The organism is Pseudomonas sp. 58 R 12 (assembly GCF_900005865.1).
Lineage (GTDB): Bacteria > Pseudomonadota > Gammaproteobacteria > Pseudomonadales > Pseudomonadaceae > Aquipseudomonas > Aquipseudomonas tritici.
Genome location: NZ_CVTP01000022.1, coordinates 1 through 105,350, shown reverse-complemented (window position 1 = coordinate 105,350; position 105,350 = coordinate 1). Strand labels below are relative to the sequence as shown.

General features: G+C 60.1%; 99 protein-coding genes, 1 pseudogene and 2 riboswitches. Of the genes and pseudogenes, 49 read left to right on the top strand and 51 right to left on the bottom strand.

The genetic code is table 11. The annotated features are described in order from the left end of the window. Positions 1 to 3,483 (bottom strand): DUF6531 domain-containing protein (locus BFP95_RS20860; RefSeq protein WP_065910635.1); only part of this gene is annotated, 3,483 nt, incomplete at its 3' end. Positions 3,484 to 3,736: 253 nt separating this feature from the next. Between BFP95_RS20860 and BFP95_RS20855 the strand changes: the two genes are divergently transcribed. Both BFP95_RS20855 and BFP95_RS20850 read left to right on the top strand, forming a co-directional pair. Continuing rightward, the gene (locus BFP95_RS20855) at positions 3,737 to 6,229 is read left to right on the top strand and encodes a TonB-dependent siderophore receptor (RefSeq protein ID WP_065881681.1); all 2,493 of its coding nucleotides are present in this window, start codon (positions 3,737 to 3,739) and stop codon (positions 6,227 to 6,229) included. A gap of 90 nt (positions 6,230 to 6,319) precedes the next feature. Further along, positions 6,320 to 6,649: a hypothetical protein gene (locus tag BFP95_RS20850; protein WP_049713356.1), complete on the top strand. Its 330-nt coding sequence runs from the start codon at positions 6,320 to 6,322 to the stop codon at positions 6,647 to 6,649. A 4-nt stretch (positions 6,650 to 6,653) separates the two neighbouring features. Here the strand turns inward: BFP95_RS20850 and BFP95_RS20845 are convergent, their stop codons facing one another. Continuing rightward, positions 6,654 to 7,553 carry a LysR family transcriptional regulator gene (locus BFP95_RS20845; RefSeq protein WP_065910634.1) on the bottom strand — a complete coding sequence of 300 codons (900 nt, stop codon included), beginning with the start codon at positions 7,551 to 7,553 and terminating at the stop codon, positions 6,654 to 6,656. A 109-nt stretch (positions 7,554 to 7,662) separates the two neighbouring features. Between BFP95_RS20845 and BFP95_RS20840 the strand changes: the two genes are divergently transcribed. From BFP95_RS20840 to BFP95_RS29110, 3 genes are all read left to right on the top strand, one after another. Then, entirely contained in the window at positions 7,663 to 8,715 is a 1,053-nt protein-coding gene (locus BFP95_RS20840; RefSeq protein ID WP_065910633.1) for an AbrB family transcriptional regulator, read from the top strand. 104 nt (positions 8,716 to 8,819) lie between these two features. Then, positions 8,820 to 9,266 (top strand): GNAT family N-acetyltransferase, encoded by a 447-nt coding sequence (locus BFP95_RS20835; protein ID WP_065876114.1) that lies wholly within the window; start codon positions 8,820 to 8,822, stop codon positions 9,264 to 9,266. A gap of 4 nt (positions 9,267 to 9,270) precedes the next feature. Further along, the gene (locus BFP95_RS29110; protein WP_083214001.1) at positions 9,271 to 9,531 is read left to right on the top strand and encodes a hypothetical protein; all 261 of its coding nucleotides are present in this window, start codon (positions 9,271 to 9,273) and stop codon (positions 9,529 to 9,531) included. A 266-nt stretch (positions 9,532 to 9,797) separates the two neighbouring features. On the opposite strand, the gene BFP95_RS20830 is transcribed toward BFP95_RS29110, so the two are convergent. Further along, positions 9,798 to 10,742 carry a sensor domain-containing diguanylate cyclase gene (locus tag BFP95_RS20830; protein WP_065876115.1) on the bottom strand — a complete coding sequence of 315 codons (945 nt, stop codon included), beginning with the start codon at positions 10,740 to 10,742 and terminating at the stop codon, positions 9,798 to 9,800. A gap of 107 nt (positions 10,743 to 10,849) precedes the next feature. Here BFP95_RS20830 and BFP95_RS29105 point away from each other — a divergent pair, with 107 nt between their 5' ends. Then, positions 10,850 to 11,017 (top strand): hypothetical protein, encoded by a 168-nt coding sequence (locus tag BFP95_RS29105; protein WP_274611416.1) that lies wholly within the window; start codon positions 10,850 to 10,852, stop codon positions 11,015 to 11,017. Here the strand turns inward: BFP95_RS29105 and BFP95_RS29825 are convergent. After that, positions 11,014 to 11,154 carry a hypothetical protein gene (locus BFP95_RS29825; RefSeq protein ID WP_167345841.1) on the bottom strand — a complete coding sequence of 47 codons (141 nt, stop codon included), beginning with the start codon at positions 11,152 to 11,154 and terminating at the stop codon, positions 11,014 to 11,016. The genes BFP95_RS29105 and BFP95_RS29825 overlap by 4 nt on opposite strands. Before the next feature lie 213 nt (positions 11,155 to 11,367). Here BFP95_RS29825 and BFP95_RS20825 point away from each other — a divergent pair, with 213 nt between their 5' ends. Genes BFP95_RS20825 through BFP95_RS20805 form a run of 6 tightly spaced genes read left to right on the top strand, consistent with a single transcriptional unit; the run spans position 11,368 to position 14,094 of the window. Continuing rightward, a complete protein-coding gene (locus BFP95_RS20825; RefSeq protein WP_065881675.1) occupies positions 11,368 to 11,679 on the top strand; it encodes a YXWGXW repeat-containing protein in 312 nt (103 codons plus the stop codon). Positions 11,680 to 11,708: 29 nt separating this feature from the next. Next, complete coding sequence (locus BFP95_RS20820) at positions 11,709 to 12,287, top strand: RNA polymerase sigma factor (protein WP_065876117.1); 579 nt, start codon at positions 11,709 to 11,711, stop codon at positions 12,285 to 12,287. Continuing rightward, positions 12,284 to 12,715, top strand: a complete 432-nt coding sequence (locus BFP95_RS20815; RefSeq protein WP_065881674.1) for a hypothetical protein — start codon at positions 12,284 to 12,286, stop codon at positions 12,713 to 12,715. The genes BFP95_RS20820 and BFP95_RS20815 overlap by 4 nt, the downstream gene beginning before the upstream one ends. Beyond that, positions 12,712 to 13,179 carry a periplasmic heavy metal sensor gene (locus tag BFP95_RS20810; RefSeq protein WP_065876119.1) on the top strand — a complete coding sequence of 156 codons (468 nt, stop codon included), beginning with the start codon at positions 12,712 to 12,714 and terminating at the stop codon, positions 13,177 to 13,179. Before BFP95_RS20815 ends, BFP95_RS20810 begins: the two co-directional genes overlap by 4 nt. Then, complete coding sequence (locus BFP95_RS29610; protein WP_139113260.1) at positions 13,176 to 13,388, top strand: hypothetical protein; 213 nt, start codon at positions 13,176 to 13,178, stop codon at positions 13,386 to 13,388. The genes BFP95_RS20810 and BFP95_RS29610 overlap by 4 nt, the downstream gene beginning before the upstream one ends. Next, on the top strand, positions 13,381 to 14,094 hold the full coding sequence (locus tag BFP95_RS20805) for a transporter substrate-binding domain-containing protein (protein WP_065876120.1): 714 nt from the start codon (positions 13,381 to 13,383) through the stop codon (positions 14,092 to 14,094). Before BFP95_RS29610 ends, BFP95_RS20805 begins: the two co-directional genes overlap by 8 nt. On the opposite strand, the gene BFP95_RS20800 is transcribed toward BFP95_RS20805, so the two are convergent. Next, positions 14,080 to 14,442, bottom strand: coding sequence for an NUDIX hydrolase (locus BFP95_RS20800; RefSeq protein ID WP_065891244.1), 363 nt, complete (start codon positions 14,440 to 14,442; stop codon positions 14,080 to 14,082). The two genes, BFP95_RS20805 and BFP95_RS20800, sit on opposite strands and share 15 nt — an antisense overlap. Positions 14,443 to 14,567: 125 nt before the next feature. On the opposite strand from BFP95_RS20800, the gene BFP95_RS20795 reads away from it, so the two are divergent. Together BFP95_RS20795 and BFP95_RS20790 are read left to right on the top strand one after the other, a co-directional pair. Continuing rightward, on the top strand, positions 14,568 to 15,548 hold the full coding sequence (locus tag BFP95_RS20795; RefSeq protein ID WP_065910632.1) for a Gfo/Idh/MocA family protein: 981 nt from the start codon (positions 14,568 to 14,570) through the stop codon (positions 15,546 to 15,548). Positions 15,549 to 15,584: 36 nt separating this feature from the next. Next, entirely contained in the window at positions 15,585 to 16,214 is a 630-nt protein-coding gene (locus tag BFP95_RS20790) for a ribonuclease T2 family protein (RefSeq protein ID WP_065876123.1), read from the top strand. On the opposite strand, the gene BFP95_RS20785 is transcribed toward BFP95_RS20790, so the two are convergent. Continuing rightward, positions 16,211 to 16,648, bottom strand: a complete 438-nt coding sequence (locus tag BFP95_RS20785; RefSeq protein ID WP_049708692.1) for an Rrf2 family transcriptional regulator — start codon at positions 16,646 to 16,648, stop codon at positions 16,211 to 16,213. The two genes, BFP95_RS20790 and BFP95_RS20785, sit on opposite strands and share 4 nt — an antisense overlap. Positions 16,649 to 16,790: 142 nt before the next feature. On the opposite strand from BFP95_RS20785, the gene BFP95_RS20780 reads away from it, so the two are divergent. After that, on the top strand, positions 16,791 to 17,675 hold the full coding sequence (locus tag BFP95_RS20780; RefSeq protein WP_065910631.1) for an NAD(P)/FAD-dependent oxidoreductase: 885 nt from the start codon (positions 16,791 to 16,793) through the stop codon (positions 17,673 to 17,675). Positions 17,676 to 17,834: 159 nt separating this feature from the next. Then, entirely contained in the window at positions 17,835 to 18,422 is a 588-nt protein-coding gene (locus BFP95_RS20775) for a LysE family translocator (protein ID WP_065876125.1), read from the top strand. On the opposite strand, the gene BFP95_RS20770 is transcribed toward BFP95_RS20775, so the two are convergent. The 8 genes from BFP95_RS20770 to gloB all read right to left on the bottom strand — a co-directional run bounded on the left by BFP95_RS20770 (position 18,364) and on the right by gloB (position 29,340). Next, a complete protein-coding gene (locus BFP95_RS20770; RefSeq protein ID WP_065891247.1) occupies positions 18,364 to 19,257 on the bottom strand; it encodes an AraC family transcriptional regulator in 894 nt (297 codons plus the stop codon). The two genes, BFP95_RS20775 and BFP95_RS20770, sit on opposite strands and share 59 nt — an antisense overlap. A gap of 201 nt (positions 19,258 to 19,458) precedes the next feature. Continuing rightward, the gene (locus tag BFP95_RS20765; RefSeq protein WP_065910630.1) at positions 19,459 to 21,060 is read right to left on the bottom strand and encodes an ABC transporter ATP-binding protein; all 1,602 of its coding nucleotides are present in this window, start codon (positions 21,058 to 21,060) and stop codon (positions 19,459 to 19,461) included. 1 nt (position 21,061) lies between these two features. Then, positions 21,062 to 22,081: an ABC transporter permease gene (locus tag BFP95_RS20760; RefSeq protein ID WP_049708686.1), complete on the bottom strand. Its 1,020-nt coding sequence runs from the start codon at positions 22,079 to 22,081 to the stop codon at positions 21,062 to 21,064. A gap of 1 nt (position 22,082) precedes the next feature. Next, positions 22,083 to 23,159 (bottom strand): microcin C ABC transporter permease YejB, encoded by a 1,077-nt coding sequence (locus tag BFP95_RS20755; RefSeq protein ID WP_049708685.1) that lies wholly within the window; start codon positions 23,157 to 23,159, stop codon positions 22,083 to 22,085. Next, positions 23,160 to 25,004, bottom strand: coding sequence for an extracellular solute-binding protein (locus BFP95_RS20750; protein ID WP_065881667.1), 1,845 nt, complete (start codon positions 25,002 to 25,004; stop codon positions 23,160 to 23,162). It lies immediately after the preceding gene. Further along, entirely contained in the window at positions 25,001 to 26,830 is a 1,830-nt protein-coding gene (locus BFP95_RS20745; RefSeq protein WP_065891248.1) for an extracellular solute-binding protein, read from the bottom strand. The genes BFP95_RS20750 and BFP95_RS20745 overlap by 4 nt, the downstream gene beginning before the upstream one ends. Before the next feature lie 234 nt (positions 26,831 to 27,064). Beyond that, complete coding sequence (locus BFP95_RS20740) at positions 27,065 to 28,474, bottom strand: lytic transglycosylase domain-containing protein (RefSeq protein ID WP_065876130.1); 1,410 nt, start codon at positions 28,472 to 28,474, stop codon at positions 27,065 to 27,067. A gap of 98 nt (positions 28,475 to 28,572) precedes the next feature. Beyond that, on the bottom strand, positions 28,573 to 29,340 hold the full coding sequence (gene gloB / locus BFP95_RS20735) for a hydroxyacylglutathione hydrolase (protein ID WP_065881664.1): 768 nt from the start codon (positions 29,338 to 29,340) through the stop codon (positions 28,573 to 28,575). A 65-nt stretch (positions 29,341 to 29,405) separates the two neighbouring features. On the opposite strand from gloB, the gene BFP95_RS20730 reads away from it, so the two are divergent. The 5 genes from BFP95_RS20730 to BFP95_RS20710 all read left to right on the top strand — a co-directional run bounded on the left by BFP95_RS20730 (position 29,406) and on the right by BFP95_RS20710 (position 34,502). Further along, positions 29,406 to 30,164, top strand: coding sequence for a class I SAM-dependent methyltransferase (locus tag BFP95_RS20730; RefSeq protein ID WP_065876132.1), 759 nt, complete (start codon positions 29,406 to 29,408; stop codon positions 30,162 to 30,164). Between the two features lie 30 nt (positions 30,165 to 30,194). Next, on the top strand, positions 30,195 to 30,647 hold the full coding sequence (gene rnhA, locus BFP95_RS20725) for a ribonuclease HI (RefSeq protein ID WP_010210917.1): 453 nt from the start codon (positions 30,195 to 30,197) through the stop codon (positions 30,645 to 30,647). Between the two features lie 70 nt (positions 30,648 to 30,717). Then, complete coding sequence (gene dnaQ / locus BFP95_RS20720) at positions 30,718 to 31,458, top strand: DNA polymerase III subunit epsilon (RefSeq protein ID WP_175403081.1); 741 nt, start codon at positions 30,718 to 30,720, stop codon at positions 31,456 to 31,458. Positions 31,459 to 31,662: 204 nt separating this feature from the next. Continuing rightward, entirely contained in the window at positions 31,663 to 33,918 is a 2,256-nt protein-coding gene (locus tag BFP95_RS20715) for an Orn/Lys/Arg family decarboxylase (RefSeq protein ID WP_065876134.1), read from the top strand. A gap of 8 nt (positions 33,919 to 33,926) precedes the next feature. Beyond that, a complete protein-coding gene (locus tag BFP95_RS20710; protein ID WP_065876146.1) occupies positions 33,927 to 34,502 on the top strand; it encodes a GNAT family N-acetyltransferase in 576 nt (191 codons plus the stop codon). A 2-nt stretch (positions 34,503 to 34,504) separates the two neighbouring features. Here the strand turns inward: BFP95_RS20710 and BFP95_RS20705 are convergent, their stop codons facing one another. Beyond that, complete coding sequence (locus tag BFP95_RS20705; RefSeq protein WP_065876135.1) at positions 34,505 to 35,398, bottom strand: LysR substrate-binding domain-containing protein; 894 nt, start codon at positions 35,396 to 35,398, stop codon at positions 34,505 to 34,507. Positions 35,399 to 35,507: 109 nt separating this feature from the next. Here BFP95_RS20705 and BFP95_RS20700 point away from each other — a divergent pair, with 109 nt between their 5' ends. Next, positions 35,508 to 35,852, top strand: a complete 345-nt coding sequence (locus BFP95_RS20700; protein ID WP_065876136.1) for a hypothetical protein — start codon at positions 35,508 to 35,510, stop codon at positions 35,850 to 35,852. Positions 35,853 to 35,913: 61 nt separating this feature from the next. On the opposite strand, the gene BFP95_RS20695 is transcribed toward BFP95_RS20700, so the two are convergent. Next, positions 35,914 to 36,150 carry a hypothetical protein gene (locus BFP95_RS20695; RefSeq protein WP_016979714.1) on the bottom strand — a complete coding sequence of 79 codons (237 nt, stop codon included), beginning with the start codon at positions 36,148 to 36,150 and terminating at the stop codon, positions 35,914 to 35,916. Positions 36,151 to 36,377: 227 nt separating this feature from the next. Here BFP95_RS20695 and BFP95_RS20690 point away from each other — a divergent pair, with 227 nt between their 5' ends. After that, positions 36,378 to 36,935, top strand: coding sequence for an NADPH-dependent FMN reductase (locus BFP95_RS20690; RefSeq protein WP_049708674.1), 558 nt, complete (start codon positions 36,378 to 36,380; stop codon positions 36,933 to 36,935). 128 nt (positions 36,936 to 37,063) lie between these two features. On the opposite strand, the gene poxB is transcribed toward BFP95_RS20690, so the two are convergent. The 3 genes from poxB to BFP95_RS20675 form a co-directional block, all read right to left on the bottom strand. Then, positions 37,064 to 38,788 carry a ubiquinone-dependent pyruvate dehydrogenase gene (gene poxB, locus BFP95_RS20685; RefSeq protein WP_065876137.1) on the bottom strand — a complete coding sequence of 575 codons (1,725 nt, stop codon included), beginning with the start codon at positions 38,786 to 38,788 and terminating at the stop codon, positions 37,064 to 37,066. A 252-nt stretch (positions 38,789 to 39,040) separates the two neighbouring features. Continuing rightward, positions 39,041 to 39,535, bottom strand: coding sequence for a DUF934 domain-containing protein (locus tag BFP95_RS20680; RefSeq protein ID WP_048727764.1), 495 nt, complete (start codon positions 39,533 to 39,535; stop codon positions 39,041 to 39,043). Further along, complete coding sequence (locus BFP95_RS20675; protein ID WP_065881088.1) at positions 39,519 to 41,177, bottom strand: nitrite/sulfite reductase; 1,659 nt, start codon at positions 41,175 to 41,177, stop codon at positions 39,519 to 39,521. Before BFP95_RS20675 ends, BFP95_RS20680 begins: the two co-directional genes overlap by 17 nt. Positions 41,178 to 41,587: 410 nt before the next feature. On the opposite strand from BFP95_RS20675, the gene BFP95_RS20670 reads away from it, so the two are divergent. Next, positions 41,588 to 42,649 carry an ABC transporter substrate-binding protein gene (locus BFP95_RS20670; RefSeq protein ID WP_065881086.1) on the top strand — a complete coding sequence of 354 codons (1,062 nt, stop codon included), beginning with the start codon at positions 41,588 to 41,590 and terminating at the stop codon, positions 42,647 to 42,649. On the opposite strand, the gene BFP95_RS20665 is transcribed toward BFP95_RS20670, so the two are convergent. Beyond that, on the bottom strand, positions 42,646 to 42,864 hold the full coding sequence (locus tag BFP95_RS20665) for a DUF2970 domain-containing protein (protein ID WP_065876141.1): 219 nt from the start codon (positions 42,862 to 42,864) through the stop codon (positions 42,646 to 42,648). The genes BFP95_RS20670 and BFP95_RS20665 overlap by 4 nt on opposite strands. 206 nt (positions 42,865 to 43,070) lie before the next feature. Then, entirely contained in the window at positions 43,071 to 46,781 is a 3,711-nt protein-coding gene (gene metH, locus BFP95_RS20660; RefSeq protein WP_065876142.1) for a methionine synthase, read from the bottom strand. Positions 46,782 to 46,946: 165 nt separating this feature from the next. On the opposite strand from metH, the gene BFP95_RS20655 reads away from it, so the two are divergent. The 3 genes from BFP95_RS20655 to nfuA all read left to right on the top strand — a co-directional run bounded on the left by BFP95_RS20655 (position 46,947) and on the right by nfuA (position 50,995). Continuing rightward, on the top strand, positions 46,947 to 49,238 hold the full coding sequence (locus tag BFP95_RS20655) for a fatty acid cis/trans isomerase (RefSeq protein WP_065910629.1): 2,292 nt from the start codon (positions 46,947 to 46,949) through the stop codon (positions 49,236 to 49,238). Positions 49,239 to 49,325: 87 nt separating this feature from the next. After that, positions 49,326 to 50,351, top strand: a complete 1,026-nt coding sequence (locus BFP95_RS20650; protein WP_065876147.1) for an acyltransferase family protein — start codon at positions 49,326 to 49,328, stop codon at positions 50,349 to 50,351. A gap of 59 nt (positions 50,352 to 50,410) precedes the next feature. Next, complete coding sequence (nfuA, locus tag BFP95_RS20645; protein WP_065876144.1) at positions 50,411 to 50,995, top strand: Fe-S biogenesis protein NfuA; 585 nt, start codon at positions 50,411 to 50,413, stop codon at positions 50,993 to 50,995. A 252-nt stretch (positions 50,996 to 51,247) separates the two neighbouring features. On the opposite strand, the gene cobM is transcribed toward nfuA, so the two are convergent. The 4 genes from cobM to BFP95_RS20625 all read right to left on the bottom strand — a co-directional run bounded on the left by cobM (position 51,248) and on the right by BFP95_RS20625 (position 53,358). Next, positions 51,248 to 51,994, bottom strand: coding sequence for a precorrin-4 C(11)-methyltransferase (gene cobM, locus BFP95_RS20640; protein WP_065910628.1), 747 nt, complete (start codon positions 51,992 to 51,994; stop codon positions 51,248 to 51,250). Positions 51,995 to 52,064: 70 nt separating this feature from the next. Next, positions 52,065 to 52,457: a cobalamin biosynthesis protein gene (locus BFP95_RS20635; protein ID WP_065876395.1), complete on the bottom strand. Its 393-nt coding sequence runs from the start codon at positions 52,455 to 52,457 to the stop codon at positions 52,065 to 52,067. Then, positions 52,454 to 53,158 carry a CbtA family protein gene (locus BFP95_RS20630; protein WP_065910627.1) on the bottom strand — a complete coding sequence of 235 codons (705 nt, stop codon included), beginning with the start codon at positions 53,156 to 53,158 and terminating at the stop codon, positions 52,454 to 52,456. Before BFP95_RS20630 ends, BFP95_RS20635 begins: the two co-directional genes overlap by 4 nt. An 11-nt stretch (positions 53,159 to 53,169) precedes the next feature. Further along, entirely contained in the window at positions 53,170 to 53,358 is a 189-nt protein-coding gene (locus BFP95_RS20625) for a CbtB domain-containing protein (RefSeq protein WP_012723860.1), read from the bottom strand. A gap of 95 nt (positions 53,359 to 53,453) precedes the next feature. After that, positions 53,454 to 53,668: riboswitch (cobalamin riboswitch) on the bottom strand. A gap of 384 nt (positions 53,669 to 54,052) precedes the next feature. On the opposite strand from BFP95_RS20625, the gene BFP95_RS20620 reads away from it, so the two are divergent. From BFP95_RS20620 to BFP95_RS20600, 5 genes are all read left to right on the top strand, one after another. Beyond that, positions 54,053 to 55,444 (top strand): M10 family metallopeptidase C-terminal domain-containing protein, encoded by a 1,392-nt coding sequence (locus tag BFP95_RS20620; RefSeq protein ID WP_175403077.1) that lies wholly within the window; start codon positions 54,053 to 54,055, stop codon positions 55,442 to 55,444. Between the two features lie 168 nt (positions 55,445 to 55,612). Then, positions 55,613 to 55,813, top strand: a riboswitch (cobalamin riboswitch). Between the two features lie 91 nt (positions 55,814 to 55,904). After that, entirely contained in the window at positions 55,905 to 56,966 is a 1,062-nt protein-coding gene (gene cobW / locus BFP95_RS20615) for a cobalamin biosynthesis protein CobW (protein WP_065876393.1), read from the top strand. Positions 56,967 to 56,969: 3 nt separating this feature from the next. After that, positions 56,970 to 60,731 (top strand): cobaltochelatase subunit CobN, encoded by a 3,762-nt coding sequence (cobN, locus tag BFP95_RS20610; RefSeq protein WP_065910626.1) that lies wholly within the window; start codon positions 56,970 to 56,972, stop codon positions 60,729 to 60,731. Continuing rightward, positions 60,731 to 61,729, top strand: coding sequence for an ATP-binding protein (locus BFP95_RS20605; RefSeq protein WP_065910625.1), 999 nt, complete (start codon positions 60,731 to 60,733; stop codon positions 61,727 to 61,729). The genes cobN and BFP95_RS20605 overlap by 1 nt, the downstream gene beginning before the upstream one ends. 53 nt (positions 61,730 to 61,782) lie before the next feature. After that, a complete protein-coding gene (locus tag BFP95_RS20600; protein ID WP_065910624.1) occupies positions 61,783 to 62,385 on the top strand; it encodes a vWA domain-containing protein in 603 nt (200 codons plus the stop codon). Positions 62,386 to 62,520: 135 nt separating this feature from the next. Here BFP95_RS20600 and BFP95_RS20595 read toward each other — a convergent pair whose 3' ends face one another. Next, positions 62,521 to 63,468: a DUF1853 family protein gene (locus tag BFP95_RS20595; RefSeq protein ID WP_065876389.1), complete on the bottom strand. Its 948-nt coding sequence runs from the start codon at positions 63,466 to 63,468 to the stop codon at positions 62,521 to 62,523. Between the two features lie 145 nt (positions 63,469 to 63,613). On the opposite strand from BFP95_RS20595, the gene BFP95_RS20590 reads away from it, so the two are divergent. The 8 genes from BFP95_RS20590 to BFP95_RS20555 all read left to right on the top strand — a co-directional run bounded on the left by BFP95_RS20590 (position 63,614) and on the right by BFP95_RS20555 (position 71,964). Further along, positions 63,614 to 64,504 carry an NAD(+) kinase gene (locus tag BFP95_RS20590; protein WP_003217892.1) on the top strand — a complete coding sequence of 297 codons (891 nt, stop codon included), beginning with the start codon at positions 63,614 to 63,616 and terminating at the stop codon, positions 64,502 to 64,504. Beyond that, entirely contained in the window at positions 64,501 to 65,475 is a 975-nt protein-coding gene (locus tag BFP95_RS20585; protein ID WP_371913935.1) for a metallophosphoesterase, read from the top strand. Before BFP95_RS20590 ends, BFP95_RS20585 begins: the two co-directional genes overlap by 4 nt. After that, positions 65,472 to 66,341, top strand: coding sequence for a rhomboid family intramembrane serine protease (locus BFP95_RS20580; protein ID WP_065881589.1), 870 nt, complete (start codon positions 65,472 to 65,474; stop codon positions 66,339 to 66,341). The genes BFP95_RS20585 and BFP95_RS20580 overlap by 4 nt, the downstream gene beginning before the upstream one ends. A gap of 14 nt (positions 66,342 to 66,355) precedes the next feature. Next, positions 66,356 to 66,616, top strand: coding sequence for a YeaC family protein (locus BFP95_RS20575; RefSeq protein ID WP_049708657.1), 261 nt, complete (start codon positions 66,356 to 66,358; stop codon positions 66,614 to 66,616). After that, entirely contained in the window at positions 66,613 to 67,443 is an 831-nt protein-coding gene (locus BFP95_RS20570; RefSeq protein ID WP_065876386.1) for a DUF2797 domain-containing protein, read from the top strand. The genes BFP95_RS20575 and BFP95_RS20570 overlap by 4 nt, the downstream gene beginning before the upstream one ends. Positions 67,444 to 67,457: 14 nt before the next feature. Continuing rightward, the gene (gene pepN / locus BFP95_RS20565; protein WP_065910623.1) at positions 67,458 to 70,115 is read left to right on the top strand and encodes an aminopeptidase N; all 2,658 of its coding nucleotides are present in this window, start codon (positions 67,458 to 67,460) and stop codon (positions 70,113 to 70,115) included. Between the two features lie 80 nt (positions 70,116 to 70,195). Further along, entirely contained in the window at positions 70,196 to 71,299 is a 1,104-nt protein-coding gene (gene zapE, locus BFP95_RS20560) for a cell division protein ZapE (RefSeq protein WP_065876384.1), read from the top strand. Positions 71,300 to 71,472: 173 nt separating this feature from the next. Further along, on the top strand, positions 71,473 to 71,964 hold the full coding sequence (locus BFP95_RS20555) for a GNAT family N-acetyltransferase (protein ID WP_065876383.1): 492 nt from the start codon (positions 71,473 to 71,475) through the stop codon (positions 71,962 to 71,964). A gap of 97 nt (positions 71,965 to 72,061) precedes the next feature. Here BFP95_RS20555 and BFP95_RS20550 read toward each other — a convergent pair whose 3' ends face one another. The 4 genes from BFP95_RS20550 to BFP95_RS29595 all read right to left on the bottom strand — a co-directional run bounded on the left by BFP95_RS20550 (position 72,062) and on the right by BFP95_RS29595 (position 76,854). Next, complete coding sequence (locus BFP95_RS20550; RefSeq protein WP_065881583.1) at positions 72,062 to 72,265, bottom strand: hypothetical protein; 204 nt, start codon at positions 72,263 to 72,265, stop codon at positions 72,062 to 72,064. Positions 72,266 to 72,416: 151 nt separating this feature from the next. Beyond that, entirely contained in the window at positions 72,417 to 74,642 is a 2,226-nt protein-coding gene (locus BFP95_RS20545; protein WP_065910622.1) for a TonB-dependent siderophore receptor, read from the bottom strand. Positions 74,643 to 74,756: 114 nt separating this feature from the next. Next, positions 74,757 to 76,514, bottom strand: coding sequence for a phosphoethanolamine transferase CptA (locus BFP95_RS20540; RefSeq protein WP_065876380.1), 1,758 nt, complete (start codon positions 76,512 to 76,514; stop codon positions 74,757 to 74,759). Positions 76,515 to 76,674: 160 nt separating this feature from the next. Further along, positions 76,675 to 76,854 carry a DUF6026 family protein gene (locus BFP95_RS29595; RefSeq protein ID WP_139113268.1) on the bottom strand — a complete coding sequence of 60 codons (180 nt, stop codon included), beginning with the start codon at positions 76,852 to 76,854 and terminating at the stop codon, positions 76,675 to 76,677. A gap of 270 nt (positions 76,855 to 77,124) precedes the next feature. Between BFP95_RS29595 and gnd the strand changes: the two genes are divergently transcribed. The 3 genes from gnd to BFP95_RS20525 are packed head-to-tail and all read left to right on the top strand — an operon-like array spanning position 77,125 to position 80,449. Next, positions 77,125 to 78,108, top strand: coding sequence for a phosphogluconate dehydrogenase (NAD(+)-dependent, decarboxylating) (gnd, locus tag BFP95_RS20535; protein ID WP_065876379.1), 984 nt, complete (start codon positions 77,125 to 77,127; stop codon positions 78,106 to 78,108). After that, on the top strand, positions 78,105 to 79,628 hold the full coding sequence (zwf, locus tag BFP95_RS20530) for a glucose-6-phosphate dehydrogenase (RefSeq protein ID WP_065876378.1): 1,524 nt from the start codon (positions 78,105 to 78,107) through the stop codon (positions 79,626 to 79,628). The genes gnd and zwf overlap by 4 nt, the downstream gene beginning before the upstream one ends. Next, positions 79,625 to 80,449: a Cof-type HAD-IIB family hydrolase gene (locus BFP95_RS20525; RefSeq protein ID WP_065876377.1), complete on the top strand. Its 825-nt coding sequence runs from the start codon at positions 79,625 to 79,627 to the stop codon at positions 80,447 to 80,449. The genes zwf and BFP95_RS20525 overlap by 4 nt, the downstream gene beginning before the upstream one ends. 66 nt (positions 80,450 to 80,515) lie before the next feature. Here the strand turns inward: BFP95_RS20525 and BFP95_RS20520 are convergent, their stop codons facing one another. Further along, positions 80,516 to 80,776 carry a hypothetical protein gene (locus tag BFP95_RS20520; RefSeq protein WP_065876376.1) on the bottom strand — a complete coding sequence of 87 codons (261 nt, stop codon included), beginning with the start codon at positions 80,774 to 80,776 and terminating at the stop codon, positions 80,516 to 80,518. Positions 80,777 to 81,119: 343 nt separating this feature from the next. Between BFP95_RS20520 and BFP95_RS20515 the strand changes: the two genes are divergently transcribed. Continuing rightward, a complete protein-coding gene (locus BFP95_RS20515) occupies positions 81,120 to 82,445 on the top strand; it encodes a sigma-54 dependent transcriptional regulator (RefSeq protein WP_065876375.1) in 1,326 nt (441 codons plus the stop codon). Positions 82,446 to 82,530: 85 nt separating this feature from the next. Here the strand turns inward: BFP95_RS20515 and BFP95_RS20510 are convergent, their stop codons facing one another. The 7 genes from BFP95_RS20510 to BFP95_RS20480 form a co-directional block, all read right to left on the bottom strand. Next, entirely contained in the window at positions 82,531 to 83,835 is a 1,305-nt protein-coding gene (locus BFP95_RS20510) for a hypothetical protein (RefSeq protein WP_065876374.1), read from the bottom strand. Positions 83,836 to 83,884: 49 nt separating this feature from the next. Then, complete coding sequence (locus BFP95_RS20505; protein ID WP_065910621.1) at positions 83,885 to 84,628, bottom strand: hypothetical protein; 744 nt, start codon at positions 84,626 to 84,628, stop codon at positions 83,885 to 83,887. A 38-nt stretch (positions 84,629 to 84,666) separates the two neighbouring features. Next, on the bottom strand, positions 84,667 to 85,347 hold the full coding sequence (locus BFP95_RS20500; RefSeq protein ID WP_065876372.1) for a C39 family peptidase: 681 nt from the start codon (positions 85,345 to 85,347) through the stop codon (positions 84,667 to 84,669). A gap of 75 nt (positions 85,348 to 85,422) precedes the next feature. Further along, positions 85,423 to 86,160 (bottom strand): hypothetical protein, encoded by a 738-nt coding sequence (locus tag BFP95_RS20495; protein WP_065881575.1) that lies wholly within the window; start codon positions 86,158 to 86,160, stop codon positions 85,423 to 85,425. 67 nt (positions 86,161 to 86,227) lie between these two features. Continuing rightward, positions 86,228 to 86,779: an adhesin gene (locus BFP95_RS20490; protein WP_065876370.1), complete on the bottom strand. Its 552-nt coding sequence runs from the start codon at positions 86,777 to 86,779 to the stop codon at positions 86,228 to 86,230. Beyond that, positions 86,779 to 87,228 carry a hypothetical protein gene (locus BFP95_RS20485; protein WP_065910620.1) on the bottom strand — a complete coding sequence of 150 codons (450 nt, stop codon included), beginning with the start codon at positions 87,226 to 87,228 and terminating at the stop codon, positions 86,779 to 86,781. Before BFP95_RS20485 ends, BFP95_RS20490 begins: the two co-directional genes overlap by 1 nt. A 328-nt stretch (positions 87,229 to 87,556) precedes the next feature. Then, positions 87,557 to 88,552: a FecR family protein gene (locus tag BFP95_RS20480; protein WP_065910619.1), complete on the bottom strand. Its 996-nt coding sequence runs from the start codon at positions 88,550 to 88,552 to the stop codon at positions 87,557 to 87,559. 143 nt (positions 88,553 to 88,695) lie between these two features. Here BFP95_RS20480 and BFP95_RS20475 point away from each other — a divergent pair, with 143 nt between their 5' ends. Both BFP95_RS20475 and BFP95_RS20470 read left to right on the top strand, forming a co-directional pair. Further along, on the top strand, positions 88,696 to 88,965 hold the full coding sequence (locus BFP95_RS20475; RefSeq protein ID WP_065910618.1) for a PepSY domain-containing protein: 270 nt from the start codon (positions 88,696 to 88,698) through the stop codon (positions 88,963 to 88,965). Between the two features lie 462 nt (positions 88,966 to 89,427). Then, complete coding sequence (locus BFP95_RS20470; protein WP_065876366.1) at positions 89,428 to 90,465, top strand: Ldh family oxidoreductase; 1,038 nt, start codon at positions 89,428 to 89,430, stop codon at positions 90,463 to 90,465. Between the two features lie 34 nt (positions 90,466 to 90,499). Here BFP95_RS20470 and BFP95_RS20465 read toward each other — a convergent pair whose 3' ends face one another. Next, positions 90,500 to 90,820: a DUF883 family protein gene (locus BFP95_RS20465; RefSeq protein WP_010172915.1), complete on the bottom strand. Its 321-nt coding sequence runs from the start codon at positions 90,818 to 90,820 to the stop codon at positions 90,500 to 90,502. 163 nt (positions 90,821 to 90,983) lie between these two features. Here BFP95_RS20465 and BFP95_RS20460 point away from each other — a divergent pair, with 163 nt between their 5' ends. After that, positions 90,984 to 91,238, top strand: a complete 255-nt coding sequence (locus tag BFP95_RS20460; RefSeq protein ID WP_049708634.1) for a hypothetical protein — start codon at positions 90,984 to 90,986, stop codon at positions 91,236 to 91,238. Here the strand turns inward: BFP95_RS20460 and BFP95_RS20455 are convergent. Further along, positions 91,210 to 92,124 (bottom strand): LysR family transcriptional regulator, encoded by a 915-nt coding sequence (locus tag BFP95_RS20455; protein ID WP_065876365.1) that lies wholly within the window; start codon positions 92,122 to 92,124, stop codon positions 91,210 to 91,212. The genes BFP95_RS20460 and BFP95_RS20455 overlap by 29 nt on opposite strands. A gap of 82 nt (positions 92,125 to 92,206) precedes the next feature. Between BFP95_RS20455 and BFP95_RS20450 the strand changes: the two genes are divergently transcribed. Next, positions 92,207 to 93,133 carry a carbon-nitrogen hydrolase family protein gene (locus BFP95_RS20450; RefSeq protein WP_065910617.1) on the top strand — a complete coding sequence of 309 codons (927 nt, stop codon included), beginning with the start codon at positions 92,207 to 92,209 and terminating at the stop codon, positions 93,131 to 93,133. Between the two features lie 22 nt (positions 93,134 to 93,155). Here BFP95_RS20450 and BFP95_RS20445 read toward each other — a convergent pair whose 3' ends face one another. From BFP95_RS20445 to BFP95_RS20435, 3 genes and pseudogenes are all read right to left on the bottom strand, one after another. Beyond that, positions 93,156 to 93,707: a GNAT family N-acetyltransferase gene (locus BFP95_RS20445; RefSeq protein WP_065876363.1), complete on the bottom strand. Its 552-nt coding sequence runs from the start codon at positions 93,705 to 93,707 to the stop codon at positions 93,156 to 93,158. Between the two features lie 5 nt (positions 93,708 to 93,712). After that, positions 93,713 to 94,174 (bottom strand): LEA type 2 family protein, encoded by a 462-nt coding sequence (locus BFP95_RS20440; protein ID WP_025857294.1) that lies wholly within the window; start codon positions 94,172 to 94,174, stop codon positions 93,713 to 93,715. 12 nt (positions 94,175 to 94,186) lie between these two features. After that, positions 94,187 to 95,613, bottom strand: a pseudogene (locus tag BFP95_RS20435) (nucleobase:cation symporter-2 family protein). 234 nt (positions 95,614 to 95,847) lie between these two features. Between BFP95_RS20435 and BFP95_RS20430 the strand changes: the two are divergent. After that, positions 95,848 to 97,473 carry a methyl-accepting chemotaxis protein gene (locus BFP95_RS20430; RefSeq protein WP_065876361.1) on the top strand — a complete coding sequence of 542 codons (1,626 nt, stop codon included), beginning with the start codon at positions 95,848 to 95,850 and terminating at the stop codon, positions 97,471 to 97,473. 131 nt (positions 97,474 to 97,604) lie between these two features. On the opposite strand, the gene BFP95_RS20425 is transcribed toward BFP95_RS20430, so the two are convergent. The 8 genes from BFP95_RS20425 to BFP95_RS20390 all read right to left on the bottom strand — a co-directional run bounded on the left by BFP95_RS20425 (position 97,605) and on the right by BFP95_RS20390 (position 105,111). Continuing rightward, entirely contained in the window at positions 97,605 to 98,582 is a 978-nt protein-coding gene (locus tag BFP95_RS20425) for a 2-hydroxyacid dehydrogenase (protein ID WP_065910616.1), read from the bottom strand. After that, entirely contained in the window at positions 98,579 to 99,871 is a 1,293-nt protein-coding gene (locus BFP95_RS20420) for an MFS transporter (protein WP_065876359.1), read from the bottom strand. Before BFP95_RS20420 ends, BFP95_RS20425 begins: the two co-directional genes overlap by 4 nt. A gap of 45 nt (positions 99,872 to 99,916) precedes the next feature. Then, positions 99,917 to 100,858, bottom strand: a complete 942-nt coding sequence (locus tag BFP95_RS20415; protein WP_065881559.1) for a sugar kinase — start codon at positions 100,856 to 100,858, stop codon at positions 99,917 to 99,919. Continuing rightward, positions 100,851 to 101,633: a sugar phosphate isomerase/epimerase family protein gene (locus BFP95_RS20410; protein WP_065876357.1), complete on the bottom strand. Its 783-nt coding sequence runs from the start codon at positions 101,631 to 101,633 to the stop codon at positions 100,851 to 100,853. The genes BFP95_RS20415 and BFP95_RS20410 overlap by 8 nt, the downstream gene beginning before the upstream one ends. A gap of 144 nt (positions 101,634 to 101,777) precedes the next feature. Beyond that, positions 101,778 to 102,806: a LacI family DNA-binding transcriptional regulator gene (locus BFP95_RS20405; protein WP_139115321.1), complete on the bottom strand. Its 1,029-nt coding sequence runs from the start codon at positions 102,804 to 102,806 to the stop codon at positions 101,778 to 101,780. Between the two features lie 108 nt (positions 102,807 to 102,914). Continuing rightward, entirely contained in the window at positions 102,915 to 103,502 is a 588-nt protein-coding gene (locus BFP95_RS20400) for a LysE family translocator (RefSeq protein ID WP_065881557.1), read from the bottom strand. A gap of 54 nt (positions 103,503 to 103,556) precedes the next feature. Then, positions 103,557 to 104,396, bottom strand: coding sequence for an AraC family transcriptional regulator (locus tag BFP95_RS20395; protein WP_065876354.1), 840 nt, complete (start codon positions 104,394 to 104,396; stop codon positions 103,557 to 103,559). 73 nt (positions 104,397 to 104,469) lie between these two features. Next, entirely contained in the window at positions 104,470 to 105,111 is a 642-nt protein-coding gene (locus BFP95_RS20390) for a DUF1345 domain-containing protein (protein ID WP_065876353.1), read from the bottom strand. Between the last annotated feature and the right edge of the window lie 239 nt (positions 105,112 to 105,350).

The window sequence follows — 105,350 nt, the reverse complement described above, 5'->3', positions numbered from 1 at the left end:
CGGGTCGTGGCCGAAGCGTTCCTGCTCGCCTTGGGAGTGATCGGCTCGGGTCAGGCGGGCGAGGGGATCGTAGTGGTAGTGGTGTTCGCCTTTGCGGGTGTCGAGGAGGCGGGTGAGGTTGCCGGATTTGTCGTAGTCGTATTGGCGTTGGTAAAGGTAGTGTTCCTGTTGGGTGACGGCGTGGGCGTGCAGGCGTTGCTGATCGTCATAGTGGTAGTGGCTGATCAGTTGGCCTTGTTGGCGTTGCTGTTCCTGGTCGGCTTTGAACAGGTGCGAGGTGAGGGTTTCACCGTTCAAGTCGACAGTGGCTAGATGGCCGCCTTTATCGTGGTTGAAGGTGAGACGGTTGTTATCCGGCAGGCGCAGGTTTTTCAGCTGACCGCAGGCGTCATAGCCATAGCGCAACGTGCCCCAGCCTTGGTGTTCAGCGGTAAGGCGGTTTTGCGGATCGTATTCGTAGGCCAGCGCCCAGTGGCCGTCGTCGACGCTTAGGAGATTGCCCTGGCGGTCGTAGGCGTAATCGACGATGTTGCCGTCGGGCAGGGTTTTTCTTACGAGTCGTCCGGCGTGATCGCGCTCGTAGCGGGTGACTAGCTGACTGCCATCGTCGCCGTGTTCGGTCTTTTCCTGAAGGTTGCCGTTCAGGTCATAAACGTAAGCGGTGCGCTGGCCGTCAAAACCAGTTTCTTGTTGGATCAGGCCGTTGCTGTGATACTGGAACCGGTAGGTTTCGCCGACTTCGTTTTCGATCTCGGTCAGCAACAAACGAACGTTGTCGTAACGGTATTTGACCTGGGTGCCATCGGCGTTGATGCGGCGGCTGATCAGGTGCAAGCCGTCGGCATATTCGTAACGGGTGACGTGCCCCAGTTCATCGCGTTCGGAGGTGATTTTTCCGTAAGCGTTGTAGGTATATTTACGCGTGTCACCACTCGGCAAGACGATTTGGACTAGGCGCCCAGCGTTGTTCCATTCGAACTGTGTGAGCGCACCATATTCATCCTCACGCGCAACCTGCCGCCCCAGATCGTCATAGCGATAGCGCTTGATACCGCCATTCGGCAATTGCTCTTCAAGCAGTTGTCCGCGTTCATTCCAGACCAGCCGCTGACAGCTGTTATCGGGATACCAAACCCCAATCAGCTGCCCGTATTTGTTGTAGCTGTAGTCCGTGGAATTGCCGTCTGGATCGGTCTTACGCGTAACGTCGCCCTGGTCATTCCGCTCATACTTCCAAACCGCTTCACCACGCCGCACAACCCGTACGAACCCATTCTCATGCTCGTAGGAAGTGGGCTCATCATCCCCCGGAAACAACGACACCAAGCGTCCGGCTTCGTCGTACTGGTAGGCTGTGATCGCGCCGAGAGGATCCTGCTCAACCGTCAGCCGGCCTTTGTCATCGTAGGACTTGAAGTGCTCAGCACCATCCGGATCCACCCGCCGCACCAGCCGCGCTCGCTGGTCATGCACGTAGACTTCCTGGCTGCCATCGGCGTTATGAACCGTGACCTGCCCGTTGTCCTCCCACACATACCGCGTGTCCATCTGCGAAAAGCTCGCCCAGTGCCGGACACACCGCGCCGCCTTGCCAGACCTTTCCCACGCCCAAAAGAAACTCGCCCCACCGGCCAGTCCGCGCTCAAGAATGACGTGCTGTTCGTCGTACCGATAAACCTCACTTTCACCTACAGCATTGGTCGCTGAAACCAACCGCCCGACATCGTCATAGGCGTAGGAAACAACGTTCTGCTCTGTCACCCAGACAAACGGACCGTCATCCACAGCCCGCTCAACCTGGTAATCCACCGCAACAATGCGGCCCGACGCATAGCGCAAAAACAACGAGCGCCCCACACCGTTGTCCAACCGCTCAATCTGCCCCAGGTAGTTACGGGAAATACGCAGCCGGTTGTCATACGCATCGCTGATCGCTGTCAGCACACCGTCGCGGAAATGGTAGAAACGCGACGCCTGAGCCAGCACCAACTCATCAGGCAAAGACCCCAGGTAGATCGCGGCTTCGGCCAGGCTGTTGGTGATTGCGGGCCGAGAAACAGACGGCAAGGGCAGGGTAGTCGAGCGATTCTCATGATCTGTCCACACCACCGAATCACCGGAAACACTAAGCCGATGTGCTAGCGAATGACTCCAGCCAAACCCCAACCCGCAATCCACTTCCACCGCACTGGTGCGATACAACCGAGTCCACTCAAACGGCAGAATCCCGTCCAGCGCACCATCGGTCAGGGTAAGCAGTTCCTCCCCGGTAACCATCGACACCGGGCAGCCATTGGTCGCGGTCTTATCCGAAGCAGCCGCCGCATCTCCCGCGGGATTTTTCGAACCAACAGGCACATCATCGACATGCTCTGTCTGCTTCAGCACCGCGTTCTGCCGCGCCTTCCAGCGCATCTGCATCGTGCCTTGCTTCAGCCCGCCAACCACCCCGCGAACGGCCACCGCCTTATAGCGATCCACGGCCTGCATAAACTTCGTCAGAATCACCAGAAGCCCCCTGACAAAGCCCACCGCCGCCTCGAGGATCTGCGCGCCATACTTGACCAAGCGCAAACTCAAATACGCCACGCCCGCCGCAGGCAACGCGATGGTCAACACCACGCCAATCACCAGGTCAATCAGCAACGCCACCACTAACCCAGCCGCCACCTCGGCCATTTCACCGGGCGGCAACGCGTCCAGCCAGATCATCGCCGTGCGCACCAACAGGAACAGCGCCGCCTCATCACTGGCCAGCAACATTGCCTGCTCCATGACCTTGGGTGCGTCTGTGGCGATTTGCGCCAACTGGGCGGCCTGATCTCCCAGTTGCTCGACGAACTTCAGTGGGTCTTCAAGAATTGCCTGCACCCGCTTGATGCTGTCCCACACATCACGGATCGCCGCCCAACTGCCCGCCAATAGGCCGCTGCCAATTGCGCTGGCAGTAGATCGCTCCCAATGCGGCTTAAACCCGGCCCACTGCGACCGAAGCCACTGCTCCAGATCCGCCATCAACCCGGCGTAAGAGGCAAACAACGCGTCCACCTGTTCCTCGGAAACGCCGCCCTGCACCCGCACCTGATACCGCCCGCCAGCCGCGCAGTGGTGTGAGCCTTTACCTTGTTCATCCAGCAAGATCACGGTGGAACTGCCGTCATCCAGCCCCATCACCTCCACCGGGATATCGCCGATCGGCACGTCATACACCGACTCGAACAGGCTCTGAATCTTCAGCTCACCGCCCAGCGGGCACTGGGCCACGGTCGCAAAGTCCGTATCAGCCATGCTCACCGACCGCTGCGAATCCCCGACCCGCAACACCCGATCCATCCCCAGCAACGACGGCATGTCCAACCCATGGCTCACCGAATCCAGCGCACGCGAATACCAGGCACCCATCTGCTGGCGATAAATCTCCAAGCTCTGATGAAAGCCATCCAGCTCAAATTCGATAAGGGCGATGTGGGAAGCGTGGGTCATCCGTGACGGCTCGGCAAAGGGCAAGGCGTCGGAGCATGCCGCAGGAAAAAGCGCCTGGATGAACGGTTGAGAAATTCAGAAAAGGCCCACTACAACGGGGAAAAAACCGCGCAATACCAACCCCAAGAGCTACACAAAATGGCGATAAAACTGATTGCAGCAACCACTCTCAAATAAAAATCGCTCTCATCCTTGCCCGATTCCCCGACATGGCCGTCATGGTTAATAGAACCTCCATTACGCAGGATTTCCCATGTCGCGCCTTGCTCGTCCCTTGCACCCACTGACCCTGTCAGTGGCGATGGCTTTTGCCGCCGTGCCGTTGCTGACTGCCCAAACCGTCTTCGCCGAAGAAAGCAGCAGCGCCGTGCGCAGTTTCTCGATTCCTGCCGGTGACCTGAGCCAGGCGCTCAATAGCCTGGCCGAGCAGGCGGGCCTGGTGTTGGCCTTCGATGCAAGCTTGACCCGGGGCAAGCGCAGCAACGGGGTGAGCGGGCAATACGACACCGACGTGGCGCTGAACCAACTGCTCGCCGGCAGCGGCCTGCAGGCGATGAAACTCTCCGCCGATCGCTACCGCCTGGAAGCTATCCCGGATAACGGCGGGGCCATGGAGCTGCGGGCCACCACCATCAGCGGTGCGTACCAGGCCGAAAGCCCGACCGGGCCGGTGTCGGGTTATGTGGCCACGCGCAGTTTGTCGGGCACCAAGACGGATACCGCGTTGATCGAAACCCCGCAGTCGATCTCCATCGTCACCAAAGACCAGATGCGTGCGCAAAACGCCGAGAGCCTTAACCAGATCCTGCGCTACAGCGCCGCTGTCATCCCGGAAACCCGTGGCGCCACTGCGTCGCGTCTCGATCAGTTGACCATTCGCGGTTTCGCCCCGGCCACTTATCTCGATGGCTTGCGCATGCCTTCGAGCCGTGACGCCTTGCCGCAAAAGGATGCGTTTGACTTGGAACGCGTCGAAGTGCTGCGCGGCCCAGCGTCGGTGTTGTATGGGCAGGGCACGCCGAGCGGGGTGATCAACATGGTCAGCAAGCGCCCGTTGGACGCGCCGTTTCATGAAGTGGGTGTGGAATACGGCACCTTCAACAAGAAGCGCACCACCTTTGACCTCAGCGGCCCAATCGATGACCAAGGCGTTTATTCCTACCGCGTGGCAGGCCTTTTCGATGATGCCGATGGCCAGGTCGAACACACCGAGACGCGTCGCCAATCGCTCTCCAGCGCTTTCACCTGGCGCCCGGATGATGCCACCTCGCTGACCCTGCTCGGGCATTTCCAGAAGGACCCCAAAGGTGCGTCTTACGGCTCGGTGCCGGCCTGGGGCTCGGTGCTGCACAGCCCGACCGGGCGCAGCATCGATGTGGATTTCTATGATGGCGAGAAGAACTTCGAAAAAAGTGATCGCGAGTATTACTCGATTGGCTATGCCTTCGAACATCACTTCAACGATGTCTGGACCCTACGCCAGAACGCACGTTACCTGCGCGCCGAGGGCATTTACCGCAGCATCTATAACAGCAATTTGCAGGCTGATTACCGCACGTCGAACCGTTCGACCATCGCCACCGATGTCGACATGGACGCCTACACCCTGGACAACCAGGTTCAGGCCCGATTCGATACCGGGCCGTTACAGCACACGTTGTTGATGGGCCTTGATTACCAGAACACCAGCACCGACACCAAGGCGGGTTACGGCAAGGGACCGAGCCTGGATATCTTTGATCCGGTCTACGGCGCGCCCGTGGTGACGCCGGCGTTCAGCACCGATGCTACCTCGCGTAGCGAGCAGACCGGGGTCTACCTGCAGGAGCAAATGAAGTGGGATAAGTGGGTGTTGTTGCTCGGCGGTCGTTATGACTGGGCCAGTACCGATAGCACCACCAAAACCCTTGCTACGGGCGCCAAGAGTAAGTCTTCGCTGGACAGCGAGGCGTTTACCGGACGTGTAGGGCTGGTTTACCTGTTCGATAATGGCTTGGCGCCTTATGCCAGCTATGCGGAGTCGTTCAACCCGCAGTCAGGTACCGGTTATGGCGGTTCGGTGTTCAAACCGACCGAAGGCAAGCAGTATGAGATCGGCATCAAGTACCAGCCGCCGGGCAGCAACAGCTTCATTACGGCTGCCATTTTCGATCTGCGCCAAACCAATGTACCGACGCTGGACCCGAACCCGGACCATCTATGTGGTAGTGGCCGTTGCAACATTCAGGACGGCGAACAACAGTCCCGTGGCTTTGAGCTGGAAGGCAAGGCCAGCCTCAACGACAACCTGGACATTACGGCGGCGTACGCTTACCTGGATAACCGCGCGAGCAAGTCCAACAGCACGGTGCAATACGCACCGATCACTGACGGGGGCGTAGGCCCGGCGATCCCGGTCGAAGGCACCACCACCTACGGTTTACCCCGTCACACGGCCTCGGCCTGGGCGGACTACACCCTTCATGACGGCCAGCTCAAAGGATTCGGCGTGGGGGCCGGTGCACGGTATGTCGGTTCGTCCTGGGGCGATCCAGCCAACACCCTGAAAGTGCCGGGCTACACCTTGTTCGATGCGGCTGTGCACTACGACATCCCGAACATCGCCAACCCCAAGGACAATCTGCGCCTGGCCTTAAATGCCACCAACCTGGCGAATAAAGAGTATGTGGCGTCTTGCCTCTCCTACTCGTGGTGCTGGTATGGCTCGCAGCGCACCGTGCAGGCGAGCGCCACTTACCAATGGTGATGGCACTCAGTAAGGCAATTTAATGGCCCCTTTGTAACAAAATCCTCGCCAGAATCGCTTTTATTTTCAGGTGGTTAGGTGGGGATGCAAATGCGCACTGTTGGAATCATGCTGATCGCCTGCTCCCTGGCCGGTGGCGCAGCTGCCGTGCAGGCGCGGGAGCTGCGCGAGGGTGACAAGTACATGTGCAGTTGGGGCGCAGGCACCGCCGCCAGGGCTCAGGAACTCAAGTTGTCGGGGGTGTCGCTGTACGCCGCGCGGCAGAAAATCCAGACCATCAAGTTCAACAAATCCTGGATGCGCATGATGGCCATGGGCATCACGGAACAGACCTACGACAGCGGCTCACGGCTGAAACCCGAGGCAATTCGCCAGAGTTTCTATCAGGACTGCGTGCGCTACAAAGTTGCGCGCAAATGACCGCTTAGTGCGACAGCGGTGAGCTGGCATCTTCCTGGAAATACACCTTTGCCGTTTCAATAAACCGTCTATTGGCCTGTGACAGGTATTCACTGGCGCGCCAGCACAGGTTGAAGTGCATGAATTGCGCGGGTTCGAAAGACACTCCCGCGAGCCCAGGCTCCTGCTCTTGCACTGAACGCAGCAGGGTCGATACGCCCATGCCGCTGCGGGTAGCGGTAATCACCAGCGGGACAAAGTTGCTTTCCAGGGCGATGTTGAAACGCACGCGGGCGTTGCTGCAAAACGCATCCAGCAAATGGCGTTGCAGGAAGGTGTTTTCGAAGACCAGCATGGGTTCGTCTTGCAACCGCGCAGCCGGGATAGATGAAGCGGCCGCCAGCGGATGCTGCTCATGCATGCACAACACCATCTCGTCGCTGCCGAGCAGCACTGACTCCCATTCCGGGTCGACCCGCCGCGACTCCAGCAGCGCCACGTCAATATCCCGCGTGGCCAGGCGCTCGCTGATGTCATCGGCACTGCCTTCCACCACATGCATCGCAATGCCGGGGTAGCGCGCGCGAAATTGCATCAGCAGTTCGGGGATGTGGCGGATGCCATACATCGGCGGCACACCGACGCGGATTTCACCGCTGTGCAGTTGCGTCAGGTCCTGCAGCTCACGGCGTGCACCGGCCAGCCCCTCCAGGCAGGCTTCGGCGCGCGTCAGGAACAACTGGCCTTCAGCGGTCACGCTGATTTGTCGCGTGGCGCGGTTAAACAGCGCCACGCCCAATTCTTCCTCGAGTCGGCCAACGGCCATGCTCAGTGCCGGTTGCGCCACATGCAGCGCCTGCGCCGCCTTTGTGAAGCTGCCTTGGCGGGCGATCTCTACGCAGTACTCCAGCGCTTTCAGGTTCATACGGGCTCGCATAACAAAGAGTGATGACTGGTTTCACAAATGGATATTTTCTGTGATGCGAACGAGTCTATAACCTGTCGGCATTCTTCTCCATGCCGAGTGCTTCCTGATGCCCAATCTTCGCCAATACTGGCTTGTAACCCTGATCGTCGGCGCCTTGGGCGGCAGCCTTGCGAATTGGGCGGGGTGGCCGTTGCCTTGGGTGATTGGCTCGTTGGTCGCGGTGATGTTGACTCGCTGCGCCGGCAGCCTCGTACCGGAAATCCCCCATGGTCGCCAAGTCGGGCAGCTCATCGTGGCGGTTGCCATTGGCTGTCATTTCACATTGCCAGTGATGCAACAGGTGGCGGCCCATCTCGGGCTGATTCTCTTTGCAGTGTTACTGACGCTGGTGTTGGCGTTGTGTTCGGTGCTGGTCCTGCATCGCTGGGGCGTGCCCTTCGGCACCGCGTTCTTTGCCTTGATGCCAGCCAACTCCAGCGAGATGGTGCACCTGGGCCGACAACGCCAGGCGGACACCAGTTTTATCGCCGCCGCCCACAGCATTCGCCTGCTGCTGATCCTGTTGACGGTGCCTGCGGTCGCAACCTTTGGCATGCCGCAGGTCGTGGCCCATGCCCCGTTGCCGGTGATCTGGCCGTGGCTGATTTTCATCCTGGCGATGGGCTGGCTCGCGGCGCTGGGTTTCAAACACTGCAAGCTGCCCAATCCCTGGACGTTCGGGCCGTTCCTGATCTGCGCGGTGGGGGTGGGCTGCAATAACTTGTCGATGAGCATGCCGGGCTGGCTGAGTGGCTGCGGCCAGTTGTTGATCGGCTGTGCATTGGGCGTTGCGTTTGACCACAGCTTCTTGCGCCGCGCCCCAGGACTACTAAGCAAGGTGCTGCTGCTGTTGACGGGCTCGGTGATCACCACGGCGATAGCCGCATGGGCGCTCGGCGCCGGCTTGGGCATGCCATGGCTGTCGCTTGCCCTGGGCATGATGCCTGGCAGTGCGCCGGAAATGAGCCTCACCGCCGAGGCCTTGGGCCTGGCGGTGACACTGGTGACAGCGATGCAGGTGATCCGCATGTTGGTGATCCAGGCGGCGTGCCTGCCGCTGTTTCGCCTGCTGGACCAGACCGCGCCGGTCCAAGCACCGGCCAGTGCAAACGCCGCGTAAGCCTGGCCAACTTCGTCCTCGCACCTGTAGGGCGCTTTACAAATCCACGACATTCACTGTGTTTCTATTTGCATACAATTGCGTCCTCTATCAGGGAGGCCAGTATGCAAACGCTAATCCGCACGGCGACGCAGGACGATATCGACACGCTGTTCAGCATCCGCACGTCGGTGGTGCAGAACCATTTGAGTGTCGAACAGATGGCTGAGTTGGGCATCACGCCGCAGGTGCTGGCTTCGAGCATCGAAGCAGCGCCCTGCGTGTGGGTCGCTGAAGTGGATGGCCGCGCCGTTGCCTTTGCCATGGTCGACCTGGCCGAAGGCGAGGTATTTGCGCTGTTCGTACGGCCCACTCACGAAAACCTGGGCCTGGGCCGTCAACTGATGGCGGTCGCCGAAGCCGCGCTGTTTGAACACCATGACCGACTGTATCTGATCACCGATGGCCGCGACGAAATACGCGCCAACGGTTTTTATCAGCGGCTGGGTTGGGTCGTGGTCGGCCAGGTCGACGGCGATGATGTGCGATACGAGAAGAGCAGGGCGCAGTAGTCTCATGAACGCGCCCGAGCCTTCGTCTTCTAACAGCGTGCGCTACTTCGTGCTCGGAGTGCTCTGCGTTGCAGTAGTGCTGGGGATTTATTTTGTCCAGCTCAACGCCCAGGTTGACCGCGAGCGGGAAGCCGCCAACGAGCGCTTGGCACTCTGTCGGCAGGTGGAAAGTATCGCGCGTTCATTACTGCCTAATAGCCTTGATACACGCGAGACATGTGAGCCGTTGAACGGGCGTATGTCGAAAAGTGCGACGCTGCCTTAATTCAATAACCCTTTTTTATAAGTGGAAATTTGGGTGGTACTTGCACCAAAAAGTGGCACTCATAGCGTCCGCCACCTTAAAAAATGTGTGGTTATTGAATGACTTACAGCGCTTTTAATCCGACGAAAGGATTAAAATAATCTTGTTACAGCTTTTTACAGTCGTTACTATAGCCGGGCGTTCACCTCCCACGGTTTATGCATTTTTAAATCCCAAGTTTCCATCAGCTACTTGGGATTTTTTTTGCCTGCAATTTGACCTCAACGTCAAACTTCACCGGTGGCGAACTCTGCACGCATCCGCCCGTTGCGTTTGGCCTGGTACAGCAACTTATCGACCTTTTCGACAAACTCCAGCATCGGGCTATCGGGTTTTACGATGTGCGTGCCGACGCCCAGGCTCAAGGTCAACAGATTCGATACCGCCGAAAAACCATGTTCGATCTGCTGCTGGCGAATCAGGTGCAGGCAGCGTTGCGCCACTTGCCTGGCCGACGCTGCATCGGTTTCCGGCAGCAACCATACAAACTCTTCGCCGCCGATACGCGCAATGAAATCCCGTGGCCGGTTGGCCGCCTGTGACAGGGTGCGCGCGACTTGGCGCAGGCATTCGTCGCCCTTGATATGGCCATAGTGGTCGTTGTACTGCTTGAAAAAATCGATATCCAGGATGATCAGCGACAGTGGCAACTGGCTGCGCTGGGCGCTGGCCCATTCCCGTTCCAGCACCGTGTCGAACATGCGACGGTTAGCGATGCCGGTCAGTCCATCCTGATAGGAATATTCCTCAAGTTGTTTTTGCAGGCGCACCAAGTGTTCTTCGGTCTTCTTGCGCTCGCTGATATCGAACATAAAGCCGATCAGCGCGTCGACTTCGCCGTCCTTGCGCACCACGTGCACCACGTCGCGAATCCACACGTAGTCGCCATTCGCGGTCAGCGCCCGGTAATCCGCCTCGTGGTCGACGCCTGCGCGGGATTGCGACACGCAGAAATTCACCACGTATTCACGGTCGTCCGGGTGCATGCGTTCGACCCAATCGTCCACGCTGACCCAGCTTTGCGGGGTCCAGCCGAGCAGGGTCTCGATCTGCGGGCCGATATAACTGAAGGTCATGCTCTGCCAATCAATGCGCCAGGGGATGGCCTTGGTCGACTCCAATAACGTCTTGTACACATCGCTGTCGGGCTGGCTGGGAGGGTCGATACTCATGGGGGCTTGGCTCAGAGTGATGGCGAAAGGCCAAGAGCCTCTTGTGATCGACGCGTGGAGTCAAGTGCCCTCCGAAACAGCAGACGAGAGGTTGCAGGCAGGGGTTTTTGACGTCAGCGAATCGACATCTTCGAACGGTGTCCGGCCGGGTCGACCTGCTGCTGACCGGCGTGTCCCCCGAGGGTTTGGACAGCATCCGTTCCATCTCAAACCTGATTGTCGAGTTGCGCACCGAGATCAAGGCCGGGCGCCGTGGGTTTGCGGGAGTAGGCTAGCCGTTGACGGTGTGGGTCGGTGTATCGAGCGCGCCGTAATAGCGCCAGCAACAATGGCGGTGTTCCGGCAGGATCACGCAGCCGCTGAGGCTGACGATCAGCAACGCGGCAACCAGCATGGAAAGTCGACGGTACATGGTGTGTCCTCTTGGGTTGATAGGCGTTAATCCTTCAACGCTGCCAGCGGCGTAAATCCGTCGCGAAGCTTTCAAACATTTCATCAAGCGCCGCCATCCCCCGGGCAATACTGCCTGCGCAAATAACCTGCACATTCTGCGACGGATTTTTTTGCACCCACCGTTCAACCCATCAGCAACCCGCACTTTCGCGCGTTGAATGAAGGAGTTGCCATGAGACCCCTGGCCAAATTGCGTTTTGCCTTGCTTGCTCCGCTGGCGCTCGCCGCGTTTGTCAGCACCCCCACTTTTGCCCAGACCGAAATCATCATCCGCCAGGCGCCGCCGCCGGAGCGCGTGGAAATGATCCCCGTGGAGCGCCCGGGTTACGTCTGGGACCGTGGACACTGGCGCTGGGAGGGACGCGGCTACGCTTGGAAGCCCGGCCACTGGCAGGCTGTGATGCGCAATGCGCGCTGGGAACCTGGCCATTGGGAAGCCCACGGCCCCAATTGGTACTGGCGTGAGGGGCATTGGATCCGCTGAATCAGCCACCCGGACTGAGAGTTGCCCGATTGAAAGACACTGATCCGGATGTTGAACTGCTGGCACGCATCGGCAACAACGAACCCGCGGCCGTCAACGAAATGGTGACGCGCAAACTGCCGCGTCTGCTGGCGCTTGCCAGCCGGATCCTGGGGGATGCCGACGAAGCCAGGGACGTGGCCCAGGAAAGTTTCCTGCGCATCTGGCGCCAGGCGGCGAGTTGGCGCAGTGGCGAAGCGCGCTTCGACACCTGGTTGCATCGGGTCGCGCTGAACCTTTGCCATGACCGCCTGCGCCGGCGCAAGGAGCGCCCTCTGAGCGACGCGCAAGCGCTGGAGCTGGCCGACAGCGCACCGTCCTTGGATGAACAGTTGGAGACCGCCGACCGCAGCGAATGCATGGCCGCCGCCTTGGCGGCATTGCCCGAACGCCAGCGCGAAGCCATTGTGTTGCAGTACTACCAGGAGCTGTCGAACATCGACGCCGCGGCCCTGATGAATATCAGCGTCGAGGCACTGGAGAGCCTGCTGTCGCGGGCCCGACGTCAGTTGCGCAGCAGCCTTGCCGACACACCCGGGCTTGCCCGCCCAGGAAGGGGAAAGACATGACACCCGAACGATTTGCGTATCTGGCCGACGCCTATGGGGCCGATTTAAAGCGCTGGCCTCTGGCGGAGCAAGGCGCAGCGCAGGCACTGCTTGAAAGTGCTCATCCCAGTGCCCGCGAGGCCTTGGAGGAGGCTGGTTGGCTCGACGTCCAGCTGAACAGCTATCTACTGGCGCTCACCGACCCGGCGCTGGCGAGGCAGATCCGCGAGTCTGCGCCGCGCCGCAGGTCGTTCTGGTCGCGCTACGCCAACTGGTTATCGCCGGCGGGCCTGGTGGGCGTGGGCATTGCCGGCATCGTTACCGGGATACTGGTAGCGTCGATGAGCGTGCCGCTGCCCATGTTGTCATCCGAAGTGTTGCCCAGTGTCTTCGATCAGGGCGATGCGCAAGTGATCTTTACCGTCAACGCCGAGGAAACCGAGCAATGACCGCTAAATCCCTGAAACCGTGGTTGCTTGTCTCGGTATTGCTCAATGTATTTTTGATCGGCGGCGTGGGCGGAGGCCTCTACCATTGGAGGGTCAACGCCAAGCCCGCCGTAGCGATGGTCAACCAGCACGGCCTGCGCCAGGCCATGGTCAACTTGCCGCCGGAGCGGCGCAGGGAGTTGCGTCAGCTGTTGCGCCGTAACAGCGCTGACAGCCAGCCGCTGGTCATGGCTGGCCGTGAGGCGCGGCTCGGGGTGATCAAGCAGTTGGAAGCGCCGGCGTTGGACCGGGATGTGCTGGTGACTGAATTGGCCAAGGCGCGTGAGGCGGATATGGCGCTGCGGGCGTTGGTGGATACGACATTGGCGCAGTTTGCCAGTACGTTGCCTCGGGAAGAGCGGCAGACGTTGGTGGAGGCGTTGTATGTGCGCGGGCAGATGACCGGGAAAAAGCCTCGGTCTTGAGCATTGGTCTTGGCGACACCAAGGATCAAAATGTGGGAGTTGTCGAGCGCCAGCGAGGCTACGATGGCATCGCCGCGCAGCAACTGCCAGACCACAACACCCGCATCGCAGAGCACGTTCAACTTGCTTCCTTTAGCGGTTCGCGGTTATTACCTGAGCCGCATGGCAACCCTCTAAAACCTGATTCGCAAGGACCGCTCAATGATTGACCCCCAGGTACTGCAACAACTGGCCCCCAATGGCGTGCTGCGCGCCGCCATCAACTTCGGCAACCCGGTGCTGGCGCAACGCGGTGCGGACGGTGAACCCCTGGGCGTGTCCGTGGCACTGGCCAAGGCGCTCGCCGATGAAGTGGGTGTCGAGTTGGAGCTGATCACCTTCGAGTCGGCGGGCAAGGTGTTTGCCGCATTGGCTGAGGATGTGTGGCGTGTGGCGTTCCTGGCCATCGAGCCGGTGCGTGAGCAAGAGATTGCCTTCAGCGCGCCGTACGTGGCAATCAAGGGCACCTACCTGGTGGCGAAGGACTCACCCTTCACGCAGGTTGCGCAATTGGATGCGCCGGGTCGACGTATCGCCGTCGGCCAGGGTGCGGCCTATGACCTGTATTTGAGCCGCACGGTCCAGCATGCCGAACTGGTCCGGGCACCCACCTCATCTGCGGCGGTAGACGTGTGTATCGAGCAAGGCCTGGACGCAGCGGCGGGCGTACGGGATTTCCTGCAAACCAGGGTTAACGAGCAGTGGCGGCTGGTAGAGGATGACTTCATGACCATCCGCCAGGCCATGGCAGTACCGATTGCGCACGCAGCCGCTGCCGCGTTCGTCAGATCCTTTGTCGAACGGCAAAAAGAGAATGGCAGGGTGAAGCGAGGATTGGTCGCCAGCGGGCAGAGCGCTGAACTACAGGCGACGTAGGAAGGATTTAACGATGTGCCGGGTGGCGTCGGTGGTGTCGAGTTCTTCCATCGCGCCGTAGGGATGCCACTGGCAATCGATTATTTCGTTGCTAGGTTTTGCATCGGCGATGTTCACAACGGATGCTTCGAAAACGTGGTGAACGGTGTCGCGGGCTTTCAGCTCCTGCAAGTAGAGCAAGCCGTCCACGTTCAATCCGGTTTCTTCTTGCAGCTCGCGTTCGGCGGCGCCGACCGGGCGCTCGTTGCGTTCTACCTTGCCGCCCGGCAAGGCCCATTTTGATCTGGCCTTACGCACGAAGAGGATATGCCCCTCGTGTTCGCAGATGACCGTGGCGCGTATTTTCATCGTTTAGCCCCGCAGCGCAATGAATGTCATAAAAGTGTAATGCAATTGTCATGCTAAGTGGTTATGGCGCTGACGTGTGGGGATGTGGATACTGCCCGATTGATCAAAACGGACGAGGAGAGCAGATGAGCACCGTACGCTGGGGCATGATCGGCTGTGGCAGTGTCACTGAATTGAAGAGTGGACCGGCTTTCTACAAAGCGCCAGGTTCTGCGCTGGTGGCCGTGATGGGGCGCCGTGAAGCTGCTGTGCGTGATTATGCGGCACGCCACGGTATTGCACGCTTTTATACCGACGCCCAGGCACTGATCAACGACCCCGACGTTGACGCGGTCTACATCGCCACGCCGCCCGACAGCCACCTCGAATACAGCCTGATGGTGGCCGCAGCCGGCAAACATTGCTGCGTCGAGAAGCCCATGTCGCTGAATGCCGAGCAGAGCGCATTGATGCAGCGCACCTTCGAACGCGCCGGTTTGCATCTGTTTGTCTCCTACTACCGCCGCTCGCTGCCGCGCTTCCAGCAAGTGCGTGACTGGCTGCGGGACGGACGCATCGGTGAGCTGCGTCACCTGAGCTGGACCTTGTGCAAACCTGCGGGGGCCGACGACGCCAGCGCCGCCAACTGGCGTACCGACCCGACGATTGCCGGTGGCGGCTATTTCGCCGACCTGGCCAGCCATGGCTTCGACCTGTTCCAGTACCTGGCCGGGGACATCATCGAAGTCTCGGGCTTCACCGCGCGCCAGGCCGGGCGCTATGCGGCCGAGGATGCAGTGACGGCGTGCTGGACCTTCAGCTCCGGCGCGCTGGGCATGGGCTGCTGGAACTTCGTCGCGGACCGGCGTGAAGATGTGGTCGAGATGATCGGCAGTCGTGGGCGCATCCGGTTCTCGGTGTTCGAGGACCAGCCCCTGCACCTTGAGGGCGAGACCCATGAGGTGCTGGAAATACCCTGCCACGCGCATATCCAGTGGCATCACGTATTGGCCATGAATGCGCATATCCGTGGCGAAGCCGAGCATCCGTCATTGGCCATCGAAGCGTTGAAGACCGATCGGATCCTGGACAAGGTGCTACAACGTAACCCTCATCATCCTGGGTAGTCGCGATAGGGTTTTCTTTTTCCAAGGAACAGACCGATGAAATATTGGATGATGGTGTGGCTGGTACTCGCCACAAGTGCAGTGGCGGCCCCGCGTAGCCAAGGCACGCCGGGAGAGTTTGATTTCTACGTGTTGTCGTTGTCATGGTCGCCAACCTTCTGCCTCACGCACCCGGACAATGAACAGTGTTCGGGCAAGGGCTACGGCTTTGTGCTGCATGGCTTGTGGCCGCAGTACGCACGGGGAGGGTGGCCGGCTTCGTGCTCAGCGCAATCGCAGTTGAGTCGCGAAGAAATCGAAAAGGGTGCTGCACTGTTCCCGACCCGTTCACTGCTCCGGCACGAATGGGCCAAGCATGGCACCTGCAGCGGGCTGGAGCCGCTGGCGTATCTGGAAAAAACCGACGAGGCGCTAGGCGTGGTGACCATTCCGCAGCAACTGCAGCCGTTCAATACGCCGCCATCGTTACAAGCCCGTGAGATCGAGGCGTTGTTTCGTGAGAGCAACCCGCGCATGGGCAACCATGGGCTGGCGGTGATCTGCAAAGGCAAAGTGTTGTCGGAAGTGCGCGTGTGCCTGACCAAGGACCTGGCCTTCGCCGGTTGCCCGCGCAGCGTCAAAACCCAGTGCCGCGACGGCGATATCCGCATTCCCGCCCAGCGCTAGGGCAGCATCGCGACGCGGTAGCGCTCGTCAAAATCCTCGGCCAACTGCGCCAGCGTGACCTTGCCCAGGCGTTCCAGCAGCAACGCCTGGGCTTGCTCGAAAGCCCCCGTGAGTGCCGCATTGACGGCCTGTTCCACCAGGCACTCCGGATGATCGGTGGACAGGCCGATAGCAAACAGCGACGGCGTGCCCAGGGCGTTGTGAATATCCAGCAGGGTGATTTCACTCAAGGGCTTGCCCAGGCACCAGCCGCCCTGGTGGCCTTTTTCCGAGCGTACGTAACCCTTTTCCTTGAGCAGCCCGAGCGTGCGCCGTACCACCACCGGGTTGGTGCCGAGCATCTGCGCGATGGTCTCCGAGGTGGCGCGCTCTTCATGGCGGCCCATATGGATCAACACGTGGAGCATGCGCGAGAGGCGGGTGTCGTTTCTCATCAAGGGATCTCTGATCAATTCGGCGGAAAGTATCGTTTGTAACCTGAAAAGTTGCGAGACCCTTGACGGGGTATTTTCACGTAACTTATGGTGTGTCGTGAAAGCGCTCGGATAACCGAGTGCACCACCTGGGGTTACTTTCATGATGTACGACGTGATTATCGTGGGCGGCAGCTATGCCGGGCTGTCGGCGGGCCTGCAATTGGCGCGGGCGCGACGCCAGGTGCTGGTGATTGATGCAGGGCAGCGGCGCAATCGCTTTGCGGCCACGTCCCACGGTTTTCTCAGCCAGGACGGCCAGGCGCCGGCGGTCATCGCCGCGCAAGGGCGCAGCCAATTAATGGCGTATCCGACCGTCACCTGGGTGCAGGGCAATGCGGTGCAGGCGGTGGCGCAGCCGGAAGGTTTCAGTGTGCGCACCGAACATCACGCTACGTTTCACGGTAAGCGCCTGATCCTTGCCACCGGCGTGGTCGACGACTTGCCTGACATCGAAGGCCTCGAAGAGCGTTGGGGCAAGCACCTGTTCCACTGCCCTTACTGCCATGGCTATGAGCTGGATCAAGGCCGCATCGGCGTACTGGCCACATCACCCCTGGCCATGCACCACGCGCTGATGCTGCCCGACTGGGGCACCACCACCTTGTTCACCAATGCTGTGTTTACCCCAGATGCCGAGCAGCAAGCGCAGTTGGATCGACGTAGGGTCAGCGTCGAACACGGCGCTGTACGGCGCATCCGCGGTGAGCGCGCCGACCTGGAATTGGATGATGGCCGGGTGTTCAACCTTGATGGCATCTTCACCATGGCGCGCACTCGCATCAGCCCATTGGCGGAGCAACTGGGCTGTGAGCGCGTCGATGGCCCGACCGGCCGTTATCTGCACACCAATGAAATGCGCCAGACCTCTGTGCCCGGTGTGTTTGCCGGTGGTGATGTCTCCCTTGCCGCCGGTTCCGTCGCGCTGGCCGTGGCCGAGGGCGTGCGTGCCGGCGTGGGCGCGCACTTCTCGTTGATCGACGGTTGAGGCGCCCAGACGGCACTGGCACCGCGCCGGGCACGTGAAAGCCCGGGATCGGGAGTTGTTTGTCAAATAAGCCGGCGGGGGGCATTTTCTTCAATACCGCCGCTGTTTTGCCCTTTACCGTGATGCCATCTGCACCCATCACCCTAAAAGGGAACCTCCATGAGCTTGATCATTTCCATGGCTGCCTTCGCCCTGGCGACCTCCATCACACCGGGGCCGGTGAATGTCGTCGCGCTTAGTACAGGCGCACGCTTCGGTTTTGCCGCCAGCCAGAAACACGTGCTTGGCGCCGCCGTGGGCTTTACGTTGCTGTTGGTGTTGATTGGCCTCGGCTTGCATCAAGTGCTGCTGCGTTGGCCGATCCTGACCCAGTTGATCCAGTGGGGAGGGGTGGCGTTTTTGCTGTACATGGCCTGGAAACTGGCGGTGGACGACGGCCGGCTGGACGCCGACGGCACGGCCACTGCGCCGTCGATACTCTATGGCGCGATCATGCAGTGGCTCAATCCCAAGGCCTGGCTGGCCTGCGTGGCGGGGATGGGCTTGTTTGTGGCGGATGGCGATACCGCACAGGTCTGGCTGTTTGCGGCGATTTACCTGGTGATCTGTTACCTGTCGGTCGCTTGCTGGGCCTACGCCGGCACGTTCCTGCGTCGCTACCTCAGCAACCCCCAGGGCGTGCGGCTGTTCAACCGCTCGATGGCCGCGTTGCTGGTGGCCAGTGTGGGTTATTTGCTGATGGCTTGAGGCGGTCACGGTACTGCCCCGGCGTGGCGGCGAAATGCTGTTTGAACGCGCGCTGGAAATGCGCCTGGTCGGCAAAACCTGCGGCCAGGGCCACATCGGCGATCAGCTCGCCCTGGCGCAATTGCGTACGGGCGAACTGGATACGCTGGTTGACCAGGAAGGCATGGGGCGTCAGCCCGTAATACTGCTTGAAGGCGCGGATCAGGTAAGACGGCGACAACTCGGCCGCCGCGCAGATATCTTCCAGTTTCAACGCCAGGGTGCAGTGTTCGCGGATGTACTCGGCGGCGCGCTCCAGCTTGTGGTTGACCTCGCGTACCGGGGTGTCGGAGGGGTTGAGGCGCTGTTGCACCTCGGTGAAGTAACTCACCAGCGCGCTCTGTTTTTGCAGGTGTTCAGCCTGTTCGTCCACCAGTATTCGATACAACGCCAGCAGGCCGTTGTACAGCAGCGAGTCACGCGTGTAAGGCGTATCAAAGGGCCGGTAACCCTGGTCCGTGCTGAAACCCAGTTGGTGCTGCAGGTCGGTCAGCCAAGGCGTGTCGAGGTACACCATCTGGTAGGACCACGGTTCATTCTCGATGGGATTGCACGCGTGGACATCACCGGGGTTCATCAACACCACGGTGCCGGCGCTGATCTCAAAGGTTTGCGCGCCGTAGTGGTAGTAGCTCCTTCCGGTGGTGATCGCACCAATGGAAAAGTGCTCATGAGCATGACGGGTGTAGGTGACCTTGCGCCCGTCGTCGATGGTCCGCGCTTCAATGAACGGCAAGCGCTCATCACGCCAAAAGCGTGGTGCGTGTGCGGGGTGAGCGGTGGTGTTCAACGACATGGCGGTGGTTCCATCCCTTGAAATCGAGGCAAGATCATTGCACAGACCGCCAGGGTCGTCAGCCCGCAAATCGGTCAAAAATGTGGGAGCGGGCTTGCTCGCGAATGCGTTCGATCAGTGAATACATCGTTGGCTGACACACCGAGTTCGCGAGCAAGTCGAAGCGTCGAACCGCCGCTCCCACATGTCTATCTGTGTGCGTCAGGTGGGTACGAGGAAGGCGGCTTCCAACAGTTGTCGAGTATAGGCATGCTGCGGATCGGCAAAAATCGCCCGCGCATCGCCTTGCTCCACCACCTGCCCGTGCTTGACCACCATCAACTGGTGACTCAACGCCTTCACCACCGCCAGGTCATGGCTGATAAACAGGTAGGTCAGGTTGTACTTGGCCTGCAAACTGCGCAGCAGTTCCACCACTTGGCGTTGCACCGTGCGGTCCAGCGCGGAGGTGGGTTCGTCAAGCAGGATCAGGCGAGGCTTGAGCACCAGCGCGCGGGCGATGGCAATGCGCTGGCGCTGGCCGCCGGAGAACTCGTGGGGGTAGCGGTGCCGGGAATCCGGGTCGAGGCCCACTTCCTTGAGCGCTGCGATGATCGCCGCTTCCTGCTCGGCGGCTGTGCCCATCTTGTGGATGCGCAGGCCTTCGCCGACGATCTCGCTGACGCACATGCGCGGGCTCAGGCTGCCGAACGGGTCCTGGAACACAACCTGCATCTCGCGGCGCAACGGGCGCACCTGTTGCTGGGTCAACTGGTCCAGTTGCTGGCCTTCGAAGCGAATCCCGCCCTTGCTGGCGATCAACCGCAGAATCGCCAGGCCCAGGGTGGATTTGCCCGAGCCACTTTCGCCGACGATGCCCAGGGTTTGCCCCTGGGGCAGGCTGAAGTTGATGCCGTCCACCGCCTTGACGTAATCGACGGTGTTGCGCAAAAAGCCCTTCTTGATCGGGAACCACACTTTCAGGTCATCGACTTCCAGCAACGGCGGACCGACTTCATTGGTCGCCGGCCCGCCGCTGGGTTCAGCCGCGAGCAGTTCCTGGGTGTACGGATGCTGAGGTGATTGGAACAGCGTCTCGCAATCGGCCTGCTCAACGATGCAACCCTTTTGCATCACGCACACGCGATGGGCGATACGCCGCACCAGGTTCAAGTCATGGCTGATCAGCAACAGCGCCATGCCCAGGCGTGCCTGCAGCTCTTTGAGCAATTCGAGGATCTTCAACTGCACCGTGACGTCGAGGGCGGTGGTCGGTTCGTCCGCGATCAGCAACTCCGGCTCATTGGCCAGCGCCATGGCAATCATCACCCGCTGGCGCTGGCCGCCAGACAGCTCGTGGGGCAGGGCCTTGAGGCGCTTGTGCGGTTCGGGAATACCCACCAGCTCCAGCAGTTCCAGGGTGCGCAGGGTGGCGGCTTTGCCGGTGAGCCCCTTGTGCAGGCCGAGCACTTCGTTGATCTGCTTTTCGATGTTGTGCAGCGGGTTCAACGAGGTCATTGGCTCCTGGAAGATCATCGCAATGCGGTTGCCGCGAATGTGCCGCAGGCTTTTTTCCTGGAGCGTCAGCAGGTCTTGCCCGGCGTAGTTGATGGTGCCGGATGGGTGCCGCGCCAGCGGGTAGGGCAGCAGGCGCAGGATCGAGTGGGCGGTCACCGATTTGCCCGAGCCGCTTTCGCCGACCAGGGCCAGGGTTTCGCCGCGCTTGATATCAAAGCTGACGTTGTTCACCACGCGGTGGTGATGTTCGCCCGTGACGAACTCGACAGAGAGGTCGCGGATTTCGATCAGATTGTCCTGATTCATCTCATTTCCTCGGGTCGAAGGCATCGCGAGCGGACTCGCCGATAAACACCAGCAAACTCAACATGATCGCCAGCACGGCAAAGGCACTCATGCCCAGCCACGGCGCTTGCAGGTTGGATTTGCCCTGGGCCACCAGTTCACCCAACGACGGCGAACCGGCAGGCAAGCCAAAGCCAAGGAAGTCCAGCGCGGTGAGGGTACCGATGGCGCCGGTAAGAATGAACGGCATGAAGGTCATGGTCGACACCATGGCGTTGGGCAGGATATGCCGGAACATGATCGCGCCGTTCTGCATGCCCAAGGCCCTGGCCGCGCGCACGTATTCCAGGTTGCGCCCGCGCAGGAACTCGGCGCGCACCACGTCCACCAGGCTCATCCAGGAAAACAGCAGCATGATCCCCAGCAACCACCAGAAGTTGGGCTGCACGAAACTGGCGAGGATGATCAACAGGTACAACACCGGCAACCCGGACCAGATCTCCAGGAAGCGTTGCCCGGCGAGGTCGACCCAGCCGCCGTAGAAGCCCTGCAAGGCGCCAGCGATCACGCCGATGATCGAGCTGAGCACGGTGAGGGTCAGGGCAAACAGTACCGACACACGGAAGCCATAGATCACCCGCGCCAGCACATCGCGTCCCTGGTCGTCGGTGCCGAGCAGGTTGACGCTAGAGGGTGGCGCCGGAGCTGGCACTTTCAGGTCGTAGTTGATGCTCTGGTAGCTGAACGGGATCGGCGCCCACAAGGTCCAGGCATCCTTGGCCTTGAGCAGTTCCTGGATGTACGGGCTCTTGTAGTTGGCCTCCAGCGGGAATTCACCGCCGAACGTCGTTTCCGGGTAACGCTTGAGCGCCGGGAAGTACCAGCCGCCGTCATAGTGCACGGCCAGCGGCTTGTCGTTGGCAATCAGCTCCGCGCCCAGACTCAGCACGAACAGCACCAGGAACAGCCACAGCGACCACCAGCCACGCTTGTTGGCCTTGAACCGCTCGAACCGGCGGCGATTGAGGGGGGACAGGTTCATCTCAATGCTCCCGGCTGGCAAAGTCGATACGCGGATCGACCAGGGTGTAGGTGAGGTCGCCGATCAGTTTTACGATCAGCCCCAGCAAGGTGAAGATAAACAGCGTGCCGAACACCACCGGGTAGTCGCGGTTGATCGCCGCTTCAAAGCTCATCAGGCCCAGGCCGTCGAGGGAGAAGATCACCTCCACCAACAGCGAACCGGTAAAGAAAATACCGATAAACGCCGACGGGAAACCGGCGATCACCAGCAACATCGCATTGCGGAATACATGGCCGTAGAGCACGCGGTGGTTGGTCAGGCCCTTGGCTTTGGCGGTGACCACGTACTGCTTGTTGATTTCGTCGAGAAAGCTGTTCTTGGTCAGTAGGGTCATGGTGGCGAAGTTGCCGATCACCAACGCGGTGATCGGCAGCGCCAGGTGCCAGAAGTAATCTAGGATCTTGCCGCCCCAGCTCAGCTCGTCGAAGTTGTTCGACGTAAGTCCGCGCAAGGGGAACCAGTCGAAATAACTGCCCCCGGCAAACACCACGATCAACAGGATCGCAAACAGGAACGCCGGGATTGCGTAGCCAACGATGATTGCCGAACTGGTCCACACGTCGAAATGGCTGCCATGCCGCGTGGCCTTGGCGATCCCCAGGGGGATCGACACCAGGTACATGATCAGCGTGCTCCATAACCCAAGGGAAATCGACACCGGCATCTTTTCCTTGATCAGGTCGATGACCTTGGCGTCACGGAAGAAACTATCGCCAAAATCCAGCGTGGCGTAGTTCTTGACCATGATCCACAAGCGTTCCGGCGCCGATTTGTCGAAGCCGTACATCTTTTCGATTTCCTTGATCAGCGCCGGGTCCAGGCCCTGCGCGCCGCGGTAGCTGCTGGAGCCGGCCACCGAGACCTCGGCGCCGCCACCGGCTATGCGGCTGGTGGCGCCTTCAAAGCCTTCAAGCTTGGCGATCATCTGTTCCACCGGCCCACCGGGAGCGGCCTGGATGATGACGAAGTTGATCAGCAGAATTCCGAACAGCGTGGGGATGATCAGCAACAGGCGACGAAAGATATAGGCCAGCATTTAATCGCCTCCGCTCGCCGAATCGGCGCTCGTGTTTGTGCTTGTGTCTAGGGTGACAGCCGGTTTGACGTCGGGTTTTGCCCACCAGGTGGCGGTGCCGACGTCGTAGCGCGGCGGGACTTTGGGGTGACCCAGATGGTCCCAGTACGCCACGCGGAAGGTCTTGATGTGCCAGTTGGGAATCACGTAGTAGCCGAACTGCAGTACGCGGTCCAGGGCCTTGGCATGGGCCACCAGGCTTTTGCGCGAATCGGCGTCGATCAGCTCTTCCACCAGTTGGTCGACGGCCGGGTCCTTGAGGCCCATGTAGTTACGGCTGCCGGGTTTGTCGGCGCTTGAAGACTTCCAGAATTCCCGTTGTTCGTTACCCGGCGAGGTGGATTGCGGAAAGCTGCCCACCAGCATGTCGAAGTCCCGCGAGCGAATGCGGTTGACGAATTGCGAGACGTCAACCCGGCGGATCACCAGGTCGATGCCCAGGTCGGCCAGGTTGCGCTTGAACGGCAGCAGGATACGTTCGAACTCGGTCTGCGCAAGCAGGAACTCAATGGTCACCGGTTTGCCGGTGGTGTCGACCATCTTGTCATCGACAATGCGCCAGCCGGCTTCCTGCAACAGTTGGTAGGCTTCGCGCTGCTGTGTACGGATCATGCCGCTGCCGTCGGTTTTGGACGGTTCAAACGCCTGGGTGAAAACTTCGGGCGGGATCTTATCGCGCAGGGGCTCGAGGATTTTCAGCTCATCCGGGCCGGGCAGGCCGGTGGCCGCCATCTCCGAGTTTTCAAAGTAGCTGCGGGTGCGCGTGTAGGCGCCGTTGAACAGCTGTTTGTTGCTCCACTCGAAATCCAGCAGCAGGCTGATGGCCTTGCGCACGCGCACGTCCTGGAACATCGGCTTGCGCATGTTGAACACAAAACCTTGCATGCCGGTAGGGTTGCCGTTGGGGATCTCTTCCTTGATCAAACGGCCTTCTTTGACTGCCGGGATGTTGTAGGCGTTGGCCCAGTTCTTCGCGCTGAATTCCAGCCAGTAGTCGAACTGCCCGGCCTTCAAGGCCTCCAGGGACACGGTGCTGTCGCGGTAGTAGTCGGTGATGCGGTTATCGAAGTTGTAGAAACCTTTGGCGACCGGCAGGTCCTTGGCCCAGTAGTCTTTGACCCGCTCGTAGCGGATCATGCGCCCGGCCTTGACCTCGGCCACTTTGTACGGCCCGCTGCCCAGTGGTATCTCGAGGTTGCCCTTGGCAAAGTCGCGGGTCGCCCACCAATGCTTGGGCAATACCGGCAATTGCCCGAGGATCAGCGGCAACTCGCGGTTGTTGGTGCGCTTGAACTTGAACAACACCTTCAGTGGGTCTTCGGCGATCACTTCGTCGACGTCGGCGTAATAGGTGCGGTAGATCGGCGAGCCGTCCTTGATCAACTCCTGAAAGGTAAACACCACGTCTTCGGCGCGGATCGGGTGGCCGTCGTGGAAGCGTGCCTCGGGGCGCAGGTAGAAACGCACCCAGCTGTTGTCCGGGGCTTTTTCGATCTTGCCGGCGACCAGTCCATATTCGGTGATCGGCTCATCCAGGCTTTGCATGGCCAGGGTGTCGTAGATCAGGCCCAGGTTGTCGGCCGGCACGCCCTTGCTGATGTAGGGGTTGAGGCTGTCGAAACCGCCCATGGCCGACTCTCGGAACGTGCCGCCCTTGGGCGCTTGCGGGTTGACGTAGTCGAAGTGCTTGAAGTCGGCCGGGTACTTCGGCGGTTCGTTGTAAAGCGTCAGTGCATGTTGCGGAGCGGCATGGGCGGCGGTGCACAGCAGCAGGCTGCCGAGCAGTGCGTTGCGCAAATACATCATTGGGCTTTCTCCGAAGCTTTCAGCCACCATGCGCTCAGGCCCAGGGTATAGGGCGGCGTGGTGACAAAGGCGAACCGGTTGCGGTAGGCCAGGCGATGATAGTTGAGGTACCAATTGGGAATGCTGTAGTGCTGCCACAGCAACACGCGGTCCAGGGCACGGCCGGCGGCCAGTTGCTCTTCGCGGGTCTGCGCCGCCAGCAGTTGTTCCAGCAAGTGATCGACAATGGGGTTGTTGATGCCGGCGTAATTCTTGCTGCCCTTGATCGCGGCCTGGCTGGAGTGGAAGTACTGCCACTGCTCAAGGCCCGGGCTCAGGGTCTGGTTGAGGGTGATCAGGATCATGTCGAAGTCGAATTGATCCAGGCGCTGCTTGTACTGGGCGCGGTCGACGGTGCGCAGGCGCGCGTCGATGCCAATGCTGATCAGGTTCTCGACATAGGGCTGCAGGATGCGCTCAAGGTTCGGGTTGACCAGCAGGATTTCGAAGCGCAGCGGTTGCCCATCCTTGTTCAGCAGGCGCTGACCCGATAGCTTCCAGCCGGCTTCACCGAGCAGGGTGAGCGCATGGCGCATCGTCTCGCGGGGGATGCCGCGACCATCGGTCTGCGGCAGGCTGAACGGCTGGGTAAGCAGGCTGGTCGGCAACTGCTCGCGGTACGGTGAGAGCATCAGCCACTCACGGCCGGTTGGAACACCGGTAGCGGCGAATTCGCTGTTGGGGTAGTAGCTCAAGGTGCGTTTATAGGCATTGCTGAAGAGGGTGCGGTTGGTCCATTCAAAGTCGAACATCAGCCCCAGTGCTTCGCGCACCTTGGTCTGGCTGAAGGTTGGCCGACGGGTGTTCATGAACAGGCCCTGGCTCTGGGTCGGGATCTGGTGGGCAATCTGCGCTTTGATCACATCGCCACGGTTCACCGCCGGGAAGTTGTAGCCATTGGCCCAGTTCTTGGCCTGGTGTTCGATATAGATATCGAATTCGCCGGCCTTGAAGGCTTCGAAGGCCACATCGCTGTCGCGATAGAACTCCACTTCGACCCTGTCATAGTTATAGAAGCCCTGGTTGACCGGCAGGTCTTTGCCCCAGTAATCCTTGACCCGTTCGAACACCAGTTGCCGGCCTGGGCTGACTTTGCTGATGCGGTATGGCCCGCTGCCCAACGGCGGTTCGAAGGTGGTGGCCTTGAAATCGCGATTTTTCCAGTAGTGCTGGGGCAATACCGGCAACTCGCCCAGGCGCAGGATCAGCAGCGGGTTGCCGGCGCGCTTGAACACAAAGCGGATGCGGTGACGATTGAGGATGTCCACCCGCGCCACTTCCTGCAGGTTGGTGCGGTATTGCGGGTGGCCTTCGGTGAGCAGGGTGCGATAGGAAAACGCCACATCATAGGCGGTGATCGGCTTGCCATCGTGGAAGCGTGCTTCCGGGCGCAGGTTGAACACCACCCAACTGCGGTCCTCGCTGTACTCCACCGACTGGGCGATCAGCCCGTAGCTGGAGGTGGGTTCGTCGCCGGAGGGCGCGTACTGGCCGGTACCGACCATCAACGGCTCGTTCAGCTCATTTATGCCGTATTGCAGGAAATTGGGGGTGGAAACCGGGCTGGAGCCCTTGAAGGTATAGGGGTTGAGCGTATCGAAGGTGCCAAAGGCCATTACCCGCAATGTCCCGCCTTTCGGCGCTGCAGGGTTTACCCAGTCGAAGTGGGTGAATTTGGCCGGGTACTTGAGCCTGCCGAACTGCGTATACCCGTGGCTCTCGGTAATCGTCGCGTTCGCACCAAAGCTCAAGGCCAGACTTATTAGTAGAAGGAGGGGACGCTTCAAGTCAGAGATCCGATCCAGGCGGCTTGGGCTTTATGATCGGTACAGTAACAGCTTGTTCCGGTTGGAAAAAGGCCGTTGGGAAGACCCTTTGAGGGCTGGCGCGGTATTGAATGGTGTGAAGATCAAATGTGGGAGCTGGCTCGCCTGCGATAGCATCACCTGGGTGTCATTGATACACCGCGGTGTCTGCATCGCAGGCAAGCCAGCTCCCACACAAGCCAGCTCTCATGCGGCTTATCTTGGTCCGGAAACCACCAGCATCTGCCCCGGCTTGAGCGCCTGGCCAGTGCGTGGGTTCCAACGCTTGAGATGTTGCATCTCGACGTTGAAGCGCTTGGCGACGATATACAGCGAGTCGCCTTTCTTGACCTTGTATTGCACCGGCTTCTTGCTACTGGCTACCGCGCGGCGGGTGTCCTGCATCACCAGGGTCTGGCCGACCTTGAGGGCCTGGCCGTTGAGCTGGTTCCAACGTTGCAGGTCATGCACGTCGACCTTGTTGGCCTTGGCAATCAGCGTCAGATTGTCACCCGTACGCACCTTGTAGCTGCGGGTACGCCCGGCAACCCGTGCGGTCTCAACTTCGTCGAACACCTGCTTTTTCGGACGCATCGCCAGTAATTCTTCCGGCTTCATCGTCGAAAGGGTGCTGGTGAGCAGTTGCGCCTTGGAACTTGGCACCAGCAGATGCTGCGGGCCGTCCAGGGTGGTGCGCTGTTTCAGGGCCGGGTTGAGCTGGAACAATTCGTCTTCGTCGATCTCGGCCAGCGCGGCAACCCGTGACAGGTCCATGCTTTGCTTGACTTCAACCACTTCGAAGTACGGTGTGTTGGCAATCGGGTTCAGGTTGACGCCGTAGGCTTCCGGCGCCAGCACTACCTGGGACAGCGCCAGGAACTTGGGCACGTAGTCCTTGGTTTCCTGGGGCAGCGGCAAGTTCCAGTAGTCGGTCGGCAGGCCGAGCTTCTCGTTGCGCTCGATCGCCCGGCTCACCGTACCTTCGCCGGCGTTATAGGCAGCCAGGGCCAGCAACCAGTCACCGTTGAACATGTCGTGAAGGCGGGTCAGGTAGTCCAGGGCGGCGGTGGTGGAAGCAGTGATATCGCGGCGGCCGTCGTAGGCGCGGGTCTGGCGCAGGTTGAAGTAGCGCCCGGTGGAGGGAATGAACTGCCACAGGCCGACCGCATCGCTGCGCGAGTAGGCCATTGGGTTATAGGCACTTTCAATCACTGGCAGCAGCGCCAGCTCCAGGGGCATGTTGCGTTCTTCAAGGCGTTCGACGATGTAATGAATGTAGAGGCTGCCGCGTTCGCCGGCGTTTTCCAGGAAGGAGGGGTTGCTGGCGAACCACAGGCGCTGTTGCTCGATGCGCGGGTTGACGCCTACGCCGTCCTGCAATTGAAAGCCGCGTCGCATGCGTTCCCAGACGTCTTGTGGGACTTCGGGAGCAGGCTTCTCTGAAAGCCAGATGACGGGTTTCTGTTTGATCTTGGCGGTAAGGTTTGGCTTGGGTTGCACGGTGGATTGTGCGGTGAAATTGTTTGATTGGCAGCCCGCCAGCGTGGCGGACACAGCCACCGCCACAGCTTGAGCCAGGCGGGTCAATGCGTCTGAATGGTTGGATTTACGAATAGATGACGACATTGGCTGGAAGTAAGTTCCGGGCAAAAATGTCGGGCGATTCTAGAAAGCGCTTTGGTTCCGGTCAACCATTCAGAAATTACGTATCAGATTGCTTCCTGTTAGAACTTATCTTTCCAGGCCCTCAAGCTAGCAAACACCTCGGCCCCAGAGCGGTTGTCGCGCCCATTCCGTTCGTCCGCTTTTTGTTTAACGGATGTTTCAGAGGTGCGCAGAAAGGGGTTGGTGCGCCTTTCCAGGGCCAGGTTGGAAGGCAACGTGATCTCGCCGCGGGCCCGCAGTTGAAGGACGTTTTCCACGCGTTCGGCGATATCGGCGTTGTGGGGTTCCACCGCCTGGGCAAACTTGAGGTTACTTTGTGTGTATTCGTGGGTGCAGTACACCAAGGTATCGGCAGGCAGCGCGGCCAGACGTTCGAGAGAGGTATACATCTGTTCCGGCGTGCCTTCGAACAGGCGCCCGCAACCGGCGGCGAACAGGGTGTCGCCACAAAACAGCACGCCTAGGTGATAAAAGGCGATATGGCCCAGCGTATGGCCAGGCACTGTATAAATGTCGAAGTCCCAGCCGAGCACCGTGATGCGGTCATTGTCGTTCAACGCTACGTCCCGCGCCGGGATCATCTCGTTGGCCGGGCCGTAGACCTTGGCGTCGGTAGCACCTTTGAGCTGTTCGACACCGCCGACATGATCATGGTGATGATGGGTAATCAGGATGTCGCTGAGGGCCCAGCCAGGGTTTTGCTCGAGCCAGGCCAGTACGGGCGCGGCGTCGCCGGGGTCGACCACGGCGCAGCGCTGGGTGCGGGGGTCTTGTAACAACCAGATGTAGTTATCGGTGAAGGCGGGCAGGGCAGTGATCTGTATCATTCTTCGATTCGCCAAGCTGAACACATTGGTGCATCTTAGAACGTCTAGGCGAGTTGGAGAATGCAATGACTGATAAAGCGTTCGCCCAGGCCGATCCTGAGTGGCTGGCCCTGATCAGCGCAGCCCGTGAATGGCTGTCCGGACCCATCGGGCAATTTCTGCTGGACGAAGAACGGCGCATGCTCGAAGACGAGTTGGGCCGGTTCTTTGGTGGCTACCTGGTGCATTACGGACCATCAGCCGAAACGCCACCCACCGCGCCCCAGGTGCAACGCAATGTGCGCCTGGGCGCACCGCTGCCGGGGGTGGAGATTGTGTGCGAGGAACAGGCCTGGCCGTTGAGCGAGCACGCCGCCGACGTGGTGGTGTTGCAGCATGGCCTGGATTTCTGCCTGTCACCCCACGGTTTGTTGCGCGAAGCAGCGAGCAGTGTGCGCCCCGGTGGCCATTTGCTGATTGTGGGCATCAACCCCTGGAGCAGTTGGGGCCTGCGCCATGTGTTTGCCCATGACGGCCTGCGCCAGGCGCGCTGCATCTCGCCGCAACGGGTGGGGGACTGGCTGAACCTGCTGGGCTTCGCGCTGGAGAAACGCCGCTTCGGGTGCTATCGTCCGCCGCTTGCTTCGACCAAGTGGCAAGGCCGCCTGGCTGGCTGGGAGCGCCGCGCAGGTGCCTGGCAGCTGTCGGGCGGCGGCTTCTATTTATTGGTCGCACGCAAGATCGTGGTCGGGCTGCGGCCGGTGCGTCAGGTACGTCGCGAGCCTATCGGCAAGCTGGTGCCGATGCCGCTGGCCAAGGTCAGCCGTGAGCAAAGCGATACGTAACTTCTTTTTTGAATTCAGACCGAGCAACCGATGACCGATAGCGTAGAACTCTTCACCGATGGCGCCTGCAAGGGCAACCCAGGCCCTGGCGGCTGGGGCGCACTGCTGGTGTGCAAGGGCGTGGAGAAGGAATTGTGGGGCGGTGAACCCAACACCACCAACAACCGCATGGAGCTGATGGGCGCCATTCGTGGCCTGGAAGAACTCAAGCGCCGCTGCAACGTGCTGCTGGTGACCGACTCGCAGTACGTGATGAAGGGCATCAACGAGTGGATGGTCAACTGGAAGAAGCGTGGTTGGAAGACCGCGGCCAAGGAACCGGTTAAAAATGCTGACCTGTGGCAACTGCTCGATGAGCAATGCAATCGCCACGACATCACCTGGAAGTGGGTGCGTGGTCACATTGGCCACCCTGGCAACGAACGTGCCGACCAACTGGCCAACCGTGGCGTGGACGAAGTGCGCGGCTACAAGCAGAGCTGATGCCGGCTCACGTGTTAACATCGCGCCCTTTGATTCACACCACACCGTTGAGAGCTGAACCCTGATGGCCATCCGATCTGTTGTACTCGATACCGAAACCACCGGCATGCCGGTGACTGACGGCCACCGGATCATTGAAATCGGCTGTGTCGAACTGATGGGCCGCCGCCTCACCGGGCGTCACTTCCACGTCTACCTGCAACCGGACCGGGACAGTGACGAAGGCGCGATCGGCGTCCACGGCATCACTGACGAATTCCTCAAGGGCAAGCCGCGCTTTGCCGAAGTCGCCGATGAGTTTTTCGATTTCATCAATGGCGCCCAGCTGATCATCCATAACGCAGCGTTCGACGTCGGCTTCATCAATAACGAGTTTGCCCTGATGGGGCAGACGGATCGCGCCGACATCTCCAAGCACTGCTCGATCCTCGACACCCTGATGATGGCCCGTGAGCGTCACCCGGGCCAACGCAACAGCCTCGATGCCTTGTGCAAACGTTATGGCGTCGATAACTCCGGCCGTGAACTCCACGGCGCCTTGCTCGACTCCGAGATCCTCGCCGACGTTTACCTGACCATGACCGGCGGGCAGACCAGCCTGTCCCTGGCCGGCAATGCGTCCGATGGCAATGGTTCGGCGGAAGGTTCGGGCAACCGCCCTTCGGAAATCCGCCGCTTGCCGGCGGATCGCAAGCCGACCCCGATTATCCGCGCCAGTGAGCAAGACCTGGCCGAGCATGCGGCGCGGTTGGAGGCGATTGCCAAGTCAGCGGGTGCGCCGGCATTGTGGACCCAGTTGACCCAGCAATAACCCTGGCAGAATACGGTCAAAACTGTGGGAGCGGGCTTGCTCGCGAATGCGGTGGTTCAGTCGACTCATTCGGAGACTGACACATCGCATTCGCGAGCAAGCCCGCTCCCACATTTGTTTCTCATTGCTTTCAAAATCTTCATTCGCATCATCGCCCCCTAGCTTCTACCCTTGAGTGCATAGCCCTCAGGACTCCACGCCCTTATGTACAAAGACCTGAAGTTCCCCATCCTCATCGTGCACCGCGACATCAAGGCCGACACCGTCGCCGGTGACCGGGTCCGAGGTATCGCCCGGGAGTTGGAACAAGAGGGCTTCAGTATCTTTTCCGCCGTGGACTACGCCGAAGGCCGGCTGGTGGCTTCTACCCATCATGGCTTGGCCTGCATGCTGATCGCCGCCGAAGGTGCTGGCGAGAACACCCACCTGCTGCAAAACATGGTCGAACTGATCCGCCTGGCGCGGTTACGGGCGCCGAACCTGCCGATCTTTGCCTTGGGCGAGCAAGTCACCCTGGAAAACGCGCCGGCCGACGCCATGAGCGAACTCAACCAACTGCGCGGCATTCTCTACCTGTTCGAAGACACCGTGCCGTTCCTTGCCCGGCAAGTCGCCCGCGCGGCCCGCACTTACCTGGATGGCCTGTTGCCGCCGTTCTTCAAAGCGTTGGTGCAACACACCGCCGACTCCAACTATTCCTGGCACACCCCTGGCCATGGCGGTGGCGTGGCCTATCGAAAAAGTCCGGTGGGGCAGGCGTTTCATCAGTTTTTTGGGGAAAATACCCTGCGCTCGGACCTGTCCGTCTCGGTGCCGGAACTGGGCTCGCTGCTGGATCACACCGGCCCGCTGGCCGAAGCCGAAGCCCGCGCGGCACGCAATTTTGGCGCCGACCACACCTTCTTCGTGATCAACGGCACGTCCACCGCCAACAAAATCGTCTGGCATTCCATGGTCGGCCGCGATGACTTGGTGCTGGTAGACCGCAACTGCCACAAGTCGGTGTTGCACTCGATCATCATGACCGGTGCGATCCCGTTGTACCTGTGCCCGGAGCGCAACGAACTGGGGATCATCGGGCCGATTCCCCTGAGCGAATTCAGCCCCGAGTCGATCCGCGCCAAGATCGACGCCAGCCCGCTGACCCGTGGCCGAGCGCCGAAAGTGAAGATGGCGGTGGTCACCAATTCCACCTACGACGGCCTGTGTTACAACGCCGAGCTGATCAAGCAGGAATTGGGCAACAGCGTCGAGGTGCTGCACTTTGACGAAGCCTGGTATGCCTATGCGGCGTTTCACGAGTTCTTTGCCGGGCGCTACGGCATGGGCACGTCGCGCACGCCGGACAGTCCGTTGGTGTTCACCACTCACTCCACCCACAAACTGCTGGCAGCCTTCAGCCAGGCCTCGATGATCCACGTGCAGGACGGCGGTGCGCGCCAGCTGGACCGTGATCGTTTCAACGAAGCGTTCATGATGCATATCTCAACCTCGCCGCAATACAGCATTATCGCTTCGTTGGACGTGGCTTCAGCGATGATGGAAGGCCCGGCCGGGCGCTCGCTGTTACAGGAAATGTTCGATGAAGCCTTGAGTTTCCGCCGTGCCCTGGCCAACCTGCGCCAACACATTGCCGCCGAGGACTGGTGGTTTTCCATCTGGCAGCCGCCGTCGGTGGCGGGTATCGATCGGGTGGTGACCGCCGATTGGCTGTTGCATCCTCAGGACGATTGGCATGGCTTTGGTGATGTGGCCGAGGACTACGTGCTGCTGGACCCGATAAAAGTGACACTGGTGATGCCCGGCCTGACCGCCGGCGGCGCTCTGAGCGACTGCGGGATTCCTGCTGCGGTGGTCAGCAAATTCCTGTGGGAGCGTGGCCTGGTAGTGGAAAAAACCGGGTTGTATTCCTTCCTCGTGCTGTTCTCCATGGGTATTACCAAAGGCAAATGGAGTACCCTGCTCACCGAATTGCTGGAGTTCAAGCGCAGTTACGACGCCAATGTCAGCCTGGCCAATTGTTTGCCATCGGTCTTTGCACAAGGGCCGGCGCGCTATCAGGGCCTGGGTTTGCGCGACCTGTGCGATCAATTGCACAGCTGTTATCGCAGCAATGCCACCGCCAAACACCTCAAGCGCATGTACACGGTGTTACCGGAAATTGCGATGAAACCGGCCGACGCCTACGACCAATTGGTAAGAGGTGAAGTCGAAGCGGTATCGATTGACGCCTTGCCAGGGCGCATCGCAGCAGTAATGCTGGTGCCGTATCCACCTGGCATTCCATTGATTATGCCGGGCGAGCGGTTTACCGATTCTACGCGCTCGATCATCGACTACCTGGCCTTTGCCCGGACGTTCGATAGCAGTTTTCCCGGTTTTGTCGCCGATGTTCATGGGTTACAACACGAAGATGACGGCAGTGGTCGTTGTTACACCGTCGATTGCATCAAGGGTTAAGAATGTTTATGCAAGCTGTAATGAACCCGAAGTATCCGGGGCTCAGTGTACGGGTCGCTGACGAAGGTTTTGATGCCTACGTGTGGGGCAATGACTTCAGCTTTGAGGTCAGCGCCTATGGGCAGCCGCAGATGGGCGCGCGGGTCGATCAATGGCCCGTGGAGCGCATCGTGCCGTACCGCAAGTGCTATGGCATTGATCCGGAGGAGTTCGCCAGTTTTCGCGATGCGCCCGACAGCGCGATCTTCATGGCCTACCTGGACGACCGCCCGGTCGGGCATATCGTGGTCAGTACCAATTGGAACGGCTATGCCCATGTCGATGAACTGGCGGTGGTCTTGCCCGCACGGCGTCATGGGGTGGCCAAGGCATTGCTGGATGTGGCGCAGTTCTGGAGCCGCAAGAAAAACCTGCCCGGCATGATGCTGGAAACCCAGAACAACAACCTCGGCGCCTGCCGTTTGTATGAACGTTGTGGCTACGTAATGGGGGGCATTGACCACCTGCGCTATCGCGGCATCGATCCGCAAACCCGCGAAGTGGCGATCTTCTGGTATCGGTTATTCAAAAGCGAAGTCAAATAGGCTTAGCCCACCAACAGGCCTTCAGCCTTCTGCGTCACGATCTCCAGCAGTGCATTCAGCGCCGGGGAAGTCACGCCATCCTTGAGGGTCAGCGCATACAGGTTGACCATGATCGGCGGCGACACCGGGCACGCATCCAGCCCGGCTTCACGCGCGCCAAACGCGGTGAACGGGTCAACCACCGCCAAGCCTTCTCCCGCTTCCACCATGCTGCGCATCATTTGATAGGTCTGTACGCGCGTCTGCACCACCGGCAGCGGGCGCAACGCTTGCAGCTTGGCGTCCAGCTGGCGGCTGAGCGGGTCCTGGCCCTCCAGGCCAATCATCGATTGCCCCGCCAGGTCCTGCAGCGCGATGTACTTTTGCTTGGGTTTGAGCCAGCCATGGGGCGCGAGCAATTGCAGCTTGCCCTGGGCCAGTACGGTGCTGTGGATCTGTGGGTGTTCCGGGTCATGCAGGCTTAAACCGACGTCAGCCTCGTGCAGCAGCAGGCTCCTGACGATCTCTCGTGTCGGCTGGCTCGACAGGTTACACGGTGTGTCCTGGAAGCGTCGGCGCAGCACCGCAATACTGTGCGGCAACAGTTGGTTGGCCAGGGGCGGCGTGCACAGGGCGCGGAGGGTCGGGGCGTGATGGTGTTTCAAGCGACTGGCCAGGCGTTGCACCGGCTCCAGCGCCTCGTACACATGGGCGATTTCTGCCTGCAGCTCCAGGGTTTCCCGCGTCGCCTGCAATCGCCCACGGACGCTGGCGAACAGCATAAAGCCCAATTGCGCCTCGGCTTCCTTGAGCGCCGCGTCCACGTCGCCCACGGGGAGTTGCAACCACTCGGCGGCCAAGCCTGGGTGTCCGGTCTGCAAGATGGCCTGAATCACTTCGATATGACGTAAACGCATCGCCGGAGTCTATGTGCAGCGCGCCGCGTATTCAATAGAATGGCTACGCTGATCATCAATGACCACAGCCGGCTACCGGCATTAACAACAAAAACAGGTCTGGTCTCAAATGCCTCTACCCTCGATATTCCTCGGGGTAACGGCCAAGCAACTGCTGGTTCTGGTGACCGTAGGGTGCGTGGCTGCTTATCTCTTCAATACCCAAAGCGAAACCACGCCGGAAAACCTGGCACTTGAAACGTTTATCCGTTCCCAGGAACAGGTGGCCGAACAGGTGGGGGCAGTCCTTGGCATTGAGTTGGTCAGGCAGGTGGACGCGCATCCCGGTTACAACTCGGCGGGCTACCAGCGTTCGATGTTTGCGGTGGAAGGCGAGCGTGGGCGGGTAGTGGTGACGTTGAAAAAGGTCGAGGGGGAGCAGGGCATTGAAGTCACGGAGATCCGCCGCCCGTGATCACCCCAGCCCAGTCAATGCCATCAATGGCCAGGACTGAGCAGGTGGATAGGGCGAGATCTTATGAAGCGAGGGTGGTTTGCGATTCGCGCACGAGAATGGTGCCCGACTGAATCAACTTGAATTCGTCGCCTTCCAGTTTCTCTACACGGTCGCCAATGGCCAGCTTGTAGGTGGTGGTAGGTGCCGAGCCAGCCAGGTCGCCTTGCGCCGGGTTGGATTCCTGGAACTCATGCACCGAATACACGCGTCCTTCTGCGTCTCTGGCATGAAACTGTCCGACTAGTACTGCTGCCATCTGTTTAGAACCTCTGGAGATAAACACTCGATTTGCGGTTCTGTAGACCGTTATGGAGCGGGGTAGTTTACTTACGGAATAAAAATACTATCCGCTGATCTTTTTGGACGCTTCCTACACGTTGTAGGGCGATGCAAACGTCCGGAGGAGGAGCAAAACCTTCTGGTGAACATGCCGCGAAGACTTTATAACTACAAGTTCCTTTAGTCAGACGTCGAGAAACCCCAATGAGCAAGGTCTACACGGTAGCCGTCCTGGTTGGCAGCTTGAGAAAAGACTCGATTAACCGCAAGGTTGCCCTGGCATTGGCCGAACTGGCCCCTGCCAACCTGAAGTTGAACATCGTGGAAATTGGCGATTTGCCGCTCTACAACGAAGACATCGACGGCGCTGCACCGCCCGCAGCCTACAGCACTTTCCGCCAACAGGTGAGCTCATCCGACGCGGTGCTGTTTGTGACCCCGGAATACAACCGCTCCGTGCCCGCTCCGTTGAAGAATGCCATCGACGTGGGTTCTCGGCCGTACGGGCAGAGTGCCTGGAGCGGCAAGCCGGGTGCGATCATCAGCGTGTCGCCGGGGGCCATTGGTGGCTTTGGCGCCAATCATCATCTGCGCCAGTCCCTGGTGTTCCTGGATGTGTGGTGCATGCAGCAGCCGGAGGCCTACTTGGGTGGCGCTGGCAGTGTGTTTGATGAGGCGGGCAAGGTGTCGGAGAAGACCAAGCCGTTTTTGCAGGCGTTCATTGATGCCTACGGCAAGTGGGTGGAAAAACAGAAGGGCTGAGAACGCTGAAGATCCAATGTGGGAGCCGGGCTTGCCCGCGATAGCGTCAGCGCGATGCAGCAGTCAGATCGCGGTGATGCTATCGCAGGCAAGCCAGCTCCCACATTCGGACTGTGCCGACCTTTTGATCAGCGTAGCCAGTTAGTCCGCGCCAGTTCAATCACTTCATCACCGCGCCCGCTCATCACCGCCTTGAGCATATACAGGCTGAACCCCTTGGCCTGTTCCAGCTTGATCGTCGGTGGCATCACCAACTCCTGCGTCGCCGTGACCACATCCACCAACACCGGGCCGTCATGGGCCAGGGCGCGGCGCAACGCCGGTTCGAGGTCTTCGGATTGCTCCACGCGAATGCCTAGAATGCCCATCGCGTTGGACATAGCGGCAAAGTCCGGGTTTTTCAGTTCGGTGCCGGCATCCAGGTAACCCGCCGCCTTCATTTCCATGGCGACAAAGCCCAGGGACGAGTTATCGAACACGATGACTTTGACCGGCAGATTCAACTGCGCCAACGAGATGAAGTCGCCCATCAGCATGGCGAAACCGCCGTCACCGGACATTGAAATCACCTGGCGACCCGGGAAGGCTGCCTGCGCACCAATGGCCTGGGGCATGGCATTCGCCATCGAACCGTGGTTGAACGAACCGATCAGGCGGCGTTTGCCGTTCATCTTCAAATAGCGTGCCGCCCAGACAGTTGGCGAGCCGACGTCGGCAGTGAAGATCGCATCATCATCAGCCAGCTCGCTGAGCAGGCGCGCCACGTACTGCGGGTGGATTGGTCGATTGGCTTTCGACGGTTGAGCAAGATCGTCCAGCCCTTGGCGGGCCTTTTCATAGTGCTTCAAGGACGTTTCGAGAAAGCTGCGATCGGTCTTGCGTGTCAGGCGCGGTAGCAACGCGCCAATGGTTTCACTGACGTCAGCGGCGATGCCCAAGTCCAGCGTGGCACGACGGCCCAGCGCCTGCGGGTTGCGGTCAACCTGGATGATCTTCGCGTCAGTCGGGTAGAACTGACGGTACGGAAAGTCGGTGCCGAGCATGATCAAGGTGTCGCAGTCGAGCATCGCGTGGTAACCGGAGCTGAAGCCGATCAGGCCGGTCATGCCCACGTCGAACGGATTGTCCCACTCCACGTGCTCCTTGCCGCGCAGCGCATGCACCACGGGGGCGCCGAGTGCGTCGGCCAGGGCGACCACTTGGTCATGTGCGCCGGCACAGCCGCTGCCGCAGAGCAGGGTGGTTTTATGGCTGCTTTCAAGGATTTCGGTAAGGCGTTGCAGGTCCTGTTCAGCCGGCAACGTGCGTGGCGCGTGCAGAGCGGGCCAGGGTTTGAGCGTGTCTTCCACTTCCAGCAGCGAAACGTCGCCCGGAATCACTACCACCGCGACGCCGCGATTGAGGATCGCCGAGCGCATGGCACGGTGCAGCACGTGGGGCATTTGCTCGGGGTTGGTTACCAGCTCGATAAAGTGGCTGCACTCCTTGAACAGTTCCTGAGGATGGGTTTCCTGGAAGTAGTTAAGGCCGATCTCCGAAGACGGAATCTGCGCGGCAATCGCCAGTACCGGCACATGGTTGCGATGGCAGTCAAACAGGCCATTGATCAAGTGCAGGTTGCCCGGCCCGCAGCTGCCGGCGCAGACCGTCAGCTCACCCGTGGCCGCGGCTTCGGCACCGGCGGCGAACGCGGCTACTTCTTCGTGGCGCACGTGCATCCACTCGATGCTGTCCATGCTGCGCAGGGCGTCGGTGAGGCCGTTGAGGCTGTCGCCGGTCAGGCCCCAGATGCGCTTGATGCCCGCCTGTTCAAGGGTGGTCGCCAATTGCTGGGCCAGGTTGATTTTCGCCATGAAGAACTCCAATCGTCAGTGAGGTTAAAAACTGCTGATCAATAGGGGACAGTTCGATCACGGCGAATGCTCCGCCTTTAATGTGAAGATTGCGTCAGAGAGGGACTTCACCGCCGATCCCCTGTGGGAGCCGTCGAGCTTCAGCGAGGCCGCGATAGCGGTGGGGCAGGCGGCGAGGATTCGTTGATGAACCTCATCGCCAGTGCCCATAAAAAAGCCCTGGCATGCCAGGGCTTCTTCTTTCGCTAAGACTCAGCGACGACGAAACAACGGCAACGGTTCATCCGTTGCTGCCTGGTACGTCACGGAGAAGTCCTTGAGGCTTTCCAGCGCTTCGTACGGGTCTTTGTCGGCGCGCAGGGCGAAGGCATCGAACCCGCAGCGACGCAGGTAGAACAGTTGGTCGCGCAGTACGTCGCCAATGGCGCGCAACTCGCCCTTGTAACCGTAACGGTCACGCAGCAGGCGCGCATTGGAGTAATTGCGACCGTCGGTGAAGGCCGGGAAGTTCAGGGCGATAACCTGGAAATGTTCCACGTCGTCGCCGATCTCTTCGGCTTCTTCATCGGCGTCCAGCCACACACCCAGGCCGCCGTCGCGGGCCTTGAGGGCGTGGCCGTGTTCGCGCCACAGCGCCAACGGCACGATCAGGTCGTCGCAATTGGAGATGCCGTCGAAGCTCGCGTCCTTGGGCAGCAGGTGCCAGGTTTCGTCGAGGACCTCGTTGTTCTTAATGATTCGCTGCATAGACGCGCTCCTTGAACAGGTCAATGCCGATGCGCTGGTAGGTGTCGATGAAACGCTCATCTTCGGTGCGCTGTTCGATGTACACATCGATCAGTTTGCCGATCACCTCGGGCATGGCTTCCTGGGCGAAAGACGGGCCGAGGATCTTGCCCAGGCTCGCATCGCGGCTGGCGCTGCCACCCAGGGACACTTGGTAGAATTCTTCGCCTTTCTTGTCCACGCCCAGGATGCCGATGTGGCCGACGTGGTGGTGACCACAGGCGTTCATGCAACCGGAGATGTTCAGGTCCAGCTCGCCGATGTCGAACAGGTAGTCCAGGTCGTCGAAACGACGTTGGATCGATTCGGCGATCGGGATCGACTTGGCGTTGGCCAGGGAGCAGAAATCGCCACCCGGGCAGCAGATGATGTCGGTCAGCAGGCCGATGTTCGGCGTGGCGAAACCACCTTCGCGCAGCTCGCCCCACAGGGTGAACAATTGGCGCTGCTCAACGTCCGCGAGAATGATGTTCTGCTCGTGGGAGGTGCGCAGTTGGCCAAAGCTGTAGCGCTCGGCCAGGTCGGCGACGGCGTCCAGCTGCTTGTCGGTGATATCGCCCGGTGCAACGCCGGTAGGTTTCAGCGACAGGGTCACCGCGACATAACCCGGCTTCTTGTGCGCCAGGGTGTTGCGGGTACGCCAACGGGCGAAACCTGGGTGCTGCTGGTCGAGTGCCGCGAGCTCGGCGTCCTGATGCGTCAGGGCCTTGTACTCGGGATCAACGAAGTGTTTGGCTACGCGGTGCACTTCGGCTTCGGTCAGGGTGGTCTGGCCGCCGCGAAGGTGTTCCATCTCGGCGTCGACTTTCTGGGCAAACACCTCAGGGGTCAGCGCCTTGACCAGGATCTTGATCCGGGCCTTGTATTTGTTGTCACGACGGCCATAGCGGTTGTAGACCCGCAGGATGGCGTCGAGGTAGCTCAACAGGTCCTGCCACGGCAGGAACTCGTTGATAAACGCGCCGACCACCGGGGTCCGGCCAAGGCCACCACCCACCAGTACGCGGAAGCCCAGCTCACCGGCCGCGTTGTGCACCGGCTCCAGGCCGATATCGTGCACTTCGATGGCCGCGCGGTCCGAAGTCGAGCCGTTGAGGGCGATCTTGAACTTGCGCGGCAAGTAGGCGAATTCAGGGTGGAAAGTGGTCCACTGACGGATGATTTCGCACCAGGGGCGTGGGTCGATCAGTTCATCGGCTGCAACGCCGGCGAATTGGTCGGTGGTCACGTTACGCAGGCAGTTACCGCTGGTCTGAATCGCGTGCATCTGCACGGTCGCCAATTCAGCCAGGATGTCCGGCACATCTTCCAGCGCCGGCCAGTTGAACTGGACGTTCTGGCGGGTACTGATGTGGGCGTAGCCTTTGTCGAAGTCGCGGGCAATCTTGGCCATCATGCGCGTCTGGCGCGACGTCAGTTGGCCATAGGGCACGGCCACCCGCAGCATCGGCGCAAAGCGCTGCACATAGAGGCCATTTTGCAGGCGCAGAGGGCGGAACTCTTCTTCGCTCAGTTCACCTGCTAAGTAGCGTCGGGTCTGATCACGGAACTGCTTGACGCGGTCCTCGATGATGCGCTGATCGTATTCGTCGTATACGTACATATAGGTCCTGTTCTCGGCAAATCTGCGCGCACGGCCGCGCACTCCCAACGGAGCCGGCGCACGATACCAGTTTGCGTTTATGCGCAAAAGTGATGTTTGAGTATATGCAAATAACCAGATCGCCTAATGAGGGCCATTATCGAGATACCCACATTTGTCATGCGGGCAATCATCAACTTTACTGTGAGCGTGTTTGACTGCAATCACCTATAAAACCGACAAGAGGCGATGCGATGAGCAATCCTACAAAAGCCCGTAAACCCGACAGTACCGTTGATGCCTGGGCCATTCTGTTTTTGATCATCCTGGTGGTGGGAACTGCCGTGTTCTGGGTGAGCCACCAGTAAACGGCCTCGATTGACTGTCGCATTGACACTATCATGGCGGTCAATGTTCTAGGTTTGATAACCATGTTGAAGGTGCTGATTGCGTGTGTCTGGTGGCTGGGATCGGCGTATGGGGCAACGGCCCATGCCACGTCGGTTGTGTTTCTTAACCCGGGCATGTCGACGGAAACCTTCTGGGTCAGCTACACGCAATTCATGCAGGCCGGTGCCAAGGACCTCGGCCTGCATTTACGCGTGCGCTATTCCGAGCGCGATACCCAAAACACGCTGATCCAGGCCCGCGAGGCGCTGCAAGGCAACGAGCGGCCGGATTACCTGGTGCTGGTGAATGAACAATACGTTGCCCCGCAGATTCTGCGCATGGCCCAGGGCAGTGGGGTCAAGCTGCTGATGGTGAATAACGCGCTGACTGCCGACCAGGTGCAAATGCTCGGCCACGACGTCGATTGGCTCGGCAGCATCGTTCCCGACAACGAGCAGGCCGGTTACCTGATGCTCATTGATCTACTGCGCCAGCACGGCCCTGTCGCACCAGGCGAGAGCATTGAGTTGTTGGCCTTCTCCGGCGTCAAGAACACTCCGGCCGCGCAGCTGCGTGAACAGGGCCTGCATCGCGCCTTGGCCGAGCACCCCGAGGTGCGGCTGCGCCAGTTGGTCTATGGCGAATGGAGCCGTAAGCGCGCGTTCGAGCAAGCCACGCAACTGTTCAAGCGCTACCCGAAGACCGCGCTGGTGTGGTCGGCCAACGATGAGATGGCACTGGGTGCCATGCAGGCGCTGCAGGGCCGCGGGCAAATGCCGGGCAAGCACGTGTTGTTCAGTGCGGCCAACAACTCGCCGGAGATCTTGCAGGCGCGGTTGGACGGCCGACTGAGTACGCTGGTGGCCGGGCATTTCACCCTGGGCGGGTGGGCGATGGTGTTGATTCATGATGATGCCAAGGGCGTGAATATCGGTGCATACGGTGGGCGCGACCGCCAGGAGGCGTTATTCCAGCTGATTGATGCCGCCCAAGCGCAGCGCTTATTGGGGCCCACAGCGCGAGTTGATTTCCACGCACTGTCTGCCGTCGGCAAGCCGGTGCCCTACCGTTACCCCTTCAGCCTGCAACTGCTGCTGCGCTAGACCCCGGCCAGGAGCAGCACCAGCTTGACGATGCCGAACAACGCTAAGGCAAACACCGCTGTGAACAGAATGCCCAGCACCACAAAGTGGCTGGGCTTGCCGTGGGTAAAGTCGCGGGCGCGGTTCTTGCCACTCTGCACGCCAAAGGCGGCCGCCATGACGCTGTGCAGCATCTGCCAGAAAGTAGGGGGCTTGTTGTTGACTGGATCGTCCATAAATCCCTCGACACAAGGTGTGTGAGGGACAGCATAGCTGACGATGTTTAGATCTGTAGTGAGCGGGCTTGCCCCGCGCTGGGTGGCGAAGCCGCCCCAATCCAGCCATCTCGTTTTACCTGAACGAACGCGGTGGCTATGTTGGGGCAGCTTCGCCAGCCGGCGCGGGGCAAGCCCGCTCACTACAGAACCTGGGGGGCGGTCAATCAGTTGTCGTAACCCAGGTTCGGCGCCAGCCAGCGTTCAGTCACAGCAAGCTCCTGGCCTTTGCGTGCGGTGTAGCTCGTCACCTGGTCCTTGTCGACCTTACCCACGGCAAAGTACTGCGCCTGCGGATGGGCGAAGTACCAGCCGCTGACGGCTGCCGCCGGAAACATCGCGTAGTGCTCGGTGAGGAATACGCCGCTGCGGCCGGCCTGCATTTCGCGGGCCTCGGGATCGAGCAGTTGGAACAGTTGGGCTTTCTCGGTGTGATCCGGGCACGCGGGGTAGCCCGGGGCAGGGCGGATGCCGCTGTATTGCTCCTTGATCAGCGCTTCGTTATCCAGTTGCTCGTCCCTGGCGTAACCCCAGTAGTCCTTACGGACTTGTTGGTGCAGCCACTCGGCGCAGGCTTCGGCCAGGCGGTCGGCCAGGGCCTTGACCATGATTGAGTTGTAGTCGTCGCCAGCGTCCTGGTAGGCCTTGGCGACTTCTTCGGCACCGATGCCGGCGGTGGTGATGAAACCACCGATGTAGTCGGTTACACCGCTGTCTTTTGGCGCCACGAAGTCGGCCAGGGAGAAGTTCGGCTTGCCGTCGGTCTTGATGATCTGTTGACGCAGGTGATGCAGTTGGGCAATCGGCTGGCCGTCGTCGCCGTAGACTTCCAGGTCATCATCCTGCACCTGGTTGGTCGGCCAGAAGCCGAATACCGCGCGGGCGCTGATGAGCTTTTCGTCGATCAGCTTGGCGAGCATTTCCTGGGCGTCGGCGTACAGCGCGGTGGCCGCTTCACCCACGACTTCATCGGTAAGGATGCGTGGGAATTTGCCGGCCAAGTCCCAGGAGATAAAGAACGGGGTCCAATCGATGTACTCGGCCAGCACCTTGAGGTCGATATTGTCCAGCACCCTGGAGCCGGTGAACGTCGGTTTGACCGGGGTGTAGTTGCTCCAGTCGAACTGTGGCTTCTTGGCGATGGCCGCCGGGTAGCTCAGGCGTTCGGTCCGCGCGCTGCGGTTCGAGGTGCGCTCACGCACGTCGATGTATTCCAGGCGGGTTTTCTCGACGAAACCGGCCTTGAGTTCCTTGGACAGCAATTGCGTGGCCACGCCCACGGCGCGCGAGGCGTCGGTCACGTAGATCACCGCGTCGTTGCTGTACTTGGGCTCGATTTTCACCGCCGTGTGCGCCTTGGAGGTGGTGGCGCCACCGATCATCAGCGGCAGGTGGAAGTCCTGACGCTGCATCTCACGGGCGACATGCACCATCTCGTCCAGGGACGGCGTGATCAGGCCTGACAGCCCGATGATGTCGCATTTCTGCTCCTTGGCCACCTGCAGGATCTTCTCCGCCGGCACCATCACGCCGAGGTCGACGATGTCATAGCCGTTGCACCCCAGCACCACGCCGACGATGTTCTTGCCGATGTCGTGCACGTCGCCTTTCACGGTGGCCATCAGGATCTTGCCCTTGGCTTCCGGCTTGTCGCCTTTTTCCAGTTCAATGAACGGAATCAAGTGGGCCACGGCCTGCTTCATCACACGGGCGGATTTCACCACCTGGGGCAGGAACATTTTGCCGGCGCCGAACAGGTCGCCGACGATGTTCATGCCGGACATCAACGGGCCTTCGATCACTTCGATCGGGCGCGCGAATGACTGCCGGGATTCCTCGGTGTCGTCGACGATGTGGGTGGTGATGCCCTTGACCAGCGCATGTTCCAGACGTTTGTTGACCGGCCAGCCGCGCCATTCTTCGGTCTCGGCTTCCTTGACGCTGCCGTCGCCTTTGTACTTGTCGGCGATGGCGAGGAGCGCGTCGGTACCTTCCGGGGTGCGGTTGAGCACCACGTCTTCCACGGCGTCACGCAGCTCGGCCGGGATCTGGTCGTAGATCTCCAACTGGCCGGCGTTGACGATACCCATGGTCAGGCCGTTGCGGATCGCGTACAGCAGGAACACCGAGTGGATCGCCTCACGCACCGGGTTGTTGCCACGGAACGAGAACGACACGTTGGACACGCCGCCGGAGGTCAGCGCATACGGCAGCTCGTCACGGATATAGGCACAGGCGTTGATAAAGTCGACGGCGTAGTTGTTGTGCTCTTCGATACCGGTGGCGACCGCGAAGATGTTCGGGTCGAAGATGATGTCTTCCGGCGGGAAGCCGACTTCATTCACCAGGATGTCGTAGGAGCGTTTGCAGATCTCTTTCTTGCGCGCTTCGGTGTCGGCCTGGCCGGCTTCGTCGAACGCCATCACCACCACGGCGGCGCCATAGCGCTTGCACAGCTTGGCGTGGTGAATGAACTGCTCGACGCCTTCCTTCATGCTGATGGAGTTGACGATGCCCTTGCCCTGGATGCACTTCAGGCCGGCCTCGATCACTTCCCACTTGGAGGAGTCGATCATGATCGGCACGCGAGAGATGTCCGGCTCGCCGGCAATCAGATTGAGGAAGGTCACCATGGCCTTCTTCGAATCGAGCATGCCTTCGTCCATGTTGATGTCGATCACCTGGGCGCCGGCTTCCACCTGCTGCAGGGCGACTTCCAGTGCTTCGGTGTAGTTGTCTTCACGGATCAGGCGGGCGAAACGTGCGGAACCGGTGATGTTGGTGCGCTCGCCGACGTTGACGAACAACGAGCTGCGATCAATCGTGAACGGCTCCAGGCCCGACAGGCGGCAGGCCTTGGGGATGTCCGGGATCTGGCGCGGCGCATAACCTGCCACGGCTTTGGCAATCGCTTCGATGTGGCCGGGTGTGGTGCCGCAGCAGCCGCCGACAATGTTGAGGAAGCCGCTTTGGGCGAACTCTTCGATGACCTTGGCGGTTTCCGACGGCAGTTCGTCGTACTCACCGAATTCGTTGGGCAGGCCGGCGTTGGGGTGCGCGGACACATGGGTGCTGGCTTTGTTCGACAACTCTTCCAGATACGGGCGCAGTTCGCTGGCGCCCAGGGCGCAGTTGAGGCCCACGGAAATCGGCTTGGCGTGGCTGACGGAGTTCCAGAACGCTTCAGTGGTCTGGCCCGACAGGGTGCGGCCGGAGGCGTCGGTGATGGTGCCGGAGATCATGATCGGCAGTTCGATATTCAGCTCTTCAAACACACCCTGCACGGCGAAGATCGCCGCCTTGGCATTGAGGGTGTCGAAGATGGTCTCGATCAGGATCAGGTCGGCGCCGCCCTCGATCAGGCCTTTGGTGGCTTCGGTGTAGTTTTCCACCAGTTCATCAAAGGTCACGTTGCGGTAGCCGGGGTTGTTCACGTCGGGCGACAGCGAGCACGTACGGCTGGTCGGGCCGAGCACGCCAGCCACGAAACGCGGCTTGGCCGGGGTTTCCAGGGTCTTGGCATCAGCGACCTTGCGCGCCAGGCGTGCGCCTTCTACGTTGAGCTCGTAGGCCAGTTCTTCCATGCCGTAATCGGCCATGGAAACGCGGGTGGCATTGAAGGTGTTGGTTTCGAGGATGTCGGCACCGGCATCCAGGTAGGCTTTTTCAATACCGCCGATCACGTCCGGACGGGTGATCACCAGCAAATCGTTGTTTCCCTTGACGTCACTTGGCCAGTCCGCGAAGCGTTTGCCACGGTAGTCCTGTTCTTCCAGCTTGTAGCTCTGGATCATCGTGCCCATACCGCCATCGAGGATCAGGATACGTTCCTTGAGGGCTTGGTGAAGGGCTTGCAGACGAGCGCTACGATCGGACATGGGACTACTCTGGTCAGGCATTTCGGAGGGCGTGAATCATAGCAAACCTGTGCCGATTTGGAGCATGCACGGGTTTTACATGAATATCGTTCATGTTGGCTGGGGGGATGGCCCGGTAGAATCACCGCCACTTTTCGCCGCACGCATTGAATCGGGACCGGATCCATGTCATTTCGCCTCATCACCAGCGCCGTCCTGGCACTGGTTGCCTGCACTGCGCAGGCCGACGGACCCGCCCCGGCGATTTCGTATACCCGCGACATTCAACCGATCTTCACGGAGAAGTGCGTGGCCTGCCATGCCTGCTACGACTCTGCCTGCCAGCTCAACCTGGGCAGTGCCGAAGGCGCGGTGCGCGGTGCGAGCAAAATGCCGGTATATGACGGCGAGCGCAGCCAGGCGGCGCCGACCACCCGCCTGTTTATAGATGCCTCTGGCAAGGCGGCCTGGCAACAGAAGGGCTTTTACTCGGTGCTGGACGCGCAGGGCAGCCAGGCTGCATTGATGGCGCGCATGCTCGAACTGGGGCACAACGCTGCACTGGCACCCAATGCCAAGTTGCCTGAAGACATCGTCCTGGGCCTGAACCGCGCGAACATGTGCGCAATGCCCGGCGAATTCAACGCCTACGCCGGCGCCCACCCCAAGGAAGGCATGCCACTGGCCGTCACCGGCCTGACCGAGCAGCAGTACCAGACGCTGCAACGCTGGCTCGCGTCCGGCGCGCCTATTGATGAACAAAGCCTGGCGCCGAGTGCCAGCGAAGCCTTGCAGGTGCAGCAGTGGGAGAACCTGTTCAACAAACCGGGCGCCCGCGAAAGCTTGGTGGCACGCTGGTTATTCGAGCATTTGTACCTGGCGCATATTTACTTCGAGCATGGCGAGCCGGGGCATTTCTTCCAGTGGGTGCGGTCGCGCACCCCGAGCGGGCAGCCGATTGATCTGATCAATACCCGTCGCCCCAACGATGACCCCGGTACCCAGGTGTATTACCGCCTGTGGCCAGTGCAGGGCGTGATCGTGCACAAAACCCACATCACTTACCCCTTCAGTGCTGCGAAAATGGCGCGCATCAAGGCGCTGTTCTACGCCGGCGACTGGCAGGTCAGCGCCTTGCCGGGCTACGGCCCAGCCCGTCGCGCCAATCCATTCGAAACCTTCGAGGCCATCCCCGCCAAGGCGCGTTACCAGTTCATGCTGGATAACGCCGAATACTTCGTGCGCACGTTCATTCGTGGGCCGGTGTGCCGTGGGCAGATTGCCACGGATGTGATCCGCGATAACTTCTGGACCCTGTTCCAGGACCCGGACCACGACCTCTACATCACCGATGCGCGTTATCGCGGCCAGGCCACGCCATTACTGGCCATGCCGGGACAGAATGACGATGTGGGCAGCGTGCTCAGCCTGTGGCGGGCCTACCGCGACAAACGCAATGAATACGAGGCCCTGCGCCGTGACAGCTATGCTGACCTGCCGCCGCCAAGCTGGTCGAGCCTGTGGGCGGGCAATGATGATGCCTTGCTGAGCATTTTCCGCCACTTCGACAGCGCCTCGGTGACCAAAGGCCTGATCGGCGATGTGCCGCAGACGATGTGGCTGTTCGACTATCCGCTGCTGGAGCGCACGTATTACCAATTGGCGGTGAATTTCGACGTGTTCGGCAATGTCTCGCACCAGGCCCAGACACGGTTGTACTTCGACCTGATCCGTAACGGCGCCGAGCAGAACTTCCTGCGCCTGATGCCCGCCGATACCCGCGAAGACTTCCTCGACGACTGGTACCAGAACAGCGGCAAGATCAAGCTCTGGCTGGACTATGAGGCCATTGATGATGACAAGCCCACGGGTTTGCACCTGAACGAAAACGACCCGAAGCGCGACTTTGCCAACCAGTTGTTGACCCGTTATGCCAGCTTGAACGCCAGCCCGGACCCGTTTAACCGATGTGTGAGTGCGTATTGCTCGCGCAGCGGTATTGATCCGGTCTTGCAGGATGCGGAGCAGGCGTTGAGCCGCTTGACCTCACGCCCGGCCGCCGGGCTCAAGGTGATCGATCAATTGCCCGAAGCCACGATGTTGCGCATTCAAACTGCCAGCGGCAAGCGCGAGATCTACAGCCTGCTGCGCAACCGTGCCCACAGTAATGTCGCGTTTTTGCTGGGCGAAGCCTATCGCTACCAGCCGGGACTCGACACCTTGACCCTTTACCCCGGCGTACTCAGCAGTTACCCGAACTTCATGTTCAATATCCCCGCCCAGGAAGTGCCCGAGTTCGTGGCTGAAATGGAGCGGGCCAAAGATGCCAATCGTTTCGAAAAGATCGTCGACCGCTGGGGCGTGCGGCGCAGTCATCCGTTGTTCTGGCAGTACTTCCACGATCTGTCGCAGTACCTCCACGAAGTCGCGCCCGTGGAAGAGGGTGTGTTGGACATGAACCGTTATGAGAACCTATAACTACAGGCACTGATCCAGTCATCTCTCCAGGCGGGCGTTGAAGCAATCGGATATCTACTGTGCGGGGTTCTAAAAGGTAGTCCGATGATGTTGATTTCAGTGCAGTTTCTTCGCGCCTTGGCTGCGTGGCTGGTGGTGGGTCATCACTTTATGCAGCTGTTTTTCAACTTTGAGGTGCACAACGCGCTGGAGTACCTGTTCGTCGAAAAAGGCGGCGCAGGGGTGGATGTGTTCTTTGTCATCAGCGGCCTGGTGATCTTCCTTGCGACCGCAGACAAAGCCCTGACACCTTGGCGTTTCATGCTCATGCGCGTGGCACGGATCGCGCCGGCGTATTGGTTCTATACCTTGCTGCTGGCCCTGCTCACCCTGGCTGTGCCCTCGATGTTCCCCGATGTTCAACTCGCGCTGGGCCATGTGCTCCTGTCGTTGCTCTTTATCCCTGCCCAACACCCGGCAGGCTACGGCGTCTATCCGCTGCTGGATGTCGGCTGGACCCTGAACTTCGAGATGCTGTTCTATGGCCTGTTCGCCGTCGCCTTGTGGGTTCGTGGGGACTATCGGTTGTGGGTGGTGGCCGTGCTGTTGTACCTGGTGTGCTACCTCATCGGTCCCGCCCTGGACTTGGCCGACGGTTTTTACAGCAATGATATTGTCCTGGAGTTTCTGATGGGTATCGTCATCGGCATGCTGTATCGCCGCGGCCTTTGCCGGGTCAGGGCGTGGGTGCCGTTGTTAGGGATGGTGGTGGCATCAGTGGCGCTTTATCACGGGGCGGATGTGCCCCGTGCGTTGGAGTGGGGCGTGCCCAGCGCGATCCTGGTCATCAGTTGCGTGGCACTGGAGCCTTACTTCCATGGCTCACGCGTGTTGAAACTGATGGGGGACTGCTCTTACTCGGTGTATCTGATCCACGTGCTGGTTCTGTGCGCTGGGCTGTGGGTGGTCAAGCGTACGGGAATAGATCCCTATGCGATGCTGCCTGTTTGCATTGTATTAACAGCGCTTTGCGCCTTTGCGAGCTATCAATGGCTGGAAAAGTCGACCTATCGCACGCTCAAGCGTTGGTTTGGCATTGATGATCCCGCAGTCCTTTCCCGACAAAAATACTAGGACTTTGTACCTCTGTAATAATTTGGCGTAAACTGCCGGCAAGCCTGTGAGGAGTTTCCATGACTGCCATAACCATTACCGACGCCGCCCACGATTACCTGGCTGACCTGCTGTCCAAGCAGAACACCCCAGGTATCGGTATTCGCGTCTTTATCACCCAACCCGGCACCCAATACGCCGAGACTTGCATTGCCTACTGCAAGCCAGGGGAAGAGAAGCCTGAAGACACCGCCCTGGGGCTGAAAAGCTTCACCGCGTACATCGACGCCTTCAGCGAAGCCTTCCTCGACGACGCCGTGGTCGACTACGCCACCGATCGCATGGGCGGCCAACTGACCATCAAGGCGCCGAACGCCAAGGTGCCGAACGTCAACGCTGATAGCCCGGTGAACGAGCGTATCAACTACTACCTGCAAACCGAGATCAACCCGGGCCTGGCCAGCCACGGCGGCCAGGTCAGTCTGATCGACGTGGTGGATGACGGCATTGCCGTGCTCAAGTTTGGCGGCGGCTGCCAAGGCTGCGGCCAGGCGGACGTGACCCTGCGCGAAGGCATCGAGCGCACCCTGCTGGAGCGTGTCCCAGAGCTCAAGGGTGTACGTGACGTGACCGACCACACGCAGAAAGAAAACGCCTACTACTGAGTAAGGTGTTCACTGCGGACAAAAAACGGCGCCCCGTGAGCGCCGTTTTTTTATTGTTTAAATTCAATGTCTTGAGATGCCTATCTAACAAAGCAAATCAACTGTGGGAGCGGGCTTGCTCGCGAAAGCGGTATATCAATCACCTCATTCTGTGAATGGCATACCGCTTTCGCGAGCAAGCCCGCTCCCACAGTTTTAATAGTGTTTATTCATATAAATCAATATGTTGTATCTGTAATTTAATTTGGCTTGTTAAGATCGGTAAAGATGCGCATGCCCTGCGCGATACAGCGAAGACTCACTAAAACCGTCACTGCCCAACACCCGACCCACCACAATCAACGCCGTCCGCCGAAATCCCTTCTCGGCCACCTTCCCGGCAATATCGCTCAGCGTCCCAACGACCCAATCCTGGTCCGGCCACGTCGCGCGGTGCACCACGGCAATCGGGCAATCTGCGCCATAGTGCGGCAGCAGTTGCGCGACGATTTTCTCCAAGTGATTGACCCCCAGATGGATCGCCATGGTGGTGCCATGTCGCGCCAGGCTATCAAAGTCCTCGCCAGCGGGCATGCTGGTTTTATCCGCATAACGGGTCAGGATCACACTCTGGGCGATGTCCGGCAGGGTCAACTCGGTTTCCAACAACGCTGCACAAGCCGCCACTGCGGTGACGCCGGGAATGATCTGGAATGGAATGCCCAGCTCACGCAAATGGCGGATCTGCTCGCCAATCGCTCCATACAGGCTTGGGTCGCCAGAATGCACGCGTGCCACGTCTTGGCCTTTCGCATGGGCGGTCTTGATCAGGTCGATAATCTGTTCAAGGTGCAATTCGGCACTGTTGACCAACTGTTCTGCCTGGTGGCCTTTGAGCACTGCCGTCGGCACCAGCGAGCCGGCATAGATGATCACCGGGCAACTGCGGATCAGCCGCTGGCCTTTGACGGTGATCAATTCCGGGTCGCCGGGGCCTGCGCCGATGAAGTAGACGGTCATGGGAATATCCTATGGAAAAACGCACGAGCATGAACAACGCTCATGATCGGAACGGGCGATTATCAGGTTTTCAGCCGGCGCAAGCCAATGCGAAGGTGGCCTGGGCGGTTTGCTTGCGGCTAATCAACAGGCGAGCAGGGGCGTTGGCGAGGTATTCAGCCAGGGCCAGGGCGGCGCTTTCGGCAATGCCGTAGCAGCCCGTATGGGCAAACGCGATCGCGGATTTGTGGCTCAGCTGTTCTGCATAACCCGCCAACTGATCAGCATCGAAACACTGGAATGGCAAGTTCAACAGATCGGCCAGGGCTTGAAGGCCAGGTTCATCGCGCTTGCGGTCGATACTGGCCAGCGCGGTGATCCGTTGAAGCTCGATACCGCCCTCGGCGAGGGCGCTGTCGAGCAGGGCCCGCAGGGTGTGAACGTCACAACCCCGCTGGCACCCCAGGCCGACCACTAAAATCATGCTGAGTATTGATCATCACGATTGCGGCGGAACAGCCAGGCGCTGATCAGGCCCAGCGCCAGCCAGAAGGCGACATTGGTCAACTGCGAAGCAATCTTGAACTGCGCTTCCAAGGCTTCGGGGGCTAGCATCGAATGCACTTCCGGCTGCGGCGCGCCGATCACGTGTGGCACGACCAGAATCGCTACGCCCAGCGCTTTGAGCAGCCAATTGCGGCCGAACACGATCAGCGCTATGCCCGCAGCGGTGGAGGCGGCGGTGCCCACCCACCAGATCTGCCGTTGTGCGAGATCAGCGGCAGCAGTGCCTGGCAGCTCAGGCGGTAGGCCCATTGTCGGCGCCAACACGAAGGTCGCGTAGCCGGCCAAACCCCAAAGCAGGCCCTGGGCAGTGCGGGTGGGTGCGCGCAGGGTATAGAGGCCGGCGAGCATCAGCGCGAAACCGACAGCCACCACCAGATTACCGCCGGTGGTAGACAATACGCGCTGCCAGCCGTCTTCCGGTTCCCAGGCTTCGGCGTCGTGGGTGTGCGCGGCATTACCGGCTGCGTGCTCATGCACCACTTCAGTCGCGGCCGGGGCCTTTTCAAAGGTTTCCGCCTGCAGAATCAACGGAGCGACCCAGAAGCTTTGCAGCAGGGTCAGCAGCAGGGCAGCCAGAAGACCGGTGAAACCTGCAGTTTGCGCAATACGCTTGATCATGTCGGCAGGTCTCAGTGGCACGGGAACGCGGCGCTGTGGCGGGTATCGTGGGCAGCGTTATGCACCGCCTCGATGTGCGAGAAACCGGCGAAATACACCAGGCACGCGCCCAGGATCGACGCGCCGATTGCGGCGGTCAGGCGTTGGCTCAAGGTAGAGGTGCTGCTGGCGGAGTGCGAAGTGCTGCTGATGATCGACATGGCGCGTCCCTTTCAGGTGTCAGGGTGAAACGAGCGCATGAAAACCCCGCGAGCCAGGCACGCAGGGTTCTGAACAGCGCCCGCCCACCGCGGGTTTGTTATCTGATTTTTCGGGCCGGTCTCCGGGCTTGCGAGGGGCGGCTCTTGAAAGAGCCCAGCCTGATAAGCATCTCCTTCCCATGCACAGCACAGTGGATTTGACGCTTCGCTCGCTTACCGTTGCGGGGGCAGCACCGGACTTGCCATAGATCTATGGCGCACCGGTTTCCCGTTTCACCCTGTGAAGGGCACCCGAAACAAGATGTGTAGGAGAGCATGGAGAGAACGCTCCCGTCAAATGAGGACTGCGCCGCCTTGATGGCACGAGAGGTGAAAATGTCTGACGCCGGAGTTTCTATTGGCGGGCTGATGCAGGGGCTTATCCTCCCATGTGTTTCATAAGTTTCGCCTGTTGTTCATCCTGTTGCTGAAATCTAAAAATATATTGTGTAGATATTTGAGTTTAAGTTGAATTTTGCTTTTTTTTCAGTCGGCCATTGGGCGGCCAGATGCCGTGGAGTAATGTTAAATTGTTATCGTTGCCAGTTATTGTATTTCCAGATTTTAAAGATTGCCGGGTTATTCAGGAACGGGTTGAGTGATTTTTTCCAAATTGTGCTTGTGATCGAGGTTTATCTCCGTCGAATAATTAAATATGGTGGTGATTTTGAAAATAACTAATAGCCAGCAGCCTTCCTATAATCCGTCCGCCGGCCTTCAGCGAGCCGGTTCCTCAGATCCCACGTTGCGCAGCGCCGACCCGCATATAAGGCGGAACTTTGCCAAACCGATCTTTACCGTGGATCAAGTTGCTCAGCAGCTCACTCGAGAAAATGTGAAATGGGCTGACAGAAACGGTGATGGTGTCACGGCAATCTCCTTTTCATTCAACAAATTGACGAGAGGGGATAGAGAGTTCAATACCACACAGAAAAACCAAGCCAGACTGTCCATGCAATCTTGGGCCGATGTGGCGAATGTGTCGTTCGAAGAACGTACCGGCCGTGGCGAAGGACGCTTGGCTTTTTCCAACAACGAGGGCCCCGCGGTTGCTTTTGGCCAGTACCCAGGCCAAGACGGTAAAGTGTTCATCAATCCCCACTATGGCACCAATACTTCTCCTGCACTTCATAATCATGGCCGATATACGCTAACCCATGAAATAGGCCATACGTTGGGTCTTGCGCACCCCGCAGACTATGACGCTTCTAATTCTACCTCTCCCAGTTACGCTCGCAGTGCCGTTTATGCGCAGGATACTCGTGGTCATACTGTCATGAGCTACTTCGATGCTCACGAAGGTGGTCAGAACCATAAAGAAAATTACTCTGCTGCTCCATTGATGGGTGACATTGCTGCTGCCCAGCGTTTGTATGGTGCCAATTACAGGACGCGCAATTCAGACACCACTTACGGTTTTAACTCCAATTCGGGTCGAGACTATTATCAACTCAATAATCCCAATGATACGGCACTCTTCTGCGTGTGGGACGGTGGCGGTAACGATACGTTGGATTGTTCCAAGTATCGCCAAAACCAGACTATCAACCTCAACCCTGAATCCTATTCCGATGTTGGAGGCTTGCGGGGGAATGTTTCTATCGCCAAAGGCGTTACGCTGGAGAACGCAATCGGCGGTTCTGGCCATGATGTGATCATCGGTAATCATGCAGACAACATGCTCAAGGGGGGAGCGGGCGCTGATTGGCTCAGGGGTGGAGGGGGTGCAGATACCTTTGTCTACGACAACGTCAGCGACTCCACACTGGAACGCCCTGACCAGATCATGGACTTTGTGAGTGGCACCGACAAAATCGACATTTCGGTCTTGTTGAAAAACGCCGGTATTACCGCGTTGACGTTTGTAAAACGGCTGTCGGGTGAGCCGGGTCAAGCCGTTCTGCATTACAACCGCAACACCAACGAGTCGAGGTTGGCTATCGATCTGACGGGCAATGGCCGTTTTGACTTTTTCCTCAAAAGCCGCGGTCCGATAAATACACCCGATATCGTCAGTAACGTCCCGATTATGTGGCGTTATTCCTGAAAAAGAGCTTCCAAGATGCCGGATTTTTCCTGATGAGGGTGCGAGCTGAATGCGCGTTACGGCGGCATTCCCCGCCATTTGTTCGCGGGCATATGGCGGGTTTGTTATTCGTGTTTCGTGATATTCAAGCAATCGCTACACCGACATTGACCGGCTGTCACTCACTGCGTAGCCTTGCACCTTCGAGGTTCTTCGGCCCAGGCCGAAGCTAAGAAGGGAACGCGGTCCAAGCCGCGGCTGCCCCCGCAACTGTGAAGGGTTTATCTGACTGCCACGCCACTGCCGATACGGCGGGAAGGCGCAGCCAGCGCCGGTCGCAAGACCCGCAAGCCCCAAGCCAGGAGACCTGCCTCGCAACCGATTTTCAATTCAACCGGGCGGGGTGATCCGGTGACGAAATCCGCTGCTGCGCGCCGTCGCAGGGCCTATCGTCCCGTATGCCCGCCCCAAAGGGCATCCGATGAAAACACTGGCCAAACTCCCTGTCACCATCGTTACCGGCTTTCTCGGCTCGGGCAAAACCACCTTGCTGCGTCATATGCTCGACAACGCCCAGGGCCGTCGCATTGCCGTGATCGTCAACGAGTTCGGTGAACTGGGCATTGACGGTGAAATCCTCAAGCAGTGTTCCATTGGTTGCACCGAAGAAGAAGCCAGCGGCCGCGTGTACGAATTGGCCAACGGCTGCCTGTGCTGCACCGTGCAGGAAGAATTCTTCCCAGTGATGCGCGAACTGGTCGCCCGTCGCGGTGACCTTGACCATATCCTGATTGAAACCTCCGGCCTGGCCCTGCCAAAGCCTCTGGTGCAAGCCTTCCAGTGGCCGGAAATCCGCAGCGCCTGCACCGTTGATGCGGTGATTACCGTGGTCGACAGCCCGGCCGTGGCCGCTGGCACGTTCGCGGCATTCCCGGATCAAGTGGATGCCCAGCGCAAACTCGACCCGAACCTGGACCACGAATCGCCACTGCACGAACTGTTCGCTGACCAACTGGCCAGCGCCGACCTGGTGATCCTCAATAAATCCGACCTGATCAGCCCTGAAGACTTGGCCCGGGTGCGCTTGGAAGTCGCCGAAGAGCTGCCGCCGGCGGTAAAGATCATCGAAGCCAGCAGCGGTCGCGTGCCGTTGGACGTATTGATTGGCCTGGGCGCTGGCTCTGAAGAGCACATCGACGGTCGTCACAGCCATCACGATCACCACCACGAGGGCGAGGACGATCATGACCACGATGCCTTCGACTCCATTTCCATCGACCTGCCGCAGGCTGACGAAGCGCTGCTGCTCGATGCGCTGACCCAATTGGTCGTGCAACACGGCATCCTGCGCGTCAAAGGCTTCGCCGCTATTCCGAACAAGCCGATGCGCCTGCTGATCCAGGGCGTGGGCACGCGTTTCGACAAACACTTTGACCGCGCCTGGGGCGCCGACGAAGCCCGCATAACGCGGCTGGTGCTGATCGGCCAGGCGTTGGACGCGGCGGGCCTTGAAGCGCAATTGCGCGCCGCCCTCAGCGTTTAACCCATGCACCTGCTCAGGACCCAGCCCGGTGGTTTCGTCTCGGACGACAATATTGCCGACCTTGGCCAAACCCCCGCTGAACTGGTGATCCTGTGCAGCGGCGATTCGAGCCTCGCACTGCTGGCCGAAGCGGCCCAGCACTTGCCGGACGATTACCCGACGTTTCGCCTGGCCAACCCGATGCAGGTGCAGAATCATGCCTCGGTCGACCTGTACGTCGATGAGGTGTTGCGCCACGCCAAGGTCATCCTGATTTCGCTGCATGGTGGCATTGGTTATTGGCGTTACGGCATCGAGCGTCTGGTGGAGTTGGCGGAACGCGGCGTGCAACTGATCCTGGTGCCGGGGTGTGATCGCCCGGACCCTGAGCTCAGCGGCTTGAGCACTGTTGGCGCACAGGCGCGTGACCGCCTGTGGCACTTCCTACGCCAGGGCGGCCTGGCTAACGCGCTGGATTTTTACCGCTGCCTGGCCAGTGCTTACCTGGGCCGCGACTATGCCTGGGCTGAACCGCAAACCCTGCCGCGCACGGCGATTTATCACCCGCGCAACGCCAATGCTCGCCTGAATGATTGGCAGGCGGATTGGAACGCTGATTGGCCGGTGGCGGCGGTGCTGTTCTACCGCTCGCATTTGCAGGCGGCCAATACCGGCTTTATTGATGTGTTCTGCCAGCGCTTGCAGGCGGCGGGGTTAAACCCGTTGCCGATGGCGGTGGCCAGTTTGAAAGAGCCCGGCTGCCTGACGGTTGTCGAGGATTGGCTGGATGAGGTCGGCGCGGCGGTGATCCTCAACACCACCGGTTTTGCCCAATCCAGCCCCGAAGCGCCGCACGTGCGTCCGTTTCGCCGCAATATTCCGGTGATCCAGGCGATCTGCGCCCAAGACAATCAGCCCGGCTGGGAGGCCAGTGCGCAAGGCCTCGGCCCGCGCGATCTGGCGATGCACATTGCGTTGCCGGAGCTGGACGGGCGCATCATCAGCCGGCCGATCAGCTTCAAGGACCTGGCCTGGCGCAGCGAGCGCAGCCAGTCGGATGTAGTGTGCTATCGGGCAGCGCCCGAGCGTATGGATTTCGTGGCTGAGCTGGCGCGGCGCTGGGTCGAACTCGCGCGGGTGCCGAATGCGCACAAGCGTATCGCATTGATCCTCGCCAACTACCCGACCCGCGATGGCCGTATCGGTAACGGCGTAGGCCTGGATACGCCTGCAGCGGCGCTGAATATCCTGCGTGCCCTGCAGGCCGAAGGCTATCCGCTGCCGGACACCTTGCCCGACAGCGGCACTGCACTGATTCATCAACTGCTGGGCGGTGTCACCAACGACCTGGACAGTCTCGACCTGCGTCCGTGCCATCAAAGCCTGGGCCTGGACGACTACGAGACACTGTTCAGTCGCTTGCCCGAGGCCAATCGCCAAGCGGTGATGGAGCGCTGGGGCACGCCTCATAACGATCCGATGTTCCGTGAAGGTCGCATGATGATCGCCGGTCTGCGCCTAGGGCTGACCTTCGTCGGTATCCAGCCGGCACGAGGTTACCAGGTGGACGCCAGCGCGGTGTACCACGACCCGGACTTGGTGCCACCCCATGGCTATCTGGCGTTCTACTTCTGGTTGCGCCACACCTACGGCGCCCACGGCGTGATCCACGTGGGCAAGCACGGCAACCTGGAGTGGCTGCCGGGCAAGGGCGTGGGCCTGTCGGAAAACTGCTGGCCCGATGCGCTGCTGGGCCCGCTGCCGAATATCTACCCGTTTATCGTAAATGACCCGGGCGAGGGCGCCCAGGCTAAACGACGCACCCAGGCGGTAATCATCGATCACTTGATGCCGCCGCTGACCCGCGCCGAAACCTACGGCCCGTTGCGTGACCTGGAGTTGTTGGCCGACGAGTATTACGAGGCGCAACTGCTCGATCCACGCCGCGCCCTGGAATTGCAGAAAGACATCCTCAAGCTGGTGCGCGAAACCCGTATCGACCAGGAGCTTGAGCTGGACAAGGACGCCGACGCCGCCATCTGGCTGCCGCGCCTCGATACCTACCTGTGCGACTTAAAGGAATCGCAGATCCGCGACGGCCTGCACATCTTTGGCGAGTCGCCTGAAGGCCGCTTGCGTATCGACACCTTGCTCGCCTTGCTGCGCATCCCGCGTGGTGACGGCCGAGGTCCGCAATCGAGCGTACTGCGGGTGTTGGCCAAGGCTTTCGAGCTGGACTTCGACCCACTCGACTGCGCCCTGGCCGAACCCTGGACCGGGCGTCGGCCCGACGTGTTGCTGAACATCGATGAGCAGTTGTGGCGCACCGCCGGCGATACCCGCGAGCGCTTGGAGTTGTATGCAGCGCGGTTGATCGAACAGGCGCTGGAAGGGCCGCTTGAACAGTTGGAAGCGCCCGGTTGGGAGGAGGTGAAGGCGGTGATTGAAAGTCTGCGCAAGGTGGTGGCGCCGTGCCTGGACGCCTGTGGCCCGGCAGAAATGCGCGGGTTGCTGGACGCCTTGAGCGGCCGCTTCGTGCCTGCCGGCCCCAGTGGCGCACCGAGTCGTGGGCGTTTGGATGTGCTGCCGACCGGACGCAACTTTTTCACCGTCGACGTGCGCAACCTGCCGACCACTACGGCCTGGCGCATCGGCTTCCAGTCGGCCAACCTGATTCTTGAGCGGCACCTGCAAGACCATGGCGACCACCTGCGCCAGCTCGGCCTGTCGGTGTGGGGCACCGCCACCATGCGCACTGGCGGCGACGATATCGCCCAGGCCATGGCGCTGATGGGTGTGAGGCCGGTGTGGGCGACGGGCAGCCAGCGCGTGGACGACTTTGAAATCCTGCCGATCAGCCTGTTGGACCGTCCGCGCGTTGACGTCACGTTGCGCGTGTCTGGCTTTTTCCGTGACGCCTTCGCCAACCTGATCCGCCTGTTCGACGCGGCGGTGCAGGCGGTGGCCGCGCTGGACGAACCAGACGACATGAACCCGCTGGCGGCCAAAGTGCGCAGTGAACGTGAGGCGTTGCTCAAGTCGGGCCTGGACGCCGAAGCCGCGGCGAAACAGGCCGGCTGGCGCATCTTCGGCGCGAAACCCGGTGCCTATGGTGCGGGTGTGCAGGGCGCGATCGATGGTCGCCTGTGGCAAAGCCGCGAAGACCTGGCCGAGGTCTATTTGAACTGGGGTGGTTACGCCTACGGCGGCTCCGATGAGGGCACCGCCGCCCGCGAGCAATTCGCCCAGCGCTTGAGCCAGGTGCAGGCGGTGTTGCAGAACCAGGACAACCGCGAGCACGACCTGCTCGACTCCAATGATTACTACCAGTTCCAGGGCGGCATGCTCGCCGCCGTGGAAACCCTGAGCGGCGAAAAGGCCGCCAGTTACCACGGTGACCACAGCCAACCGGACCTGCCGAAGATCCGAACGCTGAAGGAAGAGCTGAACCGGGTGATCCGTTCCCGCGCCGCCAACCCCAAGTGGATCGACGGCGTGAAGCGCCATGGCTATAAAGGTGCGTTTGAAATGGCCGCGACCGTGGACAATCTGTTCGCGTTCGATGCCACCACCGCGCTGATCGACGATCATCAATACGCCTTGCTCGCCGACGCCTACCTGCTGGACCCTGACACCCGGGCCTTTGTGCAACAGCACAATCCCGACGCCCTGCGTGACATGACCGAACGCATGCTGGAAGCGCAGCAACGTGGCCAGTGGCAAGAGCCGGGGGCTTATAAAGAAGCGTTGGAAAACCTGTTGCTGGATATAGAAGAAGACAGCTGATGACTGATATTCCACATTTTCCGCTGTCCGCCGTGGTCGGCGCCGACAACTTGAAGTTGGCCCTGTGCCTGACTGCCATCGACCCGAAGATCGGCGGCGTGCTGATCGAAGGCCCACGCGGCATGGCCAAGTCCACCTTGGCGCGGGGCCTGGCGGACCTGCTGGCCAGTGGTCAATTCGTCACCTTGCCCTTGGGCGCTACCGAAGAGCGGCTGGTGGGAACGCTGGACCTGGACGCCGCATTGGGCGAAGGCCGCGCGCAGTTTTCCCCCGGCGTCTTGGCCAAGGCTGACGGCGGCGTGCTGTATGTCGATGAAGTCAACTTGCTGGCCGATCACCTGGTGGACCTGCTGCTCGACGTGGCGGCCAGCGGCACCAACCTGATCGAGCGTGACGGCATCTCCCATCGCCATTCGGCGCGTTTTGTACTGATCGGCACCATGAACCCGGAGGAGGGCGAGTTACGCCCGCAACTGCTCGACCGCTTCGGTTTCAACGTGGCTTTGAGTGGGCAGACCCTGCCAGCCGAGCGCGGGCAAATCATCCGTCGTCGCTTGGATTTCGACAGCGACCCGGCGGCGTTCTGCGCGCACTGGGCAGCGGCCCAAGCCGCCCTGCGCGAGCGCTGCACCCAGGCGCGGGCGCGACTCGACACTATCGAACTGGATGACCAGGCACTGGCGCAGATCACCGAGCGGTGCTTTGCCGCCGGTGTCGATGGCTTGCGTGCGGATCTGGTTTGGCTGCGCGGCGCCAGGGCGCATGCGGCATGGCGCGGGGCGAATGCCATCGCCGAGGAAGACATTGAAGTCGTCGCCGAGTTTGCCCTGCGCCATCGCCGCCAGGCACCATCGCCGCCGTCCAATGCGCCGAGCGAAGGGCAGTCGCCAACGTCCTCCGACACGTCGCCGGGTCAAGGCCAATGGGGTGACATGCCCGCACCGGCCCTGCCCACGGGCGCACGCCGGGATGTACCCACCTGGCCAAAAAAGCCCTAGGCATTCGCCCTCGACCTGACGCGGGGGCGGATGCCCGGCCCAAGGCAGGGCGGCTGGATAGAGGCAGGCACGGTAGGGCACGGAGTGCGAAACAGGGTTCGATCAATTGGCCGGGCACTTTGCTCGATGGCCGGCCGCAATCGCGAGAGGATCTACGGTTTCACCTGCGCAGTCGCTCGCCCCATGAATTATGGCTTGTGATTGTCGATGCGTCGGCGTCGACCCGGCGCCATCGTGCGCTCACCGATGCCAAAGGTTTGCTGGCCCAGTTGTTTGATGACGCCTACCGCCAACGCGCGCGGATGGCCTTGTTGACGGCCAGCGGGCAATCGCCCAAATGGCAGGTACAGGGGCTGAAAGCGGCGAAGGGTTTGGCCGGATGGCTGGACCAGTTGGGGGCGGGCGGGGGCACGCCGTTGCTCGCGGCGCTGACTGAGGCTGGGCATTGGCTGGCGGTGCGACGTGAGCGGTTTCCGACTGAGGAGCAGCGGTTGTTGGTGATTACCGATGGCCGGCTTAAGGATGTCGCAGGACTGCCGTTGCTGGAGTGCTCGGGAGTGTTGATAGATATCGAGCGTGGGCCGATCCGGTTGGGCCGGGCTCAGGAATTGGCGGCCGGGTTGCAGCTGGATTATCGGCATATCGATAGCGTGTAGTGAGCGGGCTTGCCCCGCGCTGGGCTGCGAAGCTGCCCCAAAATCAGGCACCACGGTTTTCCTGACAAAAAACGGTTGCCTTATTGGGTCTGCTTCGCAGCCCAGCGCGGGGCAAGCCCGCTCACTACAAATCCTTCAGCCTGCCCCCGGCACATTCGGCCAAAGATCCGCCACCAGAAACAGCCGCTCAGCCTCTTCCCAATCCTCACCCACCTGAACCAGCCGCACTAATAGCTGCGCTGGCGCCATCGGATCCAAGTCCGCCAGCCAACCCTGCATCTGCTCTTCACTCCATACGTCATCCACCGGGTAATGCGCCGGCGCCAGCCATGCATGCCGAGGCAGGGGTTGCCAGCGGCCGGGTGCGCTGGCGCTGACAAATGCCCGCCAGTCGCGCTGATGCAACCAGCGCCCACGCAAATGCTGCGGGTGGGCACCCACGGGTGCCTGCGCTTCACCGGGCCAGGGATACAGCAAATACCCGCCCAGCCACAAATGCGCATCGAACTGCTGGATATCCAGCGCCGCCAACACCTCGCGGCTCTCCGCCCGCGCCGAGATTGGCAATTGGTGCTGGGCCAGATGCGCCAGCTTGCGATCCAGCCGATCATGACAGCCCGGCCCCAGCCACTGCGCCGTGTCCTGGCCGTCGCCGTCCTGCGGCCCCAGATAGAGTTTGATCGCCAGTTCCAAGTGATGCACGCCATCGCGGTCGCGCAGCAACATATCCAGCTCGCCGAGGGTATGCCCGGCGCGACGGATCGGCAGGTTGGCGGCCAGCAACTCCACGCCCGGCGCGTGCTGCACGGCGAACTGCCATAACCGCTCGTAATAAAGCCCAAGACGACGGGTACGGGCCAGGCTCAGCCAGTGTTGCAAGGGGCTGCTGTCGTGATCGAGTGCACGTAACCATTGTTCGAGCAGGTGCGGCGCTTGCACCCAGTCACTGCCGGCCAACGGGTGGCGTTGCGGCCACGGCGTCTGCGCCAGCATTGGCGGGGCGAGCATCACCCACGCCAGGTCGCGCACTTCAGGGTGGCGCAGCTGGCGGGGCAGGGTGTGCAGATCCGGGAACACAGTCATGGTCCGAGCATAGCCTTTTAACGGTGGCGCAGGTGGCTGAGAACCGTTGTCATCAAGGGTTCATGGCGACAAAGGATTTTGCCTGGGGCGGCCTTTCGCCCATAATCGTTTTTTTTTGCCCCACCCCAAATCCCGCAGGAGCCCCATGGAGCAATTTCGCAATATCGGCATTATCGGTCGCCTGGGCAGTACCCAGGTGTTGGACACCGTCCGCCGGCTGAAAAAATTCCTGCTGGAACGCCACCTGCATGTGATCCTCGAAGACACCATCGCCGAAATCCTCCCCGGCCACGGCCTGCAAACCTCGTCGCGCAAGATGCTCGGCGAAGTCTGCGACATGGTCATCGTGGTCGGTGGCGACGGCAGCCTGCTCGGCGCCGCCCGGGCCTTGGCGCGGCATAATGTGCCGGTGCTGGGGATCAACCGGGGTAGCCTGGGGTTTCTCACCGATATCCGCCCGGATGAGCTGGAAGTCGAAGTGGCCAAGGTGCTCGACGGCCACTACCTGGTGGAAAACCGCTTTCTGCTGCAGGCCGAAGTGCGCCGCCACGGCGAAGCCATCGGCCAGGGCGATGCGCTCAATGACGTGGTGCTGCACCCCGGCAAGTCCACGCGAATGATCGAATTCGAACTGTATATAGACGGCCAGTTCGTGTGCAGCCAGAAGGCTGACGGCCTGATCGTCGCCACGCCGACCGGCTCCACCGCCTACGCGCTGTCGGCGGGTGGCCCGATCATGCATCCCAAGCTGGATGCCATTGTGATCGTGCCGATGTATCCCCATATGTTGTCCAGCAGGCCCATCGTGGTCGACGGCAACAGTGAGCTGAAAATCGTGGTGTCCAAAGACATGCAGATCTACCCGCAGGTGTCCTGTGACGGTCAGAACCATTTCACCTGCGCGCCCGGTGACACCATCACCGTGAGCAAGAAGGCACAGAAGTTGCGGTTGATCCACCCGCTGGACCACAACTATTACGAAGTGTGCCGCACCAAGTTGGGCTGGGGCAGCCGCTTGGGGGGTGGAGGCGACTGATGCTCGATCCCGCGCGTAGCTACGACCTGATTGGTGACGTGCACGGTTGCGCCCATACCCTTGAGCACTTGCTCGAGCGGCTGGGGTACCACAAGCAGGGCGGCACCTGGCGTCATCCTTCGCGTATGGCGGTGTTCCTCGGCGATATCATCGACCGTGGCCCGCGTATCCGCGAGGCGTTGCATATCGTCCACGACATGGCCGAGGCTGGCCAGGCGCTGTGCATCATGGGTAACCACGAGTTCAATGCGCTGGGCTGGAGCACGCCAGCGCCGCCGGGCAGCGGCAAGCAGTTTGTGCGTGAACACAACCCACGGCATGCACGGTTGCTCCAGGAGACGCTGACCCAGTTCGAACACCACCCGGCCGACTGGCACGACTTCCTCGGCTGGTTCTATGACATGCCGCTGTTTGTCGACGCCGGGCGTTTCCGCGTGGTCCACGCGTGCTGGGATGACGGGTTTATCCAGCCGCTGCGCGCGACCTTCCCGGACGGCTGCATCGACCAGCACTTCCTGCAGGCCGCCGCTGTCCCGGGCAGTTTTGCCTGCAATGCGTTCGACCGCCTGCTGCGCGGCACCGACATGCGCCTGCCGGATGGCCTGACGCTGACCGGCGGCGACGGCCTGACGCGCTCGTTCTTCCGCACCAAGTTCTGGGAAGACGACCCCAAGACCTACGGCGACATCGTGTTCCAGCCCGACGCACTGCCGGAGCCGGTAGCACGCACGCCGTTGTCGTCCACTGAAAAGAATTCCCTGCTGCGCTACGGCGTCGACGAGCCTTTGCTGTTCGTCGGCCATTACTGGCGCAGCGGCAAACCGGCGCCGATCCGCCCGAACCTGGCCTGCCTGGACTACAGCGCGGTGCTGTACGGCAAGTTGGTGGCGTACCGCCTGGATCAGGAAACCCGCCTGGATCCGCGTAAATTTGTATGGGTCGACGTTGAGCGGCCCGAGGTCATTACATGAGTACTGTGGCTGTATTGCGCCTGCCGCTGAGCGTCGACCTGGGTGGCTTCGTGAAGTTGCTGCAACGCATGCAAGTGCCCCATCGCATCAGCGAGGAAGCGGGCGAGCAAGTGTTATGGGTGCCCGAGACCATCAGTGACGACGTGCGCGTGCTGTATCAGCGCTTTCCTGCGGGTGATCCGGACCAGCAATTGGATATTCCTGAACAGGCGCCGGTCAAGCGCCCGGGTTTTGTCGAGCAATTGCGGCATAGCCCGGTAACGGCGTTGGTGCTGCTGGCGAGCATCATCGTTGGCGCGGTGACCTTGCTTGGCGAAAACCTGCAAGCCATGAGCTGGCTGACGTTCCTGCCGTTTCGCATTCTCGGCGAGTACATCCAGTTCACGCCGCTGGCCGAGACACTGGCCTCGGGCCAATGGTGGCGGCTGGTTACGCCGATGCTGATCCACTTCGGCATCCTGCACCTGGCCATGAATGGCATGTGGTATTGGGAGCTGGGCCGGCGCATCGAAGCGCGCCAGGGCAGTATCAACCTGCTGGGGCTGACGCTCTTGTTCAGCCTGGTCTCCAACTACGCTCAATACGCCTATGGCGGCCCCGGGCTGTTTGGCGGTTTGTCCGGCGTGTTATATGGCCTGCTTGGGCATTGCTGGATTTTTCAACTGCTGTCGCCGAACCCGGCGTATCGCCTGCCCCGTGGCGTGCTGGCGATGATGCTGATTTGGCTGGTGCTCTGTATGTCCGGGCTGATCTCGATGATCGGCTTCGGCGAAATCGCCAACGCTGCCCATGTCGGCGGCCTGGTTATCGGTTGCTTGACCGGCTTGCTGGGCGGGTTGTACAGCCGCCGCAAATCGTCTATTTGATAAGGAAGAGCCTCATGTCCTCTTTTGCTGAAATGATTGAAAACATCACCCCGGACATCTACGAGAGCCTCAAGCTCGCCGTGGAAATCGGCAAGTGGTCCGATGGCCGCAAACTGTCCCCTGAACAGCGTGAGCTGTCCCTGCAAGCCATGATCGCCTGGGAACTCCAGAACTTGCCGGAAGACCAGCGCACCGGCTACATGGGGCCGCAGGAATGCGCGTCCAAATCCGCGCCGGTGCCGAACATCCTGTTCAAGTCGGACGCGATCCATTGATTGAAATTGGACGTGGTGCAGTCAGCAAGATGTCGGCGCAACTCGGTGAGCCGACCGTTCAATACGCGTTTCGCCTGGGCGATGCCGAGGTGCCAGTCAACCCGTTGATCGGCACGCACATTCGCCTGGAATACTTGGGTGCCATCCATTGCAGCCATTGCGGCCGCAAGACCAAGACCAGCTTCAGCCAGGGGTATTGCTACCCGTGCATGACCAAGCTGGCCCAGTGTGACCTGTGCATCATGAGCCCCGAACGTTGCCATTACGATGCCGGCACCTGCCGCGACCCAGGCTGGGGCGAGAAATTCTGCATGACCGACCACGTGGTCTACCTGGCGAATTCGTCGGGGATCAAGGTCGGCATCACCCGTGCCACTCAACTGCCGACGCGCTGGCTGGACCAGGGCGCGAGCCAAGCGCTGCCGATCATGCGCGTGGCGACCCGCCAGCAATCCGGTTTCGTCGAGGACGTGCTGCGTAGCCAAGTGGCCGACAAGACCAACTGGCGCGCGCTGCTCAAAGGCGATGCCCAGCCTGTCGACCTCAAGCACGTGCGCGACGAACTGTTCGCCTCCTGCGCCGAGGGCCTGCTGAGTTTGCAGGAACGCTTTGGCTTGCAGGCCATCCAAACGATTGCCGACATCGAACCGATCGAAATCCGCTACCCGGTCGAGCAGTATCCGACCAAGATCGTCAGCTTCAACCTGGACAAGAACCCGATTGCCGAAGGCACGCTGCTGGGGATCAAGGGCCAATACCTGATCTTCGACACCGGCGTAATCAACATTCGCAAGTACACGGCCTATCAGCTCGCCGTGCATCAGTAAAAAGGATGCCACCCATGCGCACCGAACAACCGAAGATGATTTACCTGAAGGACTATCAGGCGCCGGACTACCTGATTGACGAGACGCACCTGACCTTCGAGTTGTTCGAGGACCACAGCCTGGTCCATGCGCAACTGGTGATGCGCCGCAACCCGGAGCGCGGCGCCGGTTTGCCGCCGCTGGTGCTGGATGGCCAGCAACTGGAGCTGTTGAGTGTCAACCTGGCCGATCAGGAACTGACGGCCGATGATTATCAACTGACCGACAGTCACCTGACGGTGCATCCGCAGAGTGCGACGTTTACCCTGGATACCACGGTAAAAATCCACCCGGAAACCAACACCGCCCTGGAAGGCTTGTACAAGTCCGGCAGCATGTTCTGCACCCAGTGCGAAGCCGAAGGCTTCCGCAAGATCACTTACTACCTTGACCGCCCAGACGTGATGAGCACGTTCACCACCACGGTGATCGCCGAGCAACACCGCTATCCGATCCTGCTGTCCAACGGCAACCCGATCGCCAGCGGCCCCGGCGAAGACGGCCGCCACTGGGCGACCTGGGAAGACCCGTTCAAGAAGCCTGCCTACCTGTTCGCCCTGGTGGCCGGTGATTTGTGGTGTGTTGAAGACACCTTCACCACCATGACTGACCGCACTGTGGCGCTGCGCATCTACGTCGAGCCGGAAAACATCGACAAGTGCCAGCACGCCATGACCAGCCTGAAAAAATCCATGCGCTGGGACGAAGAAACCTACGGCCGTGAGTACGACCTCGACATCTTCATGATCGTCGCGGTGAACGACTTCAACATGGGCGCCATGGAAAACAAGGGCCTGAATATCTTCAACTCCAGCGCCGTGCTGGCCCGCGCCGAAACCGCCACCGACGCCGCGCACCAGCGGGTGGAAGCGATCGTTGCCCACGAATACTTCCACAACTGGTCGGGCAACCGCGTGACCTGTCGTGACTGGTTCCAGCTGTCGCTCAAGGAAGGCTTCACGGTATTCCGTGATTCGGGCTTCTCGGCTGATATGAACTCGGCCACGGTCAAGCGCATCCAGGATGTGGCGTACCTGCGTACCCACCAGTTCGCCGAAGACGCCGGCCCCATGGCTCACGCCGTGCGCCCGGACAGCTTTATCGAAATCTCCAACTTCTACACCCTGACGGTGTACGAAAAGGGCTCGGAAGTGGTCGGCATGATCCACACCCTGCTCGGCGCCGAAGGCTTCCGTAAAGGCAGCGACCTGTATTTCGAACGCCATGACGGCCAGGCTGTGACCTGCGACGACTTCATCAAGGCCATGGAAGATGCCAACGGCGCCGACCTGACTCAGTTCAAACGCTGGTACAGCCAGGCCGGTACGCCACGCCTGGCGGTGAGCGAGTCCTACGACGCAGCGGCCAAGACCTACAGCCTGACCTTCCGCCAGAGCTGCCCGGAAACCCCGGACAAGGTAGAGAAACTGCCGTTCGTGATCCCGGTGGAATTGGGCTTGCTGGACGGGAAGGGCGCGGGTATCGCCTTGCGCCTGGCCGGTGAAGCGGTTGCGGGCGGCACGTCGCGTGTGATCTCGGTGACCGAGGCCGAGCAGACCTTCACTTTTGTCGATATCCCTGAGCAGCCTTTGCCTTCGCTGCTGCGCGGTTTCTCGGCGCCGGTGAAGCTGAGCTTCCCGTACAACCGCGATCAACTGATGTTCCTGATGCAGCATGACAGCGATGGCTTCAATCGTTGGGATGCCGGTCAGCAGCTGTCGGTGCAGGTGTTGCAGGAGCTGGTTGGTCAGCATCAACAAGGCCAGGCGTTGAAGATGGATCAGCGCTTGATCACCGCGCTGCGCAGCGTGTTGAGCGACGAACGCCTGGACCAGGCGATGGTGGCGGAAATGCTATCGTTGCCGGGTGAAGCCTACCTGACCGAAATCAGCGAAGTGGCGGATGTGGATGCCATCCACGCCGCCCGTGAGTTTGCGCGCAAGCAACTGGCCAACAACCTGCATGAAGAACTGTGGCTGCGCTACCAGGCCAATCGCGAGCTGTCCAAGCAAACGCCGTATGTGGCTGCGGCTGAGCATTTTGCCCGTCGCGCGTTGCAGAACATCGCGCTGTCGTACCTGATGCTCAGCGGCAAGCCGGAAGTCCTGGCCGCGACGCTTGAACAGTTCGACAGCAGCGACAACATGACCGAGCGCCTGACCGCGCTGGCGGTGCTGGTGAATTCGCCGTTCCAAGCGGAGAAGGCCCAGGCGCTGGCCGTGTTTGCCGAAAACTTCAAGGACAACCCGCTGGTCATGGACCAGTGGTTCAGCGTTCAGGCCGGCAGCACCTTGCCGGGTGGGCTGGCGCGGGTCAAAGCGTTGATGGAACACCCAGCGTTCACGTTGAAGAATCCGAACAAGGTTCGCGCCTTGATCGGCGCCTTTGCCGGGCAGAACCTGATCAACTTCCACGCAGCGGACGGCTCGGGTTATCGCTTCCTGGCGGACTTGGTGATCGAGCTCAATGCCTTTAACCCGCAGATCGCTTCGCGCCAATTGGCGCCACTGACCCGTTGGCGTAAATACGACAGCGCGCGCCAGGCGCTGATGAAGGCGGAGTTGGAACGCATTCGTGGCTCTGGCGAGCTGTCGAGTGATGTGTTTGAGGTGGTCAGCAAGAGCCTTGCCTGAGTCACTGCACTGAAGGAAAAAACGGCCTGTCGGGCCGTTTTTTACGGCTGTAGATTTCTCCGTAGGTCATAATGGCGGGCATGACTTCTGACTCGCCCCTCGCTGCCTACCAATACGCCATTGCCCAACAGGGCTTCGTTGCCGACGACGCCCAGCGTCGCGCGGTGGACGCGTTACAAACCTGCCATGAAGCCCTGCATAAAGGCCGCACGCCGATCACCGGCGTATACCTATGGGGCCCGGTCGGCCGTGGCAAGACCTGGCTGATGGACCAGTTCTATCAAAGCCTGCGGGTGCCCGCGCGACGCCAGCATTTTCATCACTTCATGAAGTGGGTGCACCAGCGACTGTTCCAGCTGACCGGCACCCACGATCCGTTGCAGGCGCTGGCCCGGGAGCTGAGCGCGGAGGTGCGCGTGCTGTGCTTTGACGAGTTGTTTGTAAGTGATATCGGTGACGCAATCATTCTCGGGCGCTTGTTTCAAGTCATGTTCAAGGAAGGCGTGGTGATGGTGTGCACCTCTAACCAACCGCCTGACCAGTTGTATGCCGATGGCTTCAACCGCGATCGACTGTTACCGGGCATTGCGGCGATAGAGCAGCACATGCAGGTGGTCGCGGTCGATGGCGCTGAGGATCACCGTTTACACCCAGGCGTTGGCATTCAGCGCTATTGGGTGAATCAGCCCGACGCGCTGGCAGATGTGTTCAGACAGTTGGCCCCAGGGCAGGCGGTGCATAGCGGACCGGTCGTTGTCGGGCATCGTTCCATCGTCGCCGTGCAGTCTTGCGACACCGTGCTCTGGTGCCGCTACGCCGACCTGTGCGAGCAACCTCTGGCGGCGATGGACTTCATGTTGCTGTGCGATCGCTTCAAGGCGATCCTGCTGGGCGAGGTGCCTGACCTTAGCGCGCAACAACGCCCGGGCCGCATAGCCCGTGGCACCGAAGACGGGGCCCAGCGCATAGCGGCCGGGGATCGTGAATTGCCGCAGCTGTCGGTGCGTGATAACGGCGTACGTCGGTTCATTGCTTTGGTGGATGAGTGCTACGACCGCAGGGTGCCTTTGTATGTGGAGGCTCAAGTGCCGTTGGAGTGCCTCTACACCGAGGGTTACCTGGAATTTCCTTTCCGCCGCACCCTGAGCCGCTTACGAGAGATGCAGTTGCAGCGTTACGGCTGAAGCGTGTGCGAAAAGATCCGCAAATGAATGATTCGCGCTTTTTTACCGGCGCAACCTTCGCGTTTTCAAACGCATATTTGTAGTTAATCTCCTTCAGCAGGCGGTGCTTCCACGCTTACAATTGGGCCTCTCAAAGGGAACCGAATCCCTTGTTGCCGTTATCGAGGAAGGAAATGGACACCCCTGACATCCTGGTGCTGCAAGCCAGCTACACCAACGCCGTGCATGCCGAAGCCATCTCGCTGGTGCTCAACCATTACGCCGAAGATCCGATGGGGGGTGGGCACAGCCTGGACCCGGATTTGCTAGCGCAACTGCCGGCCGAATTAGCCAAGCGTGCGCACGCGTTCAGCGTGTTGGCGTTTGTGAATGGAGAGCCGGCGGGGTTGGTGAATTGTTTTGAAGGTTTCTCGACCTTCGCCTGTCGCCCATTGGTCAACGTCCATGACGTGGTGGTAATGGATCAGTTCCGTGGCTTGGGCTTGAGTCAGAAAATGCTGCAGAAGGTTGAGGAAATCGCCCGTCAACGCGGTTGCTGTAAGATTACCCTGGAAGTGCTTGAGGGCAATGAAGTAGCGAAGGCCGCGTACCGCAAGTTCGGATTTGATGGCGCTAAGTTTGATCCCGCGTATGGCGCCATGTTGTTTTGGAATAAGTCGCTGTAAAAAACAGGGGTTTGACGGGCAATAAAAAAGGCGCCATTACATGGCGCCAAGTTAATCTTTGTCAACGGAGCGGAATGACAAAGAGTATTACAGTACATCAACTTTTTGGTTGCTGTGCGTCATCGCTTTTCGAGTTTTTTACATCGCTGGAGGCCGTTTGCTCGGTTGTGCCGTGCGCCTTGTCCTGCATGAAATTAAAGTTAGCGTAAAACTCTTTGGAACGCTCTGAACCGCCTTCGGCAAAGGCGGCGGCGGAACTCAAGGTCATTAAGCCAGCAAGCATCAGCGTCGAGATTTTCATTGTCGGTATTCCCATAAAGTGTGATCGGTGTCTGTTCTCTTGGATCAGACTCGTGGGGCCGATTATGTGCAGGGTGGATTAAGCGAAGCTTAACGGGATAGCCGCCAACCTTAACGATTTTGTTAAGCTTGGCGGTCATATAAGCTGTATTTTAAAGCTTCCAATCCAGCGCAAGCGTGATAGCGCGCGGGTCGCCCCAATAAACGCCGTTATAGAAGCCGACGCGTTCGTAATATTTTTTATCAAATAGATTATTGACGTTGATCGACGCCGAAACGTGTTCGTCGAACTGGTAGCGGGACATCAGGTTGACCACTGCGTAGGCCTGCTGGGTGATCTTCGCCCGTTCGGTGACCAGCCGATTACCGACACGTTGCCCTGTAGGCCTGTCGCTGAACTCATAGATATCGCTCTGCCAGTTGACGGCCCCCCCCACCGTCAGGTTTCGCCACGTCCCCGGCAAACGGTAGGCGCTGGACACCTTCAGCAAATTCAATGGCTGCCCGGTGTTGTTGCGCTTGTCCGAGCCATTAACGGAGTGGGTGTAGGTGTAGCCCGCCGTCAGGTTCCAGTCCGGCATCACTTCGCCGGCAACCTCCAATTCGAAGCCGTTGACCTTGTTACCTTTGCCGCCGGACTTGTAGTACTCCTCACCCGTGGTCGGGTTAGGCAGGGCCGATTCATCCCGCTCAGCGACGTTGTCCTGTGTGCTCCAGAAGTACGCTGCCGCCACGTTCAAGCGTTCTTTCAGCAAACTTCCCTTGAGACCCACCTCATAGTTGCTGCCCACCACCGGTTCCAGGTACTTGCGGTTGACGTCCTTGAGGCTTTGCGGCTTGAAGATGTCGGTGTAGCTGGCGTAGACGGTGTATTCCGGCGTGATGTCGTAGAGCAGGCCGGCGTAAGGCGTCCACAGGTCATTGTGGGTCTGGCGAGTCTTGTTGGCCGCGATCAACTGATCATCGTCACCGTATTCGGGCGTCGCGCTCTCCAACGCCCAACTGCCATAGCGGCTGCCCAGTACGGCGTGCAAGCGCTCGGTGAGACTCAAGCGCGTGGCCAAGTAGCCGGCTTTCTGTTGCTTGCTGCTGTGTTCACCCTTGAGGTCGGTAACGGTGTCGCCGAACTTGCCAATCCCGCCCATGTATTTCCAGTCGTCGATCGTGTAGTAGCCACCTGGGATGCTGCTGCGCATCACTGGGGACACGTCCCGCTGCGTGGCCTCGCCATAACCCATCATCAGTGCATGTTCGCGGCCCAGCAACGCGTAGCTGCCGGCAAGGTTGAGGTCGACAGCTTCCATTCTTGAGGTGCCACGCATGTGGCTGGCCCAGGCAGTCATGCCGCTGCGGTCGTCATTGGGGAAACCCGCGCCGCCGTAGTACACCTTGCCATCCGTGTCGCTCTGGCGATGGGTATAGGCTGCCTTTAAATGCCAATCACCGCCCAGCCGATGATCGAGGCTGGCGAAGGTTGTCTTGTCGGTCAGCGGCCAGGAACTCCAGTGCGCCGCCATATTGGTCGAGCGCGACAGCCCGGCCTTGCCACCCTGGCTATTCCAGTAAGGCACGGTGCCCCAGGACGTGCCTTGCACTTGCTTGTTCTGGTAATCAAAACCTACGGCCAGTACGGTTTCATCTGATAAATCTGCTTCAAGAATGCCGTAGCCAACCGCCCGTTGCAGCGCGTAGTTATCACGCAAGGATTGGCTGTCGCGGTAGGCCAGCACCGTGCGCCCGCGCAGCTTGCCGTCGAATGCCAGCGGACCGCCCACATCCATGTAGCTGTAGTAGTTGTCGTAGCTGCCGGCCTTTACCCCGGTTTGCGCCTGCCATTGAGCGGTAGGGCGCTTGCGCACCATATTGACCGTGGCGGAGGGGTCGCCGGCGCCGGTGGTCAAGCCGGTGGCACCACGAACCACCTCGATGTGGTCGTAGATGATGGTGTCGGCATCGGATTTCATGTAGCCAAAGGTGTTGAGCATCCCATCAATCTGGTAGTTGCTGATGCCATAACCACGCGAGGAGTAGGAGACGCGGTCGGAGTCGTTGTGCTGAACGTTGACCCCCGTGGTCTGGCGCAGCACCTCTGTCAACGTATTGAGATTGAAATCATCCATCTGTTGGCGAGTGATCACCGAGATCGACTGCGGGGTTTCCTTGACGGACAGGTTAAGGCGGGTGGCGGTACTCATCGAACCGGTCGTGTAGGCGCCCGTGTGTTCAGTGGTGGCGCCAAGGCTTTCGGCGGTGATGCTCGTGGCGCCCAGTTCGAACGTTTTCTGTTCGGGGTCGGTTTCAGCCAACAGATCCGGGCTCGCGACCACGCTGAAGAGGCCGAGGGTGAAGGTCATGGAGCGGGTAAGAGGCGCAAACATCGCAGAAGACTCCTTGTCGTCTTTTTGGCCTTTCCGGTCGGGAAAGGCCATGGTTCAAAGACGAAAGGAGTGGGCGAACTTTAGGCTTAAACGAGAATGATTGTTATCTTTCTGTTACGGCGCCGGCTGTTCCTGGAACACTACGTCAGCCGGGCTTACCTTTTTCGGCTTGATCAGGCTGAAGTCAATCAGGGGTTTTTGTTGGCGCAGGTAGGGGTTGCCTATCATCTGTGGGCGTGCCGTGAAGCTGTCGCTCACCAGGCTTTTCGTACGGTCCAACTCGTTGAAACTCAGGCCGGCGAGGTCGGCCCACGTATGAATCAGCTGCGAGCTGCTGTAAGGCCGTTGCAAGTCGCCGGCAAAGCTCCAGTCGTGGTTTTCACGCCATTTTGGTGAGGCGTAGGCCATGAACGGAATGGTGTACATCGGCGCCGTCGGCTTGCTTTCGTTGCGTCCCAGCGTGCTGTGGCCCGCCGAGTCGAACACGTCTTCGCCGTGGTCCGACAAGTACAGCAGGAAACCGTTTGGATCGGTCTTGGCGTAGTCCTTGATCAGGCTCGACACCACAAAGTCGTTGTAGAGCACGGCATTGTCATAGCTGTTGTAGGTGGGCAGTTGATCGTCGGTCACCCCAGCCGGCACGCCCTGGCGGTCGGTGAATTTATCGAAGGTCTGCGGGTAGCGATACTGGTAGCTCATGTGGGTGCCCAACAGGTGCACCACGATGAACTTACGCTCGGCCGGGTCGGCCAGGGCCTTGGAAAACGGCGCCAGTACGTCGCCGTCGTATTGACGGGCGTTCTGGTTGCGGTTGTTGTTCAGGTACACCTGCTCGTCGGCCTGTTCGGAAAAGGTCGTGAGCATGGTGTTGCGCTTCGTCATGGTCTGTTGGTTGGTGATCCAGTAGGTCTTGTAGCCGGCCTGTTTCATCACGCTGACAATGGATGGCGTCTTGAGGTACAGGTCCGGGTTCTCTTCGTCAGCGAAGGTCAATACCTGTTGCAGCGCTTCGATGGTGTAGGGGCGCGGGGTGATGACGTTGTCGAACACCGCCAGTTGGTCGCGCAGTTTGTCCAGCTCCGGCGTGGTGTTACGCGGGTAGCCGTAGAGGCTCATGCGCTGACGGTTGGTGGACTCGCCGATCACTAGGACCAGGGTTGATGGCTGGCCGGCCATGCTGTCCTTTAGGTTTGTGAGGGGCGGGATCTGGCTGGCGCTGTCGAGCATGCCTTGCATGTTGTCCAACTGCTCGGTGTAGCGGCGGTAGGCGACGATCATCTGCCACGGCACCGCGGGTTCGATGCGCGATTCAAAGCGGTCGATGGCATCGTCCATTGTGTCGCTGCGGGCGATCTGCTTGACCAGCGGGTAACCAATGACGCCCACCAGGATCGCCGTGGCTGCGAGCAGCGCCTGGCCACGTGGCAGATACACCGGGCGTACGCGGGTCCATAGGAAAATGGCCACGGCGGTGTGGGCGATGAACGCAAGCACGATCCACCAAGCGAAATATTGGGTGGCGTATTCACCGGCTTCAGAGATGTTCGACTCGAACATGATGAAGATGACGCTTTGGGAAAATTCCTGCTGGTAGATGAAGAAATAGCCCAGGCTGGCCATGGAGCAGGCCCACAGGACTACACCGATCAAGGCGGCGAACAAGCGTGTACGGCGGGGGAATATCAGCAGTGGCGCCAGCCAGATCGCACTCATGAAGAACGCTTGGCGAAAACCACTGAAACCAGAGGTGCCACTGAGCTGAATCAGCAGTTGGGTAATACCCGAGAAGTACCAGAAAAACAGGAATAGCCAGCCAAGACCGGCCCAATCAAAGCTTTTCGCAGACTTGGTGCTGCGTTCGAACATCGCCATCCAGCGCTCCAACCCGATAATTTTTCAGTCGACGCGCAGGGCTGCGCGCAACAGAGGCCACCCTTGCATGGGGTGGCCCTTCGGGCGGGAGTATCGGGAGGGACGTGTGAAAACTTTGTGAGATTTTTGTAGGTGTAATCTTACAAAGTGATGACGGGGTTTAGCAGAGCGCTGGCTGGGCGCCGGAAGGCTGATCCAACTGGGCCTGGATGATGTGCGAACGCAGGCGTATGACTTCCTGCTGCAGTTGTTCGCGTTCGTCTTTCAACTGGCGCAGCTCGTCGCGTCGAATGGTGACGTAGAGGGTCTGTGGCGGACGGTTCATCTGTGCAGTGCTCATTGCTTACCTCGCAAATAGCCAGTGTGTCGCGGTGTGCCAGAACGCTTGAGTCGAGGTTCTCGGCAGCAGTCAGGGCAATTCTGAATTCTTTTTGCGAGCAATGGAACTTTTTTATTTTTGAAGGTCGTGTGACTTTTTGTGCAGTGATGCTGAAATGATGGCAAATTTTTTGTCATGAAACTACAGGTATCCGCGCTGGACTAACCCTCATTAGCCTCATTGCGCTATAAACTATGTCACACATTTTTTAGTAGTTAGGAGCATCAGCACATGCAACTGGGGATTATTGGACTAGGCCGCATGGGCGGGAATATTGCACGGCGCCTGATGCTCAATGGGCATACCACCGTTGTTTACGACCGTAACGAAGCATTTGTAAAAGGCTTGAGCGAAGAGGGCGCCACTGGCGTTGCTGACCTTAAGGCCCTGGTTGCCGGGCTGCAAAAGCCACGCACCGTGTGGGTAATGTTGCCGGCAGGCGCGCCTACCGAAGACACCATCAACGAACTGAGCACACTGCTGGAAGACGGTGATGCAATCATCGACGGCGGCAACACCAACTATAAGGACGACGTTCGCCGGGCCAAGGCGCTGGCGGAAAAAGGCCTGCACTATGTCGACGTCGGTACTTCCGGCGGCGTCTGGGGCCTGGAGCGTGGCTACTGCATGATGATCGGTGGCGATACCGGGACCGTGCAGCGCCTTGATCCTATCTTCAAGAGCCTGGCCCCGGGCCTGGGCAACATTCCGCGCACCAAGGACCGTTCTGCCAGCGCTGACCCTCGCGCCGAGCAGGGCTATATCCACGCCGGCCCTGCGGGCTCCGGGCATTTCGTCAAGATGATCCACAATGGCATCGAATACGGGATGATGCAGGCGTTCGCCGAGGGTTTTGACATCCTCAAGACCAAGAATTCGGAAAACCTGCCGCAAGACCAGCGTTTCGACCTGAACGTTGCCGATATTGCCGAAGTCTGGCGCCGTGGCAGTGTGGTGTCGTCCTGGCTGCTGGACCTGACCGCCGACGCCTTGGCCACCGACCCGAAACTCGACGGTTACTCCGGTTCCGTTGCCGACAGTGGCGAAGGCCGCTGGACCATCGAAGCCGCCATGGAACAAGCCGTGCCAGTGCCCGTACTGTCCACCTCGCTGTTCGCCCGATTCCGCTCGCGCCAGCAGAGCACGTACGGTGACAAAATGCTCTCAGCCATGCGCTTCGGCTTTGGTGGTCACGTGGAGACTTCCAAAAAATGACCGCCAACGGCAAAAAAACCAAGGCCGAACCCGCACCTCCGACCACCTTGTTTCTGTTTGGCGCCCATGGCGACCTGGTCAAGCGCCTGCTCATGCCGGCGCTGTACAACCTCAGTCGTGATGGGCTGCTGGGCGACGGCTTGCGCATCGTCGGCGTTGATCACAACGCGATCAGCGACGCCGATTTCGCCAAGAAACTCGAAGACTTCATTCGCACCGAAGCGGCGAGCAAGGTCAAGGGGAATGCGGATAACGCCCTGGACCCACAATTGTGGGCGCAGTTGGCCAAGGGCATCAGCTACGTCGAGGGTGATTTTCTCGACGACAGCACCTACGCCGACATCGGCAAGAAGATCGCCGACAGCGGCACCGGCAACGCGGTGTTCTACCTGGCCACCGCACCGCGTTTTTTCAGCGACGTGGTGCAGCGCCTGGGCAGTGCTGGCCTGCTGACGGAAACCGATGACAGCTTCCGTCGCGTGGTGATCGAAAAACCTTTCGGCTCCGACCTGGCCACCGCCGAAGCGCTGAATGCCAGCCTGCTCAAAGTGATGAGCGAGAAGCAGATCTATCGCATCGACCATTACTTGGGCAAGGAGACGGTGCAGAACATCATGATCAGCCGTTTCTCCAACGTGCTGTTCGAAGCGTTCTGGAACAACCATTACATCGACCACGTGCAAATCACCGCCGCCGAAACCGTCGGCGTTGAAACCCGTGGTAATTTCTTCGAGAAGACCGGCACCCTGCGCGACATGGTACCCAATCACTTGTTCCAACTGCTGGCAATGGTGGCGATGGAGCCACCTGCCGCCTTTGGTGCCGACGCCGTGCGCGGTGAAAAAGCCAAGGTGATTGGCGCCGTACGCCCCTGGTCATTGGAAGATGCGCGGACCAACTCGGTACGCGGGCAGTACACCGCCGGTGAAATCGGCGGTAAGCCACTGCCGGGTTACCGCGAAGAAGCCAACGTTGCACCTGACAGCAGCACTGAGACCTTCGTCGCCCTCAAGGTGATGATCGACAACTGGCGCTGGGTCGGCGTGCCGTTCTACCTGCGCACCGGCAAGCGCATGAGCGTGCGCGACACCGAAATCGTGATCTGCTTCAAGCCGGCACCCTATGCACAGTTTCGCGATACCGAAGTCGATGAGCTCAAGCCCACCTACCTGAAAATCCAGATCCAGCCGAATGAAGGCATGTGGTTCGACCTGCTGGCAAAAAAGCCCGGGCCGACCCTGGACATGGCCAACATCCAGCTGGGTTTTGCCTACAAGGACTTCTTCGAGATGCAGCCCTCGACCGGGTACGAAACCCTGATCTACGACTGCATGACCGGCGACCAGACCTTGTTCCAGCGTGCGGACAACATCGAAAACGGCTGGCGCGCCGTGCAGCCCTTCCTCGATGCATGGCAGGAAGATGACGGGATCCAGGCCTACAAGGCGGGTGAAGATGGGCCTGCAGCCGCCGATGCGTTGCTGGCCCGTGATGGCCGTGCCTGGCACAGCCTCGGATGAGTGATGCAGCGATTCATCCCATCCGTTTTATCCTCAGTGATGTGGACGGCACGTTGTTGCATCCTGATCACAGCCTCAGCCAGCGCACTGCCGATGCCGTGCGCGCCTTGCGCGACAGTGGGGTGTTTTTCAGCCTGGCCAGCGGGCGACCGCCCAAGGCCATGCTGCACCTGATCGAAACCTTCGGCATCGATGTGCCGGTGGCGGGCTTTAACGGTGGCACGCTGATCAACCCGGATGGCAGCATCCTGGTCGCCCACCATCTGCCGGCAGAAGCGGCGCTGGTCACCCTGGCGCTGTTTTCAGCGGAGCCGGAGGTGGAAGTGTGGGTGTTTGCCGATGGCGACTGGCTGCGCCGTGACCCGCCAGGGCCGATGGAGCAGCGCGAAGCCGATGGTCTGGGATACGGGCCGGTAGTGGTGGAGAGTTTTGAGCCGTACCTGGACCGGATCGACAAGATTGTCGCTGCCAGCAACAACACGCAATTGCTGGTGGAGCTGGAAGCGCAGCTGCAGCCCAAGGTGCAGGGGTTGGCCCAAGTGTCACGCTCGCAACCGGTGTACCTGGATGTCACCGCGATGTTGGCCAACAAGGGCGAGGCCTTGAAAACCCTGGCGGCGCACCTTGGGGTCCCCTTGGAGCAGACGGCGGCTATCGGCGATGGTGGCAATGACCCGGCGATGTTTCATGTAGCCGCGTTATCGATTGCCATGGGGCAGGCTGAAGAAACCGTCAAGCGCCAGGCCAGTGTGGTCACTGGCAGCAATCTCGAAGACGGCGCTGCCGAAGCGATCGAGCGGTTTATTCTCGCGAAGCGATAAGCGGTTTTCGCTCTAACACTGAACTTGCGCTCATTTAAACCGATGAGCGCAAGTTACAGCGTTGGATTACTTGGGCATTGCCCAGGATTGCAACTGATGGCCATCTTTATCGAGCTCGGCACGGGCTTGCAACAGCAAGTTTTCCAACTGCGTCGGGTCGGTATAGGCACTTGTGGGCAGTTGTTTGCTGCCGATGCGGGTATTGGTGCGGTCGATGACACTCAGGCTCAGGGCGCCGTTGCCATCGTGCCAAGCCACGCACTGAAAGGGTTGGAAGGCACGGTCTGCGATCAAAAGAGCTTCGTTGATGCGGAGCGGGGCGTTCATGTGGGTTCTCTCTCATTGCCCATTCAAGTGAGTGCCGGCGGTTGGGCTGACCGTGCGGCGGGTTACTTGTACTGATGCACGATGGCCGGGTACGGGTCACATATTAGAACAACTATTTTCAACATTTAGTGATTAACGTCATGTAAGCGGCTGTTTTGAAAGCTGATTGAAAGTTTCAGCGTCGCGTAACTTTTATCGGCTCGAACGCAAGGAGATGGCTTTCTGCCCAGACTTATAGCGAAACGTTACAAGGACTGCGTCAAGACCTTGCTAGGGTTAGCAACAGACGTTCCAAACTGTTGTTTCTAAATAAATTTAATGATTTTGACGCCAAGGAACAGTCATGGGTGGACCCCCCGTTCAACGCCGATTGCTAGTAGTTGATCCTTGTGATGACTGCCACGGGCTGCTGCCCGGTTTGCGCACGGCGGGGTGGGAAGTCGACAGTTGCAGCTTGGACGCGGTGGGCGACCGATCCTGCGACGTCGGCCTACTGCGCTTGCAGCCCGCTCACCTGGAACGACCCGAAGCCGTCAAAGAGCTGATCGGCCGCAGTGGGACCGAATGGATCGCCGTGCTCGACCAGGATGTGCTACGGCTGCAGAACTTCGGTGACTTTGTCTGCGAATGGTTCTTTGACTTCCATACCTTGCCCTTCGACGTCGCCCGCGTGCAGGTGACCCTGGGCCGTGCCTTTGGCATGGGACGGTTGCGGGGCAAGGGCCATACCCCGGTGGACGAGCCCGAGCACGAATTGCTCGGTGACAGCCGGCCCATTCGCGAACTGCGCAAATTATTGTCGAAACTGGCGCCTACCGAATCTCCCGTGTTGATTCGAGGCGACAGCGGCACCGGCAAAGAGCTGGTGGCCAAGACCCTTCATCGCCAATCCCAGCGGCATGCCAAGCCGTTTGTGGCGATCAACTGCGGTGCGATCCCTGAACACTTGATTCAATCCGAATTGTTCGGCCATGAAAAAGGTGCGTTCACCGGCGCCCATCAACGCAAGGTCGGGCGAATCGAGGCGGCCAATGGCGGCACGTTGTTCCTGGATGAAATTGGCGATCTGCCGATGGAGCTGCAAGCCAATCTCTTGCGGTTTCTCCAGGAAAAGCAGATCGAGCGGGTCGGCGGCAGCCAGCCGATCCCGGTGGATGTGCGGGTATTGGCCGCCACCCACGTCGACCTGGAAGCCGCGGTGGAGAAGGGCACCTTTCGCGAAGACTTGTATTACCGCCTCAATGTCCTGCAAGTGGTGACCGCACCGTTGCGCGACCGCCATGGCGACATCGCGATGCTGGCCAACCACTTTTCACGTTTCTACAGTCAGGAAACCGGTCGTCGCCCGCGTAGTTTCAGTGATGACGCCCTCGTCGCGATGGGCGAGCACTCTTGGCCTGGCAATGTGCGCGAGTTGGCCAACCGCGTACGCCGCGGGCTGGTGCTCGCCGAAGGACGCCAGATCGAAGCCGTTGATCTGGGGTTGCACGGCCAGCAGGCAATTTCGCCGCCCATGGCTACACTGGAAGACTATAAGCACCGCGCCGAACGCCAGGCGCTGTGCGACGTGCTCAATCGGCACAGCGACAACTTGAGTGTGGCGGCCCGTGTACTGGGCGTTTCCCGGCCCACGTTCTACCGGTTGCTGCACAAACACCAGATCCGCTAGGGCGGGTAAACCGAAAAGCCCCGCAACGACCCTTATCGTTGCGGGGCTTTTCCTTGTGCGCCGTATTTACTTGGGCTGCGTGGTGTCAGAAGTAGTACGGGAATTTCAGGCTAAACGTAAAGTCCGGCGCATCATCCGTCATCCCGATCGCCAGGTTAGGCACGATCGTCAGGTTTTCCGTCGCCGCAATCGTCATGCCCACGTTGAAGTAACCCGCGTTGGCATCGCTGGACACCACCGACTGCCAGTCCCCACCGTTAGGCTTAAGCTTGCTCTTGCGCTGGATCAGGTCGGACACCGAGAACGACATACTCATCTTCTCGTTCAGCGCGAAGGCCACACCAAGGCCGAGCTGGAAGCTGTCACCCAGGCTGACCTTGCCGCCGACCTTCTGGTTGACGTCACTGCTGATATCGTCAAACGACTCCTCGAAGTTATGGGTATACGACAGCGAGCCAAACAGCACGGCCGGGTCAAACGTCTTGACCAGCGAGATACCCGGCGTGATCGACCACACGCCGTTACCCGTAGGCAGGTTTTCCGGCACATACAGGTTGTCGTTGGCGGTAGACCGCACCAGCTTGATGCCAAACGGTTCTTTGCCCGTAGGCGCTTTGACGCGTACCGACACCACCGCATCCGGCAGGGTCGGGGTTTCGTCGAGGAACTTGTAGGCCACACCGAAGTTGACGTCGCCGATGGTCGGGTCTCGACTCACCGATTCTTCCGAGGTGGCGTTGGCGTTGTTGCCGGCACCGCCGGACTGGTAGGTCGATTCGCGGTACACCACCGGCACGTTCACGTCGAACTGCCAACGGTTGTCGACGTTGTAGCGGCCGGTCAGGTCCAGGGTCCAGTTATCCGACTTGATCCGGTCCAGGTTGATATTGCCCAGGAAGATCGAGTCCAGCGCCAGGAAGCCGTTGAGCGTAAGTTGGCGAGCGTCGTAGCGCGCATAGGTCACACCGGTTTCAAAGCTGAACTTGCCATTGCCAAAAAAGCCGCTGGCCTCGTTGTAGAGGTTGCTCACGCTTTGCGCCGGCGCCGAATCGTCCTTGAGCGACTGACCGTAGGAACTGCCACCGCCTCCCGCACCGCCTGATGCCGCTGCCGCGCCGGTACCGGCGACAGTTGTGCCGCTGGCCTTCTGAAAGTCTGCCGGGGATTTGGCCAGGCGTTTGGGCGCCGGTGTGGCCGGTTGGTCCTCGACTTGACGAACCCGCTGCTCCAACACCGCCAAGGCTTTTTGTTGTACTTCGTACCGCTGCTTGAGTTCCAGAAGTTCCTGTTTGAGGGTTTCGATATCGGCGTCTGGCGCGGCATACAACATGGATGCGGGCAAGAGCGTACTTAAACAGACCACCGCGCGTAGCGATAACGATCGATGCATGAAATAAGCCGTCCTTTTCTAATGCGAAAGTGTCGAGGGTCAGCGTAGTTCAATACCCGAGAGTACGTAGGCCTTTGAGTTGGTCCAGATTGCAGTTCAATGCCGGGTTGGTCAGGCCGTTGTTCATCACCACATTGAGCTGGGTCATGTTGGTGACGAAGTTTCTATCGCCGGTCAACACCGTGCCTTGGAGCACTTGCCCGCCGCCAATCTGCTGGAGGCTGTTGCCCTGGTTATGATTGCCTTGGATCGCCATCTGCAAGCCGCCATTGTTGGCCGATACGCTCACACGGCCGGCCGCGCTGTCGCCGCTGACTGTGCCACCTGCCACCAGCACTTGCCCCGATTGCACGATGTTGGACGGGGCGAAGCCATTCTCTGTGACGTTGATACCGACATTGTTGTAGGCGGTGTTGCCATCGCCGGCGGTGCGTACGCTTTGGGTCACGCCCGTGCCGGTGCCCAGGCCTGCGCCCCCGACCACGTTACCGGTGCCGGTATTCTGGTGGGTGCCCGTGCCGGACAAGCCGGTGGTCTGCACGTAAAACTGCGGTGTGAGGGTGGACGAGTCGACTTGCATGCTGGCCTTGCCGGTGATGGTGTCGCCTATGGCATTGGTCCAGGTGCTGCTCATGACAATACCGAAACTGATAATCCGCCCCGGCATCACATACCGGCCGCGCAGTTCGGCCATTTCCGAATCCTTGAGCTCAATCGGCTTGAACCCCGATGAAGCATAAGCGGGCATTGAGGCTGCCAGACACAAGACCGTCAGCCAACGGGAAGTGTTCATCTCTTGCTCCTGGAGCGTCCTGCCCCTTGTTGCGCTTCTTAGAAGAAGTCGCTCTGGATGAAACCGAAGTCCATCAGCTCGGCATCGCCTACGGGCCTGAACTCATTCAACTGGTTCTTGGCGGTCAGTGGCGTGGGCGGGTCAAGCAAGGCGTTGGCCTTGTCGTAGCCTTCACCCAGCACGGCGAAGACGATGCCATTCCAGCCTTTGACGAAGTCGTCGTGTGAATAGCGCTTGTGGCCCAGCACTGGGTCACCGACATAGACCCACTCCTTGTCCGCGCGCTGCAACACCACGAAGTGCTTGTAGCCACGAATTTCCAGCAACACCACCACGGGGATCTTCACGGTCGCCAGGGTATCTGGCCCGATTTTGTAGCCCCGGGCACGCATGCCGATGCTTTCGAGGTAGCGCTTCATGTCCAGCATGGAAAAGCCCTGGGTACGTACCAGGTCCTGGTCTGCATTGACCAGCATGCCTTTGATGACGTGGTCTTCGTCTACGTCGAGCCAATAGCCCTGGCGCAGGATGGTGGCGAGTGCCGCAGCACCGCAGCTGAAATCGGTTTTCTGTTCCACCAGGTTGGCGAACCGGCGTTCACGGATACTCTCGACCTTCTTGTAGATGACTGCACCGCCAGGCATGGCGGAGATCGCCATGGTGCCTGCCCAGGTAGGGCCGGTGAGCAGCATCAAGAGGCTGAGGGTTGCTAAGCGCATGATCGTATGACCTGCTGGGTACTGATACAAAAACCAGGAAATAAAAAAGGGCCTTGTTGCCAAGGCCCCGTTGGATCAGAAGCGCACGCCGCTGGCGCAGACGCTGCAACCCTGGCCGATCGACAGGCTGTTGCTGCCTTGGTTGCCGGCACCGGATTGAAGGTTCACACCCACGTTGCCGGAGTTGCGGTTAATCGAGTTGTCGGCGCTGGAGTTGTTCGACACGTATTGAGGTTTGCCGTAATGGCCGTACCCGCTAGCGGCGGTATTGAGGTAGTTGTTGGCGAGCGAGTTTTGCTCGGTGTTGGCGGCGGCTGCGATGTTTTTGCCATCAGCCGTGGTGATTGCCAGGTTGTTTTTGCCTTGGTTGCCTTGACCGGCCTGGCCGTTGTAGCCCAGGTTGCCGGAGTTACCGTTAGCCGATCTATCCAAGGAGGCGTTGTTTTGAGTGCCTTTGTTGACGAAGTTGTTCAGGCCGCTGTTTTGATTCACATCGACTACGGCAAACACGGTGGCGAAGTCGCCTTTGGCGCTGGAGATGGCGCCAGAGTTGTCTGCCTGGTTACCGCTGCCGGCTTGAACGTTCACACCGACGTTACCGCTGTTCCCGGTTACCGAGTCATCGGCAGAGGCGTTATTTTCGGTTTTGGTGTCGTCGAACTTGTTGCCCGCGCTGTTTTGTACATCCGTAACCACGGCGGCAACAGTACCGGTTGGCTGAGGCGCTGGGTGCCAGCCACCAGCTTGAGCGGCGGCAGCCATGAGTGCGGCGAGAGCGAAAACCATTGGTTTCAGAGCCATTTGAGGTTTCATGGTGTTTCTCCTTGCTTCTAATTAGTTGGTTAAGTGTTGGTACGGTCTAACGTGTGCTACCAAGCGGTTACTTGATAGTGATGCCCAGGGTGTTAGCCACTCGGTTCCCCACCCCTGCACTCTGGTTCACCTGAATCACTCCTCGGCTGCCGGTGAAGGCCTGGTCGCTTGTCACGACCTGGCGGCTGCCAGTGGTGGGGGTGAGCCCTGAGTCGGTTGCCAGCGTCGTCGTGTTCTGTTGCAACAGGACGCTGTCGTCGATGCTTTGCGGGCCAGGGTTGATGCTGATCCGCACGGCATTGATTGATTGGTTATTGGCCCCGGCGGACTGGTTGATGCCCACCATGCCGTTGCCATTGGTAAAAGAAGTGCCCTCGATCGACGCCTTGGCGTTCAGGGAGGGGTCGACCTTACCGTTCATGTTCTGGATGTTGCTGGTGGTGGCCTGGCCACCGAGTGCGACGGCACGGTTGTTGGCCATCTGCTGCTGATTGCCCGCCGCCTGGTTGATCATTACGTTGCCGTTGTAGTCTTTGCCGCTGTTGTTGATCACCGCGGTGTTGTCGGCCATGGCCGCCGCGCTGCCCAGCAGGGCGAGAAGCAGCAGGGAACGTTTCATTATTTGCCCCCCATCATGCTGCCGATATTGTTCAGAGGGGCCATGCCACGCTGGATCGAATCGCTGATCTGCCCGCCCACGGAGGCGCCTGCACCATGGCTGACGGCGGCGCCGGAACCGAGTGTCGACACGCTGTCTTGGGTATTATTCAAACCGGGGATGTTGCCGTTTGGGATGATGGCGTGGGTGATGCTTGAGCCGCTGCTGATGCCACCGATGTCCATGTCACTGAGCTCGCCGGTGGACCCCAGGATCTCGCGGCTCGGGTTGGCATTGGCGGTGGAAGGGTAGGGGTCTTTGCCAAATGCAGATCGGCCATACATGTGGCCCTGTACGTCGCGGCCAGTCACGATAACGCCGTCACCCGCATAGCTCGGAACACTGAGGCCGGCACTGAGTGCACAGCTGATCAGCAAAACGTTCATCGAACCTTGAGTGAATGTATTCACGGCGGCATTCCTTATTCTTCGCGCTGACCCTAAACAGCGCTGTAAGGGATAGAGCAGAAGCCGTGCCGCTTTTTATTTAGCCTTGGTATTCAATGTGTTATGGGAATTGATGGGCAAAGTGATGGCATCGCTGTTTCATCCATGAAACAGCACCCTGCGTGGGCCCACAGGCTTAGCCACTGCGCAAACGCTTCACCTGGCTGTATCAGCGCTGTAACAACACGCATGACAAAACGGTGAATGCGCTGCGCACGGGCGATTCAGGGCGGGGGCGTGTTAAAAAAACGGACACTTGCGACGCGACAGCGCCCAGGCGAGCAGGCAGGGGTCAGCCTTTGGGTGTTTTACGCGGAATAGAATTGAGCACGGGGTTGCCGTCCTGGTTCTGGGTCAGGTACACCGGCAAAACCTTGGGCAGGGAGGGAATGAGGTTATTGACCTCATCAATGTTGTAGATACCACCGATGCGTATTGCACCGGTCGTGGCGTCGGCCAGCATCACCGGTTTGCTCAGGTAGCGGTTGATCAGCGGCAACGCGTCGGCCAGGGCCAGGTTGTCGAGGATCAGTTTGCCCTGGCGCCAGGCCAGCGCGGTGTCATTGGGGTTGATCGTGCGCACGCGTGGCGTGGCATCACCCTGCTGGTAGCTGGCCTGCATGCCGGGTGTCAGGGGCACGCTTCCGTGGACCTGGTCGCTGGCAATCTGCACCGAGCCTTCGAGCAACATCACCCGCACCTGGTCTTCATATTTCCAGACGTTGAACTGGGTACCCGTGACACGCACCTGGCCATTGCCTGCGTGCACAATGAACGGATGGGCGCTGTCATGGCTGACCTTGAAGAACGCTTCGCCTTTTTTCAGCGTGACCCGACGTTGGTCCTTGTAGTTGCTGTAGACCAACTCGGTACCCAGGTTGAGTTCCACCTGGCTGCCATCGTCGAGGATGACCTGGCGCAGGCCATTAGCGGCCTCGAAGCGCTCATAGGAACTGGGCAACCAACCGGCTTCCCAGCCAGTGAAGGCGGCCAGAGGCAGGGCGCCCAGGCAGATCGCCGCAGCCACCGCATAGAGGCGCGACCGGCTAAGGGGCTTGAACGGCACCACCGTCGGTGTGGTGTCGTGGCGTGGCAGGTGGTCCGCAACGTCCCAGATCTCCAGCATTGCCGCGTATTCGAAGGCGTGCAGCGGGTGCGAATCGTGCCATTGGGCAAAAGCCTGACGCTCACTCGCGGTGCAATCACCCGCGTGCAGGCGCATGCACCAATGCGCGGCGGCGTCGGTGATGGCGTCATATTCGGCTTCTGAAATGGACTTTTCGCTCATTAACTCATCCTGATTTCTTACATTCTAACCTCCCAGGGTGGACCGCGAGAACAGCCATCATGGCGATTGCACATCAATTGGAACTTATTCTCGTTTGAAAGCACCTAAGAAATTCAGGACATTTCCCACAATGGAGTACGAAAATGCTGAAGAAAACCTTAGTCGCTTTGTGTGCAACCTCTGCGCTGCTCAGCGCCGGTGCAGCCCTTGCCGATAAGCCGGGGGCAGGTTGGATCCCGATCGAGAAGGCGATTGAAGTCGCCAAGACCAAAGGCGGATACGTCGAGGTGTACGCCGCCGAGGCAGACGACAATGGCTACTGGGAAGTCAAAGGCCGCAAGTCTGACGGCACCGTGTATGAAGCCCGCATTGATGGCGCCTCGGGCAATATCCTGCGCGACCAGAAAGACTGATACCCCCCTCGGGGGCCTGTTCAGGCCCCCGGACCCAGCTTGCACACACGCCAACGGGGCAGATTGCCCAAGCCTCTCAATTACCCATTTTTCGACGGCCACAGGCGGCTCACGGCTTTGACGCGCGGCGTCGGTGTCGGTGTAGTCATCAGCTGCTCGAGATCCTTCAGGGTCAAGCCCAGCGCGCGCGCTGTCTGAAGAGTGTTTGCGAGTGATCGGGCGCAGGAATTCATCGAAAAAATACGCAGGAGTTACGCTTGCAATGGGTTGCTCTCTCAGCACCAGGGGGCTGTCTCGAGCGCAAGATTAGGCAGCGATGGTGCCGTTGCAGCGCTAGATAACGGATGCAAACACAAGTGCTCTGGTAAACGTTGATTGACAGCAGGCGCACGCCGCGTTGTTTAATCACAGGCTCGAGTCTCCCGTCTTGTCGCCCCTTCCAATCATAATTCGGAGCTTCAGATGTCTACGCCGTCCAAGGTCGTTGAGAGTTCCAATGTCTCCATTAGCTTCAGTGCGCTGGTGGCCTTGTTGCAACAGGTCTTTGAGCGCCATGGCACCTCGCCTGAGGTGGCTGCGATCCTCGCCCACAATTGCGCCAGCGCTGAACGCGACGGCGCCCATAGCCATGGCATTTTTCGTATTCCCGGTTATCTCAGTACCCTGGCCAGCGGCTGGGTGGATGGCCGTGCGGTGCCGCAGGTTACCGACGTGGCCTCGGGGTTTGTGCGGGTAGATGCCGCCAACGGCTTTGCCCAGCCGGCCCTGGAAGCTGCCCGTGCACTGCTGGTGGAAAAAGCCAGGAGTGCCGGGATCGCCTTGATGGCGATCCATAACTCCCATCATTTCGCCGCCTTGTGGCCGGATGTCGAACCGTTCGCCGAGCAGGGGCTGGTGGCGTTGAGCGTGGTCAACAGCATGACCTGCGTGGTGCCCCACGGCGCCGACCGCCCGCTGTTCGGCACCAACCCTATCGCCTTCGCAGCCCCACGCGCCGATGGTTTACCCATCGTATTTGACTTGGCCACCAGCGCTATCGCCCATGGTGACGTGCAGATTGCCGCGCGCAAAGGGGAGCGTTTGCCTCTGGGCATGGGCGTTGATGGGTTGGGTCAGCCGACTCAGGACCCCAAGGCGATTCTTGAAGGGGGCGCCCTGTTGCCGTTTGGCGGGCACAAGGGGTCGGCGCTTTCGATGATGGTCGAACTGCTGGCCGCGGCGTTGACCGGCGGGAACTTCTCGTTTGAATTCAACTGGTCCGATCATCCTGGAGCGCGTACGCCATGGACAGGGCAGTTGCTGATTGTGATCGACCCCAGCAAGACCGCAGGGCAGAGCTTCGCCGAGCGCAGCCAGGAGCTGGTGCGACAGATGCATGCGGCGGGGTTGCGGCGTCTGCCGGGAGATCGGCGGCACCGGACGCGGCTCAGGTCCGAGCAGGAAGGGATCGTCTTGGACGCTGAGGAGTTGCAAGGCCTGCGGGCTTTGGCCGCCGGCTGAGCAGGCTGCGCCATGGGCGCAGCCTTTTTATACATCAGTTGCGACGACCCAACAGCAGGCCTACCACCAGGCCAAAGCCTGCGGAAATCGCAACGGTCTGCCAAGGGTGGCCACCGATGTAGGTTTCGGTGGCATCCACCACTGGCTTGCTGCGTTCGCGCACGTTGGACACCGAATCCAGCGCCTGCTTGAGCTTGATGGCGACCTGTTCGCGCAGGGTTTCGCCTTCTTCGCCTACCAACGACGCACTGCTTTTGAGCAGTTTGTCCGATTCTTCGATCAGCGCCGTCAGTTCACTGAACGCTTGATCCTTGATTTGCTCTTCGACGGCTTGGGCGGCAGATTTGCGGGCCATTGTGTGACTCCTTGCAGGTGAATGTGACAGTGAACAATGGAGTGTCGGGCGTTGGTAAAAGTTGCAGTTTTTTTGCCTGCACCCACTCCCGAGCAAAATCCGAATCAGGATGTTTCGACCTACAGTGTAAGATGTCGTCTATTTGTACAGCAGGAAATTCAACATGAGCTTTAATCTCGCCAACAAGACCCTCGCCGAACGTGCCGAGCTGGAAGATGAAAAGTCGCGCCTCTATGACCTGTGGCAAAGCAACCTGGGCAAGGCCAAGGGCGAGGCCGCGCGGTTGTTCGGTGAGCGCGCCAAGCGCAAAGGCAAGTGGGCCGAATGGGTACGTGCGGAACTTGACGGTATGTCGCCGCCAGAGTTTTCCAACATGGTGCGCAGTGAGGTCAACAAGTTGATGGCGGCGACCAAGTAAAGCTCGCCACAATCGCTTCACGCACCTTCAGCAACAGTGGATCGAGCTGCGCTTGGGTTCGCCAGCCCAGCTCGATCGGGTAGCGCGGCAGGGCCAGCGGGCACGCCAGTACGCGCAAACCGGTCATTGCGCCGATGACCTCGGCGGCGTGGCCGGGGATGGTTGCAACCGCCTGACTGCCCTTGAGCAAAAACGGCAGCGCGGCGAAGTGGCTGGTAGACGCACACACCTGACGACTGAGGCCCTGCGCCGCCAAGCCCTCGTCGGTAATCCCGATAAACCCGCCTGATGACACCAGCACATGCTCGCGGGTGACGAACTCGTCGAGGCTCATGCTTGGCTGGTCGGCATCCACCAGGCAGCGATAATCACCTTCCCCCAGCACTTGGCGACTCAGCCTGCTGTGCGCGAAACCGCCTGCGGTAATCGCCAGGTCCAACGTGCGATCAAGCAGCGCTCCGGCCACGATCTGGCTGTGGGTCTGACGGAAAATCACCCGCAGTTTCGGCGCGCGCCTGTTAATTTCATCCATCAGCCGTCGGCCGTAGGCTATTTCGAAGTCATCTGACAAACCCAGCACCACGGACCGGCCTTGATACTGCTGATTGTCCGGATTAACCATGGCCAGGCTCTGTCGGCAGCGGTCCAGCGCTTCACTGATCAGCGGTTTCAATTGGTTCGCCCGCAAGGTCGGCGCCAGGCCGCGTCCGGTACGCACGAACAATTGATCGCCATACACCTCGCGCAGGCGACGCAACCCTGCGCTGATAGCCGATTGTGTGACGCCTAGGCGCAATGCCGCGCGGCTGGCGCTGGACTCATCATGCAGGGCTTCGAAGGTTTTCAGCAGGTTCAGGTCGACCTGGGCGATATTCATTTGGCTCATATCATTCAGCAGTGAAGAGGGCTTTATTCATGATCGAGGCTGGCGGGAGAATGGGCAACCCCCTGACTTCGGAGTGATCGTGATGCCTGTATCGACTGTAGCGGCCCTGCAAATTGGCTCCTTGCCGGGTGGCAAGGCTGAAACCCTGGCGCAGATCCTCGCCTATGAAGACGAAATATCGCGCAGCGGCGCGCAATTGGTGGTGATGCCCGAGGCATTGCTGGGTGGCTATCCCAAAGGCGAGGGCTTCGGCACGCAGCTGGGATATCGCCTGCCCGAGGGGCGGGAAGCCTTTGCCCGATATTTTGCCAATGCCATCGATGTGCCGGGCGCCGAGACCGAAGCGCTGGCCGGCCTGTCGGCGCGTACCGGTGCCAGCCTGGTGCTTGGCGTGATCGAGCGCAGTGGCAGCACGTTGTATTGCACGGTGTTGTACTTCAAACCGGCGGGTGGCTTGGTCGCCAAACACCGTAAATTGATGCCTACCGGCACCGAACGACTGATCTGGGGCAAGGGCGATGGCTCAACCTTGCCGGTAATCGATACGGCAGTCGGGCGCATCGGCGGCGCGGTGTGTTGGGAAAACATGATGCCGCTGCTGCGCACGGCGATGTACGCCAAGGGTGTGGAAGTGTGGTGCGCACCGACAGTGGACGAGCGTGAGATGTGGCAGGTGAGCATGCGCCATGTGGCTCATGAGGGGCGCTGCTTTGTGGTCAGTGCGTGTCAGGTGCAGGCTTCGCCCGAGGCGCTGGGGGTGGCGGTGGCCAACTGGCCGTCGGAGCGTCCGTTGATCGCGGGCGGCAGCGTGATTGTCGGGCCGATGGGCGATATTTTAGCGGGGCCTTTGCTGGGTAAGGCGGGGTTGTTGACGGCGCAAATCGATACGGCTGACCTGGTGCGAGCGCGGTATGACTATGACGTGGTGGGGCACTACGCCCGGCCGGATGTGTTCGAGCTGACGGTGGATGAACGAGCGAAGCCGGGCGTGCGCTATATCACGGACTGAAACGCGGTAGAAAAATGGGTTTTCATTGGCTGAGGGATTTGGATTTCAGCCATTCATCGCGGGTCATTTCCCAGATGTCTTTTGGGAAGCTGCCCTCGACAAACTCGCCTTTCTCCGTCCTGATCAAACGCATGCCTGTGCGTTCGGAGATGCGCCGCGATCCCCGGTTAGGGGCGGCCTTGGGCACGCGCATCACCGGGCGTTTAAGCACACCAAACCAGTAGTCGGTCACCGCCGCGCTGGCTTCACTCATCAACCCTTGCCCCTGCCACTGTGGGCCGAGCCAGAAGCCTCGGTTGTTGTCCTGCTCATCCATCAAGCTGACATTGCCGATCAACTGCTCCGGCGCGCTTTTCAAGCGGATCGACCAGTGCCATTCCTCGCCACGGGCCATGGCGGGCAGGGCGATCTGTTCCAGGTAAGCGTGTGCACCATTGGCCGGGTAAGGCCACGGCACCAGGGCGTTCAGGTAGCGCACCACTTGCCAATGGGGGAACTGCTGTTGGATTCCCTCTGCATCGTCGAGGGTCAGCGGGCGCAGGATCAGGCGGTCAGTCAGCAATACAGGCTGCATGGCGTTTACCAAGTCACCGTATTCGGGAGGTCCAGCGTGCCACGGTCGACAAAGCGCATCGTACCGAACAAGCCACCCGCCAGTTTGCCCCGCAGCACGTAGGGCAGGTTGTTCAAGCTTTGGGTTTGGCTCAGGCCCAAGGTCTGGCGCAACACGGAAAACGCCGAAACACTCACCGGCACCATCAGCACCGTCTCGGAAAACCGAGGGATAGACCCGCTCTGATCACTCACCCCAGACGCCAACGGCCGTCCATTGACCTCCAGGTCCAGGGCCACGCCGTTGTAGTCAATCGCCGTTTCATTGGGGTTTTGCACCCGCAGCTTCACGGCAAAGCGTACTTCCAGATCCTGGCTTTGCAGGGGTTCGATGCCCACCACGTTGATGTTCACCGGGTCGCGATTGGGGAACAGCGCGCAGGCGCTCAGGGTCAGCAGCAGTAGCGATAGAACCATGAGCTTGCGCATATAACAGTGCTCCTATTTCGTGACGTCCGGGTCCTGCATCACCTTGAGGGTCGAGGACTCCGGATCAAATTCATCTTCTTCCAGCTCTATGAACTCTTCCGGCAGGAAAATGTTCAGCAGGATTGCACAGAATGCGCCCACGGTGATCGGCGATTCGAAGATGTTGTGCAGCGCCTTGGGCAGCTCGCGCAGTACTTCCGGCACAGCGGCAACGCCCAGGCCCATGCCCAGGGAGATCGCCACGATCAACACATTGCGTCGGTGCAACCCGGCTTCGGCGAGGATCTTGATACCCGCCACGGCCACGGTGCCGAACATGATCAGGGTCGCGCCGCCCAATACCGGCTTGGGCATCAATTGCAGCACCGCGCCGATCATCGGGAACAGCCCCAGCAACACCAGCAGGCCGGCGATAAAGTACGCCACGTAGCGGCTCGCCACGCCGGTCAACTGGATCACGCCGTTGTTCTGGGCGAAGGTCACCATCGGCAGGCTGTTGAAGGTGGCCGCCATCGCCGAGTTGAGGCCATCGGCCAACAGGCCGGACTTGATGCGCTTGATATACAGCGGGCCCTTGACCGGCTGTTGGGAAATCATCGAATTGGCGGTCAGGTCGCCCGCCGCTTCCAGGGGCGAAATCAGGAAGATCACCGCGACCGGGATAAACGCCACCCAGTCGAACGAGAACCCGTACTTGAAGGGCACCGGCACGCTGATCAACGGCACCTGTGGCAGTGCCGCCAGGTCCACACGGCCCATCAGCCAGGCCACCACGAAGCCCAGGGTCAGGCCGATCACGATGGACCCCAGGCGCAGGAACGGGTTGTTAAAACGGTTGAGCACCACGATGGTCAGCAGTACCAGCGCTGCCAGGCCCATATTGCTGGCGGCGCCGAGGTCGCTGGCGCCAAAGCCGCCGGCCATGTCGGTCACCGCGACTTTGATCAGTGACAACCCCATCAAGGTAATGATGGTGCCGGTGACCACCGGGTGATCAGCTTGCGCAGCTTGCCGATGAACTGGCTCAGCACCACTTCGATAAATGCCGCGAAAAAGCAGATGCCGAAGATCGTCGAGAGGATCTCATCCGTGCCGCCGCCCCGGGCCTTGACCATAAAACCCGCGCTGAGAATCACACTGATAAAGGAAAAACTGGTGCCCTGCAGGCACAGCAAACCCGAGCCAATCGGGCCGAATTTGCGTGCCTGCACAAAGGTGCCGAGCCCCGACACAAACAGCGCCATGCTCACCAGGTAGGGCACTTCGCTTTCCAGGCCCAGCACGCCACCGACGATCAACGTGGGCGTAATGATGCCGACAAAGCTGGCCAGCACATGCTGCAACGCGGCAAAAATCGCCGCAGTGAAGTGTGGGCGGTCTTCCAGGCCGTAGATCAGGTCGGATTTATAGCGCGGGCGGGGGGCTTGAGCGTCAGACAAAATGCGGGCTCGGGTCAGAAAATGGAGGCGCAGGATGCCAGAAATGGCCAGTCGTCAGAAGTGTAAATAAATATTTATAAAACCCTGCGTAAAACGTCGAAGCCTGCCGATACCTCGTATAGGCCCACATATCAATAACAAAAGTGGTGACCAAGGTTTGAGCAGCGCGTTGACGCTGACAGATCGTTTCGCGGCAGGGATGCTCGCAAACACTATTTCTGAGAGCTGCCCCCTATGTCCCTTCGTCAGCTGAATATTGCCCCACGAGCGTTTCTCGGATTCGCGTTCATTGCACTGTTAGTGGTTGTTTTGGGGGTGTTTGCGGTCAACCGCATGACGCAGATACGCCAGTCCTCCATGGACATGGGGACCAACCAACTGCCCAGCGTGACGTTCCTGGGCAACATCACTGAAAACGTGCTGCGCCTTCGCATCCTGTCGTTCCGTGTGCTGGTCAATCGCGAACCGGCCGCCCTGCAGGAAGCCGAAACCCGCATAGGTGTGTTAGCTGACAAGGTCAAGAAGGCCCAGGCTGGCTACGACGAGCTGCCTTCCGGCCCGGAGGAGACGGCCGTGTACAACGCGTTTGTCACGACGCTGGACAACTACCTCAAGGCCCAGGCTGAGATGCTTGCCCTGTCCAAGCAAGGCAAGGTCGATGAAATGCGCGCCCTGATCAACAGTCGCATCAAGGACGGCACCGACCAGATGGGCGAACAGTTGAACAAGCTGATCGCGCTCAACGCGGCCGATGCCAAGACCGCCGATGCCGAAGCAGGGCAGAGCTATGAAGGTGCGATTACCGGCGTTATTGCCGTTTCGGTCGCTTCCGCATTGCTCACCGTGCTGCTGGCCTGGCTGCTCACCCGCAGCATCGTCACGCCGCTGCGCAAGGCCCTGGCAGTCGCCGAAACCATCGCCAGTGGTGACCTCAGCAAACCCATCGAAGACGATGGCAAGGATGAGCCGGCGCGGTTGCTCAGTGCGCTGGCAGCCATGCAAACCAACCTGCGCCAGACCATCCAGCATATCGCCGGTTCGGCCACGCAACTGGCCTCCGCTGCTGAAGAGTTGAGCGCGGTCACCGAGGAAGCCTCCAAAGGCCTGCAACAACAGAACAATGAAATCGACCAGGCCGCGACGGCAGTCAACGAGATGACCGCCGCTGTGGAAGAAGTCGCACGAAATGCTGTGTCGACGTCCGAAGCGTCCGGGCAGTCCAACCAGGCCGCGCGCGAAGGCCGCGACCGAGTGATGGACACCGTCGGTGCGATCCAGACCATGACCCAGGACGTGCAAAATACCGCCGTGATGATCGAAGGCCTGGCTACCCAGGGCCGCGACATCGGTAAGGTACTCGACGTGATCCGCGCGATTGCCGAGCAGACCAACCTGCTGGCGCTCAACGCCGCCATCGAAGCGGCGCGTGCCGGTGAAGCCGGGCGTGGCTTTGCGGTGGTGGCCGATGAAGTGCGGGCCTTGGCCCATCGCACCGCCCAGTCCACTCAAGAGATTGAGAAAATGGTCGCCGGTATCCAGAACGGCACCGGTGAAGCCGTGCAATCGATGCAGCAGAGCAACCAACGCACCCAAAACACCCTGGAAATGGCCCGCGCCGCCGGGGTGGCTTTGGAGCAGATCACCCAATCCATCAGCCTGATCAACGAACGCAACCTGGTGATCGCCAGTGCCTCGGAAGAGCAGGCCCAGGTCTCCCGCGAAGTGGACCGCAACCTGGTGAACATCCGCGACCTGGCGACTCAGTCTGCAGCAGGTGCCAACCAGACCAGCGCGGCCAGCCATGAGCTGTCGCGGTTGGCAGTGGATTTGAATGGGATGGTGGCGCGGTTTGTGATCTAACAGTCACTGCACGTCAACTGTGGGAGCTGGCTTGCCTGCGATAGCAATCTGTCAGTCAGTACTTCAATGACTGATCTACCGCTATCGCAGGCAAGCCAGCTCCCACATTGGTTTTTGTGGTGTGTCAGGGGTTAGCGTTTCCAATCCCCTGGATTTACCAGGTTTCGCGGCTTTTCCCCGGCCAACGCCTGCAACAGATTATCCACCGCACATTGGGCCATTGCCTCCCGCGTCTCATGGGTCGCCGAGCCGATATGCGGCGTGGCCACCACATTGTTCAAGCGCAACAAAGGCGAATCGTGATTCAGCGGCTCGCGCTCAAACACATCCAACCCGGCCGCCCGAATCGTGCGCTGTTGCAGCGCTTCGACCAGCGCCGCCTCATCCACCACTTTGCCCCGCGAGATATTGATAAAGATCGTCTCCGGGCCCATCAGTGCAAACGCCTCCGCGCCAATCAATTTCTCGGTTTCAGCGGTGAGCGGCAGGGTCAGGCAGACAAAGTCGGCCTGTTGCAGCAAGTCGTTCAAGCTGCGGTACTGCGCGCCAAAGCGTGCTTCCACCGCCGGCTTGGGCGAGTGGCTGTGGTAGATCACCGGCATGCCAAACCCAAAATGCCCACGCTGGGCCAAGGCTTCGCCGATGCGGCCCATGCCGATGATGCCCAGGGTCTTGCCATGCACGTCGCTGCCGAAATGCGACGGGCCAACGTTTTTGTTCCACTGGCCGGCGCGCACCATATCCGCCAGTTCGACCACACGCCGGGCCGTCGCGAGGATCAGCGCAAAGCCTGTGTCGGCGGTGGTTTCGGTGAGCACGTCCGGGGTGTTGCTGAGCAGGATGCCGCGCCTCGTCAGGTAGTCGATATCGTAGTTGTCGACACCCACCGACACACTGGCGATCGCTTCCAACTGCGGCGCCAGGTCGAGCAGTTTTGCATCCAGGCGCAGGCTGGCCCCCAGCAGGCCATGGGCGCCGGGCAGGGCGTCGCGCAGCTTGGCCAGGCCAGCGTCATCCAGCGCTTCGATCAGCGTGACGTCGGCCTTTTCATGCAGGCGCGCCATCAGCGGCGCGGACAGTTTCTTGTACAACACGACAGACTTTTTCATGAGGGCTTTACCTTCAACTCCAGGGTTGGCGCCGGCGAGCGGTCGCTGGCGCCGGGCTTGAGGAAAATCGTCAGCACCACCGCAAACATGAGCGCGCCGCTCATCAGCAGGTACGAGGCGCCGGGCGAGCCGGTGCTGCTATTGAGGTAACCCACCAGGTACGAACCGCCGAACGAACCGAGGGCGCCCATGCTGTTGATCAGTGCCATGGCGCCCCCGGCGACGTTGGCCGGCAGGATTTCCGGGACGATGGCGAAAAACGGACCGTAGGGCGCATACATGCAGGCGCCGGCAATCACCAGCAAGGTGTACGACCACCAGAAGTGTTCGGCGCCCAGTACGTAGGATGCGTAGAAAGCGATGGCGGCAATCAGCAGCGGCGGCCACACAAAACGCTTACGTTTTTGCAGCTTGTCCGAACCCCAGGAGACGACGAGCATGCCGATCACCGCCGCCAGATACGGCAGCGCCGACAGCCAGCCGGCCTCGACCATGTCCATCTGCAAGCCGGCCTTGAGAATCGACGGCAGCCACAGCACAAAACCGTACACGCCGATGCTCCAGCAGAAAAATTGCAGCGCGAGGATGATCACCTTGGGCGAACGGAAGGCTTCGGCGTAGTTCTTCACTGCTTTGATGCCGACCTGTTCAGCGGCCAGCGCGGTTTCCAGGTCTTGTTTCTCAGTATCGCTGAGCCACTTGGCATCCTTTGGACGCTCATCGGCCAGCTTCCACCAGATAAACGCCCACAGCACCGCTGGCAGGCCCTCGATAATAAACATCCAGCGCCAGCTGAAATGCTGCACCAGATAGCCCGACACCACCGACATCCACAGCATGGTCACCGGGTTGCCAAGGATCAGGAAGGTGTTCGCGCGGGAACGTTCGGCACGTGTGAACCAGTGGCACAGGTACACCAGCATGGCCGGCATCACCGCCGCTTCCACCACGCCCAGCATGAAACGGATTACGATCAGCATGTAGGCGTTGGACACCACGCCGGTCAGGGTAGCCAGGCCGCCCCACAGGATCAGGCTGACAAAAATCAGTTTTTTAACGCTGCGCTTTTGCGCGTAGATCGCGCCCGGCACCTGGAAGAAAAAGTAACCGAGGAAAAACAGTGCACCCAGCAACGACGACATGCCGGGGGTGATCATCAGGTCTTCGGCCATGCCGGAGGCGGCGGCGAAGCCATAATTGGCGCGGTCCAGGTACGCCAGGCTGTAGGTGATAAACACGATAGGCATGATGTACCACCAACGGCGGGTGGCGAGTTTCACGGTTTCCATGGAGTTGCTCCTGAGCTTGTTGTAGTTGTGGCAACAGGGTGTGGGTTACGCGACGGATCGGGTGGGTAACTCTGAACGGGTGGGCAAACCCTCCATGTCGCCACGGCTCTGCACGGCGCGGCTGCCTATCCAGTTGCCGCGCCGAACCGCCTCGGGGAAGCTGAGGTTTTCCAGCAGAGCGCTGATCATGCCCACGGCAAAACCGTCACCGGCGCCGACCGTGTCCACGACCTTGTCCACCCGCACGGCGGCGACAAAGCCTTGGTCCATCTGGGTGCGGTAGTAGGCGCCGTCCGGGCCGAGCTTGATGGCCACGGCTTCGGCGCCCTGGTCGAGGTAGAACGCGGCGATGTCGGCCGGGTCATCGAAACCGGTGAGCAAACGGCCCTCACTCAACCCCGGCAGCACCCAATCAGCAAGAGCCGCGAGGGCGTTGATTTCGCGGATCATCGTTTGTTGGTCGGGCCACAGCGACGGGCGCAGGTTGGGGTCGAACGACACGCTGCGCCCGGCCTTGCGCATTTGTGTCATCAATTCGGTGGACAGCTCACGCGTCGCCTCAGACAACGCCGGCGGAATACCGGTGGCATGCAGATGGCGGGCTTGCAGCAAGGCAGGGCTGATGGCCGCGATCGACAGATGGCTGGCCGCGGAACCCTTGCGAAAGTACTCCACTTGGGGATCATCGCCGTCCTCTTCGCGGGACTTGAGCTGAAAACCGGTGGGGTGCAACGTATCGACCGCCACATGCCGGCAATCCAGGCCTTCTTTCTTCAGGGTGTCGACCACAAAACGCCCGAGGGAATCGTTGCCCACCTGGCTCAGCCAGGCCACGTTGAAGCCCAGGCGCGACAGGCCAATCGCGACGTTGCTGTCGGCGCCCGCGATGCGTTTATGGAATTGGGCCACGTCGGCCAGATCGCCGGTTTGCTCGGCGACAAACATCGCCATGGTTTCACCAAACGAGAGGATATCGATCTCAGACATGCGCATTCTCCGCACGAGGTTGGCCCAGCAGGGTGAGGGCGGCGACTTGTTGCGCGGTGATTTCGATCAAGTCATCACCTTGCAGCGGAAATTCCACGGCCCGGGTAATACCTGGAGTCATGTGTTTGAGCAGTTGTTCCCACAGATGCAGGTCGGTGGCGCCAGGCGGCAGGGCGACCAACTTGCCATCTGCGCGCCGGGCCACCGCCTTGCAGTGCAGGTAATCCACATGTCGGCCCAGCAGGCGTGCGGCGGTGAGGGCGGATTGGTCCTGCCATTGCCAGTTGCCGATATCGAAAGTCATTTTCACCGGTAGGCCGAGGCGTTCCACCTCGGTGAAGAAACGTTGCATTGGCTCGATCCGGCCGCCGTGCAGGGTCTGGTCGTTCTCTACCAGCAGTTGGACCGGGTGGCGGCTGAGCAGGGCGTGCAAGCTTTCCAGGTCGTTGGTGTCGGTGAAGTAGCCGAGGGAAACTTTCAACCAGCGTGAGCCAAACGCCTGCGCCCGATCCAGGGTCGCCGCGAGTTCGGCATTGGGTTGGGCGCGGCCGGCGACCCAGAGCTCCAAGGGGGACGAGAACACCGATTCCAGGGCCTGCTGCGCCGCGGCCTGGGCCAGTTCGGTAGGCTGTTCATCCGTTAAAAGCTCTTCGCGCCATTCGATGCGCTGGGCCCCGGCGGCGGTGAGTATCTCGACAAAACTCAATTGGCCCTGCTGGCGTACCAAGTCGGCGCCGTAGCTGGAAAGGCTGATGGAAACGGGGTATTTATGCATTGTTGTGTACCTCTGAAACCGGTTTCATTTTTATACGAAAATGTTGAAACAAGAGTGGCGTAGCAGCTGTCGAGCCCCGGCGAGGCTGCGTCAGCGGTGTCTCTGATGTACCGCCGACGCAGCCTCGCTCGGGCTCGACAGCTGCTACGGGGTGTTTCCTCGCTGAGGCTGGGTTGAGCCGCGAATGATCAGTTGTGGCAAGAAATCCACGGTACGCGTTGGCTCGGTATCGCCGCGCAGGCGCTTGAGCAAACAGTCGAACGCCGTGGCGCCAATCGCCTCGGTCGGCTGGGCGAGGGCGGTGATGCCAGTGCCCACCAGCGGGTACCAATCCAGGTCATCCAGGGCGATCAGACCGACATCCTCAAACAGGTTGCAGCCTAGATTCTTGAGCGCACGGGTACAGGCCAGCGCGGCGACGCCGTTCGCGCAGAACAACGCTTTGGCGCCGGGTTTGGCAAGGAAAGTGCGCAGATGAGTTTCCAGCTCGCCATCCAGCTCCAGCACCGCACCGGTCAACGCCGGGCGGCTGGCAACCTCAGCCTTGAAGCTCTCCAGGCGCTCCAACCGCGAACTGGTGCCGTCGGTGGCTTCGCTCACCAGCAGGACATCGCGGTAACCCTGTTGCTCCAGGTGTTCCACCGCCATACGCACCGCCGCCGGGTTGTCCAGGCCGACCAGGTCGCTGTGCAGCGGTTCGACCTTGCGGTCCACCAGCACCAGTGGCATTTCCCGTTGCAGTTCCAGCAGTTGGTCCACGTGATGGCCGAGGGTGTTCACGATCAACCCTTCGATGTTGTACGAACGCAGCGCCGCCAAGTGCTGGCGTTCTTGCTCGTCGTCGCGGTCGGTGTTGCACACCACCAGGCTGTAGCCGTGCTGGCGGCAGGCGGTTTCGACGCCGTGCATCACGGCAATGGAATAGGGGTTGCGGATATCGGCCACCAACATCCCGATCAGGCGGGTGCGGCCGCGTTTCAGGCCTCGGGCCATCTGGTTGGGACGGTAGCCAAGGTGTTCGATGGCTTGCTCGATGCGCAGGGCAATGGCATCGGAGAGCAGGGCGCGGTCGTCGCCGATAAAGCGCGACACGCTGGCCTTGGACACGCCGGCGCGCTCGGCCACGTCAAGCATGGTCACACGGCTGCGCTGGGCGGCAGAAAAGTTGTTCACGGTCATCGACCTTCTATTTTTATTGGAATGACTGAAACCGGTTTCAGGAAACCATCAAATGAGGAAAGTCGTCAAGTTGTTGTAGGACAGAGTCAGATAGCCGGTGCGTCAAACCACCACACTCAGCCAGGTCGCGACCAGCAACAACAGGGCCATGCCTCGGTTGAAACGCTGCATGGCCTTGGCCGAACGAAACACCCTAGCCGACCCGGCGCCCAACAGCGCCCAGGTGCCCAGGCACGGCAGCGAGATCAGGAAAAACACCAGGGACAGGTACACCACCTGGCTCTGGCGATCAGCACCATTGCCGGCAAACACACTGACTACCGCGAGGGCCATCATCCAGGTCTTCGGGTTGATCAATTGCAGGCTGGCCGCGCCGATCAGGCCCAGAGGCTTTTCGGGGGTATCCACTTCGAGGGCCTTTGCAGGTGCGCTGAAGATCTGCCAGGCCAGGTAACTCAGCCAGGCGACGCCGATCCATTGCATGGCCATCTGCACTGTTGGCAACTGCACCAACGACTGGCCAACGCCGCTCCCCACCAGCAATACAAGGCTCGCAGCTCCGGCGCAGGCGCCGAGAATGATCGGCAAAGCGGCTTTGAAACCATGACGCGCGCTGTTACTCAGGACCAGGATGTTGGTCGGGCCGGGGGTGATAGACGCAACAAAAGCAAACAGCATGAACGGCAACATGGCAGCAGACTCCGAAAGACCAAGCGATGGTGTCGATCTTCACAAGCCTGTGCGTCACCTGTCTGGAAGATTTGAGCAGCGCTTGCGGTACGCCGCAGGCGTGAGGCCGTAGGCGCGCACAAACCAGCGGCCCAGATGGCTCTGGTCGGCAAAGCCCAGGGCAATCGCTACGTCTGCCGGTTGTTCGCCCTTGGCCAGCAAGTGCCGGGCACGGGCCAGGCGCAGTTGCACCAGGTAAGCGTGGGGAGGTAGGCCAAACGCGCTTTTGAAGGCGCGGCTCAGGCGGAAACGGTCGACGCCGCAGGCCAGGGCCAGTTCGTCCATACCCACATCAACGTGCAGATGGGCATGCAGGTATTCGCGCGCCTTGTGTGCCACCAGCGGCAATCGTGGATCTTCACGGTAACGGGTGCGCCAATAGAGTTGGCCGGTGAGACGTTCGAGTAAGTGGTCCATGGCCTGTTGCCGAACGATACGCAGCTCACCGCAGTGCAAGGTCTGGAAGGCTTGGCTGGTGGCCAGGGCCAAGCGTGGGTCGCTGGTCAAGGTGCTGGCGAAACCCAGTTGGCTGCCCTGCGGTGCCTCTTCGAACACTGCACTTACTTCCCGCGCCAACCAGTGAGGGTCGAGGTAAAGCATGTGGTAGGTAAACCCGTCGGCGGTGGGCGCGTCGCCGTCATGCAGCTCGCCGGGTTCCACCAGAAACACTTGGCCGGGCACGCTGTTGTGGCGGGCGCGGCGACAGTTGAATTGCTGCACGCCTTGTTCGGTAACGCCGATCAGATAGCTGTCGTGCCAGTGCGGGTCGTAGGCGTGGCCTTCAAAGTGCGCGCGCAGGGTCTCGATGCCGGTGTCGGCGTCCTGGGACAGGTCGATCCAATTGTGCGCGGCCATAAAACACCGAGGCGGAATAAGTGAGGCTATTAGCGCCCGGCGCGTGGTGGGCGTCTAGAAGGTTTGTGCAGCGTCAACCGAACAGCCCGGCGGCGATATTGATCGAGAAGCCCAGGATCGCGGTATTGAACAGAAACCCGATCAGCGATTGCCCCAGCACGACTTTACGCATGCCACGGGTGGCGACGCCCACGTCGGAGGTCTGTACCGCCACGCCGATGGTGAAGGAGAAGTACAGAAAGTCCCAATAGTTAGGCGTCAGCAAACCTTCGGCAAAACGCAACGCCGGCTCCTTGCCGCCCCAGGTGTAATACAGGCGCGCGTAATGCACGCTGAAAATCACCCCAATCAGCAACCATGAGCCGATCACCGTCAGCCCGGTAAAGCCGTAGTGCAGCAGACGTTCAGAGGTGGCGAGGTCCTTGCTGCCGACCAGTTCGAAGGTAATGGTTGCCAGGCTGGCGATGGCGGCGATGCACACCGTGAACAGGACCGAACCGGCGTTTTCATCTTCGATCTCGGCGATGCGCTTGACGTCCTCGGCCTTGGCACGACGGGTCAGCCACAGCATCAGCACCAGGTAGGTCCAGACCCCGGCGTTCCAGCCGATGAGGATTTTGCTGACGAGCGTATCGGCGGGCGCCAGGATGCCCACGGCAAGCCCGAACACGGCGGCGGCGGAGAGGCGAGGGTGGGTGCGGGCGAGGAAGGGCATGGTGGCTCACTGCTTACTGTTTGTGAGCACCATAGCTTATTCGACTGAACGCGATCATGAATGTGATCAATAACCCCTGTGGGAGCTGGCTTGCTTGCGATGGCTGCTTGTCAGGCGACCGGGCCTTATGTGTGTAAACCGATTTAAATGTGGGAGCAACTGTCTTGATGGTTTTCATCAAGCCATTTTTTCCAGAGGCGGCAACGCTCCCACGGCTGTACTCCGTGTAACTGCTTTAG

What these genes read in the sequence shown, in the direction of transcription:
- BFP95_RS20855 (WP_065881681.1), top strand. Translation starts at nt 3,737, where the DNA reads ATGTCGCGCCTTGCTCGTCCCTTGCACCCACTGACCCTGTCAGTGGCG.
- BFP95_RS20850 (WP_049713356.1), top strand. Translation starts at nt 6,320, where the DNA reads ATGCGCACTGTTGGAATCATGCTGATCGCCTGCTCCCTGGCCGGTGGC.
- BFP95_RS20845 (WP_065910634.1), bottom strand. Translation starts at nt 7,553, where the DNA reads ATGAACCTGAAAGCGCTGGAGTACTGCGTAGAGATCGCCCGCCAAGGC.
- BFP95_RS20840 (WP_065910633.1), top strand. Translation starts at nt 7,663, where the DNA reads ATGCCCAATCTTCGCCAATACTGGCTTGTAACCCTGATCGTCGGCGCC.
- BFP95_RS20835 (WP_065876114.1), top strand. Translation starts at nt 8,820, where the DNA reads ATGCAAACGCTAATCCGCACGGCGACGCAGGACGATATCGACACGCTG.
- BFP95_RS29110 (WP_083214001.1), top strand. Translation starts at nt 9,271, where the DNA reads ATGAACGCGCCCGAGCCTTCGTCTTCTAACAGCGTGCGCTACTTCGTG.
- BFP95_RS20830 (WP_065876115.1), bottom strand. Translation starts at nt 10,742, where the DNA reads ATGAGTATCGACCCTCCCAGCCAGCCCGACAGCGATGTGTACAAGACG.
- BFP95_RS29825 (WP_167345841.1), bottom strand. Translation starts at nt 11,154, where the DNA reads ATGTACCGTCGACTTTCCATGCTGGTTGCCGCGTTGCTGATCGTCAGC.
- BFP95_RS20825 (WP_065881675.1), top strand. Translation starts at nt 11,368, where the DNA reads ATGAGACCCCTGGCCAAATTGCGTTTTGCCTTGCTTGCTCCGCTGGCG.
- BFP95_RS20815 (WP_065881674.1), top strand. Translation starts at nt 12,284, where the DNA reads ATGACACCCGAACGATTTGCGTATCTGGCCGACGCCTATGGGGCCGAT.
- BFP95_RS20810 (WP_065876119.1), top strand. Translation starts at nt 12,712, where the DNA reads ATGACCGCTAAATCCCTGAAACCGTGGTTGCTTGTCTCGGTATTGCTC.
- BFP95_RS20805 (WP_065876120.1), top strand. Translation starts at nt 13,381, where the DNA reads ATGATTGACCCCCAGGTACTGCAACAACTGGCCCCCAATGGCGTGCTG.
- BFP95_RS20800 (WP_065891244.1), bottom strand. Translation starts at nt 14,442, where the DNA reads ATGAAAATACGCGCCACGGTCATCTGCGAACACGAGGGGCATATCCTC.
- BFP95_RS20795 (WP_065910632.1), top strand. Translation starts at nt 14,568, where the DNA reads ATGAGCACCGTACGCTGGGGCATGATCGGCTGTGGCAGTGTCACTGAA.
- BFP95_RS20790 (WP_065876123.1), top strand. Translation starts at nt 15,585, where the DNA reads ATGAAATATTGGATGATGGTGTGGCTGGTACTCGCCACAAGTGCAGTG.
- BFP95_RS20785 (WP_049708692.1), bottom strand. Translation starts at nt 16,648, where the DNA reads ATGAGAAACGACACCCGCCTCTCGCGCATGCTCCACGTGTTGATCCAT.
- BFP95_RS20780 (WP_065910631.1), top strand. Translation starts at nt 16,791, where the DNA reads ATGATGTACGACGTGATTATCGTGGGCGGCAGCTATGCCGGGCTGTCG.
- BFP95_RS20775 (WP_065876125.1), top strand. Translation starts at nt 17,835, where the DNA reads ATGAGCTTGATCATTTCCATGGCTGCCTTCGCCCTGGCGACCTCCATC.
- BFP95_RS20770 (WP_065891247.1), bottom strand. Translation starts at nt 19,257, where the DNA reads ATGTCGTTGAACACCACCGCTCACCCCGCACACGCACCACGCTTTTGG.
- BFP95_RS20765 (WP_065910630.1), bottom strand. Translation starts at nt 21,060, where the DNA reads ATGAATCAGGACAATCTGATCGAAATCCGCGACCTCTCTGTCGAGTTC.
- BFP95_RS20760 (WP_049708686.1), bottom strand. Translation starts at nt 22,081, where the DNA reads ATGAACCTGTCCCCCCTCAATCGCCGCCGGTTCGAGCGGTTCAAGGCC.
- BFP95_RS20755 (WP_049708685.1), bottom strand. Translation starts at nt 23,159, where the DNA reads ATGCTGGCCTATATCTTTCGTCGCCTGTTGCTGATCATCCCCACGCTG.
- BFP95_RS20750 (WP_065881667.1), bottom strand. Translation starts at nt 25,004, where the DNA reads ATGATGTATTTGCGCAACGCACTGCTCGGCAGCCTGCTGCTGTGCACC.
- BFP95_RS20740 (WP_065876130.1), bottom strand. Translation starts at nt 28,474, where the DNA reads ATGTCGTCATCTATTCGTAAATCCAACCATTCAGACGCATTGACCCGC.
- gloB (WP_065881664.1), bottom strand. Translation starts at nt 29,340, where the DNA reads ATGATACAGATCACTGCCCTGCCCGCCTTCACCGATAACTACATCTGG.
- BFP95_RS20730 (WP_065876132.1), top strand. Translation starts at nt 29,406, where the DNA reads ATGACTGATAAAGCGTTCGCCCAGGCCGATCCTGAGTGGCTGGCCCTG.
- rnhA (WP_010210917.1), top strand. Translation starts at nt 30,195, where the DNA reads ATGACCGATAGCGTAGAACTCTTCACCGATGGCGCCTGCAAGGGCAAC.
- BFP95_RS20715 (WP_065876134.1), top strand. Translation starts at nt 31,663, where the DNA reads ATGTACAAAGACCTGAAGTTCCCCATCCTCATCGTGCACCGCGACATC.
- BFP95_RS20710 (WP_065876146.1), top strand. Translation starts at nt 33,927, where the DNA reads ATGCAAGCTGTAATGAACCCGAAGTATCCGGGGCTCAGTGTACGGGTC.
- BFP95_RS20705 (WP_065876135.1), bottom strand. Translation starts at nt 35,398, where the DNA reads ATGCGTTTACGTCATATCGAAGTGATTCAGGCCATCTTGCAGACCGGA.
- BFP95_RS20700 (WP_065876136.1), top strand. Translation starts at nt 35,508, where the DNA reads ATGCCTCTACCCTCGATATTCCTCGGGGTAACGGCCAAGCAACTGCTG.
- BFP95_RS20695 (WP_016979714.1), bottom strand. Translation starts at nt 36,150, where the DNA reads ATGGCAGCAGTACTAGTCGGACAGTTTCATGCCAGAGACGCAGAAGGA.
- BFP95_RS20690 (WP_049708674.1), top strand. Translation starts at nt 36,378, where the DNA reads ATGAGCAAGGTCTACACGGTAGCCGTCCTGGTTGGCAGCTTGAGAAAA.
- poxB (WP_065876137.1), bottom strand. Translation starts at nt 38,788, where the DNA reads ATGGCGAAAATCAACCTGGCCCAGCAATTGGCGACCACCCTTGAACAG.
- BFP95_RS20680 (WP_048727764.1), bottom strand. Translation starts at nt 39,535, where the DNA reads ATGCAGCGAATCATTAAGAACAACGAGGTCCTCGACGAAACCTGGCAC.
- BFP95_RS20675 (WP_065881088.1), bottom strand. Translation starts at nt 41,177, where the DNA reads ATGTACGTATACGACGAATACGATCAGCGCATCATCGAGGACCGCGTC.
- BFP95_RS20670 (WP_065881086.1), top strand. Translation starts at nt 41,588, where the DNA reads ATGTTGAAGGTGCTGATTGCGTGTGTCTGGTGGCTGGGATCGGCGTAT.
- BFP95_RS20665 (WP_065876141.1), bottom strand. Translation starts at nt 42,864, where the DNA reads ATGGACGATCCAGTCAACAACAAGCCCCCTACTTTCTGGCAGATGCTG.
- metH (WP_065876142.1), bottom strand. Translation starts at nt 46,781, where the DNA reads ATGTCCGATCGTAGCGCTCGTCTGCAAGCCCTTCACCAAGCCCTCAAG.
- BFP95_RS20655 (WP_065910629.1), top strand. Translation starts at nt 46,947, where the DNA reads ATGTCATTTCGCCTCATCACCAGCGCCGTCCTGGCACTGGTTGCCTGC.
- BFP95_RS20650 (WP_065876147.1), top strand. Translation starts at nt 49,326, where the DNA reads ATGTTGATTTCAGTGCAGTTTCTTCGCGCCTTGGCTGCGTGGCTGGTG.
- nfuA (WP_065876144.1), top strand. Translation starts at nt 50,411, where the DNA reads ATGACTGCCATAACCATTACCGACGCCGCCCACGATTACCTGGCTGAC.
- cobM (WP_065910628.1), bottom strand. Translation starts at nt 51,994, where the DNA reads ATGACCGTCTACTTCATCGGCGCAGGCCCCGGCGACCCGGAATTGATC.
- BFP95_RS20635 (WP_065876395.1), bottom strand. Translation starts at nt 52,457, where the DNA reads ATGATTTTAGTGGTCGGCCTGGGGTGCCAGCGGGGTTGTGACGTTCAC.
- BFP95_RS20630 (WP_065910627.1), bottom strand. Translation starts at nt 53,158, where the DNA reads ATGATCAAGCGTATTGCGCAAACTGCAGGTTTCACCGGTCTTCTGGCT.
- BFP95_RS20625 (WP_012723860.1), bottom strand. Translation starts at nt 53,358, where the DNA reads ATGTCGATCATCAGCAGCACTTCGCACTCCGCCAGCAGCACCTCTACC.
- BFP95_RS20620 (WP_175403077.1), top strand. Translation starts at nt 54,053, where the DNA reads ATGGTGGTGATTTTGAAAATAACTAATAGCCAGCAGCCTTCCTATAAT.
- cobW (WP_065876393.1), top strand. Translation starts at nt 55,905, where the DNA reads ATGAAAACACTGGCCAAACTCCCTGTCACCATCGTTACCGGCTTTCTC.
- cobN (WP_065910626.1), top strand. Translation starts at nt 56,970, where the DNA reads ATGCACCTGCTCAGGACCCAGCCCGGTGGTTTCGTCTCGGACGACAAT.
- BFP95_RS20605 (WP_065910625.1), top strand. Translation starts at nt 60,731, where the DNA reads ATGACTGATATTCCACATTTTCCGCTGTCCGCCGTGGTCGGCGCCGAC.
- BFP95_RS20595 (WP_065876389.1), bottom strand. Translation starts at nt 63,468, where the DNA reads ATGACTGTGTTCCCGGATCTGCACACCCTGCCCCGCCAGCTGCGCCAC.
- BFP95_RS20590 (WP_003217892.1), top strand. Translation starts at nt 63,614, where the DNA reads ATGGAGCAATTTCGCAATATCGGCATTATCGGTCGCCTGGGCAGTACC.
- BFP95_RS20580 (WP_065881589.1), top strand. Translation starts at nt 65,472, where the DNA reads ATGAGTACTGTGGCTGTATTGCGCCTGCCGCTGAGCGTCGACCTGGGT.
- BFP95_RS20575 (WP_049708657.1), top strand. Translation starts at nt 66,356, where the DNA reads ATGTCCTCTTTTGCTGAAATGATTGAAAACATCACCCCGGACATCTAC.
- pepN (WP_065910623.1), top strand. Translation starts at nt 67,458, where the DNA reads ATGCGCACCGAACAACCGAAGATGATTTACCTGAAGGACTATCAGGCG.
- zapE (WP_065876384.1), top strand. Translation starts at nt 70,196, where the DNA reads ATGACTTCTGACTCGCCCCTCGCTGCCTACCAATACGCCATTGCCCAA.
- BFP95_RS20555 (WP_065876383.1), top strand. Translation starts at nt 71,473, where the DNA reads ATGGACACCCCTGACATCCTGGTGCTGCAAGCCAGCTACACCAACGCC.
- BFP95_RS20550 (WP_065881583.1), bottom strand. Translation starts at nt 72,265, where the DNA reads ATGAAAATCTCGACGCTGATGCTTGCTGGCTTAATGACCTTGAGTTCC.
- BFP95_RS20545 (WP_065910622.1), bottom strand. Translation starts at nt 74,642, where the DNA reads ATGTTTGCGCCTCTTACCCGCTCCATGACCTTCACCCTCGGCCTCTTC.
- BFP95_RS20540 (WP_065876380.1), bottom strand. Translation starts at nt 76,514, where the DNA reads ATGGCGATGTTCGAACGCAGCACCAAGTCTGCGAAAAGCTTTGATTGG.
- BFP95_RS29595 (WP_139113268.1), bottom strand. Translation starts at nt 76,854, where the DNA reads ATGAGCACTGCACAGATGAACCGTCCGCCACAGACCCTCTACGTCACC.
- gnd (WP_065876379.1), top strand. Translation starts at nt 77,125, where the DNA reads ATGCAACTGGGGATTATTGGACTAGGCCGCATGGGCGGGAATATTGCA.
- zwf (WP_065876378.1), top strand. Translation starts at nt 78,105, where the DNA reads ATGACCGCCAACGGCAAAAAAACCAAGGCCGAACCCGCACCTCCGACC.
- BFP95_RS20525 (WP_065876377.1), top strand. Translation starts at nt 79,625, where the DNA reads ATGAGTGATGCAGCGATTCATCCCATCCGTTTTATCCTCAGTGATGTG.
- BFP95_RS20520 (WP_065876376.1), bottom strand. Translation starts at nt 80,776, where the DNA reads ATGAACGCCCCGCTCCGCATCAACGAAGCTCTTTTGATCGCAGACCGT.
- BFP95_RS20515 (WP_065876375.1), top strand. Translation starts at nt 81,120, where the DNA reads ATGGGTGGACCCCCCGTTCAACGCCGATTGCTAGTAGTTGATCCTTGT.
- BFP95_RS20510 (WP_065876374.1), bottom strand. Translation starts at nt 83,835, where the DNA reads ATGCATCGATCGTTATCGCTACGCGCGGTGGTCTGTTTAAGTACGCTC.
- BFP95_RS20505 (WP_065910621.1), bottom strand. Translation starts at nt 84,628, where the DNA reads ATGAACACTTCCCGTTGGCTGACGGTCTTGTGTCTGGCAGCCTCAATG.
- BFP95_RS20500 (WP_065876372.1), bottom strand. Translation starts at nt 85,347, where the DNA reads ATGCGCTTAGCAACCCTCAGCCTCTTGATGCTGCTCACCGGCCCTACC.
- BFP95_RS20495 (WP_065881575.1), bottom strand. Translation starts at nt 86,160, where the DNA reads ATGAAACCTCAAATGGCTCTGAAACCAATGGTTTTCGCTCTCGCCGCA.
- BFP95_RS20490 (WP_065876370.1), bottom strand. Translation starts at nt 86,779, where the DNA reads ATGAAACGTTCCCTGCTGCTTCTCGCCCTGCTGGGCAGCGCGGCGGCC.
- BFP95_RS20480 (WP_065910619.1), bottom strand. Translation starts at nt 88,552, where the DNA reads ATGAGCGAAAAGTCCATTTCAGAAGCCGAATATGACGCCATCACCGAC.
- BFP95_RS20475 (WP_065910618.1), top strand. Translation starts at nt 88,696, where the DNA reads ATGCTGAAGAAAACCTTAGTCGCTTTGTGTGCAACCTCTGCGCTGCTC.
- BFP95_RS20470 (WP_065876366.1), top strand. Translation starts at nt 89,428, where the DNA reads ATGTCTACGCCGTCCAAGGTCGTTGAGAGTTCCAATGTCTCCATTAGC.
- BFP95_RS20465 (WP_010172915.1), bottom strand. Translation starts at nt 90,820, where the DNA reads ATGGCCCGCAAATCTGCCGCCCAAGCCGTCGAAGAGCAAATCAAGGAT.
- BFP95_RS20460 (WP_049708634.1), top strand. Translation starts at nt 90,984, where the DNA reads ATGAGCTTTAATCTCGCCAACAAGACCCTCGCCGAACGTGCCGAGCTG.
- BFP95_RS20455 (WP_065876365.1), bottom strand. Translation starts at nt 92,124, where the DNA reads ATGAGCCAAATGAATATCGCCCAGGTCGACCTGAACCTGCTGAAAACC.
- BFP95_RS20450 (WP_065910617.1), top strand. Translation starts at nt 92,207, where the DNA reads ATGCCTGTATCGACTGTAGCGGCCCTGCAAATTGGCTCCTTGCCGGGT.
- BFP95_RS20445 (WP_065876363.1), bottom strand. Translation starts at nt 93,707, where the DNA reads ATGCAGCCTGTATTGCTGACTGACCGCCTGATCCTGCGCCCGCTGACC.
- BFP95_RS20440 (WP_025857294.1), bottom strand. Translation starts at nt 94,174, where the DNA reads ATGCGCAAGCTCATGGTTCTATCGCTACTGCTGCTGACCCTGAGCGCC.
- BFP95_RS20430 (WP_065876361.1), top strand. Translation starts at nt 95,848, where the DNA reads ATGTCCCTTCGTCAGCTGAATATTGCCCCACGAGCGTTTCTCGGATTC.
- BFP95_RS20425 (WP_065910616.1), bottom strand. Translation starts at nt 98,582, where the DNA reads ATGAAAAAGTCTGTCGTGTTGTACAAGAAACTGTCCGCGCCGCTGATG.
- BFP95_RS20420 (WP_065876359.1), bottom strand. Translation starts at nt 99,871, where the DNA reads ATGGAAACCGTGAAACTCGCCACCCGCCGTTGGTGGTACATCATGCCT.
- BFP95_RS20415 (WP_065881559.1), bottom strand. Translation starts at nt 100,858, where the DNA reads ATGTCTGAGATCGATATCCTCTCGTTTGGTGAAACCATGGCGATGTTT.
- BFP95_RS20410 (WP_065876357.1), bottom strand. Translation starts at nt 101,633, where the DNA reads ATGCATAAATACCCCGTTTCCATCAGCCTTTCCAGCTACGGCGCCGAC.
- BFP95_RS20400 (WP_065881557.1), bottom strand. Translation starts at nt 103,502, where the DNA reads ATGTTGCCGTTCATGCTGTTTGCTTTTGTTGCGTCTATCACCCCCGGC.
- BFP95_RS20395 (WP_065876354.1), bottom strand. Translation starts at nt 104,396, where the DNA reads ATGGCCGCGCACAATTGGATCGACCTGTCCCAGGACGCCGACACCGGC.
- BFP95_RS20390 (WP_065876353.1), bottom strand. Translation starts at nt 105,111, where the DNA reads ATGCCCTTCCTCGCCCGCACCCACCCTCGCCTCTCCGCCGCCGCCGTG.